This is a genomic window from Pseudomonas sp. DWP3-1-2 (genome assembly GCF_049896285.1).
In the GTDB taxonomy this organism is placed as follows: domain Bacteria; phylum Pseudomonadota; class Gammaproteobacteria; order Pseudomonadales; family Pseudomonadaceae; genus Aquipseudomonas.
In genome coordinates, this window is the sequence record NZ_JAFCTZ010000002.1 from 170580 (window position 1) to 285922 (window position 115343).

The 115343-nt window shown below is 58.1% G+C and carries 97 protein-coding genes, 1 tRNA gene and 2 pseudogenes (2 of these 100 cut by a window edge); 44 read left to right on the plus strand and 56 right to left on the minus strand.

Annotated elements, in window-relative coordinates; all coding sequences use genetic code 11:
- From ACP7B0_RS06660 to ACP7B0_RS06705, 10 genes are all read right to left on the minus strand, one after another.
- Nucleotides 1-911: the 5' portion of an imelysin family protein gene (locus tag ACP7B0_RS06660; protein WP_426140275.1), read on the minus strand. It extends 154 nt beyond the left edge of the window; the window shows 911 of its 1065 coding nt (coding positions 1-911); the start codon lies at nucleotides 909-911; the stop codon falls past the left edge of the window.
- A 30-nt stretch (nucleotides 912-941) separates the two neighbouring features.
- Nucleotides 942-2369: a di-heme oxidoredictase family protein gene (locus ACP7B0_RS06665; RefSeq protein WP_426140276.1), complete on the minus strand. Its 1428-nt coding sequence runs from the start codon at nucleotides 2367-2369 to the stop codon at nucleotides 942-944.
- A gap of 104 nt (nucleotides 2370-2473) precedes the next feature.
- Entirely contained in the window at nucleotides 2474-3553 is a 1080-nt protein-coding gene (locus tag ACP7B0_RS06670) for a DUF6708 domain-containing protein (protein ID WP_426140278.1), read from the minus strand.
- A 154-nt stretch (nucleotides 3554-3707) separates the two neighbouring features.
- The gene (locus tag ACP7B0_RS06675) at nucleotides 3708-4787 is read right to left on the minus strand and encodes a DUF6708 domain-containing protein (RefSeq protein WP_426140279.1); all 1080 of its coding nucleotides are present in this window, start codon (nucleotides 4785-4787) and stop codon (nucleotides 3708-3710) included.
- Nucleotides 4774-8253, minus strand: coding sequence for a toxin VasX (locus ACP7B0_RS06680; protein WP_426140280.1), 3480 nt, complete (start codon nucleotides 8251-8253; stop codon nucleotides 4774-4776). Before ACP7B0_RS06680 ends, ACP7B0_RS06675 begins: the two co-directional genes overlap by 14 nt.
- Nucleotides 8250-9134: a DUF4123 domain-containing protein gene (locus ACP7B0_RS06685; RefSeq protein WP_426140281.1), complete on the minus strand. Its 885-nt coding sequence runs from the start codon at nucleotides 9132-9134 to the stop codon at nucleotides 8250-8252. The genes ACP7B0_RS06680 and ACP7B0_RS06685 overlap by 4 nt, the downstream gene beginning before the upstream one ends.
- Before the next feature lie 235 nt (nucleotides 9135-9369).
- Nucleotides 9370-10728, minus strand: coding sequence for an imelysin family protein (locus ACP7B0_RS06690; protein ID WP_426140282.1), 1359 nt, complete (start codon nucleotides 10726-10728; stop codon nucleotides 9370-9372).
- Nucleotides 10729-10866: 138 nt separating this feature from the next.
- A complete protein-coding gene (locus ACP7B0_RS06695) occupies nucleotides 10867-12954 on the minus strand; it encodes a putative bifunctional diguanylate cyclase/phosphodiesterase (protein ID WP_426140284.1) in 2088 nt (695 codons plus the stop codon).
- A 303-nt stretch (nucleotides 12955-13257) separates the two neighbouring features.
- Nucleotides 13258-13839 carry a superoxide dismutase [Fe] gene (sodB, locus tag ACP7B0_RS06700; protein WP_426140285.1) on the minus strand — a complete coding sequence of 194 codons (582 nt, stop codon included), beginning with the start codon at nucleotides 13837-13839 and terminating at the stop codon, nucleotides 13258-13260.
- Between the two features lie 201 nt (nucleotides 13840-14040).
- A complete protein-coding gene (locus ACP7B0_RS06705; RefSeq protein WP_426140286.1) occupies nucleotides 14041-14643 on the minus strand; it encodes a LysE/ArgO family amino acid transporter in 603 nt (200 codons plus the stop codon).
- A 94-nt stretch (nucleotides 14644-14737) separates the two neighbouring features.
- On the opposite strand from ACP7B0_RS06705, the gene ACP7B0_RS06710 reads away from it, so the two are divergent.
- From ACP7B0_RS06710 to ACP7B0_RS06720, 3 genes are all read left to right on the plus strand, one after another.
- Nucleotides 14738-15637, plus strand: a complete 900-nt coding sequence (locus ACP7B0_RS06710; RefSeq protein WP_426140287.1) for a LysR family transcriptional regulator ArgP — start codon at nucleotides 14738-14740, stop codon at nucleotides 15635-15637.
- Between the two features lie 176 nt (nucleotides 15638-15813).
- Entirely contained in the window at nucleotides 15814-16806 is a 993-nt protein-coding gene (locus ACP7B0_RS06715; RefSeq protein ID WP_426140288.1) for an NAD-dependent epimerase/dehydratase family protein, read from the plus strand.
- A 75-nt stretch (nucleotides 16807-16881) separates the two neighbouring features.
- Nucleotides 16882-17733, plus strand: coding sequence for an ATPase (locus ACP7B0_RS06720; RefSeq protein ID WP_426140289.1), 852 nt, complete (start codon nucleotides 16882-16884; stop codon nucleotides 17731-17733).
- Nucleotides 17734-17848: 115 nt separating this feature from the next.
- Here the strand turns inward: ACP7B0_RS06720 and ACP7B0_RS06725 are convergent, their stop codons facing one another.
- Genes ACP7B0_RS06725 through ACP7B0_RS06735 form a run of 3 tightly spaced genes read right to left on the minus strand, consistent with a single transcriptional unit; the run spans nucleotide 17849 to nucleotide 20447 of the window.
- Complete coding sequence (locus ACP7B0_RS06725; RefSeq protein ID WP_426140290.1) at nucleotides 17849-18898, minus strand: alkene reductase; 1050 nt, start codon at nucleotides 18896-18898, stop codon at nucleotides 17849-17851.
- 29 nt (nucleotides 18899-18927) lie between these two features.
- Nucleotides 18928-20094, minus strand: coding sequence for an MFS transporter (locus tag ACP7B0_RS06730; protein ID WP_426140291.1), 1167 nt, complete (start codon nucleotides 20092-20094; stop codon nucleotides 18928-18930).
- 38 nt (nucleotides 20095-20132) lie between these two features.
- Nucleotides 20133-20447 (minus strand): ArsR/SmtB family transcription factor, encoded by a 315-nt coding sequence (locus ACP7B0_RS06735; protein ID WP_426140292.1) that lies wholly within the window; start codon nucleotides 20445-20447, stop codon nucleotides 20133-20135.
- 162 nt (nucleotides 20448-20609) lie between these two features.
- Here ACP7B0_RS06735 and ACP7B0_RS06740 point away from each other — a divergent pair, with 162 nt between their 5' ends.
- Nucleotides 20610-21206 carry an ACP phosphodiesterase gene (locus ACP7B0_RS06740; protein ID WP_426140294.1) on the plus strand — a complete coding sequence of 199 codons (597 nt, stop codon included), beginning with the start codon at nucleotides 20610-20612 and terminating at the stop codon, nucleotides 21204-21206.
- Here ACP7B0_RS06740 and ACP7B0_RS06745 read toward each other — a convergent pair.
- A complete protein-coding gene (locus ACP7B0_RS06745; protein ID WP_426140296.1) occupies nucleotides 21167-21955 on the minus strand; it encodes a lysophospholipid acyltransferase family protein in 789 nt (262 codons plus the stop codon). The two genes, ACP7B0_RS06740 and ACP7B0_RS06745, sit on opposite strands and share 40 nt — an antisense overlap.
- On the minus strand, nucleotides 21955-22710 hold the full coding sequence (gene olsB, locus ACP7B0_RS06750) for an L-ornithine N(alpha)-acyltransferase (RefSeq protein ID WP_426140298.1): 756 nt from the start codon (nucleotides 22708-22710) through the stop codon (nucleotides 21955-21957). The genes ACP7B0_RS06745 and olsB overlap by 1 nt, the downstream gene beginning before the upstream one ends.
- A 218-nt stretch (nucleotides 22711-22928) precedes the next feature.
- Here olsB and ACP7B0_RS06755 point away from each other — a divergent pair, with 218 nt between their 5' ends.
- The 6 genes from ACP7B0_RS06755 to ACP7B0_RS06780 all read left to right on the plus strand — a co-directional run bounded on the left by ACP7B0_RS06755 (nucleotide 22929) and on the right by ACP7B0_RS06780 (nucleotide 27210).
- Nucleotides 22929-24032, plus strand: coding sequence for a serine hydrolase domain-containing protein (locus ACP7B0_RS06755; protein WP_426140299.1), 1104 nt, complete (start codon nucleotides 22929-22931; stop codon nucleotides 24030-24032).
- Nucleotides 24029-24367, plus strand: coding sequence for an amidase (locus ACP7B0_RS06760; protein ID WP_426140301.1), 339 nt, complete (start codon nucleotides 24029-24031; stop codon nucleotides 24365-24367). The genes ACP7B0_RS06755 and ACP7B0_RS06760 overlap by 4 nt, the downstream gene beginning before the upstream one ends.
- 82 nt (nucleotides 24368-24449) lie before the next feature.
- Nucleotides 24450-25031 (plus strand): YceI family protein, encoded by a 582-nt coding sequence (locus tag ACP7B0_RS06765; RefSeq protein ID WP_426140302.1) that lies wholly within the window; start codon nucleotides 24450-24452, stop codon nucleotides 25029-25031.
- Nucleotides 25031-26188: a phospholipase D-like domain-containing protein gene (locus ACP7B0_RS06770; RefSeq protein WP_426140304.1), complete on the plus strand. Its 1158-nt coding sequence runs from the start codon at nucleotides 25031-25033 to the stop codon at nucleotides 26186-26188. The genes ACP7B0_RS06765 and ACP7B0_RS06770 overlap by 1 nt, the downstream gene beginning before the upstream one ends.
- Nucleotides 26189-26301: 113 nt before the next feature.
- A complete protein-coding gene (locus ACP7B0_RS06775) occupies nucleotides 26302-26883 on the plus strand; it encodes a DJ-1/PfpI family protein (RefSeq protein WP_426140305.1) in 582 nt (193 codons plus the stop codon).
- A 21-nt stretch (nucleotides 26884-26904) separates the two neighbouring features.
- A complete protein-coding gene (locus ACP7B0_RS06780) occupies nucleotides 26905-27210 on the plus strand; it encodes a ribbon-helix-helix domain-containing protein (RefSeq protein ID WP_426140308.1) in 306 nt (101 codons plus the stop codon).
- Nucleotides 27211-27266: 56 nt separating this feature from the next.
- Here the strand turns inward: ACP7B0_RS06780 and ACP7B0_RS06785 are convergent, their stop codons facing one another.
- On the minus strand, nucleotides 27267-28790 hold the full coding sequence (locus ACP7B0_RS06785; RefSeq protein WP_426140309.1) for a fumarate hydratase: 1524 nt from the start codon (nucleotides 28788-28790) through the stop codon (nucleotides 27267-27269).
- Nucleotides 28791-29222: 432 nt separating this feature from the next.
- Between ACP7B0_RS06785 and ACP7B0_RS06790 the strand changes: the two genes are divergently transcribed.
- The 3 genes from ACP7B0_RS06790 to ACP7B0_RS06800 all read left to right on the plus strand — a co-directional run bounded on the left by ACP7B0_RS06790 (nucleotide 29223) and on the right by ACP7B0_RS06800 (nucleotide 31964).
- Nucleotides 29223-30284: a diguanylate cyclase domain-containing protein gene (locus ACP7B0_RS06790; RefSeq protein WP_426140845.1), complete on the plus strand. Its 1062-nt coding sequence runs from the start codon at nucleotides 29223-29225 to the stop codon at nucleotides 30282-30284.
- Nucleotides 30277-31215: an iron-sulfur-binding ferredoxin reductase gene (locus ACP7B0_RS06795; protein WP_426140310.1), complete on the plus strand. Its 939-nt coding sequence runs from the start codon at nucleotides 30277-30279 to the stop codon at nucleotides 31213-31215. The genes ACP7B0_RS06790 and ACP7B0_RS06795 overlap by 8 nt, the downstream gene beginning before the upstream one ends.
- 491 nt (nucleotides 31216-31706) lie before the next feature.
- On the plus strand, nucleotides 31707-31964 hold the full coding sequence (locus tag ACP7B0_RS06800; protein WP_426140311.1) for a DUF6124 family protein: 258 nt from the start codon (nucleotides 31707-31709) through the stop codon (nucleotides 31962-31964).
- 265 nt (nucleotides 31965-32229) lie between these two features.
- Here the strand turns inward: ACP7B0_RS06800 and pyk are convergent, their stop codons facing one another.
- On the minus strand, nucleotides 32230-33681 hold the full coding sequence (gene pyk, locus ACP7B0_RS06805) for a pyruvate kinase (RefSeq protein ID WP_426140312.1): 1452 nt from the start codon (nucleotides 33679-33681) through the stop codon (nucleotides 32230-32232).
- Nucleotides 33682-33847: 166 nt separating this feature from the next.
- Here pyk and ACP7B0_RS06810 point away from each other — a divergent pair, with 166 nt between their 5' ends.
- Both ACP7B0_RS06810 and ACP7B0_RS06815 read left to right on the plus strand, forming a co-directional pair.
- Nucleotides 33848-34222 (plus strand): tetratricopeptide repeat protein, encoded by a 375-nt coding sequence (locus tag ACP7B0_RS06810; RefSeq protein WP_426140314.1) that lies wholly within the window; start codon nucleotides 33848-33850, stop codon nucleotides 34220-34222.
- Between the two features lie 255 nt (nucleotides 34223-34477).
- Nucleotides 34478-34837, plus strand: a complete 360-nt coding sequence (locus tag ACP7B0_RS06815; RefSeq protein ID WP_426140315.1) for a PilZ domain-containing protein — start codon at nucleotides 34478-34480, stop codon at nucleotides 34835-34837.
- A 53-nt stretch (nucleotides 34838-34890) separates the two neighbouring features.
- Here the strand turns inward: ACP7B0_RS06815 and ACP7B0_RS06820 are convergent, their stop codons facing one another.
- Genes ACP7B0_RS06820 through ACP7B0_RS06845 form a run of 6 tightly spaced genes read right to left on the minus strand, consistent with a single transcriptional unit; the run spans nucleotide 34891 to nucleotide 41781 of the window.
- Nucleotides 34891-36222 carry a DUF58 domain-containing protein gene (locus ACP7B0_RS06820; RefSeq protein WP_426140847.1) on the minus strand — a complete coding sequence of 444 codons (1332 nt, stop codon included), beginning with the start codon at nucleotides 36220-36222 and terminating at the stop codon, nucleotides 34891-34893.
- A gap of 8 nt (nucleotides 36223-36230) precedes the next feature.
- Complete coding sequence (locus ACP7B0_RS06825; protein ID WP_426140317.1) at nucleotides 36231-37292, minus strand: AAA family ATPase; 1062 nt, start codon at nucleotides 37290-37292, stop codon at nucleotides 36231-36233.
- Complete coding sequence (locus ACP7B0_RS06830) at nucleotides 37289-38506, minus strand: DUF4350 domain-containing protein (RefSeq protein ID WP_426140318.1); 1218 nt, start codon at nucleotides 38504-38506, stop codon at nucleotides 37289-37291. Before ACP7B0_RS06830 ends, ACP7B0_RS06825 begins: the two co-directional genes overlap by 4 nt.
- Nucleotides 38503-40092, minus strand: coding sequence for a DUF4129 domain-containing protein (locus ACP7B0_RS06835; protein ID WP_426140319.1), 1590 nt, complete (start codon nucleotides 40090-40092; stop codon nucleotides 38503-38505). Before ACP7B0_RS06835 ends, ACP7B0_RS06830 begins: the two co-directional genes overlap by 4 nt.
- On the minus strand, nucleotides 40079-41059 hold the full coding sequence (locus tag ACP7B0_RS06840) for a stage II sporulation protein M (protein WP_426140320.1): 981 nt from the start codon (nucleotides 41057-41059) through the stop codon (nucleotides 40079-40081). Before ACP7B0_RS06840 ends, ACP7B0_RS06835 begins: the two co-directional genes overlap by 14 nt.
- Nucleotides 41056-41781: an RDD family protein gene (locus tag ACP7B0_RS06845; RefSeq protein WP_426140321.1), complete on the minus strand. Its 726-nt coding sequence runs from the start codon at nucleotides 41779-41781 to the stop codon at nucleotides 41056-41058. The genes ACP7B0_RS06840 and ACP7B0_RS06845 overlap by 4 nt, the downstream gene beginning before the upstream one ends.
- Nucleotides 41782-41985: 204 nt before the next feature.
- Here ACP7B0_RS06845 and sbcB point away from each other — a divergent pair, with 204 nt between their 5' ends.
- Nucleotides 41986-43416, plus strand: a complete 1431-nt coding sequence (gene sbcB / locus ACP7B0_RS06850) for an exodeoxyribonuclease I (protein WP_426140322.1) — start codon at nucleotides 41986-41988, stop codon at nucleotides 43414-43416.
- 88 nt (nucleotides 43417-43504) lie between these two features.
- Here sbcB and mvaT read toward each other — a convergent pair whose 3' ends face one another.
- Complete coding sequence (gene mvaT / locus ACP7B0_RS06855) at nucleotides 43505-43885, minus strand: histone-like nucleoid-structuring protein MvaT (RefSeq protein WP_020293038.1); 381 nt, start codon at nucleotides 43883-43885, stop codon at nucleotides 43505-43507.
- A 360-nt stretch (nucleotides 43886-44245) separates the two neighbouring features.
- Here mvaT and purU point away from each other — a divergent pair, with 360 nt between their 5' ends.
- Nucleotides 44246-45097, plus strand: coding sequence for a formyltetrahydrofolate deformylase (purU, locus tag ACP7B0_RS06860; protein WP_426140323.1), 852 nt, complete (start codon nucleotides 44246-44248; stop codon nucleotides 45095-45097).
- 70 nt (nucleotides 45098-45167) lie between these two features.
- Entirely contained in the window at nucleotides 45168-45344 is a 177-nt protein-coding gene (locus ACP7B0_RS06865) for a hypothetical protein (protein WP_426140324.1), read from the plus strand.
- 1 nt (nucleotide 45345) lies between these two features.
- On the opposite strand, the gene ACP7B0_RS06870 is transcribed toward ACP7B0_RS06865, so the two are convergent.
- The 5 genes and pseudogenes from ACP7B0_RS06870 to ACP7B0_RS06890 form a co-directional block, all read right to left on the minus strand.
- Nucleotides 45346-46341 (minus strand): lysylphosphatidylglycerol synthase transmembrane domain-containing protein, encoded by a 996-nt coding sequence (locus ACP7B0_RS06870; RefSeq protein WP_426140325.1) that lies wholly within the window; start codon nucleotides 46339-46341, stop codon nucleotides 45346-45348.
- Nucleotides 46338-47117: a DUF2334 domain-containing protein gene (locus ACP7B0_RS06875; RefSeq protein ID WP_426140326.1), complete on the minus strand. Its 780-nt coding sequence runs from the start codon at nucleotides 47115-47117 to the stop codon at nucleotides 46338-46340. The genes ACP7B0_RS06870 and ACP7B0_RS06875 overlap by 4 nt, the downstream gene beginning before the upstream one ends.
- A complete protein-coding gene (locus tag ACP7B0_RS06880) occupies nucleotides 47110-48222 on the minus strand; it encodes a glycosyltransferase family 4 protein (RefSeq protein ID WP_426140327.1) in 1113 nt (370 codons plus the stop codon). Before ACP7B0_RS06880 ends, ACP7B0_RS06875 begins: the two co-directional genes overlap by 8 nt.
- A 161-nt stretch (nucleotides 48223-48383) precedes the next feature.
- Nucleotides 48384-49148, minus strand: coding sequence for a methyl-accepting chemotaxis protein (locus tag ACP7B0_RS06885; protein WP_426140848.1), 765 nt, complete (start codon nucleotides 49146-49148; stop codon nucleotides 48384-48386).
- Nucleotides 49149-49241: 93 nt separating this feature from the next.
- Nucleotides 49242-50273: pseudogene (locus ACP7B0_RS06890) on the minus strand (HAMP domain-containing protein); the annotation flags it as partial.
- Nucleotides 50274-50464: 191 nt separating this feature from the next.
- Between ACP7B0_RS06890 and ACP7B0_RS06895 the strand changes: the two are divergent.
- Nucleotides 50465-51955, plus strand: coding sequence for a helicase HerA-like domain-containing protein (locus ACP7B0_RS06895; RefSeq protein WP_426140328.1), 1491 nt, complete (start codon nucleotides 50465-50467; stop codon nucleotides 51953-51955).
- Between the two features lie 63 nt (nucleotides 51956-52018).
- On the opposite strand, the gene ACP7B0_RS06900 is transcribed toward ACP7B0_RS06895, so the two are convergent.
- Both ACP7B0_RS06900 and ACP7B0_RS06905 read right to left on the minus strand, forming a co-directional pair.
- Nucleotides 52019-53491 carry an inorganic phosphate transporter gene (locus ACP7B0_RS06900; protein WP_426140330.1) on the minus strand — a complete coding sequence of 491 codons (1473 nt, stop codon included), beginning with the start codon at nucleotides 53489-53491 and terminating at the stop codon, nucleotides 52019-52021.
- Between the two features lie 237 nt (nucleotides 53492-53728).
- Entirely contained in the window at nucleotides 53729-53926 is a 198-nt protein-coding gene (locus ACP7B0_RS06905) for a hypothetical protein (RefSeq protein ID WP_426140331.1), read from the minus strand.
- A gap of 847 nt (nucleotides 53927-54773) precedes the next feature.
- On the opposite strand from ACP7B0_RS06905, the gene pcaR reads away from it, so the two are divergent.
- The 5 genes from pcaR (at nucleotide 54774) to ACP7B0_RS06930 (ending at nucleotide 60264) form a co-directional block, all read left to right on the plus strand.
- Nucleotides 54774-55616: a pca regulon transcriptional regulator PcaR gene (pcaR, locus tag ACP7B0_RS06910; protein ID WP_426140332.1), complete on the plus strand. Its 843-nt coding sequence runs from the start codon at nucleotides 54774-54776 to the stop codon at nucleotides 55614-55616.
- Between the two features lie 145 nt (nucleotides 55617-55761).
- Nucleotides 55762-56631, plus strand: coding sequence for a CoA transferase subunit A (locus tag ACP7B0_RS06915; RefSeq protein WP_426140333.1), 870 nt, complete (start codon nucleotides 55762-55764; stop codon nucleotides 56629-56631).
- On the plus strand, nucleotides 56628-57407 hold the full coding sequence (locus ACP7B0_RS06920; RefSeq protein ID WP_426140334.1) for a CoA-transferase subunit beta: 780 nt from the start codon (nucleotides 56628-56630) through the stop codon (nucleotides 57405-57407). The genes ACP7B0_RS06915 and ACP7B0_RS06920 overlap by 4 nt, the downstream gene beginning before the upstream one ends.
- The gene (pcaF, locus tag ACP7B0_RS06925) at nucleotides 57404-58606 is read left to right on the plus strand and encodes a 3-oxoadipyl-CoA thiolase (protein WP_426140336.1); all 1203 of its coding nucleotides are present in this window, start codon (nucleotides 57404-57406) and stop codon (nucleotides 58604-58606) included. Before ACP7B0_RS06920 ends, pcaF begins: the two co-directional genes overlap by 4 nt.
- Before the next feature lie 368 nt (nucleotides 58607-58974).
- Nucleotides 58975-60264, plus strand: coding sequence for an MFS family transporter (locus ACP7B0_RS06930; RefSeq protein WP_426140337.1), 1290 nt, complete (start codon nucleotides 58975-58977; stop codon nucleotides 60262-60264).
- Nucleotides 60265-60344: 80 nt separating this feature from the next.
- Here ACP7B0_RS06930 and ACP7B0_RS06935 read toward each other — a convergent pair whose 3' ends face one another.
- The 3 genes from ACP7B0_RS06935 to ACP7B0_RS06945 are packed head-to-tail and all read right to left on the minus strand — an operon-like array spanning nucleotide 60345 to nucleotide 66100.
- On the minus strand, nucleotides 60345-61805 hold the full coding sequence (locus ACP7B0_RS06935; protein WP_426140338.1) for an AdeC/AdeK/OprM family multidrug efflux complex outer membrane factor: 1461 nt from the start codon (nucleotides 61803-61805) through the stop codon (nucleotides 60345-60347).
- Nucleotides 61802-64936: an efflux RND transporter permease subunit gene (locus tag ACP7B0_RS06940; protein ID WP_426140339.1), complete on the minus strand. Its 3135-nt coding sequence runs from the start codon at nucleotides 64934-64936 to the stop codon at nucleotides 61802-61804. Before ACP7B0_RS06940 ends, ACP7B0_RS06935 begins: the two co-directional genes overlap by 4 nt.
- A gap of 3 nt (nucleotides 64937-64939) precedes the next feature.
- The gene (locus ACP7B0_RS06945; RefSeq protein WP_426140340.1) at nucleotides 64940-66100 is read right to left on the minus strand and encodes an efflux RND transporter periplasmic adaptor subunit; all 1161 of its coding nucleotides are present in this window, start codon (nucleotides 66098-66100) and stop codon (nucleotides 64940-64942) included.
- Nucleotides 66101-66346: 246 nt separating this feature from the next.
- Between ACP7B0_RS06945 and ACP7B0_RS06950 the strand changes: the two genes are divergently transcribed.
- The 3 genes from ACP7B0_RS06950 to ACP7B0_RS06960 all read left to right on the plus strand — a co-directional run bounded on the left by ACP7B0_RS06950 (nucleotide 66347) and on the right by ACP7B0_RS06960 (nucleotide 69456).
- A complete protein-coding gene (locus ACP7B0_RS06950) occupies nucleotides 66347-66979 on the plus strand; it encodes a TetR family transcriptional regulator (protein WP_426140341.1) in 633 nt (210 codons plus the stop codon).
- Between the two features lie 392 nt (nucleotides 66980-67371).
- Nucleotides 67372-68496, plus strand: a complete 1125-nt coding sequence (locus tag ACP7B0_RS06955; protein WP_426140343.1) for a DUF3396 domain-containing protein — start codon at nucleotides 67372-67374, stop codon at nucleotides 68494-68496.
- Between the two features lie 96 nt (nucleotides 68497-68592).
- Nucleotides 68593-69456 (plus strand): cache domain-containing protein, encoded by an 864-nt coding sequence (locus tag ACP7B0_RS06960; RefSeq protein WP_426140344.1) that lies wholly within the window; start codon nucleotides 68593-68595, stop codon nucleotides 69454-69456.
- A gap of 81 nt (nucleotides 69457-69537) precedes the next feature.
- Here the strand turns inward: ACP7B0_RS06960 and ACP7B0_RS06965 are convergent, their stop codons facing one another.
- The 4 genes from ACP7B0_RS06965 to ACP7B0_RS06980 all read right to left on the minus strand — a co-directional run bounded on the left by ACP7B0_RS06965 (nucleotide 69538) and on the right by ACP7B0_RS06980 (nucleotide 73576).
- The gene (locus ACP7B0_RS06965; protein ID WP_426140346.1) at nucleotides 69538-71043 is read right to left on the minus strand and encodes an MDR family MFS transporter; all 1506 of its coding nucleotides are present in this window, start codon (nucleotides 71041-71043) and stop codon (nucleotides 69538-69540) included.
- 242 nt (nucleotides 71044-71285) lie between these two features.
- Complete coding sequence (locus tag ACP7B0_RS06970) at nucleotides 71286-71456, minus strand: hypothetical protein (protein WP_426140347.1); 171 nt, start codon at nucleotides 71454-71456, stop codon at nucleotides 71286-71288.
- 520 nt (nucleotides 71457-71976) lie between these two features.
- Nucleotides 71977-72522, minus strand: a complete 546-nt coding sequence (locus ACP7B0_RS06975; protein ID WP_426140348.1) for a cysteine hydrolase family protein — start codon at nucleotides 72520-72522, stop codon at nucleotides 71977-71979.
- 163 nt (nucleotides 72523-72685) lie between these two features.
- Entirely contained in the window at nucleotides 72686-73576 is an 891-nt protein-coding gene (locus ACP7B0_RS06980; RefSeq protein WP_426140349.1) for an MBL fold metallo-hydrolase, read from the minus strand.
- A gap of 233 nt (nucleotides 73577-73809) precedes the next feature.
- On the opposite strand from ACP7B0_RS06980, the gene ACP7B0_RS06985 reads away from it, so the two are divergent.
- The gene (locus ACP7B0_RS06985) at nucleotides 73810-74787 is read left to right on the plus strand and encodes a GlxA family transcriptional regulator (RefSeq protein WP_426140350.1); all 978 of its coding nucleotides are present in this window, start codon (nucleotides 73810-73812) and stop codon (nucleotides 74785-74787) included.
- Nucleotides 74788-75021: 234 nt separating this feature from the next.
- Here ACP7B0_RS06985 and ACP7B0_RS06990 read toward each other — a convergent pair whose 3' ends face one another.
- Entirely contained in the window at nucleotides 75022-75927 is a 906-nt protein-coding gene (locus tag ACP7B0_RS06990) for a LysR family transcriptional regulator (protein WP_426140352.1), read from the minus strand.
- Nucleotides 75928-76040: 113 nt separating this feature from the next.
- On the opposite strand from ACP7B0_RS06990, the gene ACP7B0_RS06995 reads away from it, so the two are divergent.
- From ACP7B0_RS06995 to ACP7B0_RS07005, 3 genes are all read left to right on the plus strand, one after another.
- Nucleotides 76041-76637, plus strand: coding sequence for a flavodoxin family protein (locus ACP7B0_RS06995; RefSeq protein WP_426140354.1), 597 nt, complete (start codon nucleotides 76041-76043; stop codon nucleotides 76635-76637).
- 220 nt (nucleotides 76638-76857) lie between these two features.
- Nucleotides 76858-77061: a DUF1330 domain-containing protein gene (locus tag ACP7B0_RS07000; protein WP_426140356.1), complete on the plus strand. Its 204-nt coding sequence runs from the start codon at nucleotides 76858-76860 to the stop codon at nucleotides 77059-77061.
- A 172-nt stretch (nucleotides 77062-77233) separates the two neighbouring features.
- Nucleotides 77234-77845, plus strand: coding sequence for a transferase (locus ACP7B0_RS07005; RefSeq protein ID WP_426140358.1), 612 nt, complete (start codon nucleotides 77234-77236; stop codon nucleotides 77843-77845).
- A 141-nt stretch (nucleotides 77846-77986) separates the two neighbouring features.
- On the opposite strand, the pseudogene ACP7B0_RS07010 reads toward ACP7B0_RS07005, so the two are convergent.
- Together ACP7B0_RS07010 and ACP7B0_RS07015 are read right to left on the minus strand one after the other, a co-directional pair.
- A pseudogene (locus ACP7B0_RS07010) lies at nucleotides 77987-78149 on the minus strand (transposase domain-containing protein); the annotation flags it as partial.
- Nucleotides 78150-78176: 27 nt separating this feature from the next.
- The gene (locus ACP7B0_RS07015; RefSeq protein WP_426140359.1) at nucleotides 78177-79106 is read right to left on the minus strand and encodes an AraC family transcriptional regulator N-terminal domain-containing protein; all 930 of its coding nucleotides are present in this window, start codon (nucleotides 79104-79106) and stop codon (nucleotides 78177-78179) included.
- A 324-nt stretch (nucleotides 79107-79430) separates the two neighbouring features.
- Between ACP7B0_RS07015 and ACP7B0_RS07020 the strand changes: the two genes are divergently transcribed.
- Both ACP7B0_RS07020 and ACP7B0_RS07025 read left to right on the plus strand, forming a co-directional pair.
- Complete coding sequence (locus tag ACP7B0_RS07020; protein ID WP_426140360.1) at nucleotides 79431-79772, plus strand: putative quinol monooxygenase; 342 nt, start codon at nucleotides 79431-79433, stop codon at nucleotides 79770-79772.
- A 50-nt stretch (nucleotides 79773-79822) separates the two neighbouring features.
- Complete coding sequence (locus ACP7B0_RS07025; RefSeq protein ID WP_426140361.1) at nucleotides 79823-80062, plus strand: hypothetical protein; 240 nt, start codon at nucleotides 79823-79825, stop codon at nucleotides 80060-80062.
- 15 nt (nucleotides 80063-80077) lie between these two features.
- Here ACP7B0_RS07025 and ACP7B0_RS07030 read toward each other — a convergent pair whose 3' ends face one another.
- From ACP7B0_RS07030 to bglX, 6 genes are all read right to left on the minus strand, one after another.
- Nucleotides 80078-80701 (minus strand): flavin reductase family protein, encoded by a 624-nt coding sequence (locus tag ACP7B0_RS07030; protein ID WP_426140363.1) that lies wholly within the window; start codon nucleotides 80699-80701, stop codon nucleotides 80078-80080.
- Nucleotides 80702-80876: 175 nt separating this feature from the next.
- Complete coding sequence (locus ACP7B0_RS07035) at nucleotides 80877-81356, minus strand: hypothetical protein (RefSeq protein WP_426140365.1); 480 nt, start codon at nucleotides 81354-81356, stop codon at nucleotides 80877-80879.
- A gap of 360 nt (nucleotides 81357-81716) precedes the next feature.
- Nucleotides 81717-83039 (minus strand): MFS transporter, encoded by a 1323-nt coding sequence (locus ACP7B0_RS07040; RefSeq protein ID WP_426140366.1) that lies wholly within the window; start codon nucleotides 83037-83039, stop codon nucleotides 81717-81719.
- Between the two features lie 202 nt (nucleotides 83040-83241).
- On the minus strand, nucleotides 83242-84567 hold the full coding sequence (locus ACP7B0_RS07045; protein WP_426140368.1) for a sigma-54-dependent transcriptional regulator: 1326 nt from the start codon (nucleotides 84565-84567) through the stop codon (nucleotides 83242-83244).
- Nucleotides 84561-86330, minus strand: a complete 1770-nt coding sequence (locus tag ACP7B0_RS07050) for a sensor histidine kinase (RefSeq protein ID WP_426140370.1) — start codon at nucleotides 86328-86330, stop codon at nucleotides 84561-84563. Before ACP7B0_RS07050 ends, ACP7B0_RS07045 begins: the two co-directional genes overlap by 7 nt.
- A gap of 221 nt (nucleotides 86331-86551) precedes the next feature.
- Complete coding sequence (gene bglX / locus ACP7B0_RS07055) at nucleotides 86552-88861, minus strand: beta-glucosidase BglX (protein WP_426140372.1); 2310 nt, start codon at nucleotides 88859-88861, stop codon at nucleotides 86552-86554.
- A 314-nt stretch (nucleotides 88862-89175) separates the two neighbouring features.
- Between bglX and ACP7B0_RS07060 the strand changes: the two genes are divergently transcribed.
- The 9 genes from ACP7B0_RS07060 (at nucleotide 89176) to ACP7B0_RS07100 (ending at nucleotide 100348) form a co-directional block, all read left to right on the plus strand.
- On the plus strand, nucleotides 89176-89748 hold the full coding sequence (locus ACP7B0_RS07060; RefSeq protein WP_426140850.1) for a LemA family protein: 573 nt from the start codon (nucleotides 89176-89178) through the stop codon (nucleotides 89746-89748).
- The gene (locus ACP7B0_RS07065; protein WP_426140373.1) at nucleotides 89748-90497 is read left to right on the plus strand and encodes a TPM domain-containing protein; all 750 of its coding nucleotides are present in this window, start codon (nucleotides 89748-89750) and stop codon (nucleotides 90495-90497) included. Before ACP7B0_RS07060 ends, ACP7B0_RS07065 begins: the two co-directional genes overlap by 1 nt.
- 26 nt (nucleotides 90498-90523) lie before the next feature.
- Nucleotides 90524-91141 carry a TPM domain-containing protein gene (locus ACP7B0_RS07070; protein WP_426140851.1) on the plus strand — a complete coding sequence of 206 codons (618 nt, stop codon included), beginning with the start codon at nucleotides 90524-90526 and terminating at the stop codon, nucleotides 91139-91141.
- A gap of 227 nt (nucleotides 91142-91368) precedes the next feature.
- A complete protein-coding gene (locus tag ACP7B0_RS07075) occupies nucleotides 91369-95091 on the plus strand; it encodes a hypothetical protein (RefSeq protein WP_426140374.1) in 3723 nt (1240 codons plus the stop codon).
- Nucleotides 95088-96167 (plus strand): hypothetical protein, encoded by a 1080-nt coding sequence (locus ACP7B0_RS07080; protein ID WP_426140376.1) that lies wholly within the window; start codon nucleotides 95088-95090, stop codon nucleotides 96165-96167. Before ACP7B0_RS07075 ends, ACP7B0_RS07080 begins: the two co-directional genes overlap by 4 nt.
- Before the next feature lie 7 nt (nucleotides 96168-96174).
- Nucleotides 96175-97299 carry a hypothetical protein gene (locus ACP7B0_RS07085; protein ID WP_426140377.1) on the plus strand — a complete coding sequence of 375 codons (1125 nt, stop codon included), beginning with the start codon at nucleotides 96175-96177 and terminating at the stop codon, nucleotides 97297-97299.
- A 114-nt stretch (nucleotides 97300-97413) separates the two neighbouring features.
- On the plus strand, nucleotides 97414-98631 hold the full coding sequence (locus tag ACP7B0_RS07090; protein WP_426140378.1) for a class I SAM-dependent methyltransferase: 1218 nt from the start codon (nucleotides 97414-97416) through the stop codon (nucleotides 98629-98631).
- 177 nt (nucleotides 98632-98808) lie between these two features.
- Nucleotides 98809-99957 carry an L-threonine dehydrogenase gene (yiaY, locus tag ACP7B0_RS07095; protein WP_426140379.1) on the plus strand — a complete coding sequence of 383 codons (1149 nt, stop codon included), beginning with the start codon at nucleotides 98809-98811 and terminating at the stop codon, nucleotides 99955-99957.
- 67 nt (nucleotides 99958-100024) lie between these two features.
- Nucleotides 100025-100348 (plus strand): DUF2025 family protein, encoded by a 324-nt coding sequence (locus ACP7B0_RS07100; RefSeq protein WP_426140380.1) that lies wholly within the window; start codon nucleotides 100025-100027, stop codon nucleotides 100346-100348.
- Between the two features lie 42 nt (nucleotides 100349-100390).
- On the opposite strand, the gene ACP7B0_RS07105 is transcribed toward ACP7B0_RS07100, so the two are convergent.
- Nucleotides 100391-100756: a glyoxalase superfamily protein gene (locus ACP7B0_RS07105; protein WP_426140381.1), complete on the minus strand. Its 366-nt coding sequence runs from the start codon at nucleotides 100754-100756 to the stop codon at nucleotides 100391-100393.
- 264 nt (nucleotides 100757-101020) lie between these two features.
- On the opposite strand from ACP7B0_RS07105, the gene ACP7B0_RS07110 reads away from it, so the two are divergent.
- Both ACP7B0_RS07110 and ACP7B0_RS07115 read left to right on the plus strand, forming a co-directional pair.
- Nucleotides 101021-103129 (plus strand): TonB-dependent siderophore receptor, encoded by a 2109-nt coding sequence (locus ACP7B0_RS07110; protein WP_426140382.1) that lies wholly within the window; start codon nucleotides 101021-101023, stop codon nucleotides 103127-103129.
- Nucleotides 103130-103524: 395 nt separating this feature from the next.
- Entirely contained in the window at nucleotides 103525-104859 is a 1335-nt protein-coding gene (locus ACP7B0_RS07115; RefSeq protein WP_426140383.1) for an APC family permease, read from the plus strand.
- Between the two features lie 333 nt (nucleotides 104860-105192).
- Here ACP7B0_RS07115 and ACP7B0_RS07120 read toward each other — a convergent pair.
- From ACP7B0_RS07120 to uca, 8 genes are all read right to left on the minus strand, one after another.
- A tRNA-Gly gene (locus tag ACP7B0_RS07120) sits at nucleotides 105193-105266 on the minus strand.
- Nucleotides 105267-105517: 251 nt separating this feature from the next.
- Complete coding sequence (locus tag ACP7B0_RS07125) at nucleotides 105518-106411, minus strand: alpha/beta fold hydrolase (RefSeq protein WP_426140384.1); 894 nt, start codon at nucleotides 106409-106411, stop codon at nucleotides 105518-105520.
- A gap of 298 nt (nucleotides 106412-106709) precedes the next feature.
- Complete coding sequence (locus ACP7B0_RS07130) at nucleotides 106710-107405, minus strand: pseudouridine synthase (RefSeq protein ID WP_426140385.1); 696 nt, start codon at nucleotides 107403-107405, stop codon at nucleotides 106710-106712.
- 43 nt (nucleotides 107406-107448) lie between these two features.
- Complete coding sequence (locus ACP7B0_RS07135; RefSeq protein ID WP_426140387.1) at nucleotides 107449-107673, minus strand: cysteine-rich CWC family protein; 225 nt, start codon at nucleotides 107671-107673, stop codon at nucleotides 107449-107451.
- Entirely contained in the window at nucleotides 107670-109151 is a 1482-nt protein-coding gene (locus tag ACP7B0_RS07140; RefSeq protein WP_426140389.1) for a sensor domain-containing diguanylate cyclase, read from the minus strand. Before ACP7B0_RS07140 ends, ACP7B0_RS07135 begins: the two co-directional genes overlap by 4 nt.
- Before the next feature lie 109 nt (nucleotides 109152-109260).
- Entirely contained in the window at nucleotides 109261-112608 is a 3348-nt protein-coding gene (locus tag ACP7B0_RS07145; protein WP_426140391.1) for a dermonecrotic toxin domain-containing protein, read from the minus strand.
- A 74-nt stretch (nucleotides 112609-112682) separates the two neighbouring features.
- Nucleotides 112683-114509: an allophanate hydrolase gene (gene atzF, locus ACP7B0_RS07150; RefSeq protein WP_426140392.1), complete on the minus strand. Its 1827-nt coding sequence runs from the start codon at nucleotides 114507-114509 to the stop codon at nucleotides 112683-112685.
- 36 nt (nucleotides 114510-114545) lie between these two features.
- Nucleotides 114546-115343 carry the end of an urea carboxylase gene (uca, locus tag ACP7B0_RS07155; protein ID WP_426140394.1) on the minus strand. It continues 2820 nt past the right edge of the window, so 798 of the gene's 3618 nt are visible here — the last part of the coding sequence; its start codon lies beyond the right edge, outside the window; its stop codon occupies nucleotides 114546-114548.

The window sequence follows — 115343 nt, forward strand, 5'->3', positions numbered from 1 at the left end:
TTGAGTTCAGACAACAGTTTCAGACTGGCCGCGTAGGCAGCGTCAATCTTGTCGGCCAGTGGTTTCTGTTCGGCGGGCAACAGGCCGCGCAAGCCATGATTGTCCACACCGGTCCACACCGCTTCAGCGCTGTGCAGGCTGGCTTCCAGGCTGCTGAGCGAAGCCTTGCTGCGCCACGCATCGGCCTGGAAGGGTTGCGGCAGACCTTTGGTTTGACGGCCCAATGGCGTGCCGAGTTTTTTCTTCAGGCTGTCCAGCGCCGTCACCTGCACGCGCAAGAGCTCTGCAATCGCTTCGTGAGAATCGGCGTAGCGTTGGTTCGGGAACTTGCTCAGCTGCGCGAGCATGCCGTCATTGCTGTTCCAGCGGCTGAGGATTTCTTCAGCCAGGTTTTTCTGACGCTCGCCAATGGCCATCAGGAGCGGGCAATAACGGGCTTTTTGCTCGGCATCGGCCATGTCGATTCTGGCGTCGAACAAAATGTATTCATAGGCCGACAGGCCTTGCACCACAACGCTGGATTTGGACAGGGCTTCTGCGCTGATCTGCGGCTGCGCGGTCACCAGTTGCTCGACCTGACGACCCACCAGGTTTTTCTTGTCTGGCCAGAACTGTACCTGCCAGGCACGGTTGCCTTCGGCCAACGGGCCGATCAGCAAGGGCTGCAATTGGGCCCAGGTTTTCTGTGCGTGCAGGAAATCGGCGCGAGCGGTGGCCAGATCGGTCTTGCCCTGACAGAAGGCCAGGGCGCTGGCCGCCAACTGGCGATCCGCGTCGACCCAAAGGCTGTAGGTGGGCAGGATCACCTGTTTGGCGATGGCCGCCGATGTAACAGCCTGTGGGTCGGCCGGTGCGCAGGCACCCAGTGCCAGTGCAGCCAGGCTGGTGAAGAGCAACTTGGGACGGAACATGTCCGGTTCCTTATGTTTAAAAGAAAAAAGTCATAACGAATTCAGGAACGCCAGCAGCGCTGCGCGTTGCTTGGCATCGAATGCCAGGACCTGGCGTTGTGCCGCCTGTGCCTCACCGCCGTGCCAAAGCACCGCTTCCAGCAGGTTTCGAGCGCGGCCGTCATGCAGAAATTGAGTGTGTCCGCTGACTGTTTCTGTCAGACCAATCCCCCACAGCGGTGGGGTGCGCCATTCGCGGCCTGTCGCCTGGAATTCGGTGCGATTGTCCGCCAGTTCTTCACCCATGTCGTGCAGCAGAAGATCGCTGTACGGACGAATCACCTGATCGGCCAGCTCTGGCTCAGCGGCATTATGGGAGGTCTTGAACTGTGGCGTGTGGCATTGCTGGCAACCCGCTTTATAAAACAGATTCTTCCCGGCTAACACCTGTGGGTCCTCAATGTCTCGTCGTGCAGGCACGCCCAGGTTGCGGGTGTAAAACAGCACCAGGCGCAGAATGTTGTCGCTGACCTCGGGCTCGCCATCAGGCCCATTGCCGCTGGGTGCAGCACGGCAGTCAGTTTGCGCGGGGGTGCAGTCATCAAACGTTCTCAGGCCGGTGGTCAGGCCCATATCGCCTGAAAACGCGTGAACGTTTTGTTGGTTGATGTTGGGCTGGCCGGCCTTCCAGCCAAATTTCCCCAGCGCGACTTTGTGTTCGGCGTCGTCCCAGACCCAGTTCGGACGCCCGGAAATACCATCCCCGTCTTTATCGTCCGGATCGGCATTGGCCAGAATCGCCGTATCGGGAATCGCCTCCAGCAACCCGAGGCCGATCATGGGCGGCGCGATACGCGCCGAGGCGCGGGTTTCGGGATGCATCGGGCCATAGCCCAGTTGCGTAATGCTCAACGTGGGTTTGCGCAGCTCAACCTGAGTACCGTCCCGGAAGTGCACCGGCAACGGCTCATATTTGACCCGCACACGACCTTCGGGCTCGACGCCGGGGATCGACATGTCTTGCAACTGCCCGCCATAAGTCGGTTCGGGCAAAACGCCTGCGGTTTTGATCACGTCCGCGTGGTCGGGGTTGTCCGGGATCGACAGCCGCACCAGCATCGACACCGCATTGCTGTCACCGTCCTCCGGCGGATGGCCGCGGCCGTCCTTGATGTGGCAGTTCTGGCAGGCGTTGGTATTGAACAGCGGGCCCAGGCCATCCCGGGCCGTGGTGGTCGACGGCGCGATCACCCAAGGGCTGCGAAAGAAACTGTTACCGACGCTGAAATCCAGCCGTCGCACAGGCGAAAGATTGGCTGATGGCAGAGAAAACGCGTTGCGATCCGCCTTGTTGACCGTCGCCGCCCCACCCGAAGACGCTTCGCCCGGTTCAGCCTGGGTGAAACGCGGGGCGTCATCGCACCCGCCCAGGGCAACGGCAACGAACACGGCAAGGATCGAGCGAAGCGACGTAGTCATATACATCCGGCAACCAGCCCAAAATCGGGGCGTGCAAGCTTAACAGTCCCGCCCGGTTTGAATAAGAGGGATTATCGTTTGCCTTGACCTGTCGCAATGGGTTGTTACGAATTTTCTGGCTTCGGGATTTCGACGTGCTGGACATTTTCGGAAATTTTGTTCTGCGCATGAAAACGGTCAAACAAGCTTTTGCCTTGCCGCAAACTCTTGCGCACGGCCTTGCTCTGTTCGATCAGCTCAGCGCTGGGCTTCCGCCATTGTTCGGGCGGTAAAGGTTGGGACCAGTCCAGAACACTTTTCGGAAAGCTGGTTTTCGGCAGGCGCTCGACCCAGGCGGCGATGTGGCAGGGCAGGGTCCAGCCGCTGCAGAACTGGATAAGGATGAAGCCGAACAGATACGTCACGTACCAGTGATTGTCGCGATACATCCGACGGCACAAATGAAAATAGGCGACCGTACCTTCTTCGTGCTCCTCACTCATCGGTTGCGGTAACGCGCTGAGGCCTTCTTCCATATAAACGCGAATGGCTTCCCACTCACTGACCGCCAACATCAGCGATGCCGTGGGCACGGTGATCCAGACTACATCGCCACTTTCAGAATCCCGCAGGCCAATCATTAGCGAAAAACTGTTGTGGCTGCCGTATTGCGTAACAACCTTGCCGCTGCTGACGCAGGCGATGACTTCTTCCCACGGTACAAAGCGCGGCGGCTGACCGCGTTTGGCGACGTAGGCAACTTCGCGGCGTTGGCGGTTGAAGCGGATGGGGGGATAATTAATCAAGCGATGAATTGTTCGAAGAAATAATCCACCGTTAAAAGTTGCCAGACTCGCGATAAGAGCCCAAAGGAACCAGTTAGGAAAGATAAATGAGACAGTCGTTTCAATAAAGCCTTCACCATATAAAAGTTGTTCCGCAATGCCTGTTCCGATGCCTATTGCCAACAAGAAAACGATAGTCGCTATTAATGATCCAGTCGCACAGCGGACAGAAAATTCAATAGCGCTACTTTCCATTACAAAATCTAAATGTACGTGGTTCGACTCTCTATTCGGGGCCTGCGAGCTGAGCGCCGCTACTCCTGTAGGAACAGGACGTGGTGATAAGTAAAAAACCTCCGTACTTGCCCGGTGTTCGAGGTCGCCCGCCTGGGGAAGAAGCATTGGGTCAGCTGAAATCATTAAGCATTGCTCGTGTAATTTGGATTTCTTCCAGGCTTTTTATAATGATTGGCGATGCTGCTCTCACTGTGGAAGCCGTGTCTGTAAGCGGTGCTGGCCATTTACATTCTAATAAGAGGGATTATCGTTTATCTTGACCTGTCGCAATGGGTTGTTACGAATTTTCTGGCTTCGGGATTTCGACGTGCGGGACATCTTCGGAGATTTTGTTTTGCGCATGAAAATGGTCAAACAGACTCTTCCCCTGACGCAAACTCCTGCGCACGGCCTTGCTCTGTTCGATCAGCTCAGCGCTGGGCTTCTGCCATTGTTCGGGCGGTAAAGGTTGGGACCAGTCCAGAACACTTTTCGGGAAGCTGGTTTTTGGCAGGCGCTCGACCCAGGCGGCGATGTGGCAGGGCAGGGTCCAGCCGCTGCAGAACTGGATAAGGATGAAGCCGAACAGATACGTCACGTACCAGTGATTGTCGCGATACATCCGACGGCACATATGAAAATAGGCGACCGTACCTTCTTCGTGCTCCTCACTCATCGGTTGCGGTAACGCGCTGAGGCCTTCTTCCATATAGACGCGAATGGCTTCCCACTCACTGACCGCCAACATCAGCGACGCCGTAGGCACGGTGATCCAGACTACATCGCCACTTTCAGAATCCCGCAGGCCTATCATCAGCGAGAAACTGTTGTGGCTGCCGTATTGCGTAACAACCTTGCCGGTGGTGACGCAGGCAATGACTTCTTCCCAGGGAACGAAACGCGGCGGCTGACCGCGTTTGGCAACGTAGGCAACTTCGCGGCGTTGGCGGTTGAAGCGGATTGGGGCCGCGCGCGTGAAGTCGTACACAGCTTTAATAAATGTTCCGACGTATAGCAGTACTAAAATTGATAGGGTCCCCCAAACGTACCAGTTAGGTGAGGCAAACAGGATTAATATTTTGAAAATCGGCAGGCCATAAGTTATATGGCTGTATAGACCTAAACCTATGCTTCCGAAAAAAAACAGTAGCACGATCACCATAATCGATCCAATTCCGCATCTGGCTCCGAATTCCCATGAGACAGTTCCGATAGCGAAATCAAGATAATTGTCGCTAGATGCTTTGCATAAGCTCTTCGCGCTGATGGCATTTGCTCCAGTGGGAACGGGGCGCGGTGCCAGATAAAAAATGTCTGTATTGATTTTTTGTTCGCTATCGCCAGCATGGGGTAGCCGCTCATACTTACTTGTCGGCATTGAGCAACTCCTTAGTGATTTGGACGTATTTCAACGACAGAGCCGATGTTGGTGTGACAGCTGAAGCTGTGATGAGCTTGCTGCTGACAAAATTTCTGGAGAGCGCGACGCGATAGTGAAGATGGCCAGTATCTTTTTTCAGGTAATGCGTAGCGAGTGTGGGCCTTACAGCAAGCCAAAGTTGGAGCTGAGCCGTAGGCCCATGCCACTGATCGGGTATTTCTAAAGATAGTGTCAATGGCTTGTCGTTAATCACTTGAATCTGTGACGTGAGCGCTTCGCCAGCATCCCACTCGTCCGGAGATTTTTGTAATGAGGCGCTCCACCGGAAGGAACTGTCATTAAACGTCGCCATAGTCAAACCTGGCAATGTCAGATGCAAAACGCGACTCTGTTCCCCGTCGACGTACCGCTCATACATACCTTTATCGATAATCGTTGGTGAAAAGGTCGCTTCAGCTAGTTTCTGGGAGTGGACAGCCCAACTCCAGTTTTCAGGCTTGAGTCCCCAGCAACAGCCTTGCATCCAACGCTGCTGGTCATCGATGTTGTAGTAGTTGTACAACGCCTCGCCACCAATTTGCAGGGCGGTAAACGCGAGTCCCCACGGAGTTAGGCGCATTGAAAGGTGGAGAAATCGCGAGCCACGTGTTGCCCAAGCATTGCTTATTGCTAGTTTTCTATCTGATGGCAGCGCTGCCGAGTAATCGCTGATGAGCCCTAATCCTTGCTTTACCGCATTTACGGTGATTGTGCCTGTGACCGCTATCGATCCAATATCTCCGGTTACACCGGCCAAGGCCCCAACTTTTTCCCCAGCAGTGCCACTGACAAATGCCCCATGCCACTTGTTCCAGTTGTCCATCGTAGTCGCTACGGAACCGACGAAGGTCATTGGGGAGATTGCCATTCCAAGGCCTAGTCCTAGCTTTCCAGCCCGAGCGGCAAAGAGTCTGCCAGCAGTCCCGTCGCTATTTTGAATTACGGCATACATCGCTTTATCGACCATCGCGATATGCACCGATTGATATACCGATAACGAAGCCGCAGCGATACTAGACAAAGCTCCGATTAATATGAAACTCTGTTTCACCAATGCGCGGTTATCAGTAGTACGAGGGTCCCAAGCTGTCCAAGCCTCTACCACATTCCCCACCTGCAACCCAACCGCCAACAACGGAATCCACCCACTCTTAAACCCCGCCTTCCAGGCCCCATCAGTCTCATAACCTCCTGAAAACCCCGCCCGGAATCGACGAGTATCCTCATACAACGCGCTCGATTGTTCCGACGTGAGGTTCAAGCGCACGCCGATGTAGCCGGTGGAGAATTTGCTGTTGGGGGATATTCCGTCTTCCAGATATCGCACCACTGCCGAGCGCTGGTTTCGCGTTTCCAGTAGCGCTTCGCTGATGCGCTGTTTCTCGACCGCTGCCTGATAGCGCTGGTCTTCGCTGCGCATGCGACTGCGGGCGAGCTTGTCGTAGAGCTTGCGGTCGGTCTTGAGGTTTTCTTCGCGTTCAAGCAGTGCGCTGAGGCGGGTGAAGTTGTCCTTGAATTTCTGTACATCGGCTTCGCTGGCGATGCTCAGTGTGGCGCCTTGCTGTTGCAGGGCGACCAGTGTTCCGAGGCGATGGGCGCGGTTGGTGTATTGCTGGAATGCCTGGAGATGCTGGCGCAGGTCCGGGGTTTCCAGTTTTGCCTGCATTTCGGCCAGCCATTTTTCCAGGCCCAGGGCGATGGCCGGGATGTAGGTGGCGCTCACGGCCTGATGCAGGGAATGGGCTTCACCTTGCAGATGCAGGCTGCGGGTCCAGTGATTGCCCATGATGCGCTCGATCTCGGAGATTCGCGCCTGAGCACCGGCCATGTCGCTGGAGAAGCCACGGGTATCGTTGAGCAGCTTGATCAGGTCGCCGGATTTTTTGCGCAGGAACTCCAGGTCAACCCGTCCGTAGAACACTGGCAGCACGTAGAACGGGTACTCATGAAAGTAGTCGGCTATTTTCTCCAGCGCTTCATCGGTGCGGCACAGGTCGCGGGTGCAGTTGTACTCCATGGCCAGCGCATTGCTCAGTTGCTCGGGGTGCTCGGGATCGAAATACCAGGCGCTGCGATGGAATTCGCCTTGGGTGAACAGATAGAGGCGGTCATCGGTGATGGCGTCCAGACGCTCGGTCCAGCGTTTGAGGTGCAGACGCTCGCGCTTCAAGTAGCTTTGCATCTCCTCATGGCGGACCAGATCGAAGATGCCTCGCGACCCGAGGCCGACGCCTTCCAGCGTGCCTGTGCTGCTGTCTTGCAAGGCATCGATTTCGTCTTTGAGGTCGGCATGTCGAGATTTGCCTAATTCATCGACCATCCGAGCATGTTTGGCATCCATCTCGCGTCTGGCAATCACGGTTTCAGGGCGCTCGCGAAGCTCGGCACCCCGTTTGGCCGAGTAGCGGCCATCTTCGCCCGGAGTTACCGCCAAGCCTTTGCTGTTCTCCCAACGCCACTGGTTACGCGCGTTGATGTAGTCGTAGACAGTGATACGTTCGTCAGGCGTGGTTTTGCTGAAAAAGTCTGAGTTGTTTGCCGTCTTGGGCACGTTTTTCTCGCCAATGGTCATCAGCGTGTCGATGTAACTGCCGACTACGTAGCGCATCTCGTTGTCATGTTGTTGGGTCCAGTGCTCGATCCATTCGACGACCTTGTCCTGTTCATCGGCAAGGTCGCGCATGATGCCGATGCTGTCTTCCGGAACCAGATACAAATGGTTGAACTGGTATTGCGCGTTCAGCGAGTCCTTCAACTGGCCGATGTGCGCTTCTCGGAACAGACGCTGATCTTCCCAGACGTAATCCTGACTTTCCTCGGGATGAGCATCGGGCGTCAGGCATAGTTCGGCAGGCTTTTCGGCCAGTTCGGCGAGGGATTGCCTGATCTGCTTTTCGACCCGCAGGTGCTTGCCGCCTTTTTCGCAGTCGGTAGCAGCCAGATCCACACGTTGCATGAAGTAGAGGCGATCAGCCTTGCTACCAATCACTTTCGAGCATTTGGCGGCGGTCCATTGCAGTTCGGAATAGGCGACATGCAGTACGCTGTTGCGGGCAAAGACCAGCGTGGCCTCGCCCACTGAGTGGCTGCGTAAATCCCGTGAAACCTCGGCACCTTGCCAGAGCAGTTTCACCGGGACGCCATTTTCGATCCGGTATTCGTGCAGATAACTGCTGGCTTCGTCGATGACATACAAGTAACCGTCGCGGATCAGGCGCAGGCCTATCGGGCGCTTCAGATGCTTGTAAGGTGTTGCCGAGATATCACTGACCAGCCGTTCAACGCGCCCGTAACGCACCGGCAGCAACTGGATTTTTTTACCCATCAGCGGGCAGGTGCCGAGGCTGTCGCGGGCATCTTTATGGCCACCGCTTCGGGCCTCCCAGTAGGCGCGGTCTTTATTCGACAGGCGTTTCTCGTTCATGGCTGATCTCCTGATAATTCCCTGTCTTGCTCAAGGGCCAGCTGGTTGGCTTTTTGCACGCGTTGCGAAGGCGTCAGCGGTGATGACGTGTAAAGCAGCCTGGTGATGTCGTCGTGCTTAGCCGTTGGCTGACTGTCGAGAAATTCCATGACATTGGCGTAGTGCAGGATGTCGCTCTCACTGTGGAAGCCGTGTCTGTAGGCGGTGCTGGCCATTTCATGGAAATAGGCGAAGCGCTCCCGTGCGTTGAGCTGCATCTGGAAGTTCGGAAAGTGTTGACCCATGTGCCGTTCGAGCTTGAGGACGGTGTTGCGAAAATTGACGTCGTTGAGTGCCTCGATCTGGGCCTCGTTCAGGCGATAAAGGGCCTGGTGCCCGCCGACTATTGGTTCACCCTGGCGTTGATGGTGCCGCCAGGCTTTGCGATACGGATCCACGGCGTAGACCTGCTCGACAGGACCGAACAGGGCGTTATCAGTCTGGTGGGGATAAAGGTCGAACAGGGCGTTGGCAACAGGCGGATCGGAGAGGTTGAGCAGGGTAGGTTTGCCGACCGGCTCATCGACCGTGACCAGCCAGTGCAGGTGATCGACGACGCATTGCGGTTCGGCGCTGCTGAAGAGCAGCAGCCCCCAGATGCGCTCCGCGTTCTGCAAGTAAGCGAGCAGTACCGGGTCATGGCTTCCTTCAAGCACCACCAGCACCGGCGAGACGTCCAACAACTCTTTGAAGCGTGTGCCCAGAAACAGCGGATGGCAGTGAACAGCTGGATTCCACTGATACAGCCGGGGCAGTAGATTGCCGGTTCGTGCGGCATTGAGCAGCAAGTAGCCGTTTTTCGACCAAGGGAGGTCATTGGGGGCGGATTGAAGCTCGTTCATCGAGGCGCGCCTTGCTCGGAGCATGGGGGAAACCCAATACTCAGTGGCGATGCGAGCTGCTTCAATACGGTAAAGCGTGTTTCGGAAACGGCTTACAGCAGTTACAGATGGATCGCGGCCGCAAGGTAATCAACAGGAAATCAGAGGCATAAAAAAATGCCAGTCAGCAAGCCGACTGGCATTTTTCATTTCACGCGTTAAAAGCGTTCAGACGCGAACGCTCCAACAGCGAAGATCAGAACTCGTGATCAGCGTTGTCCGGGTTCAGGTCGGTGATGCCCAGTTTGCCCGCAGCCTGTTCGATGGCTCCGGTCTGCTTGACCAGCGCGGCGATGGCGTCGCGTACGACCTGATTGCCTTCGGTGTTGCCCGCGGCGATCAATTGGTCGAAATGCTCGCCTTTGTTGGCGTGGTCAACGATGACCTGCAGTCTGGCTTGTGTGTCGTCCAGATCGGCGCGAAGTGTCGCGTCGGTGGCCGGGTCGACTTTGGCCACCAGGGACGACAGGCTCGGGCCGCTGATTTTGGTGCCGTCTACGCGGGTGTATTCACCCAGGTAAACGTTACGAATGCCTTTGCCGTTGTAGTAGTGCGAAAAGTGAGTGTTGTCGCTGAAGCAGTCGTGCTCGTCTTCGCTGGAGTTGGCTTCCAGCGCCACTTTCATGCGCTCGCCCGCCAGTTCGCCCAAGGACAGGCTGCCCATGCCGAACAGCATCTTACGCAGGCCGTTTTCGCCAGACTCGGCTTCCAGGCTGGCGCGATAGTTGTCGGCAACGCCGGCTTTCCAGTTGTTGGACATTTCTGTCAGGTCGCTGACCAGCAGGTCGGTCACGGACTTGAGGTAATCGCGGCGACGGTCGTTGTGGCCGCCGGTGCTGCCAGCGCCTTCCACGTAGTCGGACGCCGGGCGTTCACCGGCACCCGGACCATTGCCGTGCAGGTCCTGGCCCCAGAGCAGGAACTCGATGGCGTGATAACCGGTGGCGACGTTGGCCTCGGAACCGCCCAGCTCATTGAGGCTGGCCAGCTTTTCAGGGGTGATGTCTTTAACGTCTACCTTGTCTTCGCCCACCTGAACTTCAGTGTTGGCGATGATGTTGGCGGTTGCGCCGGGGTTGCCCAGCGCGTGCTGGTAATCCTTGGCGACGTAGTCGATCAGGCCTTCGTCCAGGGGCCAGGCGTTAACCTGTCCTTCCCAGTCGTCGATGATGGTGTTGCCGAAGCGGAAGACTTCGCTCTGCATGTAGGGCACGCGGGCAGCAACCCAGGCGTCGCGGGCGGCCTTGAGGGTCTTGTCGTTCGGGTTGGCGAGGAAATCGTTGACTGAGGTTTGCAGGGTTTTGGCGGTGGACAGGGCGTCGTCGAAGACTGCAGAAACCATGGTGGCATAGTTGGCCACAACGGCTTTGGTGGCGGCGTCGGCCGATTGGTCTGCGGCTGCAGGCGCAGTGGTGGCCGCTGCTGGCGCGGGAGCTGCTGCGGTGGCGGCAGGGGTCGGCGCGGCAGCTTTTTCTTTGTCCTTGCCTTCGCCACACCCGGCGAGGGTAATAGCGATGGCCAGCAAACTAGCGGTTGCCAAAGGCATACGAGTCATGACGAAATCCTGGGTCTAAAGGGTTTAAGGCGCCCGGCGCCCAAAAAAAGCTGCGACATAATGCGAAAGATATGCATTCGTTGTAAAGGCATATTGCCCCGCTGCGAAAAGGCGGCGGTGTAGGCTTGTAACAAAGCGTTACGGTGCAGAGGCTGAGGCCGTCGACTCAGAGCCCCGGGACGCGTCGATCTGGTCCCGTTGCGACTGCTTCAGATAGGCCAGCAGCTCCCGGGAGGGCAGCGGCTTGCTGTACAGGTAACCCTGACCTTCGTGGCAACCCTCGGAAATGATATAGGCCTCCTGCGCACGGGTTTCCACGCCCTCGGCAATGACCTGCATGCCCAGGCTTTTCCCCAGTTGAATGATGGCACGCACGATGGTGGCATCGTCGTCGTCTTCGATGAGGTCCTGCACGAAGCTTTTGTCGATCTTGATCTTGTCCAGCGGCAGGCTTTTCAGATAACTCAGCGATGAATAGCCGGTGCCGAAGTCATCAATGGCAATCAGCGCGCCGGAACGACGCAAGCTCAACAGGTGTTGGGCGGCGGTGCTGATGTCTTCCATCAGGCCGGTTTCGGTGACTTCCAGCTCCAGGCTCCGGGGTGGCAGACGATAGATCTGCATCAGGTTGTTGACCACCCGAGGCAGCTCGGAGTGGTGCAACTGCACGGTGGACAGATTGACCGCCATGCGCAGGTCGGTGAAGCCTTGATCATGCCATTCACGCAACTGGCGACAGGCTTGATCCAGCACCCACTCGCCAATGGCGATGATCGTGCCGTTCTGCTCGGCCAGGGGGATAAACAGGTCGGGCGGAACCAGGCCGTGTTCCGGATGTTGCCAGCGGATCAAGGCCTCGACGCCGACCACGCGATGGTCGCGGTAGCTGACCTGCGGTTGGTAAACCAGGTACAACTGATTGCGCGGCAGGGCTTCGCGCAGGTCTTTTTCCAGTTCCCGGCGGCGGCGCATTTCGCTGTCGACGCTGGCGATATAGAACTGATAGCGGTTGCGCGAGCGCGTCTTGGCCAGGGTCATGGTCTGCTCGGCTTTTTGCAGCAGCTTTTCGGTGCTGTCACCGTCTTCCGGGAACAGCGTGATGCCGATGGTGGCCCGCAGGCGAATCTCCTGCCGGTCCAGAGAGAACGGGGTCTCAAGGTCATCCAGAATGTTCTGTGCCAGCTCGGCGGCTTCGTAAGGTTGTTCGATATCGGCCTGGACCAGGGCAAACTGATCGCCACCCAGCCGTGCCAGGGCGCCGAGGCGACCGCTGTGGCTGCGTAGTCGGTCGGCCAGGGCCAGCAGCAGTTTATCGCCCGTCTGGTAGCTGAATTGCTCGTTGATGCCCTTGAAGTCATCCAGACCGACACAGATCACCGCGACCCGACGCTGCAGGCGCCCTGCGTCCACCAGGATTTTGTCCAGTTGTTGTTGCAACCGCTGGCGGTTGGGCAGGCCGGTGAGGAAGTCGTACTCGGCCATGCGCAACAGGCTGTTTTCGGCTTCGTGCCGCAGGTGCGTATTGCGTTCGATCGAGGCCAGCAACTGGTTGGCGGTATTGACCCAGAGTCCCAGCTCGTTTTTTTCGTGCCCTTTGAGAACGGGCAACTGATTTTCGCTGGGACGATCCGGATTGATGTTGGTCAGGTGTTCGATGATTCTCGACAACGGCTTGGTCAGCAACCAGTGATACACCAGATACAGCACCAGGCCCATGATCAGCGCGCGCAGCACCCCGGAAATGAAAATGATCACCGCGTTGGTGATAAAACCTTCGCCGTAGGTGGCCGTATCCAGTGTGATACGCAGGTCGCCGTAGTACTCGCTATAGGGACTGCGGCCCATGAGCTGGGTGGTAAAGCTGCGCTCCTGGCCCAGGATCAGGTCAGTCAGCCAGCGGGTTTGGGATGCCTTGAGCGGGCGCTCTTTTTCGGCCAGAAGGGTTTCGTTGGGGTGGCCGATAGAGGCCATCCGCACAGCGTCATCCTGAAACAGGCCTTCGATGACCTGCATGCCCATTTCCCGGTCCAGGCTGTAGACCGCCTGGGTCGAAGGGTCACGGAACATGGCCAGAATACGCTCGGCGTCATTGGCGACTGCCTGACGGGTCTTGTAGGCGTCATAGACAATCTGCGCACAACTGAGCACGACGCCTACGACCAGGGCCGATAGCAACACCACGCGCAGCAGTTTTACTGACAGGCTGTTTTTGAGTTCCAGCTTCAAATGGTCATTCCTTAATCCGTGCCGGGAGCGTGAACCCTTTTAAACCATCAAAAACCAGCTGGCGAGCCCTGACCCGAGCATTAGCCTTCGATATCCTGTGCCACTGCCGAGTCGCGTGCTGTGGCGCTACCTGCCGGGCGCAGTCGATCATTTCTGCGTCGGATAAAACCGGTGAAACGAGAATGAGTCTTCAAAACCCAAGGGGATGATATTAGTCCGCTATCGTTTTCTGACAATAGTTAACTGAGTGTTACAGGCGAAAAAAAACCCGGCAATGCCGGGTTTTTTCATCTGGAGCTGAAGTCAGGCAGCAAATTGCTTGGCTACGAAGTCCCAGTTGACCAGATTCCAGAACGCTTCCACGTATTTTGGACGCAGGTTGCGGTAGTCAATGTAGTAGGCGTGTTCCCATACGTCGCAGGTCAGCAGAGGCGTGTCGCCGCTGGTGAGCGGGTTGCCGGCGCCAATGGTGCTGGCCAGGGCCAGGGAACCGTCAGCCTTTTTCACCAGCCAGCCCCAGCCGGAACCGAAGGTGCCGATGGACGTTTTGCTGAACTCTTCCTTGAACTTGTCGAACGAACCGAACGCAGCATTGATGGCGTCAGCCAGTGCGCCAGTCGGTTCGCCGCCGGCGTTAGGCGCCAGGCAGTTCCAGTAAAAGGTGTGGTTCCAGACCTGGGCGGCGTTGTTGAAGATGCCACCCGAAGACGTCTTGATGATTTCTTCCAGGGTCTTGCCTTCGAACTCGGTGCCTGGCACCAGGTTGTTCAGGTTGACGACATAGGTGTTGTGGTGCTTGTCGTGGTGATATTCCAGTGTCTCTGCGGAAATGTGCGGCACCAGAGCATCTTTGGCGTAGGGCAGCGGCGGCAATTCAAAAGCCATGGTTTATCTCCTAATCAGGTCAGTTGCGGTGAGCGCAAGGCCGATCACGGCGGCCAGACAGAACATACGCCGGGGAGTTGATCCTCTTTGCGGCGCAGGGTCTGGATCATAGCACCGGGGCCACACCTTAACCACGCAACAACTGTGTGGGATAGAGGTTCCAGAGCCTTTGCCTGAACGGCATGAAATAGTGCAGGTGCTTCAAGCATCCTTGATCAGCTGGGCCGCCACGCTGAACATCATGACGGCGACCAGCAGGTCCAGCACCCGCCAGGTGGCCGGTCTGGCCAGCCAGGGCGCGAGCCACGCGGCCCCGAGCGCCAAGGCGCTGAACCACAGCAGCGATGCACTTGCCGCACCGAACACGTAAGCGCCAGGGACACTTTGCTGCGCCCCCAGCGAACCGATGAGCAGCACGGTATCGAGGTAGACATGGGGATTGAGCAGCGTCACTGCCAAGGCACTCAACAGCACCGCCCGCCGAGAGCGCAAGCCGACCACTTCGTTTCGTTGCAGGCTCTGGCGCGAGCAGGCGCGGCGCAAGGCCAGGCTGCCGTACCACAGCAGAAACACCACGCCACCCCAGCGTGCCACCGCCAGAACGGTCGGATTATGGGCAAGCACACTGGCCAGCCCGAAAACACCGGCGGCGACCAGCAGTGCATCGCAGGCAACGCACAACAGGGCGACCGGCACGTGATGCTCCCGGCGCAGGCTCTGGGCCAGAACGAAAGCATTCTGAGTGCCGATGGCCATGATCAGCCCCGCCGCGACCAACAGGCCATTAAGGTAGCTTTGCCACATGGAATACGCTCCGAAAACAGGTTTATGTGGCTATTCTGAAAGTCGGCGCTGTATAAGGAAAACCAATAATCCTGATTGCTCATTAGGAAAACTGATGTTTGACTACAAATTGTTGTCTGCACTCGCCGCAGTGATTGAGCAGGCCGGTTTCGAGCGAGCGGCGCAGGTGCTGAGCCTTTCTCAGTCGGCGGTGTCGCAACGCATCAAGCTGCTGGAAGCGCGCATCGGCCAACCGGTGTTGATACGGGCGACGCCGCCGCGTCCTACCGAGATTGGCATGCGTCTGCTCAACCATGTGCAGCAGGTGCGGCTGCTTGAGCGGGACTTGCAAAGCCAGGTGCCGGCCCTGGATGAAGAAGGCATGCCCGAACGGCTGCGCATCGCAATCAACGCCGACAGCCTTGCCACCTGGTGGGCATCGGCGGTGGGGGATTTTTGCGCGCAGCACCACTTGCTGCTGGACCTGGTTGTAGAGGATCAGGATGTGGGGCTCAAGCGCATGCGTGCGGGAGAAGTGGCGGCCTGTGTCTGTGGCAGCGAACGGCCAGTGGCCGGTGCGCGCAGCCAGGCGCTGGGTGCGATGCGCTATCGTGCGCTGGCCAGCCCGGCGTTTATCCAGCGGCACTTTCCCGGGGGTGTCGGTGCGGCGCTATTGCCGCGCACGCCGGCGCTGGTCTTCGGGCCGGATGATTTCCTGCAGCATCGTTATCTGGCATCGCTTGGGGTTGAGGGCGGATTCGAGCATCATTTATGCCCCTCATCCGAAGGCTTCATCCGCATGATCGAGGTCGGCATGGGGTGGGGGCTGGCACCCGAACTTCAGGTTCGCGAACAGCTGCAACGGGGTACGCTGGTGGAGCTGGTGCCGGGCAAGCCGGTTGATGTGCCGCTGTATTGGCATCACTGGCGCAACGGCGGGCAGCTCTTGACGCAGTTGACCGGACATCTGGCGCAACAGGCCGGGCAATGGTTGGTGCCGCTGGAGGCTGATTGAGCGTCAGTGGGTGACTTGGCGATACTGCCGGGTCTTGTTGGAGCGAGGCGGGCGCGCGAATCGGAATTCCAATCGACGAACTTTCATTGCCTGAAATGACGCCCTCGCGGGCAAGCCACGCTCCAACAGAAAATGGGGTGGCATTAACGTTAAAACGAAATCTGATGGAGCGGTAAATGAAGATTCTGGTCACCGGCGCAAGCGGCTTCATTGGCGGACGCTTCGCGCGTTTTGCCTTGGAGCAGGGGTTCAGCGTACGGGTCAACGGTCGCCGTCCTGAAGGTGTCGAACACCTGGTAAGGCGCGGCGCCGAGTTTATTCAAGGTGATTTGATTGACCCGGAGCTTGTGCGCGAGCTATGCCGGGACGTCGAGGCCGTGGTGCATTGCGCCGGGGCGGTGGGCGTCTGGGGCCGCAAGCAGGATTTCATCCAGGGCAATGTGCAGGTCACCGAAAACGTGGTTGAAGCCTGCTTGAAAGAGCGGGTACGGCGTCTGGTGCATTTATCGTCGCCTTCGATTTATTTCGACGGCCGCTCTCATCTTGGCATCACGGAAGAACAGGTCCCCAAGCGCTTCAACAATCAGTACGCAGCGACGAAATACCTGGCCGAGCAGAAGGTGTTTGGTGCCGAGGAATTCGGTCTGGAAGTCATCGCCTTGCGTCCACGCTTTGTGACCGGCGCGGGGGATAACAGTATTTTCCCCCGGCTGTTGAACATGCAGCGCAAAAACCGTTTGTCGATCATCGGTAACGGGCTCAACGTCGTTGATTTCACCAGCGTGCACAACCTCAATCAGGCGATGCTCGGCAGTCTGCTGGCGACCGGATCGGCCTTGGGCAAGGCGTACAACGTCAGCAACGGCACGCCAGTGCCAGTATGGGATGCCGTCAACTATGTGATGCGTCGCATGCAGATGCCCCAGGTAACACGTTATCGTTCCTACGGTCTGGCCTATGCGGCGGCGGCTATAAATGAAGGCGCGTGCCTGCTGTGGCCGGGCCGACCTGAACCTACGCTGTCGCGTCTGGCGATGCAGGTCATGAGCAAGGATTTCACCCTTGATATCAGCCGGGCGCGGCATTATCTGGACTACCAGCCCCAGGTCAGCCTCTGGGCTGCGCTGGACGAGTTTTGTGACTGGTGGAAAGCGCAACAAAACATGTGAGCGCCATCGCTGCAAATCGCAGGGGTTATACTCCCTCGACTTTCAGCCTAAAGACGGATTCATACAGGGTTCCCCATGCGTAACGATCCTTACGACGACGTTGATGACGTCCCGAATCTCAGCGCCAAGGACGACGATGACGACTTCGCGCCCACCAGCGGCGCGCGCAAGCGCACCACGGTCTATTCCCGAGATACGCCAGTGGTCAAGGTCAAGGCGCCGAGCACCGGCCCGTTGTGGGCATTGGTAGGCGCACTTTTCATTGCCTTTTGCGGGCTGGGCTGGTGGAGTTTTCAGCAGATATCCCTCATGGAGCAGCAACTGGTTGCCACCCAGGAGAGCTTTGCTCGCATCAGCGAAGAAGCGGCGGGGCGTCTGCAGGATATTTCCGGGAAGGTGGTCGCCACCGAGTCAGTGGTCGTGGACGGCGTGGCACTCAAGCAGCGGATCAAAGTGCTTGAGGACCAACTGGCTGATCAGGACAAACTGCAGGAAAGCGTCACCGGCCAGCAATCGGCACTGGAAAAGCGTCTGGAGCAAATGACGACGCAGACGGCTCAGCAGCAGAGCTCCAACGCGCAACTGGAGGAGCAGCTCAAAGCGATTACCACCGAGTTGGCCACGCTCAAGGCGGCCGTGCCTGAGGCTAAATCCGCTCAAGGCGAGCAGGAAAAAATAGACGCTGAGCTCAAAAGCCTGAACGCCGATGTAGCGGCATTGAAGAAGCAAGGCAATCCGGCTGCAGCGATTGAGCGCCTGGAACAGGACCTGATTGTGCTCAAGAGCGAGCAGGAAAATCGTCCCGCTCCGGCAGCAGGTACCAATACCGCCGAGTTTGATGCCTTCCGTGCGCAAGTCACGCGCAATATCAATACGTTGACCGCGCAGATTCAAACCTTGTCGCAGCAGTTGAATGCTCGAAGGTAGTCAACGTTGGGGCGAGGCTTACCCGCGAATCAGCCGAGGCGGCTAACGGATATTCCGCGTAGTCAGACTTCGCGGGCAAGCTTCGCGCTAACGGATCGCCCTTGTGGGGGCTACCTCACAGCGCCGGATAGTCGATATAACCGACTGGCCCTTTGGCGTAAAACGTTTCCGGGTGCGGGGCGTTGAGCTCTGCATCCTGTTTCAGGCGCGCTGGCAGATCCGGGTTGGCGATAAAAGGAACACCGAAGGCGACGGCGTCGGCCGAGCCGTTGGCCAGCCATTCGTTGGCCGACTCTTTGGTGAATTTCTCGTTGGCGATATAAGCCCCCCCGAATGCTTTTTTCAACTGCGGACCGATGCTGTCGCCGGCTTCGCGTTCGCGGGCGCAGATGAACGCGATGCCGCGTTTGCCCATCTCGGTGGCCACATAGCCGAAGGTTTCAGCCAGGTTGTCGTCACCCATGTCGTGCAAGTCGGCACGCGGTGAAAGGTGTAGGCCGACACGACCAGCGCCCCAGACATCGATGGCCGCATCCACCACTTCAAGCATCAGGCGCGCACGGTTTTCCAGGGAGCCGCCGTATTGGTCGGTGCGCTGGTTGGTGCTGGTTTGCAGGAACTGATCCAGCAGGTAACCGTTGGCACCGTGGATTTCCACGCCGTCAAAGCCAGCGGCCTTGGCGTTTTCTGCGCCGACGCGGTAGGCATCGACGATGTCGGCGATTTCGGCCAGTTCAAGGGCGCGCGGCGTCACAAAGTCTGCCAGCGGGCGAACCAGGCTGACATGGCCTTCAGGCTTGATGGCGCTCGGCGCAACCGGTGTTTCGTCATTGAGGTACAGCGGGTGGGAAATCCGTCCCACATGCCACAGTTGCATAACGATTTTGCCACCGGCGGCGTGCACGGCTTTGGTGATGTTGCTCCAGCCACGGACTTGATCGTTGGACCAGATGCCCGGCGTGTCCGGATAACCGACGCCCATTGGCATGACTGAGGTGGCTTCGGTGATGATCAGGCCCGCCGAGGCGCGCTGCACGTAGTATTCGGCCATCATCGCGTTGGGCACGCGACCTTCATCGGCGCGGCAGCGGGTCAGCGGTGCCATGATAATGCGGTTGTTCAGGTGCAGCTCGCCCAGGGTGATCGGGTCGAAGATAGTCGTCATGGTTCAAACCTCTTGAATGATCAAAGTGATTAACGGGTAGCAGGTGCCAGGTCGGGATTGGCGCTCTGGCGAAAAGTAATCAGGGTGACAATCAGCGCCAGCACGGCCAGAGCGGCGGCGGCCAGGGGGACGCTGGTCAGCCCAAGGCCGTGGGCAATGACGCTGCCGCCGACCCACGCGCCCAATGCGTTGCCGACATTGAAGGCGCCGATGTTCAGGGTCGAAACCAGATTCGGTGCCGCCTTGCCGTAGGTCACCACGTTGATCTGCAGGGCCGGAACGGCGGCAAACGACGCAGTGGCCCAGAGGAACAGGGTGATTTCGGTCGGGATCAACGCCACGCTGGTCCAGCTCAGCACCGTTGAAATCACGGCCATGGCGATGAAGACGCCCATCAGCGTCGCGGCCAGTCGCTTGTCCGCCAGCTTGCCGCCGATGACATTGCCGACCGTCAGGCCCAGGCCGATGAGCAGCAAGGTCCAGGTCACGCCTTTTGGCGAGACGCCAGTGACGTCGCCCAGCAGCGGCGCGACGTAGGTGAAGAGGGTGAACATCGAGGCGGAGAACAGCGCGGTCATGGTCAGGGACAGCCAGATGCCAGCGCCTTTGAGGGCGCCCAGCTCAGCGCGCATGTCGAGTTTTTCTTCGTCGCGTTTGGTCGGCAGATAGCGAATCAGGCCGATCAGCGCGATCACGCCAATGACCGTTACAGCCCAGAACGTCGAGCGCCAGCCGGCCTGTTGGCCCAGCGCGGTACCCAGCGGTACGCCCAGCACGTTGGCCAGCGTCAGGCCGGTGAACATCAAGGCCACGGCCGATGCACGACGATTGGCCGGAACCAGCCCCGCTGCCACCACCGACCCGATACCGAAGAACGCACCGTGGCACAACGCCGTGATCACTCGAGCGAACATCAACAGGTTGTAGTCGCTGGCGATGGCGCAGAGCAGATTGCCGATGATGAAGATTCCCATCAGCGTGACCAGAGCGGCCTTGCGCGGCAGCCTGGCAGTAGCCATGGCCATGAACGGCGCACCCACGGCTACGCCCAGTGCGTAACCGGTGACCAGCCAGCCGGCACCCGGGATCGAGACACCGAGATCGCTCGCCACATCAGGCAGCAAGCCCATGATGACGAACTCGGTGGTGCCGATGGCGAAGGCACTGAGGGCCAGAATTAACAGCGAAAGAGGCACGGGGGCATCTCCTGATTGAAGAGAGTTGGGGCGACGGGTCAGGACGGCTTTTTCAGCTCCATCAGCAAGGCATCAATAAAGGCCTGAATGACTTCTTCGTTGCGTCTGAAGAAGTGCCATTGGCCAACCTTCTTGCTGCTGATCAGACCCGCGCGTTGCAGTGTGGCCAGATGGGCAGAAATCGTGGATTGCGAGAGTCCCGCGCGTTGGTCGATCTGACCGGCGCAGACACCGTTCTCCGTGGAATGCTGCTGGTCGGGAAAGCTGGTGAGTGGATCTTTGAGCCACACCAGGATTTCGCGGCGAACAGGATGAGCCAGGGCTTTTATTATTTCGTCGAGGTCGATAGGCATTTCGTTCTCAATATGGGTATAGCGCGATATCGCGATGGAACGAACTTTATATTGGTATTTCGCGATATACAAATATGATTTTCTGCTGAGCACAGGCCAAAACGCTATATCGGGTTATAACGATATTTGCCTGGCGGCCCGTTCAGGGCGTACGCTGACGGCATGAATTACCTTGCTCACCTGCACCTCGGCGGCCAACGTCCGCCCCAATTGCTCGGCAGCCTGTATGGCGATTTCGTCAAAGGACCTTTGGCGGGGCGCTTTACTCAGGAGCTGGCCGACGCCATTCAGTTGCATCGCAGCATCGATGCGTTCACTGACAGCCATCCTTTGGTCAAAGATGCCATTGCGCGATTTCCCGCCCAGCGGCGGCGTTACGCGGGGATTATTCTGGATGTGTTTTTTGACCACTGTCTGGCCCGGGACTGGCAGCGTTACGCCGATATGCCGCTGGAGGCGTTCACGCGAAGGGTGTATGGCGTGCTCGCCGCAGAGCCGCAATTGCCGGATCGGCTGGCTCTGATTGCGCCGCGTATGGCGGCTCAGGACTGGTTGAGTTCGTATCGGGATTTTGCGGTGGTGGAGCAAGTGCTGGCGGGGATTGCCCGGCGTCTATCGCGGCCGCAAGGGCTGGCAAATGCCATGCAGGAACTGCAGACGCTTTACCAGCCCTTGAGTGCCGATTTCGACGCGTTTTATCCGCTGCTGCAAGATTTCGCTCAAGCAGCCCTGGCCGGACGAGACAGCTCCGCCGGTTGATCGACTTCACCAAACAACGCCACTTGAACCGCCTGCTGGGCTTGGAAGGCCAGGGCGGCGCGTTCTTGGCCAGCGGAGGCAATCGGCTGCAACAACTGGATATGCACGTCACCCTGTTCATTGGCGAACAGGCGACGCAGATGGGAGAGCAGATCGTCGTCGCCGATAAAGGGCGCGATGGGGTCTGGTTTGCCATTGCGCGAATACCGAATAGCCACGGGCTGCACCGGCACGCCGGTGTCGATGGCGCTGGACAGCAGACGGCCATGAAAGGTGCGCAGGCCGCGGCCATCGGTGGTGGTGCCTTCCGGGAAAATCATCAGCGCATTGTCCTTCTGCAGGTGATTGCTCATCTGCCGCTGAATCAGACGGCTTTCACCCGAACCCCGGCGAATGAACAACGTGCCGGCTTTCACTGCCAGCCAGCCGGCAACCGGCCAGGTGCGCACTTCGGCCTTGGACAGAAATGACAGCGGTGCCAGCATGCCGAGCAACGGAATGTCGGTCCAGGACACATGATTGCTGACCCACAGCATCGGTTGACTTGGCAGCTCACCGCTCACCGTGACACGAAATGGCAGGGCGTTGGTCAGGCGCGCCATGAACCAGCGGCTCCAGCGTTGTCGTCTGGCCATCGAGTTGCCGATGCGAAAACGTTCCATCAAGGAAAACGCCCCGGCAATCGTCAGCCCCAGAGCAATGACCGCCAGCACTCTGGTCACTCGCAGGTACCCGCGCGTGCGGCTCATCACACGGCTGCCTTGAAGTGGCGGGCGTAGCGCGGGCAGAGTTCGTCGCGCTTGAGCAGGATGAACACGTCGGCCACCTGGAAGTCTTCGTCCCAGCACGGCTCGCCGCAGATTTTTGCACCCAGGCGCATGTAGGCTTTGAGCAAGGGCGGCATCTCACAAATCACGTTGCTTGGCAGATCCAGCGAGGGCAACGGGTTTTTCGGCTCGGCGCGCAGGTTTTCGGTGCACAGGTAACGCTCACGCAGACGCTGCATGATGGCGTGGGCCTGAATGCCGCCATCCTGCATCGGAATGCTGGCGCAACCCATCAGGTAGCTGTAGCCGCCTTCGTTGAGGATCTCGGCCAACTCGCTCCACAGCACCGCGATGGTGCCGCCGTTGCGGTAAGCAGGATCGACGCACGTGCGGCCCAGTTCCAGAATCGGGCCTTGCAGGTGGCTCAGCCCGTGCAGGCTGAATTCTTCTTCGCTGTAGAAGCGGCCCAGGGTGTTGGCTGCCTTGTGATCCAGCAGGCGAGTGGTTGCTACCAGCTTGCCTGTGCTCAAGTCGCGCACGCCGATGTGCGAGCAGTGTACGTCGTAGTCGTCCATGTCCAGGCCCAGTTCGGCGCCCTTGAGTTTTGCGTTGAATTCGCCGCTGAAAACACTGAAACGCAGGGCCTGTGCTTCCTGCAAGGCTTTGCTGCCGGTCAGGCGTTCAGCCTGAAGGCGGCGGTCGTTAGCGGTGTCACGAATACGGGCGATCTGGGTCATGCGAACTCTCCGTAAGCCAGCCCTGCAAGTGCGGGCGATGGGCTGAAATGGCCAAGCGCTTTGCTGTACTTATGCAGGCTAGGCAGGCGCCGTGTCACCACCGTGACGCTTTAATGATGGTTGTGTGACGGGGTGGCCGGCATCCGGCACTCAAGAAGGAGGGCTGTTCTGTCATGAACGACTGCTAAAGTATCCGGACTCCGTCAAGGGTCCGTGCCATGCGTCGTTGGCTTATATGCCTGTTCATGCTGTTGATCAGCCTTATTGCGGTTTCCGCCAACGCCGAGAATTGGCCGGCACCCGACTGGTCAATCAATACCGCGCCCAAGACGCCAGCGCTTGAACGCCTTGAAGCTTACGCATTTCCACCCCGGGACGATGTGGAGCGTAAAGGTGTGCGCACCGACGCCTTGCTGGTGATACGTGACGGCCAGGTCATCTATGAGCGCTACGCCGGGGAGACCTCCGCGGCCACGGCGCACCTGACCTGGTCAATCAGCAAGAGCGTGATGGCGACGGTGCTGGGTGTGGCATCGGGGCAGGGCCGCTTTCAGTTGGATGACCCCGTGGCGAAGTTTTACAAGCCCATGGCGGAACATCCCGATATCAAACTCAGGGATCTGCTGCATTGGGCTTCCGGGCTCGACTGGCAGGAAGACTACGAGTACGCGCCGCTCAACTCCTCAGTGGTGGCCATGCTTTATACCCTCGGCCGTAGCGACATGGCGCGTTTCACTGCGCAACATCCTCGCGGGTCGATGCCGGGGATCTGGTTTTCATATTCCAGCGGCGACAGCAACCTGTTGTCCGCCGCGCTCAAAGGCATGGTGGGCGAGCAGGCGTACGCCGATTATCCCTGGACAGCACTGTTCGACCCTCTGGGCGTTCGAGGTGCGGTTTGGGAAACCGACGCCGCTGGCACGTTCGTGGGGTCGTCCTACGCCTACATGACCGCCCGCGATCTGGCCCGCGTCGGGCTGTTGATGCAGCGACGCGGGCGCTGGAATGACCGACAGTTGTTGCCCGAAGCCTGGGTGAAGTTCGTGCTGACGCCCTTCGCGGGGCTGAACATACACCCCGGTGTTGAAATCCCTGGCGGACAATGGTGGCTCAATCACACCTGGGACGGCGCGCACGGCCCCTGGCCTGATGCGCCACGCGACACCTTCGCCGCGCTGGGCCATTGGGGGCAGGCGCTCTACGTGATACCCAGTGCCGGCCTGGTGATCGTGCGTTACGCCGATGATCGCGATGGCAGCTACGATCACGATCAATTGCTCAAGCTTGCGCTGGCTGCGTTCGGCCAAAGGAAGGGCCAATGACTGCTCGCCGACACTTCATTCGCCGCCGACCGTTTAGCAGCCTGTTGCTGTTGATACTGATCGCCCTGGGCTTTCTGGCCTGGCGGGATCGCGTCGCCCTGAGGGCGTTTCCCGGGATCATCAGCGCCTACACCGCCAAAGAATATTGCTCCTGTCGCTACGTCATGCTTAATTCAGCCGCTTATTGCCGCGTCTACGTCAAACAGTACGTACCCAGTACCCTGACGGACGATGCGAACCAAAAACGGGTGACCGCCAGCGGTCTGGGCCGTACCAGCAGCGCCGCCTGGCAAGGCGAGCGGCAGGGTTGTCGGCTGTTGCCGGAAACGCCTTGATGAGCAGCATTGCGAACATAGCGGTTTGCCAGCGGTCAGACAGGCGGTAAGGTTGCCCCCTCAATGCGCCTCTGGAGTTTGCATGCACACCACCACCCGCCTGCTGCTGGCCTTTTTGGCCGTGCTCGCGCTTCCCGCTCAGGCGAACTGGTATCTGGATAACGAGTCGTCACGGCTGTCATTCACGTCCACAAAAAATGCCGACACCGCTGAAGTTCATCGCTTTCTCGTGTTGCATGGCAAAGTCGACCGTAACGGTCGCGCCGAGCTTACGGTTGAACTGGAGTCGGTGAATACCGGCATCGCGTTGCGCGACGAGCGCCTTCGCGATGCCTTGTTCGAAGTCAAAAAATTCCCCAATGCGCGGATCAAGGCTCAACTGGATTTGCAGCCCATCAACGATCTGGCGCCGGGCGCGCAGCTGGAATTACGCCTGCCGCTGACCGTTCAATTACACGGCAAGACCCATCGCTACACGGCCGAGTTGCTTGCCACGCGCCTTGATCAGCAACGCTTTCAAGTCGTGACCCTTGAGCCGCTGGTGATGCATGCCCAGGACTTTGATCTGGCTCCGGGCGTCAACTCCCTGCGCAGCATGACCGGGTTATCCGCCATCAGCCTCTCGGTTCCCGTTGGCGCTGTTCTGATTTTCACGGCTCGCTGATGGCCGGGGCGATCTTTCCTTGGCGCAAGGACAACCAATTCAAACTGCTGATCGACGGTCCGGCATTTTTTCCCCGCATGATCGCGGCCATCGACGGCGCGCAGCAGCAAGTGGACCTGGAGCTTTACCTGGTTGAAGCGGGCGCCTGCGCCGAAGCCGTGGTGCGTGCATTGGTGGACGCGGCGCAACGTGGCGTCATCGTGCGCTGCCTGTTTGACGATTTTGGCGCCAAGGCCTTTACCTTGAATCTGCGCAACCGGCTTACTGACGCCGGGGGCATCCTGCGTTTCTATAACCACATTCACTGGCGCCGGGGCGTGCGCAATCTGTATCGCGACCATCGCAAGCTGTTGCTGGTGGACAAAAGGCTGGCAGTGGTGGGCGGCACCGGTGTGACGGATGAATTCTGGAACCCGGCGGAGGACGTCAGCGAATGGCATGAGGTGATGGTGGAGATTTCCGGCCCGCTGGTCATCGACTGGCAAGCCTTGTTCGACCGCCAGTTTCACGCTAATCCACGCCGCACGGCCTGGCGTCCCGTTGAAACGTTCGGCCTGCCACGCCTGCCAAAGGTGCCCGTGTCGGGAGACGGGTTGGGCCGTGTGGCGTATGCCGACGCCCGTCAGCATCGCGACATTTTGCAGTCACTGGTGCGCGCACTGAACAGCGGTCATAAGCGCATCTGGCTGGCGACGCCGTATTTCCTGCCGACCTGGAAAGTCAGGCGTTCGCTGCGCAAGGCGGCAGAGCGGGGCATTGATGTGCGCTTGTTGCTGACCGGTCCACGCACCGATCACCCCTCGGTGCGCTACGCGGGCCATCGCTATTACCCGCGACTGCTGCGCGGGGGCGTGAAAATCTTCGAGTACCAACCCTGCTTCCTGCACCTGAAAATGGTGTTGATCGACGACTGGGTCAGCATTGGCTCGTGCAACTTCGACCATTGGAACCTGCACTTCAACCTCGAAGCCAACCTTGAGGCACTGGACTCCGGGTTGACCGATGACGTGGTGGCCAGTTTTGAAAAAGACTTTTCCGTGAGCAAGGAAATCACGCTGGCGGACTGGAAATCCCGCCCGTTGTGGAGTCGGGTCAAGCAGCGCCTCTGGGGCTGGATTGACCGGCTGGTGGTGAATTTGCTGGATGGGCGTAATTGAAGGCAAACCGGCAGCGCTAGCGGTCATCGACTTCTCCTCTTGTAGTACTAGGCTGTTACCACGGCTTTCTACTTAGGCCGATACTGGCCCAATTGCCCAAAAGGAGAACGAAGATGGCTGCCAAGAAAATCCTGATGCTGGTCGGCGATTACGTCGAAGACTATGAAGTGATGGTGCCCTTTCAGGCCATGCTGATGGTCGGGCATGTCGTTCACGCCGTCTGCCCCGGCAAGAAGTCCGGGCAAACCGTGCGTACCGCGATTCACGACTTCGAGGGTGATCAGACGTACAGCGAGAAGCCCGGGCATCACTTTGCCGTGAACTTCGATTTCGATCAGGTCAACGTCCAGGATTACGACGCGCTGCTGATCCCCGGTGGTCGCGCCCCCGAATACCTGCGTTTGAACGACACCCTTCTTGAGTGGGTGCGTGCCTTCGACAAGGCGGATAAACCCATCGCCGCCGTGTGCCACGGCGCGCAGTTGCTGGCGGCGGCCGGCATTCTCCAGGGGCGCGAATGCAGCGCTTACCCGGCGTGTGCGCCCGAAGTGCGCTTGGGCGGCGGTACGTTCATGGACATCGACGTCACGGCGGCCCACACCGACGGCAACCTCGTGACCGCCCCCGCATGGCCTGCGCATCCGGCGTGGCTGGCCGGGTTTCTGGTGTTGCTGGGCACAGAAATCAGCCTTTGACAATGCCGGAGGGCAGCCACCATGTGCGAGCTTTACGTAAAAGCCGATCCCATACTCTACGAGTCCCGTTCGCGCTCGTTACGCATCTGCGGCGTGGTGACAACGTTGCGTCTGGAAAACCAGTTCTGGGACCTCCTTGCCGAAATTGCCCAACACGACGGCATGACGACCAATCAACTGATTAACCGGTTGTATGAAGAAGTGATGGATTATCGCGGCGAGGTGGTCAATTTTGCGTCGTTTTTACGGGTCAGTTGCACCCGGTATCTGACGCAGGCCAGACAGGTTGTTCCCGAGCTGAAGATTGTCCGGACGGTTGCAACCTGATCTGTGATTCAACAATGAATAAACCCGCATCGCTGCGGGTTTATCGGGATGAACCGTTACTGCACTTCAACCGCCAGACTGTCGGCGATCTTCTTCTGCCAGATCTGCGGACCGGTGATGTGTACCGATTCGCCGTTGCTGTCCACGGCCACCGTCACAGGCATGTCCTTGACCTCGAACTCGTAGATCGCTTCCATACCCAGTTCGGCAAAGGCCACGACGCGGGATTTCTTGATGGCCTGGGCCACCAGATAAGCCGCGCCGCCGACTGCCATCAGGTAAACCGCTTTGTAGTCCCTGATCGCTTCGATCGCCGTCGGGCCGCGCTCGGATTTACCGATCATGCCCAACAGGCCGGTCTGGTCGAGGATCTGCCGGGTGAATTTGTCCATCCGCGTGGCCGTGGTCGGGCCAGCAGGGCCGACCACTTCTTCGCGCACCGGATCTACCGGCCCGACGTAATAGATGAAGCGGCCTTTGAGGTCAACCGGCAGGGTTTCGCCCCTGTTGAGGATCTCGACCATGCGTTTGTGCGCGGCGTCGCGACCGGTCAGCATCTTGCCGTTGAGCAGTACGGTTTCGCCGGGCTTCCAGCTTTGCACGTCTTCCGGCGTCAGGGTGTCGAGGTTCACACGGCGCGCCGACGGGCCGGCTTCCCAGACGATTTCAGGGTACGCGTCCAGAGGCGGTGCTTCCTGCGCCACCGGGCCGCTGCCATCCAGCACAAAGTGCGTGTGCCGGGTCGCGGCGCAGTTGGGGATCATGCACACCGGCAACGAAGCGGCGTGGGTCGGGTAATCCATGATCTTCACATCGAGTACGGTGGTCAGGCCGCCAAGGCCCTGGGCACCGATGCCCAACTGGTTGACCTTCTCGAACAGTTCCAGGCGCATCTCTTCGATACGGTTGGACGGGCCGCGCAGTTTCAGCTCATGAATGTCGATGGACTCCATCAACACTTCCTTGGCCATGACCGCGGCTTTCTCGGCGGTGCCGCCGATGCCAATGCCGAGCATGCCCGGTGGACACCAGCCCGCGCCCATGGTCGGCACGGTTTTCAGAACCCAGTCGACGATGGAGTCGGACGGGTTGAGCATCGCCATTTTGGATTTGTTTTCCGAGCCGCCGCCTTTGGCTGCGATGTCCACTTCCACGGTATTGCCCGGAACGATGGAGTAGTGGATAACGGCTGGAGTGTTGTCCTTGGTGTTCTTGCGGCTACCGGCAGGATCGGCCAGGATCGAGGCACGCAGGACGTTTTCCGGCAGGTTGTAGGCCCGGCGCACGCCTTCGTTGATCATGTCGTCCAGGCTCATGGTGGCGCCGTCCCAGCGCACGTCCATACCGACGCGAACGAAAACGGTCACGATGCCAGTGTCCTGGCAGATCGGACGATGACCAGTGGCACACATGCGCGAGTTGATGAGGATCTGGGCCATGGAGTCGCGGGCAGCGGGCGACTCTTCACGCAGATACGCTTCATGCATGGCTTGAATGAAATCTACCGGGTGGTAGTAGGAAATGAATTGCAGGGCATCGGCGACACTTTGAATCAGGTCGTCTTGCTTGATCACGGTCATGGGGCGCGCTCCTCTGTCGGGACGGGAACATTCATAAGTGTGCCGAATGCTAAAAACGCGGCTGTTGTATCAGCGTTGTTACGGTCAGTCGGCTGGCGCAAAAAGGCGCGGCAGTATAACCCGCTCGTTGCGCAGGTCCATCTATCGGTTAGCAAGAGTCTGTTGTCATACTGGGGCTTGCCATGGCGCCCTTGGCGCACCGCGCTGTAGCCGCAAATGCTTCACAATCGTGGGGTTACGCGCACTTGGGGTCAATTTTCGTCGGTTGCAATTGAACACATTTGAACGTATTTATCGTTACAGTTGGCCAACTTTTGGATGCAAGGCTAAAGTTTCGGCCTCGTGCCGCTATGGGAAGGAATCCTTTTGAGCACAACGAGCGGGAGGGTTATCTCTCCGATCACGCAGGCGCTGTTTCTGAAGCGTTTTGGTATGGCCGCGGGGACTTACGTCATCGTCATGTCGTTGACATGGCTGGCGATCCTCGCAGGAGAACTGCACCAATCTTTTCATGTGGCGATTATCGGCAGCGCCCTGGTGGTGTTCAGTCAGATTGCCTTGCTGGTGGTGTTCCTCACTCGATTCAATCAGCGGTTCAACGACGCTAGCCTGACTGAGTTTCAGGTGGTACTCGCCTTGTGCTGGCTCACCTGGCTGATTTTTTATCTGGATACCGCGCGCGGCGCATTCCTGATCCTTTACGCCCCCATTTTGCTATTCGGGCTGTTTCAGTTGACCCCGTGGGTGTTTGCCCGGTGTTCGCTGCTGGTGTTTGTGAGCTTCTGCGCCATTAATGGCTGGGAGTTTTGGCATGGACAGATGGCCCATCCGGCCGCCGCGATGCTGCAACTGAGTGCCTTGTTCGTCATGTTGCTCTGGCTTAGCCTGTTTGCCAGCTACGTTCACACCCAGCGCATGCGCATGCGTCAGCGGCGCTATGCGTTGCAGGCTCACCAGGACACCTTGCGCGGCATGATGCTGCAGCTCGAAGAACTGGCTGCCACCGATGAGCTGACCAATCTGTACAATCGCCGTTATTTTTTACGGATGGCCACCCGGGAGCTGACTCAGCTCGATGGCTATTCTTTACACGGACTGGCGCTGATCGACCTCGACCACTTCAAGCGCATCAACGATAGCTACGGCCATGCGGCCGGGGATCAGGTGCTGCAGGCGTTCGCTGCCAATGCCGAAAGTTGCCTGCGCGAGACCGATGTACTGGCGCGTTATGGCGGAGAAGAGTTCGTGCTATTGATCCCCTACTGTACCGAGCAACAACTGATTGAGTGCTGTGAGCGGGTGCGCGAGTCATTTGCGCGCGTTCAGCTCAATGAGTTACCCGATGCGTGCCTGAGTTTGTCTATCGGCATGACCTTGCTGCAATGGGGCGACAACCTCGACGACGCGCTGCATCGCGCGGACCAGGCCTTGTACCTGGCCAAGCGTAGCGGACGTAACCGGTGTGTCGCTGCCTGGGAAACCGCTGATGCCTGACGTGCGTGTTGCCGACCGGCAGTGGGCGGTCCCGTCGGGAAGCAATCTGCTCGATGCGCTTAACCAGGCGGGCATGCGTGTTCCCTTCAGTTGTCGGGCCGGCAGTTGCCATGCGTGCCTGGTGCGCTGCACTCAAGGTGAACCGTTGGACAGGCTTCCCGAGGCGTTGGACCCAGGCAAGCGTCAGCAGGGGTGGCGTCTGTCTTGCCAGTGTCAGGTGGTGCAAGACCTGACCGTGGAGGTCTTCAATCCCCTGCGTGATGGCTTGCCCGCACTTGTCTGCGGCGTGGACTGGCTCAGCCCGACGGTGCTGCGCCTGCGTCTGGCACCAACGCTCGCGCTGCGCTATCGCGCGGGTCAGCATGTGGTCCTCTGGACCGCCAACGGCATTGCCCGGCCCTATTCTCTGGCGAGTCTGCCGGGTGAAGATGAGTTTCTTGAATTTCATCTGGACTGTCGGCACTCAGGTGCATTCTGCGACGTTGCCCGGCAGTTGCAGGTGGGCGATCCCGTCCGGCTCGGCGAACTGCGTGGCGGCGCGCTGCAATACGACGCCGACTGGCAGGAACGACCGTTGCTGCTGATGGCCGCGGGCACCGGACTCGGGCCGTTGTGGGGCGTACTGCGCGAGGCGTTACGGCAGGATCATCAGGGGCCGATCCGGCTGGTGCATCTGGCACGTGACAGCAGCGAGCATTATCTGGCTGAAACACTGGCGACGCTGGCGGCAGAGCATCCCCAATTGAACATACAGCTGACGACCCCCGAAGATTCACCGACCGTGCTGGCGGACTTGCGCCTGTTGTCCAGGCGGACCATGGCGCTGGTCTGTGGCAGCCCGGCCAGCGTTGAAGGGTTTGCCAAGCGGTTGTATCTGGCGGGTCTGCCTCGCAATCAACTGCTGGCGGATGTATTTGTGGGGCGCGAATAATCGCCATGACGAACCCCGGCTCAGCGGGAACGCATGCCCGAACTACTCTGCACCCGAAAACGGCGCCCGGTAAGCTGTAAAAAGTGACAGGAGGCTTATGGCTATCCACTTCACTGCCCTGATGTTATTCCCTTGTTAAGTCGCGTTGTTTGTCCGCTAGTGCTCTGTCTTGCAAGACTTGTCTTGTTCTTTTGTATGAAACTTCCTAGTAAACCCCACGCGCTTGCGCCTCTGAATCCTGGTCACTACTCTGCGCCGATCACTGATACGTCAGCGATCGGGTTTAGTAGCCCGGTATCAAATCAGGCGTCAAACACCGCCTTTCATGAGGCGCACTTTATCGGTCTCTCATTATGGTGGTCGTGCGCAGGGCATTCTGAATGCACCGGGTTCCTGATTGCCTGGCTACTAACCTTCGCACGGCCGCCACCCCGATAGTCGTTTAGTAGCGATGGGTGAACGGCTCCCAAATAATCAGGAGTTGCAATCACATGCTTGAAGTTACACCCAGTTCCGCGCAATCGCCGGGCGTGACAAGCCCGTCACCGTTTCATGTCAGCGACCAGTTGAGCGTTGAGGACTCGTTGGTTCATGCCTCGGAGTTATTGCGTTGCGCCGCAGCCACGGCTTTCGAAAATGGCGACAGGCTCACCGGCACTTCGCGGGACCTGGCCTTTTCCGTGCTCCATCTGGTGCAGATGGCCAGCGCGATGGTGGACAAATCCCTGGATCGTTTTACCCGCCGCTAGGCTCCGTACGAAAAGTCGGCGAGCGAAGGTCAGGCAAGGCAAAAACAGGCGAGGAAGCGGAATCTACGGTTGTAAATGAGTATTCCGAGCCTGTTTCTAACGCAGCATCACCGAGCGCAGCCACTTTTCGTACAGAGCCTGACAACGGAGTGTCAAGGCAATGCCAGAGTGAATCCAGTGCGCTTGAGTTTCGAGTCAGGAAACACCCCTCAATAAAAAGCCCCGACTCTCGCGAGCCGGGGCTTTGAATGTGGCCTGAACCGTTTTAAACCAACGGATCGCCCACATGCAGCAGTTTCATGCCGTTGGTGCCGCCAATGGTGTGATAGCTGTCACCCTTGGTCAGGATCACCCAGTCACCTTGCTGGACCAGACCGCGCTTGAGCAATTCGTCGACCGCCGCCTGGCTTACCTGACCCGGTGGCAGGGCTGCCGGGTCGAAAGGCACGGTGTAGACGCCACGGAACATGGCGGCGCGCGCCTGGGTTCCGCGGTGCGGGGAGAACGCATAAATCGGCACCGAGGAGCGAATGCGCGACATGATCAGTGGCGTGTAGCCACTTTCGGTCAGCGCGATAATCGCTTTAACGTCCGGGAAGTGGTTAGCCGTGTACATGGCCGCCAGTGCGATGCTTTCGTCACAGCGGGTGAACGTGTGGCCAATGCGGTGGCTGGAGGTTTTGCTGGTCGGGTGTTTTTCAGCGCCGACACAGATGCGCGCCATGGCCTGTACGGCTTCGATCGGGTACGAGCCGGCAGCACTTTCAGCCGAGAGCATCACGGCATCGGTGTAATCGAGCACGGCGTTGGCCACGTCGGACACTTCAGCGCGGGTCGGCATCGGGCTGGAGATCATCGACTCCATCATTTGCGTGGCAACGATCACCGCCTTGTTATGGCGACGTGCATGCAAAATGATTTTCTTCTGGATGCCCACCAGTTCGGCGTCGCCGATTTCCACGCCCAGGTCACCACGAGCAACCATGACCGCATCGCTGGCACGAATCAGGGCGTCAAGCACCTCGTCGTTGGCGACGGCTTCAGCGCGTTCGATCTTGGCGACCAACCAGGCAGTGCCGCCGGATTCGTCACGCAATTGGCGAGCGTACTCCATGTCGGCAGCGTCCCGAGGGAAGGAAACGGCCAGGTAGTCCAGATCCATTTCTGCCGCGAGCTTGATGTCCTGCTTGTCTTTTTCAGTCAGCGCCGGTGCAGTCAGGCCGCCACCGCGACGGTTGATGCCTTTGTGATCCGACAGCGGACCGCCGATCAGCACGGTGCAATGCAGTGAGTCGGCAGTCTGGGTGTCGACGCGCATGACCACGCGTCCGTCGTCGAGCAGCAACTCGTCGCCAACGCCGCAGTCCTTGACCAGATCGGGATAATCAATACCCACGATTTCCTGGGTACCGTCCGTCAGCGGGTGGGCGGTGGAGAAGGTGAACGTGTCACCCACCTTCAGCTCTATTCGCTTGTTGGTGAACTTGGCGATACGGATTTTCGGACCTTGCAGGTCCCCCAGCAGGGCAACGAAGCGCCCGTGTTTGGCGGCGATTTCGCGAATCAGCCTGGCGCGGGCCTTGTGCTCATCCGGGGTGCCGTGAGAAAAGTTCAGGCGAGCAACGTCCAGACCCGAGAGGATCAGTTGTTCGATAACTTCCGGCGAGTTGCTGGCTGGGCCAAGGGTGGCGACGATTTTGGTACGGCGTACGGTCATGCACAAACTCCTTAAATGAAGCGCAGCGAGAGGCTACTACTGTCTTGCTCTGTAGTCATTGTTCCTTTGCACTACCTCAATGACGGTCGGCAGCGCAATCGTGTGCAATCGGGGCTTGAAGAAAACCGCAATCAGGTCGATACATTGCAGAGCACAGGAGAGTCCCATGCGAATCGTGATGATTTTAGTATTGATGGTCGCCATCGGCGGTTGTACCCGTTGGTCGATGAATTCCAATTTGAACAGCGCCTATCGCGCTTATGATCGTGGAGATTGCGAGAGCGTGATGCTCGACCTGTCCAAGGTCGAACGTCAGAGCCGAGCCCGGCGCTACATTCAGCCCGAGGTGTCGATGTTGCGCGGTCAGTGCCTTGAGCGCCAGAAACTGTTCCTCGATGCGGCCCAGACTTACCGCTTCATTATCAGCCAGTACCCCAATAACGAGTATGCGTTCCGAGCCCAGGCGCGGCTTGAAACCCTGCAACAGCTCGGCCATTACCCCGCGCCGGTGTCTGTGAAAAGATACCCTGCTTCACGGTAGATACACCCGATTGGATGGGCGGTACATGATTCGAATGGCCGACTGGCGGGATTGCGCTAGTCTTAGCGTTGGGGCTAAGGTGGCGTTTTTATTGCTTGCGTGACGTGACTTTCGCGGTCGCACGTCAGTCAGAGCGACGTTCCCTGCGGATAACAACCTTGAAGCATTTGCCCGCAGTAATGTGCAGGTCAGGGCTGCAACACTCAAAAAGGTACTAGCGCGGCCATGCTAAATGGTCTCTGACGGCGACTGACCATGTTAAAAGAACGACGAATCGAGCGGCATCAACTGCCTTATTACCTGCGGGTTGTTAATCGGTATACGAAAAAACCGATGGGATGCCTGGGTAATGTATCCGAGCAGGGGCTGATGTTGATCAGTGATCTGCCGGTGTTGGTGGGCGCCGAGTTTCATCTGCGTCTGGCAGTGCCCGGCGAGCGAAATCTTCAGAAAACACTTGATGTAGTGGCAACCTGCCTGTGGTGCCATGAGGATGAAACGCCGGGAAGTTACGACTCGGGATTCAAAGTGCAGGATGCTCCGGATGAATACATTGATTTGATTGGTGCCTTGCGCCAGTACTTCAGTTTTCATCCGCTGGAGGCTTCGGCCTGAATCCCGTCCCGGGTGGGCTGGCGTCTGACGTCAGCTCACACCTCTTTCGGTCATTACAACGTCCCGGCTTTTTTCCAGCTTAGATAGCGGCTGACCAGTTGCGCCCCCAATTGACCGGGGCGTGCATCCAGAACCTGCACTCCCTGGGCGTTCAAGCGTTCCAGCAAGCTTGCGCGGGCGTTCAGGAAGTCGAGGGTTCCACAGTAAACAAGCGCTTCATCCAGCGTCTGCACCGGCGATTGGCGCACGTTATCCAGCACCTCTTCGCGCAAGCTGACCACCAGCACTCGATGTCGCCGGCCAAGCTGCGTGACCACCGTCAGCAATTCCTCGTCATCGTCGTCGCGCAAGTTGGTCATCAGGACGATCAGCGCCCGGCGCTTCTGCCTGGCCAGTATGTGTCGCCCGGCGGCGCCGTAGTCGGCCGGTTTTTGGGTGCTGGCCAGGTCATAGACAGTGTTAAGCAACGCGTTCAGTTGGTGAGTGCCTTTGACCGGGGCCAGATACCGGTTTTGCTCGCTGGCAAACGTGGAAAACCCCACTGCATCACCCTGACGCAGCGCGACATAGCTCAACAGCAGGGCGGCGTTCAGTGCATGGTCAAAGTGCGAAAGGTCGCCATCCTGGCTGCGCATACGGCGTCCGCAATCAAGCATGAACATGATCTGCTGGTCGCGTTCGTCCTGATACTCACGGGCAATGGGCGTGCGCTGCCGGGCGGTCGCTTTCCAGTCAATCTGGCGCAAACTGTCGCCTTCGCGAAACTCGCGCAACTGGTTGAATTCCAGGCCCAGGCCTCGACGTTGGCGCTGTTGTACACCGATCTGACTGAGCCAGTTATCCACCGCCAATAACTGCCCCCCATATAAACGGGCGAAATCCGGATACACCCGGGTCGTACCCGGCAGTGGCAGGTAACGCCGCGCCGTCCACAGGCCCATCGGACCGGGCAGGCTGATCTCGCAGCGTTCAAACGTGAAAAGCCCACGTTTCAGCGGACGTAGCCGATAGCCGGTCTGGCTGTTCGCGCCGGGTTTGAGCACAACCGACCGGGGAAGGTGCTCGAACTCCAGGCCGTGAGGCGGATGATCGAAAATGGTCACGGTCAGCGCTGAAGCGTGGTCGTGGCTCAGGTCCAGGCGAACCTCGCTCCAGCGCCCCAAGGCCAGACTGCCGGGCAGGTGGCGACTCACTTGCGGCGAAGGCAGGCGCTTGAGACGCCAGGCGTCCAGCAGCGCCAACAGCAGCAAGGCAGCCAACAGCGCCCAATACAATGTGCTGACGGGCTTGGGCAGCGCAATGCCCAGCGCTGACAGAATACCCAGCACCACCGCCACGCCTGACAGGCCTGCCAGCCAGCCAAGCAACGCAGCAGAGGGTTTCAGCGTCTGTTTCACAGGCGAGGCGCCGGGACCTGATCGAGCATTTGTCGCAAGACCTGATCAACGGACAGGCCCTCGATATCCAGGTCTGGCGACAGCCGGACACGATGGCGCAGTACGGCCAGGGCGCAGCCTTTTATGTCGTCGGGAATCACGAATTCCCCGCCGCGCAACAAGGCTCTGGCACGACCGCCGCGTACCAGTGCGATTGAGGCGCGAGGTCCCGCGCCCAGCGTCAGGCCTGGCCAGGTACGGGTGGCGCGGGCCAGCCGGACGGCGTAATCCAGTGCTTGCTCATCCAGTGGCAACTCGCTGGCGATGCGCTGCAAGACTTGAACCTCTTTGGCTTGCAGGATGACCCGCAGCGGCTGCACGTCGAGCATGTCGGCGCGGGTTGAGCGCGTCACCTGACGCACCATGTTCAATTCTTCGGTGATGTCGGGGTAGTCCATGCGCAGCTTGAGCATGAAGCGATCCAGTTCCGCTTCCGGCAGGGGGTACGTGCCTTCTTGCTCAATCGGATTCTGGGTCGCCAGCACCATGAATGGCTGGGCGATGGGCAGGGCGCGGCCTTCAAGTGTGACCTGGCGTTCCTGCATGGCTTCGAGCAGCGCGGCCTGAGTCTTGGCCGGAGCGCGGTTGATTTCATCAGCGAGCAAGAGGTTGGTGAACAGCGGCCCCTTGCGCAACTTGAATTGCTCGGTCTGCATGTCGTACACGGCGTGGCCGGTGACATCACTGGGCATCAGGTCCGGGGTGAACTGGATGCGGGCAAAGTCAGCGCCGATGCAGCGAGCCAGTGCGCGCACCAGCAACGTCTTGCCGAGCCCGGGAACACCTTCAATCAGGACATGGCCGGCGCCAATCAAGGCTGTCAGCACATCATCCACGACCGCGGTCTGCCCGATGACCGCTTTCTGTAGTTCATGGCGCAATGCCTGGGCAAGTTGGCTTGCGCGTTGCCGCTGCTGGGCCTGGTTACTGAGAGGGGCCGCAGGTTCGACTACCGGATCAAGAGTGAAATCGACAACAGGTTCGTGGGTGCTCGACGGGGTGGTCGGTTGATCGCTCATAAGGCATTCCTGAGGATTTGCAGGTGGGCAACCTGACGGGTGAAGTCAGCATTCGACATTCGCTGGGCGGGACGTGGGCGCATCGCCTGACTGATCGTACGGGTGGGTTGGCGGGTGAGGCGCGACAGCACTTGCCATTGATCGGCCACTCCCAGCGTTTCAAAACCGGGATGGCGTTGTCGGGCGCGACGCAGGATATCCAGCTGCAAGCCTCGCAAAAGCGCTTGCTGGCCGCTGCGACGTCGAAGGAAATCGGCGCTGGCCCGCAGGTGTTCGATCAACTGGCGACGCCCCCGGCCCGGGGCTACCTGCAAGGGACCCTGGCGTGTGCCGGCATGCCACAGCGCCAATGCGATCAACAGGGCCAGCGTGGTCAGCGCCAGAGGGAAGTGGCGCAGCAACAGACTGAGCAAATGGGTGCGCTGCGTGCTCACCACCATCGTGACTTCGCTGCCCTGAGTCAGGTACCACAGCAGCCAGGCATTGTCGTACCTGGCGATAGCGCGGTTTTTCCACAGGTCGGCATCGGTGACCACGGTAATGAGCCCGTCGCCATAAACCAGCTGCATCATGTGCGTAGCAGCAGCGCTGTTGGCCCATGACTGGGCCTGATCAAACGGGTCGTCAAGGTGAAAGCTGGTGTCGAAGCTCATGTAGGCCGGTGCTTCATCGTTTTCCACATACAGGCGCGTGAGTTCGGACCATGGGGCGGCAGTTGCCTTTTTTTGGGGGGCGAGCAACGGGATGGCGGGCTTGATTGGCTCGTCATCCTGCAACCCTTCCTGTTGGAGCAGGTCGGTCGTGAGCGATTGATGAATTTTCAGGCGATCAAGCAATACGTCGCCGCTGTGGCCTTTTTTCTCGTCCCACAGCTGTTCGGCCACAAACAACAGCCGCCCGCCGGACCGGACCCAGCTCAGTACCTTGTCGGCTTGATCGGGTGTCATGTTCTCCCGGCTGTCCAGGAGCATCAGCGTCTGTGGCTGTTGAGCCTGCTCCGGCAATTTGGCCGGGTTGTCGCTGAGGTGTACCGGAATCGAGCGCTCGCGCAGGAAACGTTCGGCCGCCAGATACGGATTGGCACGCACTTCAGGAGCTGGCCCCTGATCAACGGTTTCCTCGTAGCGTTCAAGATTCCCTGCGATATAAAAGCCACCGCCCCCCACTACCAGCAACGCCAGTAGAGCGATCAGCAGCGTACTGCCGCGGCTCATTGCTGGCCCCCGGTTTTGAACAGTTGGCGCCAGCTGTCGCAAAGCGCATGCCCGACAGGGGCGGGCGGCAACTGATGCCCATAGGCGAGGTTTTGCCAGTGACGGGTCAGGGTAACGCTGAAGTCATGCAGCGGCTGCTGGTTCAAGTGCGCCACGCGCGCCAGCACGTCGCCTTCGGTGTCGCCGCTCTTGAGGGGCAGGTGATAGTCAGCGATCAAGCGGCTGAGCAATGCCCGATAAAGCAGGCCAAGCGCTTCCCGGGGTTGGTTCGCCCACAGCCTTTCGGCACTGCCCGCCACATCGTCAGGGAGGCTTTCGGCGCTGACCTTGAGCCCGAACATGTGCTCAGGCGCGGCAGGAACATGCCGCTTTTTGGGTGACTTGCGATTGACCAGCGTGCTGAACCAGGTCCTGTAGCGCCAGATAACCAGACCGACCAGCGCAATGACTACTCCCCATAACAGAACCTTGAAAACGTCGGAAGCGACCTTGGCGGCGTTGAGAAACCAGAGCAGCCACTTGATCTGAGGGTGGGCTGGTTGATCCGCTTCGGGAGCGACGGGCTTCGGTTGCTCCTCGGCAAAACGCCAGCCCGAGACAGTCTTGGGGTTCTTGAATGGCGGCTGGTCCAGCACGGCCTTGATGTGCTGGCGGGCAGCCTCGCTGGACAGAAGCTGATGGGTCAGTCGTGCCGTATTGGGGCCGGGGTCATCACTGGGTGCGTCGCGTTCCTGCTGGGACGGAATGGGGCACGTCATGTCCGATTCCGCTGACCATGCCGGTGGTGCGAAGGCTGTCAGGGTTATCCCCACCCCCATGAGCAGCACGTAGGCGCTGCCAATGAGGCGCTGACGCAGGCGCCGTAGAACCAGCTCGATGTCCCAGGCTTCCAGGGCTGTGCGGCGGTTCAGATACAGGGTAAAACCGCAGGCGACGTAGATCGGGCCCCAGACAATCAGCACCAGGGCATAAAAAGCGTTGGTCAGGTGCTCCAGCCAGTTCCAGCTGCCGTCGATATTCATCAGGCTTTGCCAGTCCCAGTCCGCTTCAACCTGTTGCGGGATCAAGGCGTACAGCAGCAGAACGGTCCCGATCCACAGGCACATCTCAAGGGCGCTGCCTGCCATCGTCAGGCAGCGGGCGGCGCGCAGGTCTTTCCGGCTGAGCAGGCCGATGCGCAGAGTACGTTGCACGCCGGACAGGTTTTCCAGCTGTTGGACCGGCAGCGTAAAGCTGCGGCTGAGGCTGAATCTTCGCCAGGTGAGGTTGAGCAACAGTCGCGGTTTCAGCAGGCGTAGCCATGCTTTCAAGGCGCCTTTGAGCGTAGGTGTCGAGCCGAACAGCGCCTGGGAGAGGATCAGCAAAGGCAGTGGCTCGAAGACGGGTTTCAGCCACCAGAACACAACAATCGCAACGCTCGGGTAATCCCAGAAAATCAGGCTCAGCAGCGCAAGGACGGGCAGGGTGACAATGGCCCAACTGGTCATCAGCAGCCCGCGATGCTGACGAGCCAGCAATACGCCCAGATCAATGGCTTCCCAGGGGTTACGTGGCCGGATCACCACACTGGCGTCAGTCAGGCGCATGGGCAGTCCTTCCGGCGAACGCCAGATAGCTGAAAACCAGGGCCCAAAGGATCGCGCCGACCCCGTATTTGATGATGGGGGCTGGCCACGACATGGAAGACCAGTAGGCTTCGATAAAAGCCGCTATCAAGAGGAACAGAATGACGCCGTAGATCAGTTGCAGGCTCTTTTGCGCCGCCAGCCGCAGTGCTTCGCCGCGGGTCAGGCGCCCCGGCGCCACCAACGACCAGCCCAGTTGCAGACCCGCAGCCCCTGCCAGAACAATGGCCGTCAGTTCAAACGCACCGTGACCGATCACGAAAGACCAGAACGTCTGGCCGTACCCGATTCCGGTCAGATGGCCGGCAACCGCGCCGATCATCAGGCCGTTGAACAACAGAAAGAACAGGCTGCCAAGCCCGAATAACAGTCCGGTTGCATAGGTCTGAAAGGCAATCCCGATGTTGTTCATGATGTAGTAGCCAAACATCATCCAGTCGTCGCTGGACTCACGCTCTATTGCCTGGCCGATGCGGCGGGCCGCCGGGTCGTACATGATTTCCATCTCGGCGACTTGCCGAGGGTCGATCACGCTATACACCAGATCGGGAAACCCATACACCAGCAGCCCCATGCCAATCAGACTGCCGAAAAACAGCAGGCCGGCCATGCACACGAAACGCCATTGCGCCCGCACCAACTGCGGGAAGCCTGCCATAACGAAGCTCAGGACCTGCATGCCGACCGGGCTGCGATGGCGATACAACTGCTGATGGCCACGCATGGCCAGCTGTTGCAGCGGGTCGATCAGGTGGCTGCTGTAGCCCCGTTCCTGCGCCAGGGCCAATTGATGACAGATGCGCCGATATTCACTGACGAAGCTCTGGTTCGACGCGGGGTCGGCCTTGCCCTTTTCAAGTGCGTCCAGATGTGCGGAGAACAACTGCCAGTCGGGCTGGTGACGGCTTTCGAAAAGGCTCTGTTTCATGTGGGACCCAACAGACCGCGTGCAATCCCGTTGAGGTGAGCCACTGCCTGATCGGGATGGACGTGCAGCGGCTGCGCGAGTATCGCAGCCAGCTCGCGGGCGCGTTCGGGTGACAGGGAGGCTTGCCTTTCGGCAAAGCCAAGCAGCGCGCGTTGCTCCTCCAGACTCAGGACGAAGGGTACGATGACCGGTTCGGCCATGGGCAAGACGGGGCGTTGCAGCGGGTCGTCGCGATAGACCACCAGGGTTCCGGCGGCCATATCGCCAAGGCGCTTGAACTGCGGGTGTTGCAGGCAACTGATGGCGCCCAGGCTGTAGCCGAAAGGGAGCATGTCGACGAACCGCAGTAAATTGCGGATCAGGGATGACGTCCAGCCGATGGGCGTACCGTCATCGTGAATGACCCGCAGGCCCATGAATTGCTTGCCGGGCGTGCTTCCCTGATTGAGAACTTCGAACAGCACCATGTACCACCAGGTCACCAGGAACAGCGCCATGGCAGTCAGGCCCGCGCCGAACTTGTCGAAGAGGCTGAACAACAGGAACAGCACTGCCATGACAACAGCGCGGATGCCCAGGTCGATGGTAAATGCGATGGCACGTGGCACCAGGCCCGCCGGGCGCATTAGCAAATCGATGCCTTCCGGGGTCTCGATTCGGGTGCGTGTATCCAGTGGCTCGGTTAGCGGTGCAATCCTTGGCAAAGCGCGCGGGGTTGGCATTGTCGGGAGCGGGGCACCTGAAAGTAATGCTAAGGGGGTATTGCCGGTTCTGCGCAAGACTAGCCACCACCGGAGTGCTAAGCAACAGAACTCTGAAAACAGTTGCTGTAAGAAAGGGTTGCAATATCAAACGAATGATCACCAATTCGCAATTTGCCTACGGGAAGTCCTACACTTTGCCGATCTTAAGTTCAGGATCAGCCCGTGACCTCCAGCATTTTCTGGTACGACTACGAAACCACCGGTATTAACCCTCGCAGTGACCGGGCACTTCAGGTGGCCGGTATCCGTACGGATGCCGATCTCAATGAAATCGCGGCTCCGGTCAATCTCTATTGTCAGCCCAGTGACGATATCCTGCCGCATCCTGCGGCGTGCATGATCACCGGGATTACGCCGTCCCGGCTTGCGGAAAGTGGTTTGGGGGAAGCTGACTTCATGACTCGGGTGCACGCTGAACTGTCGGCTCCCGGTACGTGCGGTGCGGGTTACAACACCCTGCGTTTCGATGATGAAGTCACCCGCTACAGTCTGTACCGCAATTTCTTCGATCCTTATGCCCGGGAATGGCAGGGCGGTAACAGCCGCTGGGATCTTATTGATGTGGTACGTGCCGCCTATGCATTGCGTCCGCAGGGCATTGTCTGGCCCGAAGAAGAGGGGCGAGTCACGTTGAAGCTTGAGCGTCTGACAGCCGCCAATGGCATTGATCACGGTCATGCCCATGATGCGTTATCCGATGTGCGAGCCACTATTGGTCTTGCCCGGTTGATTCGGGAAAAACAACCCCGGCTTTATGATTATCTTTTTCAGTTGCGCAGTAAGCAGAAAGTCCAGGAGCAGATTCGGTTGCTGGAACCACTGGTTCACATTTCCGGAAGATTTTCCGCAGCCCGGCATTACTTGGGTGTCGTGATGCCGCTGGCGTGGCACCCGCAAAACCGCAACGCCCTGATTGTCTGTGATTTACATCTGGACCACGCTCCACTATTGGATCAGGACGCGGAAACATTGCGTCAGCGCTTATATACCCGCCGCGAAGATCTGGCAGACGGCGAGCTGCCGGTTCCGCTAAAACTGCTGCATATAAATCGCTGCCCGGTGGTCGCGCCTTTAAAGGTGCTGCGTGACGAAGATCAGCAGCGCTTACAACTGGATATGGCGGCGTTGCATGCCCGTGGGCGGGAGCTGTCAGACGCTCAGGGAGTTTGGCAGGAAAAACTCGGGGCGATTTACGGGCGTGAGGACTTCGCACCCAGCGAAGACCCGGAGCAGCAATTGTATGACGGCTTTATTGGCGATCGTGATCGCAGGCTTTGTGAGCAAGTACGCACTGCCGAGCCTGAACAATTGGCCGTCGAGTCATGGCCTTTCGATGACCCGCGTTTGCCTGAGTTGTTGTTCCGCTACCGTGCCCGTAACTTTGCGCACACGTTGAACGTTGAAGAGCAACAGCGTTGGCGCAAATTTTGCCAGGATCGGCTGAGCTCACCGGAGTACGGGGCGCCTAATACCTTACAAAGTTTTACAAAGTCGCTCGCAGAACAGATGCTTAGTGCCACGCCTGACCAGCGCAGCGTATTGAACCAGTGGCGTGACCATGTGACGCAGCTGCGCCAGCGGCTGGACCTTTGATAAGGTCGGACAGCTTATTGCAGGCAATAAAAAACGCCAGATGACTGGCGTTTTTGAATGATCGCTGACAACACGACCTGCCTGGGGCTTATCCCAGCAGTGTTGCCCAGCTCTCAACCTCGTCACCGCCCCACTTGGCTTTCCACTCTTTCAGAGTCTTGTGGTTGCCACCTTTGGTTTCAATGACTTCGCCATTGTGCGGGTTTTTATATTGCTTGACCTTGCGAGCACGCTTGGTGCCGGTAGTTTTTACCGCAGCGCCACGTGGGGATTTGCCAACTTTGGCATCCGGGTCCAGCAGCGCGATGATGTCACGCAGCGATTTTTGATATTCGCCCATCAGTGTGCGCAGTTTGCCTTCGAATTCCAGCTCGGTTTGCAGTTTGTCGTCTTGGGACAAATTCTTCAAACGGGCCTGCAGTTCTTTGATCGCTTCTTCGGTGGCGCGGTATTCGTTGATCAGGGACATGAGGGTTACCTTATGTTGTCAGGTGGCAGGGAGACAGTGACGCAATAATAGTGCACGCGCTTTGATCAAGTAAACATTAAAGAAAAGTTTTATTTGAATTATTTAGAAATATACAGCTTTCCTACAGCTTCATAGAACTACATGGTGGCTGCCCACGCCGCAAAGATGCTCGCTATAACGCTTTTAAAAAGTAGCCGGCGCTCGACCTTGCATCACGCCCAATTACACGTTTGGGCGACGCGGTCGTCGACCGGGCCAGATCCGCACAGCGGGGGCGGGAATCAGCGCAACAGGAATACTGCAGTTTTCCCGCGCAGTCGCTAGAATGGCGACCTTTGCGAAGTTCTGGAGTTTTTTCAAATGCGCACTTTTCGTCTGGTGATTGCTTGCCCGGACCGTGTCGGCATCGTTGCCAAAGTCAGTAACTTTCTGGCGTCCTATAACGGCTGGATTACCGAAGCGAGCCATCACTCGGACAATCTCAGCGGCTGGTTCTTCATGCGCCACGAGATTCGTGCCGATACGCTGCCCTTCGAGCTGCAGGCTTTTCGGGAGGCGTTCACGCCGATTGCCGAAGAGTTCTCCATGGACTGGCGCATCACCGACTCGGCGCAGAAAAAGCGCGTCGTGTTGATGGCGAGCCGTGAATCACACTGCCTGGCGGACTTGCTGCACCGCTGGCACAGCGATGAACTGGATTGCGAAATTTCCGCTGTGATTTCCAATCACGAGGATTTGCGCAGCATGGTCCAATGGCACGACATTCCTTATTACCACGTCCCGGTGGACCCCAAGAACAAAGAACCGGCATTCGCCGAGGTGTCGCGCCTGGTGGCCCATCACGAGGCTGACGTCGTAGTTCTGGCTCGCTACATGCAGATCCTTCCGCCGCAGCTGTGCCGTGAATACGCCCATCAGGTCATCAACATCCACCATAGCTTCCTGCCTTCGTTCGTGGGCGCCAAGCCTTACCACCAGGCCTCGTTGCGTGGGGTGAAGTTGATCGGTGCGACGTGTCACTACGTGACTGAAGAGCTTGATGCCGGTCCGATCATTGAGCAGGACGTGGTTCGCGTCAGCCACCGCGACAGCATTGAGAACATGGTCCGTTTCGGCCGTGATGTCGAAAAAATGGTCCTGGCCCGCGGCCTGCGTTATCACCTGGAAGATCGCGTGCTGGTGCACGATAACAAGACGGTCGTCTTCGACTGATCTGCACGCCGGATGCCCGACTGTCGGCGCGCAAGCCGTCGTCGGGCGTTGATGTAACGAGGCATGACATATGAGCGATCCGCTGGACAAAGCCACTTCAACAGCACCTCCCACCGTGGGCGAAGGTTGCCTGAGTCGTTACGATCCGGATGCGTTGTCGCCGGATGACGGCACTGACTTCGAAGGCGCAGCCGAGCTCTGGCATGACTTGCAACAAGGGCTGCAACAGACCGGCGACGAAGGCTGAATCACGCTTCGCGCATGCGCATCAGCTTGTTCAGCAATGGACGGCCAACCATCAACAAAAAAACCGGGCCGCCCACCACCAGGTAAAAGTAGTAGGTCACGGCGCGCCAGATGAGAATGGCGGCGGCTGCGGTGGATTTTCCCACCATGGGCGCCAATAACGCGGCAGAGGTCAGTTCCGCTGCACCTGCGCCACCCGGCAGCAGGCTGAACTGCCCGGCGCTGAGTGAAAGCATCTGGATCAGAAAGCTCCACACCCATTCCACATCGACCCCAAGCCCGCGTAGCGCCAGATACAGCACGCTGTAGCGCAGCCCCCAATGCATACAGGTCAGCAGGAATACGCCGGCAAGCCGTTTACGCGGCATTTTCAGGGTGTCAGCCAAGGCATTGCGAAAATGCAGAAGCTTGCGTGTCCATCGGCGGCGGGTTTCAGGTCGGGTGTTGAGGCGGTTGAGCAGCCGACCGTTAAATTTGATGACCTGCCGATGGTAGCGGGCAAAACCCGCGCACAGACACAGGCCGCCAACTACCAGTCCACCGCTGACCATCAGCATCCCTTCCATGTGCTCGCTGAGGTGATTGAAGAGGGCGTAGAACAGGATGCCGATGAGTGCCAGCAGGAAGAACAGCAGATCGCTCAACTGATCGGTGGCGAACACGGCACTGCTTTTGGCCGGGCCGACGCCGTTGCGTGAAAGCACGGCCATCAAGGTCAACGGGCCGCCACTGCCGCCGGGCGTCGCACAATAGGCAAATTCTGCAGCCATGACCGCGCCCAGGCTTCTGGGGACGCTGACCGCGCTGCAGCTCTCGCCCAGCAGCAAGCGCAAGCGCAGGGCGTTCAGGCACCAGCACATGATGATCATGCCGAACATGCCCAGCAGCAGGGCAAAGGGGAAGCTGCCCAGCCGGCTGAACATTTCCCCGCCACCCACCACGAAGGGGATCGCGATAGCCACCAGTAAACCGGCGCCCAGCCAGATAATGTGCTTCACGCGGCCGGCCTCAAGTCTGAAGCGTGTTGTTTCAACCAGGCTGCTTTGGTCATGGGTTGTCTGCCGCTTTCGATGAGTCGTTTCAATGTCTGGAGCCAGTAGTTGCGTGAATAGTCGTGGCGCATGTCCACCGGATGCAGGCCCAGGCGAATGGTCGAGGCATTGTGCAGCCGGGCTTCGCGATGATCGCTGACGAGTTTCGACACGCCGCGTCGCCAGGCGCTACGAGCGCTCCAGACGATACCCGGCGCCTCTATCCGGGAAAAGTCCGGTAGACGATACAGATGGTGTGGATCGCTCGTGTAATCCAGCGGTAACTGACGCAGCGCCTGGCGCGTGCCGTCACTCATCAGCCATGCCGGAGCCACGAAGCCATGAAGCGGCCAGCCCTGCCGTTGGAAAAGCTCGATACCGGCTTCCAGCCGTCCCATCGCCTGGCGTTGATCCAGTGCATAAAATTCGCCTTCCCATGTGTAGATGCGGCGCATGAAATAGTCCCGTGGCGTACGCGCCGGTGGGCCATCGTCGCAGTGATAGTAACCGTGCAGCGCCAACTCGTCTCCACGACTCAGTCGTTGCTGTAGCAGATTCTGAAAGGGGAGGTCGTGTTCAATCGGGTTGCGCTTATGGAAGTCAGGCACCACCAGCCAGGTCATGGGAATACTGCCCATGGCATCTATTGCCGCCACGAAGGGTTGGTAGTCAGGCCAGGTTTCGGGCGCCACATCGTGCAGAACCAGCAACACACTGCGTTCGCCTGATACGTGATCAACCATGGGCAAGCACCGGCGTGCGGCAGCCGAGCACCGCCTGATAGTGTTCCAGCAAGCCGTTGACCACGGTATCCCAGCTATAACGCTCACTCACGTATTGCCGGGCCACCTGACCTTTTGCCGCAGGGTTGTCAGCGAACAACTCCCGAACGGCGCTTGCCATTGCCTGTGGATGGTTCGGTTGGCAAAGCAGGCCGCATTCCGGTGGGACGGTCTCGGGAAACGCGCCAGCAGCCACGGCGACCACCGGAATGCCACTGGCCATGGCCTCCAGAACCACCAGGCCGAAGGTCTCCTGATCACCCGCGTGGATCAGGGCATCGGCACTGGCCAACAGTCGGGCGACTTCCCAGGCAGCACAGAAGTGGCCGATCACCGAAACATTGTCGGGAACCTGGGTCGGCATGTGCGAGCCGACCAGCAGCAAGTGATAACTCGGGCCGAGCAGCTTCATGCAATCGAGCAGCACCGGCAGGTTTTTCTCTTTGGAGCCGCGCCCGGCGAAGATCAACAGATGAGTGTCCTCGGTGAGCCCCAGTTCTGTCTTCAACCCGGGATCGCGTAGCGTGGGGCTGAACGTGGTCAGGTCTACGCCGAGTGGTTGTACGTAAACATTCTCGACGCCCAGGGCGATGAGTTTTTCGGCCATGACGTTGCTGGGCGCCAGCACGCGATCGAAGTTGCCATACAGCTTGCTGACATAGGCTTCGACATTGGTGCCCAGCCAGCTGCCCACACGGTTGCTGACCAGCAGCGGCAGGTCCGAATGATAGAAGCCGATCACGGGCACATCCAGCTGGCGGCGTGCGTCCAGCGCGGCCCACGCGGTGAGGTAGGGGTCACCGACTTCAATAAGATCCGGTTTCAGGGCTTTTAGAACGTTTCGCCAGGGCGCCACGCGTAGCGGGAAGCGGTAACCGTTCCCGAACGGAAGGGCCGGTGCAGGGACTTTATAGATCCCGTCGCGCTGACTGAAACCGGGGCCTGGGACCAGCAGACTGTGCCGAACCCCGGGGCGGAGGACCAGACGACGATGCTTGGCGTCAAGGTAGGTGCGAACACCACCGCTAGCAGGGGCGTAGAACATGGTCATGTCAGCGATATGCACGTGAACATTCCTCCAGTGTGTTGTCCTAAACGTTGACCACTGACAAGAATAGTTGTTCGATGCGCCCAACCCGGGGCGCCGTAACGAACAAAGATGATTGAGCGCTGTAGAGGGGGCCGCGTTGCACGTGAACGCGGCCATTGCAGCAGGCTTGAGCCGGGTTAGATCCGGAAGCTGCCGACCAGATGCTTCAGACGAGCGGCCTGTTGTTCAAGGTCGGAACAGGCGCGCAGGGTCGCCTGAAGGTTTTCGACGCCTTCCTGATTCAGTGTGTTGATTTCGGTGATGTCCACGTTGATCGACTCGACCACCGATGTTTGCTCCTCGGTCGCGGCTGCCACTGACTGGTTCATCCCGTCAATTTCACCAATGCGTCGGGTCACGCTGCTCAGCCGCTCGCCAGCCTGATTGGCAATGCCGACGCTGTCCTGGCTATGACGCTGGCTTTCGCTCATGGTCGCTACCGATTCGCGGGCACCGACTTGCAGTTCCTCGATCATTTTCTGCACTTGTTGTGCCGATTCCTGAGTGCGATGGGCCAGGTTGCGAACCTCGTCGGCCACCACCGCAAAACCACGCCCGGCTTCCCCGGCCCTTGCGGCTTCGATGGCCGCATTGAGCGCCAGCAGATTGGTTTGCTGGGAAATGCTGGTGATGACTTCCAGGATTTGCCCGATGTTCACGGTTTTGCTGTTCAGTTGTTCAATGTTCGCGCTGGATGTGCTGATCGTCATCGACAACTGATTCATCGACTCGATACTTTGCTCCACCACCCGTTGGCCTTCTTCGGCCAGGGTTCTGGCATCGCTTGCCTGTTGCGACGCCTGGGCTGCGTTATGAGCGATCTCGTGGGCGGCGGCACCCAGTTGATTGATCGCGGCCGCGACACTGTTGGTCCGATTGGACTGCTCGTCGGAGTTGACCATGGACGAGTTGGAGGCGCTGACCACTCTGAGCGCAACTTCGTTGACATGCTCGGTGGCCGATGACACCTCACGGATCGAGGTGTGAATACGTTCCACGAAGCGGTTGAAAGCGCTGCCGAGAACGCCGAACTCGTCGTGCGCCTGAATAGTCAGGCGTTTGGTCAGATCGCCTTCACCTTCGGCGATGTCCTGCATGGCGCGAGTCATCACGTGCAAAGGTTTCATCAGCACTGTGATGAGCATGCCCAGCAAGGCGATGATGATCACGACTGCAATGACCGTGGCGATGACGGCTGAGGTGCGGAACTGAGTGAGCATCGAGAACGCTTGGTCTTTGTCGATGCTCAGCCCGAGGTACCAGTTCACCGAAGGCAAACCCTTGATCGGCGCAAACGTGAAAATGCGGGTTTTGCCATCGACTTGCGCTTCACTCCAGTCGCTGCTGATGCGCGGCGTGTCCTGAGGATAGATTTCCTGCAGGGATTTCATGACCTTGGATTTGTCTGGGTTAACCAGCACTTTACCGTCGGCGCTGACCAGAAAGGCATAACCCATGCCGTCGAAGTTCAGCGCGTTGATGATTTTCACAATGATATTGAGGTTCAGGTCGCCCCCCGCCACACCGATGTTTTTTCCGTCTTTGGTGACCGGCGTGGCAATTGTGATAATCAACTCGCCGTTGGACGCATCGGTGTAGGGTTCGGTCAGCATCGTGCTGCCGGTGGCCATGGCACCTTTGTACCAGGGCCGGCTACGAGGATCGTAGTCAGCTGGCAGCTCACTCTTGGGGAGACTGATGAACTTGCCCGCCGTGTCGCCCAGGTAAGCGAAATCGAACGTTGAGGCCAAGGCTTTTTGCCCAAGCAGGCTGGAAACGCTGGTAGGGTCGGGATTATTGGCGATGGTCTGGGAGACGTTTTCCACGAGCAGGATTCTGCCGGAAAGCCAGTTCTGAATATTGGTGGCCGTGCTGTTGCCCATCTCCTTGAGGTAACTGTCCAGATCATCACGAATGGCATTACGCTGCAGGTAATCGTTATACAACGTGAAAGAGGCGAATGCAGCAATTACGATCAGTGAGGCGGCCAGTAGAATCTTGTGGCTGAATTTCAGGGAGTTACTCATGTCGTGATAGGTCCGCTCAGGTTTATTCCGTACCAGGCGCGTGTCGAGCGACTGCTTGTCAGGGAGTAAAGCGAAAAAATGGTCAATACTTTCTCTCACTCCATTAAGAAAAGTCCGACAACACTCCCAAGTCTCTGGGTTGATACCAGCCTATCGACCACTCAGATATAAAGTTTAAAGCGGGTGACGAAATGTCCGAATCTCAGCAATTTGTTATGGGTGCCACACTCGATGGGCAACCGGTCACCCAGGCGTTACGCCTGGCGAACCGCCACGGTCTGGTGGCAGGCGCTACCGGCACCGGCAAAACAGTGACCTTGCAGCGCTTGGCCGAAGCGTTCAGCGACGCGGGCATCGCTGTTTTTGCCGCTGATATAAAAGGTGATCTTTGCGGGCTGGGCGCGCCCGGAGCCCCGCAGGGCAAGGTGGCCGAACGAATCGCCGGCATGCCTTGGCTGAATCACACGCCCCAGGGCTACCCGGTCACGTTATGGGATATCCATGGCCAGACCGGCCATCCATTGCGCACGACGCTGACGGAAATGGGGCCATTGTTGCTGGGCAGCCTGTTGGCGTTGACCGACAGCCAGCAGTCTGCGTTGTACGCCGCGTTCAAGGTGGCCGACCGCGAGGGCTTGTTGCTGCTCGATATCAAGGACCTCAAGGCACTGCTCAACCACCTGCGCGACAATCCACAGTTGCTTGGCGAAGACAGCTCGCTGCTGACCACCGGGTCAAGTCAGGCATTGCAGCGCCGCCTGGCCGTTCTGGAACAGCAAGGTGCCGAAGCCCTGTTCGGCGAGCCCGCCTTGCAACTGGAAGACCTTCTGCAACCGGCCCGCGACGGACGGGGACGCATTCACCTGCTCGATGCCAGCCGCCTGGTGCATGAAGCGCCCAAGGTCTATGCAACTTTTCTACTGTGGCTGCTGGCGGAATTGTTCGAGCAACTGCCTGAACGGGGCGACGCCGACAAACCCCTGCTGGCGTTGTTTTTCGATGAGGCGCATCTGTTGTTCGCCGACACGCCCAAGGCTTTGCAGGAGCGGCTTGAACAAGTGGTGCGGCTGATTCGTTCCAAGGGCGTGGGCGTGTACTTCGTCACCCAATCTCCGGGCGATCTGCCGGATGATGTGCTGGCGCAACTGGGGCTGCGTATCCAGCACGGGTTGCGAGCGTTCACGGCCAAGGAGCAGAAATCCCTGCGCGCCGTGGCAGACGGCTTCAGGCCCAACCCGGATATCGACACCCTGGCTGTGCTGACAGAATTGGGCATTGGTGAAGCGCTGGTTGGTACCCTGCAAGAGAAAGGCACGCCCGCCATGGTCCAGCGGGTACTGATCGCGCCGCCACAGTCGCGTATCGGGCCGCTGAGTGAAGGCGAGCGGGCGAGCCTGATTGCCCAGTCACCCTTGGCCGGTCGCTACGACAAACCCGTGGATCGCGAGTCGGCTTATGAACGGTTGATTGCCCGCAAAGTGGCGACAGATGAAGACGGCCAGGTGTCCGACAAGAATGCCAAGGATCAGGACAGCTTCAGCGACATGGCGGGGGAGTGGCTGGGCGGCGTGGCAGGGCAGGCCATGAAGAGCGCCGTGCGACAGGCTGCCAATCAACTGGGGCGTCAGCTGGTACGGGGTTTGATGGGGTCGTTACTGGGCGGGACAAAAAAACGGCGCTGAGTCAGAGAAAAAACGGCCATCGCGGCGTGTCCGCGATGGCGATATTCCCTGACTCGGCGGCGATCAAGCCAGTACTTTGGAGGCCAGCCAGAACAGACCGGCCGAGAGTCCGACAGTCGCCGGCAGGGTCAGGACCCAGGCCAGCAGGATGGTGCGAACCGTGCCGCCTTGCAGGCCGCTTTTGTTCGCCACCATGGTCCCGGCCACGCCGGACGACAGAATGTGTGTCGTGGAAACCGGCAGGCTGAACACGTTAGCCATGGCGATTGCGCAGGCGGTGGTGATCTGGGCCGACATGCCTTGTGCGTAGGTCATGCCTTGCTTGCCGATCTTCTCCCCGATGGTCAGCACAACGCGCTTCCAGCCGACCATGGTGCCGATGCCCAACGCCAGCGCGACAGCCAGAATCACCCAGAAAGGGGCGTATTCGGTGGTGACCGTCAGGTCTTTACGCAGCTTTTCCAAGTCGGATTTTTCACGTGCGCTCAAGGATGGCAGCTTGGCGACCTTGCGTGCCGTGTCATCCAGGCAGAGCAGGTAACGGCGCACTTCGATACGGCGTTCCGAAGGCAGCGAGTGATAGTCCGCAACGCCTTTCAAGGTGTCGAGCAGCGCGTCGATGGTCGGCTCGGTCTGGTCGGGGTTGCAGCTTGCGCTGGCCGGAAGATCGCCTTTCTCTGCTTTGCCCAATGCCAGGAATTCACCCAGCGTCGCGCTGTTGCGCTTATAGAACTGGCTCAGGTGCAGGGTGGCATCCCGGGTTCGTTCGATCTGGTAAGTGGTGCTGCCCAGGTCAAGGACAAACTGGCTGGGTACGATGCCGATCAATACGAGCATGATCAGGCCGATACCTTTTTGACCGTCGTTGGAACCGTGGACAAAGCTCACGGCCATCGCGGAAATCACCAACACCAGGCGATTCCAGAACGGCGGGTGCTTTTTGTCATCAAGCTTGCGGCGCTGTTCAGGTGTCTTGTGCATCTTGGAGTTCGGGCGCCACCATTTGAGCCCGATAAGCACCAGCGCGGCGACAAGGAAACCTGCCAGCGGCGAGAACACCAGCGAAGCGCCGATATCAATCGCTTTCTGCCAGTTCACGCCATCGGCCAGCGGGATGTCATTGATCAAGGCATTGGCCAGGCCCACACCCAGAATCGAACCGATCAATGTGTGCGAGCTGGAGGCTGGAATACCGAAGTACCAGGTTCCCAGGTTCCAGGTAATCGCCGCGGCCAACAGTGAGAACACCATGGCAAGGCCATGTCCGGTATTCACGTTGATCAGCAACTCCACCGGCAGCAAGTGAACGATGGCATACGCCACGCCAACCCCACCCAGCAGAACGCCGAGAAAATTGAACACGCCCGAAGAGAACACGGCCAGATGAGGCGGCATGGCTTTGGTGTAAATGACTGTCGCCACCGCGTTGGCGGTGTCATGAAAGCCGTTGATGAACTCGAACGTGAGGACGAACGCCAGGGCAAGCAGCAAGCTCACAAGTACCCAAGCATCTAGCCCGCTGAATAAATCGATCATGAAGGTTTTCTGACCCGGTCTGAAGGGGGCGGGATTATGACAGAAAAATGACTGATCGATGTATCAGCTGCTCACTGGTCGCTCACTGCAACGAAAATTTATGCAAACGCGCCCCGCCCCTGAATTGAGTGGGTAGGCTGTAATGCACATTTTCATAATTGCAACCCTGGCAAATAATTGCCTGGAAGAGGGTTCAAACCGTGCTCGCCAAACGCAGCGTGCGTGGTTCTCAGGACTTCAGATCTCTTCCTTCAAGTCTTTTTCCATCTTCTGCAATTCTTGCTTGAAAGCCTGATCCAGAAGACTGGCCTTTTTTCGCCATGGCTTGCGCTCTGGCTCTGGTTGCGCGGCGTAGGTGATGATTTCCCCGCCGTAAACATCCTTGAAGCGTTGTTCCTTGCGCTCAAGTTCCGCGCGCAGTTCATCTTTGGTCACAGTGTTACCTGATTAAGTGGAATTAACTCTGGTGTGATCGCGAAGCGCGGAGGTCATCGCACGTGCTCATCCCGGCGGACGAAGCTGTTATGGCTGATTGGCCAGTACAGATACCCTGGGGCGAGAACATGGGGCTGAACGTCTGGTTGCTGCTCGCGGCTACGGACACCAGAAACAAAGCTGTCGTAGCGACATAGTGTCAAGTTGCATACGCTTTGGTTACATTGGCGGCAACCTATACCCGCATGACGAGAAGTCGCGGAGTGATCATCGGAATGAGCGCTGCGCAGGAAAGCGCGCCTTGCGCTCACCGCGAATCGTTATTGCCAGCCAATTGGCGAACACTATCTCCAAGAACTTCGGTCTCGTCAACTATATGTGAGGAGAGATTACCCGTGGGATTCAATGACGGCTATTTTTGTGTACGAATATTCTGAAGTTCAGGTGGGGGATGAATATGACGAAACTTTCATAAGGCCTGTTACTGGAATTGCCGGTCAGGATTCTGACGGTTTTTTGCAATGGGTGGATAGTTGACTATTAAGTGCCCGACTGTTTCGGTTCAGGCGCGTGCAGGAGGTGGGCGACGAGCGGTCAACGGCCTGGAATAAAAACGGCCTTGCGAGTGGCAAGGCCGCGCCTAGGACTTCTCAGTGGGTACCTGACCAGTATTTTCCAAGAAGCCACTTATTGGCACATGAAAGGTATAAGTATCTTTGCTGCGGGTCAATTGCGATTATCGGCCAGTTGTTCGATAATCGCCCAAAGCGCCGTGAGCCAGAGGGGTTCTAAACGTCTGAAAGCGGCGGTATATAAGGCCTGAAGAGTATGGGTAAAGGTATTGATGATGAACGACGAACTGCGCAATTCTTTTGCCTCGCTGGCTCCGCCCATCGTGGCATCGCCCGCCAAGCGCATTCAGGCCTTTACCGGCGACCCGGACTTCATGACCTCCCTGGCGAGGGGGCTGGCCGTGATACATGCCTTTCAGGAGCGCAAACGTCATTTGACGATTGCCCAGATCAGCCATCGGACGGAAATCCCTCGTGCGGCTGTGCGCCGCTGTTTGTTGACGCTGATCAAGCTCGGTTACGCAACGACTGACGGGCGCACCTATTCACTGCTGCCCAAAGTGCTGACCCTGGGGCATGCCTATTTGTCTTCGACGCCCCTGGCGGTTTCGTCCCAGCCTTATCTGGACCGGATGAGCGACTTGCTGCATGAGGCGTGCAACATGGCGACCCTCGAAGGTGACGACATTCTGTACATCGCCCGTTCGGCCACCACCCAGCGCCTGATCTCCGTTGACCTGGCAGTAGGCGGTCGGCTTCCGGCTTATTGCACGTCCATGGGCCGGATTCTGTTGGCGGCGCTGGATGATGTGTCCCTTCGCGAGTACCTGGATCACGTGGACTTGCAGCCCAAGACCAGTCGTACCATCCGCACCCATCAGGAATTGCTCGAGTGCCTGCAGCAGGTTCGCCAGCAAGGGTGGTGCATTGTCGATCAGGAGCTGGAGCAAGGCTTGCGTTCCATCGCCGTGCCGGTGTATGACGCCTCCGGGCAAGTGTTGGCAGCGCTGAACGTCAGTACCAGCGCGGGGCGGGTGCCGCGTAGCGACCTTGAACAGCGTTTTCTGCCGATCATGCTGGATGCCAGTCGGGATTTGAGTACTCAACTGTTCACCTGATCCGTCAATAATCTTGTGCGATTAACGAACGGTTAGTCGATTATCGGATTGTTTGCCTCGGTGCCCCGGCATAACCTCAGCTGCATTCCAGCGCAGACAGTTTGCGCTGTTCAATGACAAGAGCTGAGTTCGGGAGCACCTTTTCATGGCTGAAATACTTTCTCTACGCGACGCCGTGAAGCAATTCGTCAACGATGGCGACACCGTTGCGCTGGAAGGCTTCACGCATTTGATCCCCACTGCGGTGGGCCACGAAATCATCCGCCAAGGCAAAAAGCACCTGACGCTGGTGCGCATGACGCCGGATCTGATTTATGACCAACTGATCGGTGCCGGATGCGCCAGGCGCCTGATTTTTTCATGGGGCGGCAATCCGGGGGTCGGCTCGCTGCATCGCCTGCGCGATGCCGTCGAAAAACAGTGGCCTCACGCGATTGAAATCGAAGAGCACAGCCACGCCGATCTGGCTAACGCTTATGTGGCCGGCGCGTCCGGGCTGCCGTTCGCCGTGCTGCGTGCCTATGCCGGCTCCGACCTGCCCAAGGTCAATCCGCTGATCAAGACCGTGACGTGCCCGTTCACTGGCGAAGTCCTTGCTGCCGTTCCCGCTGTACGCCCTGACGTCACGGTGATTCACGCCCAGAAAGCCGACCGCAAAGGCAACGTCTTGCTATGGGGCATTCTCGGTGTGCAAAAGGAAGCAGCACTGGCCGCCAAGCGTTGCATCGTGACGGTGGAAGAAATCGTCGATGACCTCAAGGCTCCCATGAATGCCTGCGTGCTGCCGACCTGGGCCTTGAGCGCAGTGTGCGTGGTGCCGGGTGGTGCTCATCCTTCTTATGCCCATGGTTACTACGAGCGTGACAACCGTTTCTATCAGGCCTGGGACCCCATCGCCCGTGATCGCGAAAGCTTCACCGCCTGGATCGATGAGTACATCCATGGCACCCAGGACTTCAGCGAGTTCCGGACGAAGTTGCTGAGCACGTTGGCCGCATCGGAGGCAAAACAATGAACTACTCCACCAATGAAATGATGACGATCGCCGCTGCCCGTCGCCTGCGCAACGGAGCTGTCTGTTTTGTCGGCATCGGCTTGCCGTCCAAGGCCGCCAACCTGGCGCGCCTGACGTCGTCACCGGACGTGGTGTTGATCTATGAGTCCGGCCCGATTGGCGCCAAACCTTCGGTCCTGCCGCTGTCCATTGGCGACGGCGAACTGGCGGAAACCGCTGATACCGTGGTGTCCACCAGCGAAATCTTTCGTTACTGGTTGCAAGGCGGGCGGGTGGATGTGGGCTTTCTGGGGGCGGCGCAAGTCGACCGTTTCGGCAACATCAACACCACGGTAGTGGGCGATTATCACCACCCGAAAGTACGTCTGCCGGGGGCCGGCGGTGCGCCGGAAATCGCAGGTTCCGCCAAGCAGGTGCTGATCATCCTCAAGCAGTCCGCCCGTGCGTTCGTCAACAAGCTCGATTTCATTACATCCGTGGGCCATGGCGAAGGCGGCGACTCGCGCAAGCGTCTGGGGCTGCCAGGTGCCGGGCCGGTGGGGATCATTACCGACCTGTGCATCATGGAGCCTGAAGCGGGCACCCATGAGTTTGTGGTCACGACGTTGCACCCTGGTGTCACGCGTGAACAAGTGATTGCCGCCACCGGCTGGGAGGTTCGCTTTGCGGACGACGTCGAGTATTCCGCCGAGCCTACCGATATCGAATTGAACGCACTGCGTGATCTGGAAGCGCGAACCGCTGCCGCTCACGGTCAGGCGCCGGGAGAAGCGTGATGCGTGAAGTGTTTATCTGTGATGCGATCCGCACCCCTATCGGTCGCTTCGGCGGCGGGTTGTCCAGCGTGCGCGCCGACGATCTGGCCGCCGTGCCCATCAAGGCACTGATGGAGCGCAACCCCTCGGTGAACTGGAGCGAGGTTGACGAAGTGTTCTTCGGCTGCGCCAACCAGGCCGGCGAGGACAATCGCAATGTCGCGCGTATGGCGGCGTTGTTGGCGGGGCTGCCGGAAACCATCCCTGGCGTGACGCTCAACCGGCTCTGCGCTTCGGGTATGGACGCTATCGGTACAGCGTTCCGCGCCATTGCCAGTGGCGAGATGGAGCTGGCGATTGCGGGAGGCGTCGAGTCCATGTCCCGTGCGCCCTTCGTCATGGGCAAGGCCGATGCAGCGTTTTCGCGCAATATGAAACTGGAAGACACCACCATTGGCTGGCGCTTTATCAACCCGCTGATGAAAGAACAGTACGGCGTCGACTCGATGCCGCAAACCGGTGACAACGTGGCCGATGATTTCAGGATTTCTCGAGCCGATCAGGACGCTTTCGCCCTGCGCAGCCAGCAGCGGACTGCCGCTGCCCAGGCTGCGGGCTTTTTCAAAGAGGAAATCGTTGCCGTACGTGTTGCCCACAAGAAAGGCGAAACCGTCGTCGAGCAGGATGAACATCCCCGCGCTGACACCAGCCTGGAAACCCTGAGCAAACTCAAACCGGTCAATGGTCCTGACAAGACGGTCACGGCGGGCAACGCGTCGGGCGTCAACGATGGCGCGGCAGCGCTGATTCTGGCATCAGCCGAAGCGGTAAAAAAACATGGGCTGACCCCTCGGGCGCGGATCCTCGGCATGGCCAGCGCCGGAGTCGCTCCGCGGGTCATGGGCATCGGACCGGTGCCTGCAGTGAGCAAGCTGGTGGAACGACTGGGGTTGGCAGTGGCGGATTTTGATGTGATCGAGCTCAACGAAGCGTTCGCCAGCCAGGGCCTGGCAGTGCTACGCGAACTGGGTCTGGCCGACGATGCACCGCAGGTCAATCCTAACGGTGGTGCCATTGCCTTGGGGCATCCATTGGGCATGAGCGGTGCCCGTCTGGTCTTGACGGCGTTGCATCAACTGGAAAAAAGCGGCGGCCGGCGAGCGTTGGCCACTATGTGTGTCGGGGTAGGGCAGGGCTTGGCATTGGCCATCGAGCGTTAACCCTACGCCCAAACGGTTCAATTACCCGAGTCGTCGACTGCCTCCACAAACAGGCAAATCGATGGCTTGGGTCATTGTTTTTGTGGGGCAGCAAAAAAACCGTTGGAGCGCGCTATGGGAAATGCTCACTTCCCTTGTGGGACCGGCTTTAGCCGGGAAGGCTGCATCGCTTACGACACAGATGCAGAGGCTTTACTGGCCTCTGAAGCCGGTGACCCTACGCCTTGAGCTACGGCGCCAATTGCATCAGTTCCTTCTCCGGTTGAGGAACCGTTGGAGCGACGCCGTGGCTATCCATCAAAAGTTGTGTGTTGCCGCGCAATAATGTTACTGATTGTGTCTGAATGGTTAACACTTTGGGGAAAACAATGACAACAACGCATTACACAGGTGAAGAGCGCAGCAAGAGGATATTTGCCATCGTGGGGGCTTCTTCAGGCAACCTCGTTGAATGGTTCGATTTTTATGTCTATGCCTTCTGCGCCATCTACTTCGCACCTGCTTTTTTTCCTTCCGATGATCCTACCGTCCAGTTGCTCAACACCGCAGGCGTATTCGCCGCCGGGTTTCTGATGCGTCCTATCGGGGGCTGGTTGTTCGGTCGGGTGGCCGACAAGCATGGCCGTAAAAGCTCGATGATGATTGCGGTGATGATGATGTGCGCCGGTTCGCTGATCATCGCCTGTCTGCCGACCTATGCGTCGATTGGTGCATGGGCACCCGCGCTGCTGTTGCTGGCACGTCTGATCCAGGGGTTGTCGGTGGGCGGTGAGTACGGCACCACCGCGACCTACATGAGCGAAGTCGCATTGAAAGGGCAGCGCGGCTTTTTCGCTTCTTTCCAGTACGTGACACTGATCGGCGGTCAATTGCTGGCCGTGCTGACGGTGGTCATCATGCAGCAGTTCCTGAGCACCGAAGAGTTGCGTGCCTACGGCTGGCGGATTCCCTTCGTCATTGGTGCTGTTGCGGCGGTGATTTCGCTGTTTCTGCGCCGCAGCCTGAAAGAAACCACCACGGCCGAGAGCCGTCAGGACAAGGACGCCGGCAGCATCGGTGCATTGTTCCGTGATCACAAGGCAGCATTTATTACCGTGCTGGGTTACACGGCGGGTGGCTCACTGATTTTCTACACCTTCACCACCTACATGCAGAAGTACCTGGTGAATACCGGCGGTATGAATCCCAAGACCGCCAGCTACATCATGACCGGGGCGCTCTTCCTTTATATGTGCATGCAGCCGCTGTTCGGGATGCTGGCGGACAAGATCGGTCGGCGTAATTCGATGCTGTGGTTCGGCGCGCTGGGTACGCTGTGCACCGTGCCGATTCTGATGACCCTCAAAACCACCACCAATCCGTTCCTGGCCTTTGTGCTGATAACCTTTGCCTTGGCGATCGTCAGTTTCTACACGTCCATCAGTGGCCTGGTGAAAGCCGAAATGTTCCCGCCGCAGGTTCGTGCGTTGGGTGTGGGCCTGGCGTATGCGGTGGCCAACGCGGTGTTCGGTGGCTCCGCGGAGTACGTCGCGCTGAACCTGAAGAACATGGGAGTGGAGAGCAATTTCTATTGGTACGTTACCGCCATGATGGCGATCGCGTTCCTGTTCAGCCTGCGCTTGCCGAAACAACCGGCGTATCTGCATCACGATCTCTGATCACCCTGCGCGCCTGTTTCGGTCGCGATTTGCGAACAAAAAAAACCCACCGACTCGGTGGGTTTTTTATCACACGGGGATCAGAACAGCTGAACGCTCGGCTTCTCTTTGGAGATTGGCTTGTTCTGCCCGGTCTGCTCGTACCAGCCACCACCCAAGGCCTTGTACAGATTGACCTCACTGGTGAGCTGAGACAGGCGATCGGTAATCAACGACTGCTGCGCGCTGAACAACGAGCGCTGGGCGTCGAGGAAGGTCAGGTTGCTGTCGATACCGATCCGGTAACGACGTTCTGCCAGACGGTAGTAATCCTGGTTGGCGTCGACGAAATCACGTTGGGCCTGCAGCTGTTCCGTGTAGGTTTTGCGTGCAGCAAGACCATCGGAGACTTCCTGGAATCCTGTCTGAATCGCCTTCTCGTAGTTGGCGACGTTGATGTCTTTCTGGATTTTCGAATAGTCGAGGCTCGCGCGCAGATTACCGGCGTTGAAGATCGGGATACTGATGCTCGGCTGGAACAGCCAGGTGCCCGAACCTCCCTTAAACAGACCGGACAAGTCCGTGCTGGTCGTACCTGCGTTAGCCGTGAGGGTGATGCTCGGGAAGAACGCCGCCCGTGCCGCGCCGATGTTGGCATTGGCGGCTTTGAGCGTGTGTTCCGCTTCGAGAATGTCAGGGCGACGCTGCAACAGGTCGGAAGGCAGGCCGGCTGGCAAAGGGCTCAAGAGCTCGGCGCTCAACGGCTGCGCAGGTGGCAGGTTGTCGGGCAGGCCCGTGCCGAGCAACAGAACCAGGCTGTTAAGGTCCTGGGCGACCTGACGTTGATACTTCGCCAGGGAAACCCGGGCGCTTTCCACCGAGGTTCGCGCCTGGCTCAGATCCAGCGCCGACGACACGCCGACTTCATTGCTGCGTGAGGTGAGACGGAAGCTCTCCTCATAGGCCTTCAGGGTGTCCTGAGTCAGCTTGAGCAGTTCTTTATCGGCTTGCCAGGTCATATAGGCATTGGCAACGCTCGCCACAAGACTGATCTGTGTGCTGCGACGCGCTTCTTCGCTGGAGAAGTAGGTTTCCAGCGCTTGTTCGCTCAGGCTGCGCACACGACCGAAAAGGTCCAGCTCGTAGGAACTGATACCCAGAGTGGCCGAGTACTGGCTGGAGATGCCTGACTGGCCGCTTGTCGACAGATCGGCGGGCACCCGTTGACGGCTGCCGCTGCCATCGGCCGATACGGCCGGGAACAGATCGGCGCGCTGGATACGGTACTGCGCGCGGTAGGCCTCGATGTTCAGCGCCGCGACGCGCAAGTCGCGGTTGTTGATCAGCGCGGTCTGGATCAGCTGTTGCAGGGCCGGGTCATGGAAAAACTGACGCCAGCCTTGTTCCGCCGCCGCAACATTGGCCGCTTCGGTCGGCGAATACGCCGGACCTTGCGGATACTGCGTTGCGACCGGTGCGGCAGGCTGATTGTACTCGGGGATCAACGAACAGCCGCCGAGAATGAACGCGGTGACCGCCAGAGAGATCAGGGACTTGCTCATTGGCCAGCCTCATCATGTGGGGTTTCTTTCTGTTTTCCCTTGAACAGCGAGGATACCGAAACGAAGAACAACGGTACCCAGAAGATCGCCAGGACAACGGCTGTGATCATACCGCCGATTACGCCGGTACCGATCGAATGTTGACTGCCCGAACCCGCGCCCGTGGAAATGGCCAGAGGTACAACCCCGAGGATGAACGCCATGGACGTCATGATAATCGGTCGCAGACGCATCCGGCAGGCTTCGATCGCGGCATCCACAAGGCTCTTACCTTGTTCATGCAGTTCCTTGGCGAATTCCACGATCAGGATCGCGTTCTTCGCCGCCAGGCCCACCGTTACCAACAGGCCCACCTGGAAGAACACGTCGTTGGACAAACCGCGCAGGCTCGTTGCCATCAACGCACCGATGACCCCGAGCGGAACCACCAGCAATACGGCGATGGGGATCGACCAGCTTTCATACAGCGCCGCGAGACAGAGGAATACCACCAGCAGCGACAGCGCATAAAGCGCAGGCGCTTGCGAGCCGGACAGACGCTCTTCGTACGACAGACCGGTCCACGAGTAACCGATGCCAGGCGGCAGTTTCTTGACCAGCGCTTCGACTTCGGTCATGGCGTCACCGGAGCTATACCCTGGGGCAGGGGTACCGAGCACTTCTTCAGCGGCTACGCCGTTATAGCGTGACAGTTTCGGCGAGCCGTAGACCCATGTGCCGGTGGCGAACGAAGCGAATGGCACCATCTCGCCGCTGGCGTTGCGCACGTACCACTTTTTCAGGTCTTCAGGGCTCATGCGGGCGCTTGCTTCACCCTGGATATAAACCTTTTTGACGCGACCGCGGTCGATGAAGTCGTTGACGTAGCTGCCACCCAGCGCGATGGACAACGTGTTGTTGATATCCGACAACGTGATGCCCAAGGCACTGGCGCGCTCGTCGTCGATGGTCAACTGGTACTGCGGCTCGTCATTCAAGCCGTTTGGACGTACGCCCGCCAGGATCTTGCTTTGGGACGCCATGCCGAGGAACTGGTTGCGAGCTTCCATTAACTTGGCATGACCGACACCGCCCTGGTCCTGCAGGAAGATGTCGAAACCGGTGGCGTTACCCAGTTCCAGTACCGCAGGAGGCACCACGGCAAATACCATGGCGTCACGGAAACCGAAGAAGTGCGCCTGGGCCCGCTGGGCCAGCGCAAAGACGCTGTTCTCGGAGGAACGGTCTCCCCACGGCTTGAGCATGATAAAGGCCAGTGCCGAACTCTGACCGCGGCCGGCGAAGTTGAAGCCGTTTACGGTGAATACAGAGGCTACGGCGCCGGATTCCTTTTCCAGCAGGTAGGTACGCATCTTGTCGATGACAGCCTGGGTGCGCTCGGACGAAGAGCCGGCCGGTGTCTGCACCTGGGCAAAGATCACACCCTGGTCCTCTTCCGGCAGGAAGGCCGATGGAATGCGGGTAAACATCCAGATCATGCCAGCGAAAATCAGCAGGTAGACCAGAAACGCCGGCAGGCGGTGCTTGAGCATATTACCCACGCCGCGTTCATAGCTGCGAACGCTGCGATCAAACGTCCGGTTGAACCAGCCGAAGAAGCCGCGTTTAGGCTGACCGTGTTTCTCATGGTCGATAGGCTTGAGCATGGTGGCGCACAAGGCCGGGGTAAAGATCAGTGCTACAAGCACCGAAAGGGCCATGGCCGAGACAATGGTGATCGAGAACTGCCTGTAGATCACACCGGTGGAGCCATCGAAGAACGCCATGGGCAGCAGTACTGCCGACAGCACCATCGCGATACCGACCAGCGCGCCCTGGATCTGGTCCATGGACTTGATGGTGGCTTCCCGCGGGGATAGCTTTTCCTCGTCCATTACCCGTTCGACGTTCTCCACCACCACGATCGCATCGTCCACCAACAAGCCGATGGCCAGGATCATGCCGAACATGGTCAGGGTGTTGATGGTGAAACCAAAGGCCGCGAGGATGCCGAACGTACCCAGCAGTACCACCGGCACCGTCATCGTGGTGATGATCGTGGCGCGGAAGTTTTGCAGGAACAGGTACATCACCAGGAACACCAGCACAATCGCTTCGGCCAGGGTGTGAACCACGCCGGAAATCGACTCGCTGACCACTGGTGTGGTGTCATACGGATAGACGACTTTCATGCCCGGCGGGAAGAACGGTTCGAGCTGGGAAATCGTCGTGCGGATCGCTTTGGCGGTGTCCAGCGCGTTGGCGCCGGTCGCCAGCTTGATTGCCAGGCCTGAAGCCGGCTTGCCGTTGAACTGCGCGTCGGTGCTATAGCTTTCACCACCCAGTTCGATACGGGCGACATCTCGCAGGCGGACCTGGGAGCCATCCTGATTCACTTTCAGGAAGATGTTGCCGAACTGTTCAGGCGTCTGCAGACGGGTCTTGCCGATGATGGTCGCGTTGAGCTGTTGGCCCGGCAGCGCTGGCAAACCGCCCAATTGGCCGGATGAAACCTGCACGTTCTGCGCGGTAATGGCTGTGTCGACGTCCACAGGCGTCAGCTGGAAGTTGTTCAGCTTGGCCGGATCGAGCCAGATGCGCATGGCGTACTGGGCACCGAACACCTGAAAGTCACCCACACCGGCGGTACGGGAGATCGGGTCCTGCATGTTCGAGACGATGTAGTTGGCCAGGTCTTCCCTGCCCATGCTGCCATCTTCAGAAACCAGGCCGATCACCATCAGGAAGTTTTTCACTGCCTTGGTTACCCGGATACCTTGCTGCTGTACTTCCTGCGGCAAGAGTGGCGTGGCCAGGTTGAGCTTGTTCTGAACCTGAACCTGCGCGGTGTCCGGGTCGGTGCCCTGGTTGAACGTTGCAGTGATGGTCATGCTGCCGTCGGAGTTACTTTCCGAGCCAACATAACGCAGGTTGTCGATACCGTTGAGTTGCTGCTCGATCACCTGAACCACGGTGTCCTGCACGGTCTGCGCAGAAGCGCCCGGATAGGTTACCGCGATCGAAATGGCCGTCGGCGCAATGCTCGGGTACTGGTTGATCGGCAACTTGAGGATCGATAAAGCCCCGACCAGCATGATCACGAGGGCAATTACCCACGCGAAAATCGGACGGTCGATAAAAAATTTCGACATGAATTACTCCCCTTTGCTGCCTGCGGCTTTTTCAGTGGCCGGGGCAGGTGCCGGGTTTGCCGACGTGACATTGGTTGCTTCTGCGACCTTCACTTCTGCGCCTGGTTTGACGTACTGCAGACCTTCGGTAATCACACGGTCTCCGGCTTCCAGGCCTTTTTCGATCAACCAGTCGCTTCCTACTGTGCGATTGGCCACCAACGTACGCAGCTCGACCTTGTTGTCCTTGTTGACAATCAGTGCGGTCGGGGTGCCTTTAAGGTCGCGTGTAATGCCCTGTTGTGGCGCCAGAATCGCTGCGGCGTTGACGCCGGCCTGCAGACGCGCATGAACGAACATGCCTGGCAACAAACGGTGTTCCGGGTTCGGGAACACGGCGCGCAAGGTCACGGAACCGGTGGTTTCGTCCACGGAGACTTCAGCAAATTCCAGTTTCCCTTCCAGCGGATACTCGCTGTTGTCTTCCAGGGTCAGCTTGACCTTGGCCGCGTTGTCACCGACTTTCTGCAGTTTGCCTTTGTCGAGTTCGGCGCGCAGCTTGAGCATGTCTGCTGAAGACTGCACCACATCGACGTAGATAGGGTCCAGTTGCTGAATCGTTGCCATGGCATCTGTCTGCGCGCTGCTGACCAAGGCACCTTCAGTGACAGACGAGCGACCAATGCGACCCGAAATAGGTGCCAGCACTTTGGTGTAACGCAGGTTGATCTGGGCCGTCTGGTACGTGGCCTGGGCGGTCAGGCTGTCGGCCAGGGCCGTGTCGTATTCCTGACGGCTGACGGCTTGCTCGTTCACCAACTGCTTATAACGATCGGCCAGCGATTTAGCCGATTGCCAGGCCGCCTTGGCGCTGTTGGCCGTGGCTTCGTACAGGGCTGGATCAATCTGATACAGCTGCTGGCCGGCCTTGACGTCCCCGCCTTCGGTGAACAGACGTTTGAGGATGATGCCATCGACCTGCGGGCGAACTTCCGCGATGCGGAACGCCGTGGTTCGGCCGGGCAGATCCGAGATCAGGGTATACGGTTGGGTTTTCAGGGTGACCACACCAACCTGAGGTGGCGGCGGAGCAGGGGCCGCCTCTTCTTTTTTACTGCACCCGCCGAGCAAGGTGGCCAGGGCGATGGCAGTGACCAGAACGGTAACAGCTGGCTTGAATTGCATGAAGATCCTCGGGTCAGGAGCCTGAGTGCTCAAGAAAGGTTAAGGGTGAAAAGTGTTTTCCGGCTGGATAAGTAGGAAGCTAATGAATATACTTACATTCACGGCTGTTTGTAAATACCCTCCCTGCATCATTCGGCCGCATTATTGGGAGTGTAGGTTCGGGACAAGGCAATACAAATGCTGCCCGGTTTTGCTTGGGAACTGTCGATTGGCAGGTTCAGGCATCTTGATTGAGGTTTTACTGCCATGGTCCGTCGCACCAAAGAGGAAGCTCAGGTCACTCGCAGCCAGATTCTGGAGGCTGCCGAACAGGCATTCTATGAGCGAGGCGTTGCGCGTACGACCCTCGCGGACATCGCAACGATTGCGGGGGTGACTCGGGGTGCCATCTATTGGCACTTCAGTAACAAGGCTGATCTGGTGCAGGCGATGCTTGACAGCCTGCAGGAACCCCTTGAACAACTGGCTCAGGCCAGCGAAAGCGAGGATGAAGAAGACCCGCTGGGATGCATGAAAAAACTGCTGATTCATCTGTTTCATCAAATTGCCCTGGACCCGAAAACCCGTCGCATCAATGAAATCCTGTTTCATAAATGCGAATTCACCGATGAAATGTGCGACTTCCGTCGCCAGCGTCAGGCCAGCGCCCTGGAGTGCAACGACCGGATCGGGGTTGCCCTGAATAACGCCGTTCGTAAAGGCCAGCTCCCGGAAAATCTGGACATCGTGCGGGCTTCGATCACGTTGCACGCCTACATCGATGGCATGATCGGCCAGTGGTTGCTGATTCCTGACAGTTATTCACTCAGTCAGCATGCGGAGCAGTGGGTGGAAGCTGGCCTGGACATGTTACGTCTGAGCCCTGCATTGCGGAACTGATTAGAGTGCCTTAAACACGCTACGGACCGTGCAGGCCTCTCTGACGAAATTCGGGCCATGCGCAGGGAGTGTACGCCGGCTTACGCGATGTTGGGCGCAATGCCATGATGAAATTTCGGGAAAATCGTTTGCTGAGTAGTCCCTTTTTGTAGGACGTCAGTAAGACATTTCTTGAAACGTGTAGCTGATTTCCCAAACTAATTCCCGCGTATTGCTCCTCTGCCCAACTCCCTTCACTCTTTGCGCCAAGCAAACATGAACGGGAAGATTTTGCATGTTTTCGGGCACCCTGGCGCTCATATGCCCTGTCGTTCGCGACAAAGTTCTTACTATCGGTTCACGCCTTGCAGTCATTCCATCCCACCGTTGCGGGATGTGGGGGAGGAGCGCTCGTGCCGGACACTTTTTCTGAAACCGTGGACTTGATGGACCGGCTCAGGGAGGGGGCTGATCGTCTGGCAATCAACTCGGGACAAGCGGTGCCTATTGTCCGTCTCGGCTTGATTACGACGCTTTACTTCAGGCAGGGCCATACGCTGGATGCCAAGAGCCGGATCGACGCCTGCTTCGCTCGTTTCCACGATGCCTTCCGGCCGTTTCTCAATTGGCAGTCGTATCTGCGTGTGCGCAGATTATCGGCGAGTAGCTTCACCCGTTGTCGACGGCAGATTCTGCAAAGCTCAGCCGATGAGCCGCTGCTATGGTCGCTGTCGAGCGCCGATGCATCGCAAGTGGCGACCCATCAGATATGCGTGACGAGCACGGCTCAAGGGCAGGCAGACACTGATCTTTGTTGCCTGAAGATGGTGCTGCCCTGGACATACCTGGCCGAAAATGGCGGCGCTCAACGGTACGAAGACTGGATCAGGTTTCTGTGCGGTCAGGTTCAGGCCGAACATGGTTATGGCGGGCTGGCGTGCATCCTGCCAGCGGATGGACATCGTTATCTGCCCCTGGAGTATCGTCTGATCCAGGACTACAACGGCTTGATGGTCGATTCCGGTCCGCATATAGAAAGCCTGCGCCTGCTCAACCGGATCAAGGGGGTCAGTTGGTACACGGTTCTGGGGCAGCGCTTCGTCAAGCAATTGGGCGGTAACGATTGGCTGCGCGGCACATTGAGTCCCTACAGTGATGTCACGTTTCATTCCTACGATGGCGGGTTGATGATCCGGGCCGGGGCGCTACCGGATCTGATGCCTGCAACACGGACGCCACCGCTGGCCTACAGGGCGGTGAACAAAGTACTCAAGCCGGTCCGTCTTCAGGACACGGGCTGTCTGCATCCCTATCCCGTCGCGGGGCCATGCTTCACCGAAGAGACGACCGCGCAATGGTATGCACGCCTTGACGACAAGCCCAAGCCGGCGGTCAATGCCGGTCAGCCTTGTCCTGAAACGGGCAACTGGTTCAGCAACGCCAGGGCGCGTTCTCGGCGTTTTTTTACGCGGGGCGAAGTCATGCCGACGTTCGCGCACCTCAAGCCCGAGCGGACACAATGGTTCTGGGCAGACTGAGCGGCTTATCTTATGTGCGCCGCGATCCTGTGAATGGTTCGTTATGGGCCGGTTATTGGCTAAGCTCTGTGCAAATCAATAAAAGAGGTATCGGCAATGCTGTTATCGCCACGCAGTATCGGGCTCGCAAAAGCTGTCCTGGGGTTAGTGTGTCTCACGTGGTTGGGGCAAGCATCGGCGGGCGCAGAGAGTCCCGAGCAGGGACCCGCCGCCAAAGCGTTGCTGGAAAAAGCCGTACAGCGTTATGAGCAGGAGGGCGACAAAGCCTTTGCCGAATTCAGCCGCCAGGGTGAATTTGTCGATGGTGAGCGCTATGTGTTTGTGGTCGATACCAAGGGTGTGATGCTGGCCAGCGGGGGACCTTCGGTTGTGCTGATTGGCCGGGATGTTTCTCAAGTGCTGGAACCGGACTTGCAGAAGGTGTTCAAGCAAGCGCTGCAAACCCCGGAAACCCAGGGCATCCAGCAGGCGCAGTACCGTTGGAAGAACTGGGCAGACGGCAAGGTGGAACCTAAACGCGTGTACTTTCAGCGGGTGGGCGAGCGCATCCTGGCAGTGGGGTACTACGTGCCGCGCGCATCACCTGAACAGGCCAGGGCATTGCTGGACAAGGCTGTCATGGAACTGAGTCGTGACCGCAAGGGCACGCTGACCGCTATCAACAGCCTCACGGGCGGGTTCCTGCAGGACGACCTGTATGTTTTCGTGGTTGATCTGACCACCGACCGCTACGTCGCCCACGGCACCAACCTGCGTCTGATCAACACCGACTTCAGCAAGGTCAAGGACCCCGAGGGCAAACCTGTGGGCGAGCCGATCCTGGCGCTGATAGGCAAACAGGATGCGGGCGAATATGAATACCGCTGGCGCAATCCGGTTACCAACAAAGTGGAAAACAAGCACGCCTATGTGCGCAAGGTGGATAACTATCTGGTGGCAGTGGGTTACTACAGCAAGTGAGAGGCGCAAAAGCGGCACGGCGAGCGCGGGCCAAGTGCCGGGCCTGCTGACAATGCAGTGTCAATGACACAGGGGAGGCGCTTATGCCTCCCGATGCTCTCGCCCCCGCAATAAATGATTGGGCATTGACAGCGCGGCAGCCAATCCGAGCAGGGATACGGCCGCGCTGATCATCAACAGGTACTGGAAGGTCGACGCCAGTTCGCTGCGCAAGGCTTCTAATGCGGGGCCGCTGGCTGCATTGAGGCTGTCCATGAGTACACTGCTGGATCCGCCTTCGACGCCCATGGTCGCGCCGACATGACGCAGGTCTGTCCCTTGAAGCATGGCCAGCAACAGGGCGGACATCATCGCCACGCCCACCGCACCGCCCAGTGAACGAAACAGGTTGGTTGTGCTGGTCGCTACGCCGATGTCCTGCGGTGCCACCGAGTTCTGCGTGCCGACCAGTGAAGTCGGAAACTGCATGCCACTGGCAAAACCGGTGAGCACCATGAACACACTGGTGAGCAGCCACGACTGCGGCGGCGTGAATGCCATGCCGAGGATCGCCACCGGCGTCAGCAGCGCACCGGTCAGAATCAGTGGTTTGTACCGCCCGGTCAGGGACGTGCGACGGCCCGCGAAATAAGCACCCATCGGCATACCCATCGCCAGCGGCACAAGGTGCAGCGCCGCGCTGTCGGCGCCGCCGCCGGTCACGGTCTGAAAGCGCAGGGGCACGAGCACAATCAGCGAAATGGCCTGGAAACTGGTAAAGAAGATCGTGCACCAGCACAGCACTGCGCTGCGATTGGCAAACAGGTGCATGGGCAGTAAGGGCTCCTGCGTGCGCCGTTCATAGAGAACGAATGCCAACAGCGCCAGCATGGCGACACCCAGCAGCAAGAGCACTTCATCGCTGCGCCAACTGTGGCCCTGGCCGATTTCGGTGATGCCGAGCAACAGTGAGGTGAGACCGACGATCATCAGCACCGTGCCGGCGTAATCAATAATGGGTTTGCGCTGCGGAACGGGAAGGCCAATCAGCGTGCGTTTGGCGATCCACCAGGCGATCAGGCCTAGCGGCAGGTTGATCAGAAACACCCAGCGCCATGACAGGTATTCGGTCATGAACCCGCCCAGCACCGGACCGGCGACGCTGGCGACGGCGTACATGCTGCTGAAATAACCCTGATAACGACCGCGTTCGCGAGGCGGGACGATGTCGCCAATGATGGCCTGGCTGACCGACACCATACCGCCAGCCCCGATGCCCTGGATGATCCGCGCCACCACCAACTGCTCCATGCTTTGCGCCACGCCGCAAAACAATGACGCCAGCGTGAACAGACCCAGCCCGAAGAGCATCAGCTTGCGACGTCCGTACAAATCGCCCAGCTTGCCGTAGATGGGCACCGCAACCGTGAGTGCCACCATATAGGCGGAAATCACCCAGGCCAGCAGGTCAAAATCCTTGAATTGCGCGGAGATGGCAGGCATGGACACAGCGACGATGGTCTGGTCCAGCGCGCTGAGGAACACGGCCATCATCAAGGCGAACAGAACGCTGCGGATAGAGGGCGTGGTTTGATTAAGACTGGTCAAGGCAGAACCTGATCCGACTGTGTTGACCTGTCGCAAGGACGACAGATGAAAGCCGTCAGTCTAAACCGGTAGCTTGCTAACCGATAGCTGCCTTGCACAATTCCAGAAGATTGAAAATCTTGCGCGGGGGACTTATCCGTAAACGATCATCAGCAGCGCAAAGCACTCGTCTGCGGCACCGTTTAAACCCTGATAACCGCCGCCCTTCAGGGCGCGTAGCGGTTCATCTCAACGAGGGCGCGTCATCGCAACGCGCTGAGGGTGGCATCCGTCGGGACGCAATGACCAAAGCTGCAACTGGCCACCCGCGGTGCCTCGCGGATCAGTTCAATCCGGTAAGCGCCCGCCGCGTAAAGGGCAACGATAGCGGTGACACCCAGTACAGCCAGGCACTTTCTTGTTTTTATATTCATGACGCTTTCCTCATTCCGACTACTAAAGCAGTGCTGAAGGGAATTGAGGAAATTGTAGGACAGCTTCTAAAAGCACGTAGGACAGAAAAGCTCTAGCAGAGCACCAATGTGCCACTTCCCGTTATAGGCAGGTTTTGCCGTAAATGACTCGGGATCGATTTGCCCCTCCATCAACGCCTGACGGCAAAAAATTGAATTTGCCGCGAAAGTCACTAGGTACAAAATCACTTGGAGTACCCAGCATGACTGGCTGGTACGGTCTCGATTGGCGTTTGTAATTATTTTCACCGCAGCAGAGCCTACGCGTTAAAAATCGTTACGGAATCTTGATGCCGTCGGAAAACAACTGACAGCTGCCTAGGATTTGAGGACTTCACGTGAGCCGTATATGCTCGCCTGCGTCATTTACCCGAGCCATGTAAGTCGGGGGGAGGCAAACCGCTTTCGTGTAGCTCGCCCGATCATGACCAGAAACTAAAAGGAGCCCGCACGGGCTCCGAAAAACCGGGCCGTTACGCGTTTAAGCCGAGAGGTACTCGTTTACAGATTTAACGGTGGCATAGCCGAACTCAAATGCTGCCATCATCGCCGCATGCGCTTGAGCGGCAGGCACGGTTACGCCGCGAAATGAGAGATCCAGGGTGGCGCAAGCATCATGCAGCACAGTAACCGGATAACCCATGTCCGCTGCGGCACGCACTACAGCGTCGATGCACATATGGCTCATCGCACCTACCACCACGATATCCTGAACATCGAAAGCATCCAGTTGCTTCTTGAGATCAGTGTCTCTGAAGGCGTTGATGTGCTTTTTAACGATTACAGGTTCTTGACCAACAGGAGCTACAGCGGTCTGAATTTCCGCTCCACCAGATCCCTTGATAAATATCGTGGCTCCCTCATTATCGGATTCATGCCGTATGTGAAAAACCGGAATGCCTGCATCCCGCGCGTGGCTAATCACTCGGCAAGCATTCGCCACAGCTGCTTCGATCCCGGACAAAGGCAATTTGCCGGTCGGCAGGTATTCGTTTTGCAGATCAACTACTACAAGGCCTCGTTTCATAACGCTCTCCAATTAAGTCACTCATTTGATTTTGTGAAGGCTGATCTGCCTCTCACAGGCTGCGTAAAAGTGGGCCGTTGAATGAACCACTTCTCGTTGTGAGCACCCAGTCGCTTATGGGTGCTTACGAGCCGACTTCAACAGCAGCTCCCGATGCTTTAAATCAAAACTCCAACGAAGCGCCGTCTTCCGGTATGTCTACACGACTCTCGATACCCTGCTTTTTGACGTAGGTGCGCAATTCCTCGCGGGTCAGGGACATATGGTTGACTGCGTCCATGTGCACAGCGACGATTTTCGCGTTCTTCGCGGCCTGTGAAGCGCGCAGGACATCCTCCTCACCCATGATGATCGCGCCTTCATACCCCGTCATTTTTGCTTTGCCAGCGTTGAGTACGATGACCTCGGGGTGATATTGCTCGATGGCTTGGTCGACCTCTTTACGCCAGATAGTGTCACCGGCGAGGTACAGGGTCTTGTAGCCTGGCGCTTGAAAAACGACGCCCATTGCTTCGCCCAGAGGTTTCGCGAGGGCTGGCACGGCATACATTTCGTCGGTGCCATGCTGACCACCGGTTTTGGTGATTTTGACGCCGCCGAATTCAGCTTCATCCGTCAGTACGCGTACATTCTTGAAACCTTGAGAACGAATCAGCTGCGCATCTTCTTCATGCTGAGTGAACAAAGGGATGTCTTTAGGCAGCGCTTTTTGTGCAGCATCGTCCCAGTGGTCAAGATGCGTATGAGTAACGATCACTGCATCGACACCTGAGATAACTTCGGTAGGCGATTCGGTTAGATCAACCAGGGGATTACGGAGGTTGCTCCGGTAGGTGTTTTCAAACCCTGGGTAGGTTCCCTTTTTGGCTAGCATCGGGTCGATCAGGAAGGTCGTAGCGCCGTAGGAGATTTTCACCGTCGCGTTACGAATTTGCTGCAAGTCCACTTTATGGGATGCGTCAGGCGCCTTAAGGACGTTTGAGCCCGCAAATGCCGTTGTGGTGGCCGCAGCGCAAGCAATGCTGAGGGCAAGAGGAAGCGTTCTAAGATTCATGAAATTAATCCTGTTGATGCATCGAGGACACCATTCTTGCCGAATGCTTTGAGGCCTGACAGTGGCCTGAATGACATATTTCGATATAATCGGGCCAAGTGATGCGCGTCGTCCGGAAATGTGAGATGAAGGAACGATGTACCTCCATCCATGAAAATACGTCTCTGTGAACGGTCGCTCATCATTTCTGTGTGCGTTCGATAGCAAGTACACGGCAAATCCGAGGCTGCCTGATGCAATCCATACGTGTAGCTGTTTTAGCTTTTGACGGCGTGAGCCTGTTTCATCTTTCTGTGCCGGGAGTGGTGCTGGGTACGGCACAATCCGCACCGGGTGAGCCTCAGTACGAGGTCAGTTACTGCGCAGAGACGCCGGGAATGGTGAGTAGCGACCAAGGCATCGGCCTGGAGGTCACTCATGGCCTGGAGCTGATGGAGGCATCGGACGTCATTGTCATTCCCGCGTGGGGTGATCAATCGGTCGCTGCATCTGCACCGCTAGTGAATGCTCTCCAGCTCGCTAATGCCCAAGGCAAGCTCTTGGTCGGGTTATGTCTGGGAGCATTCGTGCTCGGAGATGCCGGGCTGCTCGATGGGAAAGAAGCAACCACTCACTGGGCCGTCAGAGACGAGTTTGCGCGACGCTTCCCTGAAGTTCGTTTCAGGCCCGAGGTGCTCTATGTCAGTGATGGCAATATCATGACCTCTGCGGGAACCGTGGCGGCAATCGATTGTTGCCTGCATCTGATACGCCAGAAGCTCGGTGCTGATGTGGCGAATCGCACCGCGAAGATGCTGGTGACGCCGCCGCATAGGCAAGGAGGGCAGGCTCAATACGTAGAACATCCTGTGCCGCAATTATCTAGCGAGACTCATTTGTCTGATGTACTGGCATGGGCCCGAATGAACCTGGCCAATGATCTATCGCTCGACGTCCTGGCAGACAGAGCGAAAATGAGCAGGCGCACGTTTACTCGGCGCTTTAGGGAGGCCACTGGCAGTACCGTCTCTAAATGGTTGAATGCTGAGCGAGTCGTCAGGGCTCAAGAACTGCTTGAAACGACTGACCTACCGATTGAATGCGTTGCGGGTGAGGCAGGTTTTGGAACGCCCTTATCCTTGAGGCAACAATTCGGCGCTCATCTCGGCACTTCGCCTTCTGAGTATCGGCGAATGTTTTTTCGTGAAATGAAGCCAGAAGAAAAAGCATAAAGAACTGGGGGCTTTTTCAGGTCCTCGGCCCGATACCATGCATTAACAGCAACCTATAAATATAGGGCTACTGGTTTCTAGATCCCGAAAAATTGTCTTTGAGTGCGAGAGTGAATGAGGCTCCGTTGATTTTCCGAATCTGCAGATGCATGCAGTGTAAGCGTATGGCAAATACGTCTTGCAAGCAGCCGGCGTGAGACAAGTGACCAGGTCACATGTTGCCCACTCAAGCGGCTAATCAAAATAGGGTTCCAGTACACTCTCAATCCAAGTCATGAAGGCCCGGACGCGTTGCGAAAGGTTACGCCGATGCGCGACTACCAGCGACGCAGCCAGCGGCTCGGGTCGTAGATCGGGCAGAATTTCCACCAGATTGCCGTTTTTTATGTGGTGCGCAAGGGCCAAATAACCGGCCTGAATCAGTCCAATCCCCGCCAGGCCCGCAGCATGATAGGTCTGCACGTTATTCACTTGCATCGCCCCTGGCAGTGCAAGCGATGCATAGCCATCACCCTCCGGATATTCCCATCCAGCAAGTCGGGCGCCGAGTGTCGGCGTGTAGTGAACCATCTGGTGACCTTGGATGAGGAGGTCGTCAAGTGTTTGCGGTATGCCGTACTTTGCCAGATAGCTTGGGCTCGCCGCGTTCATCATGCGCAACTTGCCCAGCGAGCGGGCGATCAGCCTGTCGTCAATGATTGGCCCGAGACGGATTACGCAATCGAACCCTTCCTGGACGAGATCGACCCGACGATCTGTGCTGGACAGCTCAAGCTCTAACTCAGGGTTCACATTGAGCAGTTGCGGCAGAGCGGGAATCACGACGGTCTTTGCCAACTCAGTCGGCATATCTACGCGCAATCTCCCCCTCAGGGGTGCGCCGTTGTTCGCGAACATAGACTGCACGTCCTGAGCTTCGGCCAGCAGGTCACGTGCGCGTGCATAGAAAGTACGTCCGTCTTCGGTCAATTGCACGCTGCGTGTCGTTCTGTGCAGGAGGGTCGCGCCCAACTCTCGTTCCAGCCCACGAATCACCGTCGACACCCGTCCCTTCTGCATTCCTAGGCTTTCAGCCGCACGTGTGAAACTCATCATTTCCGCAACGCGGGCAAAAATCAAAAGTGCCTGGAGATTTGGCATTGTTCACCAGATAGATAACAGAGCGTTCAGATCAGCATGATTTATAGCGCATTTCGGACTCAGTAGAGTGGTTCTCAAGTTGTGCATAACTCCACCACATGTAGGGAACCCTCATGAACTCCGATTTCATCCCTGTTCGAACTGTCATCGTTTATCACTCCGGCTATGGTCACACCTCGCGTATGGCGGCCGCAGTCGCCGAAGGTGCAGGCACGGGTGCCGTATTGGTGGCAATCGACCCCGAGGGCAATATTTCCGACGATGCCTGGCTAACCCTCACTGACGCAGATGCAATTGTCTTCGGCTCACCTACTTACATGGGTGGCCCTAGCTGGCAGTTTAAGAAATTCGCGGATGCCTCCTCCAAGCCCTGGTTCGAAGGCACATGGCAAAACAAGATCTTTGGCGGCTTCACCAACAGCGCGAGCATCAACGGCGACAAACTCAACACGCTTGAATATTTCTTCCTGCTTTCTGGGCAGCACGCCGGGATATGGGTTGGCCTGGATATCAAACCGGCGAACGTCAAGGCATCGAAACGCGATGACCCGAATCGCATGGGCTCCTATATCGCGCCCATGGCGCAAACACCTGCCGATGCGTCTCCTGAAGAGATGTCGCCAGGGGATCTGGAGACGGCACGTCTGTATGGCGTACGCGTCGCAGTGATTGCCGGGCAGTTCCGATCAGGGAAATCTCAGTCCGTCTGAAATCCACTCGCGCTGACGATATTTGCCCGGTGCTGTGCTCATTTTCATCCATCGATCTTGAAGGCGGAGTCATGAAATACAAGCGACTTGGCCGTACGGGCCTGTATGTATCCGAGCTGTGCCTCGGCACGATGACGCTCGGAGGTAATGCTGACGCGGGCACGTGAGCATTTCGGATGCGACCGCCTACGCTGCCTATGCCAAAGCCGCAGGTGAGGCAATGCGACCTTTCAACCCCAAGGTAATAGCGGGGGGACCGTATGAAAACCTGGAGGGTGAAGCCCATGAGCGGCATGTGATATTCGAATTCGACTCGTTCGCCGACGCCAAGTGCTTCTATGAAAGCCCCGAATACCAAGCGGCCAAGGCCCTGCGCGTGGGTGTTGCGACCGGTACGTTTGTCATTCTCGAAGGAGCCACTTAACGTACACCCGAGTCTCTTGGCTTAGGCCGGCTGGCAGTATCCGTCCGGGAAGTCATCTACTCAGCTCAGCAAAGCCTAGGCACGGGGTGGGCTTGAATTTTCGGGGAACTCTATTGCCCCAGCGTCAGCAGCGTGTGGATACACGCACCTTACCTGTACCGGAAGAATTTCTATGAAGTTACCTGAGATCAGTACGTTTATTGCTCGTTGGCCCTTGCTGGGATTGGTACCCCCTGCCGCTTGGCTGGTTTCTCAAGACTGTGAAAATCAAGTTTTGGCCTTGCTGGCAGGCCTTGGCGAGGGTTATCGGCGCCATGGAAACTGTGCCATCCACGAAAGTGCCGTTGTCGAGCAAGGGGCGGTGCTGAAAGGCGCAGTTATCATCGGCGAAGGATCATTTGTGGCGGCGGGAGCTTACCTGCGTGGAGGCGTTTACCTCGGCAGCAATTGCATTGTTGGCCCAAGCTGCGAAATGAAAAGCAGCTTCATGCTTGGTGGAAGCAAGTTGGCACATTTCAACTTTGTCGGCGACTCGTTGATTGGCGAGGGCGTAAATATTGAAGCAGGTGCAATCATTGCCAATTACCGTAACGAACTGGAGGGTGCGGATATCAAAATCCGCCATGATGACAATGTGATCCAGACAGGAGTGAATAAATTCGGTGCCTTAGTCGGCGACGGCTGCAAAATTGGGGCAAACGCAGTCATCGCCCCCGGCGCCCTACTACGGCCAAACACCCACGTTCCACGTCTGGGGTTGATTGACCAGTTCGCCTACGACTAAGTGGCGCCAACTTTAGAGCTGGCCACGCTCAGCATCGTAAATGCGGCTTGGCTATAAGCTCTTGCGAAAGCCATCGTATGTAAGCTTGATTATTCTGGACTAACTTCCATCGCAATCGTCCCGCGACCACACGTGGCTTAGTTAAAGAGGTGCCCACCTAGGCGGCAGCAATGCTGTGATGTCACTCGCACGCTGCGTCGGCAGGCGCGTGAGAGCATACGGATCATGACCATTCAGCCGCGCAGACTGGATCAAACTCATGATCGCCGCCGCCCGTTTTTTCGATGCGTAGCGAGCCTGCAAATCAAGAGATGAGGGTCGCTACTGATCCTCAAACCGTTTTGCGCAGACGCGCCATATCCCGCAGCGGCGGCGCACCGAACTGGCGGCTGTATTCGCGACTGAATTGCGACGCGCTCTCATAGCCCACTTTGTAACCGGCGGCGGACGCATCGAGACCATCGGCAAGCATCAGGCGCCGGGCTTCCTGCAGGCGCAGTTGCTTCTGGTATTGCAATGGGCTCATGGCAGTCACGGCCTTGAAGCGGTGGTGCAGGGTCGAGACACTCAGATTGACTTCCCGGGCCAGGTCTTCAATGCGCAATGGCTCGCCAAAATGTGCATTCAACCAGGTGATTGCCTGGGTTACGCGATGGGTCTGACAGTTGGTGATCGCGATTTCGTACAGCCGATGCCCTTGTTGGCTGCGCAGCAGGCGATAAAGGATTTCGCGTTTGATCAGCGGGGCGAGCATGGCGATGTCTTTCGGGCTGTCCAGCAAGCGTGACAGGCGCAATACCGCATCAAGCAACTGGGTATCAATTCGCTCGATATACAGGCCGCGCCCGCTGGGGCGGGTGGGCACGCTCATGGGGCCTGCATCGGCGATCAATGCGTTGATTTCAGCGGGATCAATGTCCAGGCGCAGCGCCAGGTTGGGGTTGTCCGCCGTGGCGTTGAGGATCCTGCCACTCAACGGCATCGCGACTGACAACACCAGGTAATTCAGCGGATCGTACGTGTAGGTTTCATCGCCCAGACGCACCTGCTTGCTGCCATGGGCAAAGATGCATAACGCCGGTTGCGTGAGTACCGGCAAGCTTTCCGAGGGTTTTTCATAGCGCACCATGAACAGCGGCGCGATTGCGGTCCGGTGCGGGCCTTCTTTCGGCGCATGGCGGCGAATCAGGTCAGCCAGTTCGGTACGCTGCTTTTCCATGTCTTCACTTAGGGTTTCGACGTGGCGTTCGAGCTGGGACATGTCGCGAATCCTTTAAACCTGAGTGAATGAGCCCAGCATATTTTTGTGCAAGCCAAAGCGCTACGCGATTCCTGCCGGATGATTGCCTGATCCTGTCGCCGGATATGGCGCGGGGCAGTAGAACCGCCGCGCTCGCCGTACTCAGGATCACCGACCCGGCAATCGTCGCGTTGATAAAACCGAACTCCAATCCGCCAGGGTGCAGGATCAGGCAAAAACCTGACAGGAACTGTCTACCTGTGATTGTCGACAGCCTCTAATCTCTGCTCCTGTTGACGCACTGCGGATTTGTCTCGCGACGTGCAAAACCAAGGAGCCACAACCATGCCTCAATCAATACCGGTGAGCCATTTCGTTTTTGCCCGGGCCAGGATCGGTCAGGGCGATCAACTGGGCGCGTGCCTTGACCGTCTTGTCGAGCCTTCGCTGAATACCCCCGGTTGCCTGCAATTTACCTTGCAGCACTCATCGCAGGATCCTGACCTCTGGCTGATCACGGGTTCGTGGGCTGATGAACAGGCCATGAACGCCTGGTGTCAGACCCCGTCGCTGCAGGTGTTTTCCGACATCGTTCATGACCTCATCGTCAGCAGTCTGGATTTCCATACGTTCACCACCCACGAAGGCGTCGATGCCGACGTGCAGCAGATGTTGCGCGCGATCTGACTGGCGACGGTTTAGAATCCCCTGTTTTTAACCACAGCAGGATCGCCTACATGGCCCGCAAAGAATTTCAGCGTTTCGAAGCCGTAACCGCCGTGGTCCCAGGCGAAGGCGGGTATGACGCCGCCATTGCCGTCAAAGCTCTTCATGAAGGCGGCGCCCCCGAGTTTCATCGGGTACTGAACGGGCAGAAGTTCAAGACCGCCCACGAGGCCGACCTTGCCGCCGCAGGAGAACTGGAGCGACTGATCGACATTGATGCTGACGGCAATCCGGTTTTCGCCCCGCAGTAATCAGCTCCCCAGGCATCAAGCCTTGGGGCGGAACATCTGAAACAGTGCTTCCGGCCCCAGTTGGAAATAGTCAGCCGGGCCTCCGCCACGCAGGATAGGTTCCCCTGCCGCCGTGTCGTAGATACCGTCCTTGAGCAGCCGCTTGGCGATGTGCACTGCCACCACTTCGCCAAGAATCAACCAACTGGGCACCAGCTCCTTGTCCGCTCGTTGCAACTGGATAATCTGAGTCACCTTGCACTCGAACGACACGGGCGTCTCTTTCACCCGAGGCACTGCGACGATCTGTGATGCCAGCGGCGTCAGGTTTGCCAGCTCGAACTCGCTCACATCCGGCGACACCGGCGCGCAGCTCTTATTCATGGCTTCGGCCAGCGGGCGTGTGGCCAGGTTCCAGACAAACTCACCGGTCTGCTCGATGTTATTGAGGCTGTCTTTACGGCCGACGCTGCAAAAACCGATGATCGGCGGAATGTAGTTAAAGGCATTGAAGAAACTGTAGGGCGCCAGATTCAACTTGCCGTTGGCGTCCTGGGACGAGATCCAGCCAATGGGCCGTGGGCCGACGATGGCGTTGAACGGATCGTGGGGCAGACGATGCCCTTGGGAAGGTTCGTACGAATGGATTTCATCAGACATTGGCGCAATTCCTGTAACCACAAAGGGGAGCCGAGATGCGACATAGTGCAAGGCCTGCGGTGCTGACTCCAGCGACCTTGACGGATTTGCACGCGATTTCGGGCGATAACCCTATTATCCAGCCCTGAAACGATCAAGCCCGGCATTAAGCCGGGCTGGGTGGACGTGTGAACAATCAGCCCAGACGGTTTGCACCAACATGGTCAGCGCCATCGGCGGCCAAGCGGTTTGCACCGACGTGGTCTGAGCCATCGGCAGCCTGGCGATTAGGGCCAACGTTGTCAGCGCCATCGGCGGCCAAGCGGTTCGCACCGACGTGGTCTGAGCCATCGGCAGCCTGGCGATTAGGGCCAACGTTGTCAGCGCCATCAGCGGCCAGACGGTTTGCACCGACGTGGTCTGAGCCATCGGCAGCCTGGCGGTTGGGGCCAACGTTGTCAGCGCCATCGGCGGCCAGACGGTTTGCGCCGACGTGGTCAGCGCCATCGGCAGCTTGACGATTTGCGCGTGTATGACTGGCGTTGGTGTGTGACGAACCGCCTTCTGCAACAGCGGGGGTATTCAACGTCGAGCTGGTTTCAACAGCAGGAAGAGCGAACGCGCTTGAAGCCAGAATAGAGAGTGTCAGGCCGAAGATCAGGTTGTTTGTTTTCATGTGATAAGTACTCCACAACGAATTAGTTTTGCTACTCGGTATGGAGTTCATGCTACGCGCTGAGCTATTAATTCAAAGTTAACGGCAGTGCTAGCGATCATCGCTAAAAATGATAGTAGCCCAAGAGGTCCTGTATTTGGGCGTCTCAAGAGTGGGTGAGCGATTGTGGTGCGGTTTTCAGGCAAAGGTTGCAGTAAAGCATATTGACAAAATGGGACGTTGTTTCTGATTGCTGCGTTTACCCTTTTTTCAGTTGAAAATTGCACCAGAACAGCAACGGGCTTGGTAAAGCTTCTCCCATAAAAAAACGGCAGCCACATCAAATGCGGCTGCCGTTGATCAGGCAGGTCGATACAGGAATCAGTCTGTTTCGATCCGCGAGTGCTTGCGTGTGTCTTTCATGAACACGTACACCAACAGCGAAACGGCGATGCAGGCGGTGACGTACCAGTAGTAACCCGTCTCCATACCAATGCTCTTGAACCAGAGGGCGATGTATTCAGCGGTACCGCCAAAGATCGAAACGGTCAGCGCATAAGGCAAGCCAACACCCAGGGCGCGGATTTCGGTCGGGAACAGCTCTGCCTTGACCACGGCATTGATTGACGTATAGCCGCTGACGATGATCAGCGCCGCCATGATCAGGAAGAACGCACCCCACCAGGTCTGCACGGTGTGCAGCGTGGTCAGGATAGGTACGGTGCACAGGGTACCCATTACGCCAAAGGCTATCAGGATCGGACGGCGGCCGATTTTGTCGGACAGCGCGCCGACAAATGGCTGTAGAACCATGAACAGGAACAGCGTTGCAGCGGAGATGGTTGTCGAGTCGGTGATGCTCATGCCGACCGTATTCACCAGATATTTCTGCATGTAGGTGGTGTAGGTGTAAAAGGCCAGGGTGCCGCCCATGGTCAGGCCGACCACGGTCATCAATTCCTTGGGATGGCGCATCAGGGTGCGCATCAGGCTTTCCTTTGGCTTTTCTTTCTTTTTGCGCGTGAACGACTCGGTTTCTTCCATTCCACGACGCAGGAACAGCGCAACCACTGCGCACAAAGCACCGATCACGAACGGTACACGCCAGCCCCAGGCGTACAGTTGTTCGGTGGTCAGGGTTTGTTGCAGCACGATCAGTACAGCCAGGGCGATGAGCTGACCGGAAATCAGCGTCACGTACTGGAAGCTCGAGAAGAAGCCGCGACGCTCTTTGGTCGCCATTTCGCTGAGGTAGGTGGCCGAGGTGCCGTATTCGCCCCCCACGGACAGTCCCTGCAGCAGTCGGGCGAAGACCAGCAGGATCGGGGCGCCGACGCCGATGACTTCATATCCCGGTGTCAACGCGATGATCAGCGAGCCGAAGCACATCAACAGCACCGACGCCATTAATGCAGCCTTGCGACCTTTGCGGTCGGCATACAGGCCCATGAGCCAGCCACCGATCGGCCGCATCAAAAAGCCCACGGCGAAGATCGCAGCGGTGTTGAGCAACTGGGCGGTGGTGTCGCCCTTGGGGAAGAAGGATTTGGCGAAGTACAACGAGAAGGCGGCATAGACGTACCAGTCGTACCACTCGACCATGTTGCCCACTGAACCGCTGAATATCGATTTGAGACGGCTGGAGGTGGTCTTTGTAGCGGCTGGCGCGCTGTCCGACCCGGATAGAGAGTTTGAAATATCCATCGTGTTCCTTACATTCATTGTTTTTAGAAGGGCACGTCAAAATGCGGCCGTGCAGGCCTATAGCAGGAGCTGTGCCAGCGGACAGGGGCCCGGTTTAGAGGGGTTTGCAAGGTTTTATGAGCGGAAATCCGCTTATGGCGCTGATGGCAGTGAGCGGAAAGTTGCCGATGAAGGCGCTGAGCAAGTCCGTTGGGGCGAGGTCCTACACAAACATCTCGCGCAACAATCCATGCCGCTGCATCTTTTCATTCAGTGTGCGGCGCGGCAGTTGCAGTTCGTGGAGCACCGCCTTGATATCGCCTTTGTGCCGCGTGAGTGCGGCGCGCAGGCAGTGGGCTTCGAAAGCTTCCTGTTGGGCCGCGAGTGAGGCCCCGATATCCATCGCGACCGGCTCCGGGCTGCTCAGGCCCAGCGTATGACGTTCGGCGGCGTTGGCCAGTTCGCGTACGTTTCCTGGCCAGTCATGCGTCAATAACTGGCTCAACTGCGTGGCGCTGAGTTCCGGCGCTTTGCGCCCCAGTCGTTGCGCAGCAGACCGTGCGAAATGGCCGAATAGCAGCGGAATATCTTCGCGTCGCTCCCGTAGCGGTGGCAGGCGCAGTTCCGCGACATTAAGCCGGTAGGCCAAATCCTCACGAAAACGGCCGGCGCGGGCTTCTTCGAGCAGGTCGGGCTTGGTCGCTGCGATGATCCGCAAATCCACCTTGATCGGCCTGTTGGAACCCAGGCGCTCCAGCTGTTTGTCCTGCAGGACACGCAGTAACTTGACCTGCTGGGCCAGCGGCATGCTTTCGATTTCGTCCAGAAACAAGGTGCCGCCATCTGCATATTCCAGCTTGCCGATGCGCTTGCCCTGGGCGCCGGTAAACGCTCCGGTTTCATGTCCGAACAACTCGGCTTCGAACAATTGCTCGGGAATTGCCGCGCAATTGAGCGCCACGAAGGGTTTTGTGGCGCGGGGGCCGAAGTCATGCAGGCAACGCGCAACCAACTCCTTGCCACTGCCGGTTTCGCCCCGGATTATCACGTTCACGGGTAACTGCGACAGGTCCAGCACTTGTCGGCGCAAAGCCTGCAGACCCGGCGAAACCCCAAGCAGGGTGGCATCCAATCGGGCTCGCGCATCGGCCTGTTCATGCAAGCGCCGGTTTTCCAGGACCAACTGGCGCTTTTCCAATGCCCTGCGCAGGTTGCTCAGCAGCGTTTCGGGGCTGAACGGTTTTTCCAGAAAGTCATAGGCGCCGTCGCGCATGGCTTCTACGGCCATTGGCACATCGCCGTGGCCAGTCAGTAGAATCACCGGCAGGTCGGCGTCCAGCGCTTGCAACTTTGCCAGTAATTCCAGGCCGTCCATGCCCGGCATGCGCACGTCAGTAAGAATGACCCCCGGAAAGTGTTCAGGCAGGGTCGCCAGGCAATCTTCGGCGCGGCTGTGGATTTGCACCTGAAAACCGGACAGCGTCAGCCATTGTTCCACGGCATCGCGAATCGGGGCTTCGTCGTCGACGACAATGACTGAATTCAGCATCGGGGTTCTGGCTCCAGAAAAGCGTTGGGCAGACTGAACGAAAACTGCGCGCCGTGCCCATGGTTTTGCGCCGTCAGTCGTCCGCCGAGTTCGTGCACGATGGCGTAGGACACCGCCAGCCCCAGTCCAAGGCCGTCGCCCACCGGTTTGGTGGTGAAAAAAGGGTCGAACAGAGTCGCCAGATGCTCAGCGGCAATGCCGCCTCCGCTGTCTATGACGCTCAGGCACCATCGACTCTCTTGCGCGCTGATAATGATTTCCAGACGTTTGAGCGGTTTGTCGCGCATGGCATCGAGCGCATTGCGCAGCAGGTTGATCAGCACCTGCTCAAGGCGAATGGCATCACCGCGAACCCAGGCTGGGCGGGTCAGTTGTAGCGCGCACTGAATGTGTTCGTCGCGAATGCGCGAGTCCAGAAGCAGCAGGGCCTGGTCGACCACGGCCGCCAGGTCCAGTCGCTCGCGCAGGCCGCCGGGGCTTTTGCGGGCGAAGGTCTTCAAATGCCCGGTGAGCGCGGCCATGCGCGTCAGTTGCTGGTCCAGCGGGGTCAGTGCTTTATAGGCATCGTCAATGCGCCCGTGATCCAGCAATAAGCGCAAGGTGGCGAGCTGCATGCGCTGGGCGGTCAGCGGTTGATTGATTTCGTGGGCCAGCGCGGCGGACATTTGCCCCAGCGCCGCGAGTTTGGCCGATTGCACCAGACCTTCCTGCGCGGTGCGCAGTTCATCGGTGCGCTCCTGTACCAGACGTTCCAGCTCATCGCGGCTGCGTTCACGCATCCGCGCCAGCCGCCAGCGCTGATAAAGGAACAGCCCGAGGAACACCAGAGTCAGCCAGGCACCTGCCGCCGCGATGCCTGCGTTGCGAAGGTCTTCACTGGCGATCTGCGGTTTGCGCAGCAGATGCAAGGTCCAGTCTTCGGTAGGCAAGGGCATTGACTGCCACAGGTAATCGGCCGTTTCATCGGGACCGTCGACGCGGGTCAAATGGCTGCCTTGACCAAACTCCCGAAGTTCGCGGCGCTGCAGGGGTGTCAGCGGTTGTCGATCGTATTGGCGTGTGCTGAGCAGTTGCGCCCGGTCTTGCGTCGATATCGGCTGCAATTCCCGATAACGCCAGCCGGGTTGATTGGCCATGAACACGATGCCCTTGGCGTCGCTGATCAACAGCAGGTCGTTCCCTTGCGCCCATTGATGCTCAAGTTCTGGAAATTCCAGCTTCACCACCATGGCGCCGAGAAACTCTCCCGTGTCGTCAGCCACCGCATGAGATAAAAAATAACCCGGAATGCCGCTGGTGACGCCCACGGCATAAAAGCGCCCAACGCCTGTAGCCCTGGTTTGCTGAAAGTAAGGACGAAAGCCGTAGTTGTGCCCGACATAACTGCTGGGCAACCGCCAGTTGCTTGCGCTCACTGCCAGGCCCGTACGGTCAAGCAGTTCAAGGGTTGATGATTGGGCGGCACCGTTGATCCGCTCCAGCTTGCGATTGAGCGCGTCCTGGGATTGCGCCGTGATCGGGCCATTGAGCGCTGCACGTATTTCCGGGTCCAGTGCCAACACGGCAGGCAGTGCCCGATAACGCTCAATCAAGGTGTGCAGCGTATTGGCATAGAGGGACAGTTGAACGCCGGCCCGGGCGGCATCGTCCGCCTGTGCATGTCGCTGTGCCTGACGCATGGCCAGGCCCGCAGACACCGCTGCGCCAGCAAGAATGATCAGCGCATAGAGGACGATACGTAAGGTGCGGGAGGAGACGGGCATACGGGTTTTGCCTGGTTGGTTGCCGTTTGCAGGCGACACGCTGTCGTGTGCTTTTCATCAAGCGTCGCAAAGCCATCGGAATCACAGCGTCTTGCGTAGGACCTTCTGTAGCCGGGAGGGCGCGCTCCCGGCTACAGCGGTCTTGCGGAGCCTGTGTTGTTGCGCACCGTCCCGCGTCTTGAAGCCGGGGGCTCCCTGGAAATGACTCGGCGGTTGCTGCCTTACAACAAGTTAAAACTCGCCTGTTTCACCGCTTCCGAGTCAAGGCCGATCATGACCTTGAATTCGCCGGGTTCCGCAGCGTACTTCAGGCTCGGATTATAGAACTTCAGATCGTCTTCACTGAGGGTAAAGCTGACGACTTTCTCCTCACCCGGCTGGAGCATGACTTTCTCGAAGTTCTTCAGCTCCTTCACCGGGCGGCTGATGGAAGCCGTCACGTCGCGCAGGTACAGCTGGACCACGGTGGCGCCCGCGACTTTGCCGGTGTTTTTGACGGTCACGCTGGCGGTCAACTTGCCGTTGCGGGGCATGTCTTTGGCCGAGAGGGTGATGTCCGACACATCGAACTGTGTGTAACTCAGGCCATAACCGAACGGGAACAGCGGGCCATTGGTTTCTTCGAAGTAGTGCGACGTGTAGTTGCCGACTTTGTCCGGCGAGTACGGACGACCGGTGTTCAGGTGCGCGTAATAAGTAGGCAACTGGCCGATTGAACGTGGGAATGACATGGCGAGCTTGCCGGACGGGTTGTAGTCCCCGAACAGCACGTCAGCCACGGCATTACCACCTTCGGTGCCGGGGAACCAGGTTTCCAGCATGGCATCGGCCTGGGCCAGTTCGTCGACCAGCACCAGCGGACGACCGTTCATCAGCACCAGGACCAGCGGTTTGCCGGTGGCCTTCAGGGCTTTGATCAAATCGCGTTGCTTGCCGGGAATGTTCAGGCTGCTGCGACTGGCCGCTTCGTGGGACATGCCACGGGATTCGCCGACCACCGCGACAATCACATCGGCCTGTTCCGCCGTCTTGACCGCTTCGTCGATCATTTCCTGAGCCGGGCGTGGATCGACATCGACCTCGTGTTCGATGAAATTCAGGTATTCGTTGATGTGGTCGTTATCACTGACGTTGGCACCTCGGGCATAGACCAGTTTGGCTTTGTCGCCAACCGCATTGGCCAGGCCGTCGTACACAGTGACCGATTGTTTCGGTCTTCCTGCGGCGGACCAACTGCCGAGCATGTCCAGTTGACTCTTGGCCAGGCTGCCGATCACGGCGATGGTGCCCTGTTTTTTCAGCGGCAGGGTTTCATCCTTGTTTTTCAGCAAGACCAGCGTCTTGCGGGCAACGTCCCGGGCTTCGACGCGGTGCAGGCGGTCTTCGGAATAGGTGTCGACCGGGTCTTGCGCGGCGTCGCCGATGCGCAGGTAAGGATTGGCGAACAGGCCCATGTCGTACTTGGCGCCCAGCACCTCACGTACGGCGCTGTCGATTTCCTTGACGGAAACTTCACCGTCTTTCACCAGACCTGGCAGTTCTTCGCCGTAGGCTTTGTCGTTCATGCTCAGGTCGACACCGGCCTTGATTGCCAGTTTGGCGGCCTGGCGCAAGTCTTTCGCCACGCCGTGGTCGATCAGTTCCTTGATTGCGCCGTGATCGCTGATGGTCACGCCCTTGAAGCCCCACTCCTTGCGCAGCACGTCGTGCAGTAACCAGGTGTTGGCCGTCGCAGGTACGCCGTTGACCGAGTTCAGGGCGATCATCACACCGCCTGCGCCCGCGTCGACCGCTGTGCGATAAGGCGGCAGGTAGTCCTGGTACATGCGCGTCGGGCTCATGTCCACGGTGTTGTAGTCCCGGCCGCCTTCAACCGCGCCATACAAGGCAAAGTGCTTGACGCTGGCCATGATGCTGTCCGGAGCGCTGACGTCCTTGCCCTGGAAGGCATTGACCATCACTTTGGAAATGCGCGACACCAGATACGTGTCCTCACCAAAGCCTTCGGACGTTCTGCCCCAGCGTGGATCGCGGGAAATGTCCACCATGGGCGCAAAGGTCATGTCCAGGCTGTCAGCGCTGGCTTCTTGAGCGGAAATCCGGCCGCTCAACGCGATGGCGTCCATGTCCCAACTGGCTGCAAGGCCCAGGCTGATGGGGAAAATCGTCCGATGGCCGTGGACCACGTCGTAGGCGAAGAACATCGGGATCTTCAGGCGGCTCTTGGCGACGGCGGCTTCCTGCAGCGGGCGATTCTCCGAGCGCACGATGGAATTGAACGTGCCGCCGATCCGGCCTGCAGCGATTTCCTTGAGGATCATCGGCTGTGGCATTTCCGAACTGATGCTGATCAGCCGCAGTTGCCCGATTTTTTCATCGAGGGTCATCTGTTTCATCAGATTGGAAATGAACGCGTTTTTCGCGTGCAGCGTTGCCTGGCTATTGGCAGCAGGAACGCTGGTATCGCTTGCGGACAACGCGGGCTGGCTGGCCAGGCTGACCAGGAGACCAAGTAAACACAGCTTATTCATGAATGACTTCTCAAGGCGTTTGCCTGCAACTTACGTTAGATATCAGGCAGCCATAATTTGGGGTTTAAGACCTTTGGCGCTTATTGTCGGTCAGGGCGATGGGGTGCCGCTGAACTCTTTGTCTGCGCGGGTATCTTTGTAGCGCAGCCATTTTTTTATCTGGCAGCCCGGCGTCGGCCACGGATTATGCCGGGGAACTCACGTTTTGGCTAAAGTCACTTGAGCCAGGCAGATCAAAAAGGCACATCAGGAGTTACATAATGATTCACACACAAGGTTACCAGTCCTGCAAAGGGCGACGCGGGACATGGGCAATGGGTGTTTTGCTGATGCTCAGCACGTTATTGACCGGCTGCGGCATCAATAATATCCCCACCTACGACGAACAGGTGAAAGCAGCCTGGGCTCAGGTGCAAAACCAGTATCAGCGGCGAGCCGACCTGATTCCCAATCTGGTGGAAACCGTAAAAGGCTACGCCAGGCACGAGCAAGACACGCTGACCGCTGTGATTGAAGCGCGGGCCAAGGCCACGTCCATCCAGGTCGATGCCAACACGTTGAATGATCCGGCGAAGCTCAAGCAGTTTCAGGATGCCCAGGGACAGTTGAGCAGCGCATTGAGCCGCCTGATGGTGGTTTCCGAGCGTTACCCGGACCTGAAGGCCAACCAGAACTTCCTCGCATTGCAGTCGCAGCTGGAAGGGACGGAAAACCGGATCGCCGTGGCACGTCGTGATTTCATCACCTCGGTCGAGCGCTACAACACTGAAATCCGCACGTTCCCCGGTCGTCTCTGGCATACCGTGATGTACAGCGACCTGCCGATTCGCCCTAACTTCGAAGCCACCACCCCTGGCTCGGAGAAAGCGCCGGAAGTGAAATTCTGATGAGGGCCGTGCGGCTCGCGCTGCCGGTCGTCCTGTTGTGGGTCTGCGCCCTGTCGGCGCAGGCCGCGCTGGTGTTTCCGCCGCTGACCGGTCGCGTGGTCGATAACGCGCAGTTGCTGGACCCTCAAAGCGAAGTCCAACTGACACAAATGCTGGAGGCCCATCAACAGGCCTCCGGCGAGCAAGTCGTGGTCGTCACGTTGCCGGACCTGCAAGGGGCCAGCATCGAGGATTACGGCTATCAGTTGGGGCGTGCCTGGGGGATCGGCGAGAAGGGCAAGGACAGCGGCGCGTTATTGATCGTCGCCCGGGATGGCCGCAAGGTGCGGATCGAAGTGGGCTATGGCCTGGAAGATCGCCTGACCGATGCGCAGTCTTCAGTGATCATCAATCAGGTGATCACCCCGCCTTTCAAGACCGGCAACTTTGCCGGCGGTATCACCCAAGGCGCCCAGGCGATCATTCAGGTGTTGGGTGGCAATCCGCTGGCGCTGCCGGCCGCGGAGCAGGAGCAACAAGGCACCGGCTTTGACAACATCGGTTTGCTGGTCATCGTGGTGATTTTTCTGATCCTCATGTTCATGAGGTCCGGGCGCGGCGGCGGAGGCCGAGGCGGCAGGGGCGGGTTTATCACCGCGGGCGGCCTGGGCGGTCTGGGTGGATTCGGCGGCGGAGGATCAGGCGGTGGTGGCGGGTTCAGTGGTGGCGGTGGCAGCTTCGGCGGCGGCGGTGCTTCGGGCAGTTGGTAATCGATGAATCAATGAGTGACGTAACCATGGCTTTACTGAATCAAGACCAACAGCGCCAGGTCGCCGAAGCGATCGCTCGGGTCGAGCTGCGTACCGATGCGGAATTGGTCACGGTGCTGGCCAGACAAGCCGACGATTACACCTATGTGCCCCTGATCTGGGCCGGACTCGTGGCTTTGTTGTTGCCGGGACTGATCAACTATTTGCCCGGCTGGCTGAATGCCAACGAACTGCTGCTGACCCAGATCGTGACCTTTATCGTCGTGGCTTTGATCTGCCGGTTCAGCCCGCTGACCATGTATCTGGTCCCGGCGTCGGTTCGCCATTGGCGCGCGGGCAATCTCGCCCGTCGTCAGTTCCTTGAGCAAAACCTGCACCACACGGCAGGCGGCACCGGCATCCTCATCTTTGTCTGTGAAGCCGAACGCTACGTGGAAATCCTCGTCGACCACGGCATTTCCAGCCGTCTGCACGATGATATCTGGAAAGCGGTCATCGACGTGTTCACGCAGCACGTGCGCGATGGGCAGACGTTGCAGGGTTTTCTCGACTGCATTCAACGTTGCGGGGATCTGTTGGCCGAGCACGTGCCGGTGACTCAGGTCCGGAATGAATTGCCGAATCGATTGGTGGTGTTGGGGTGAGTGGGCCCGTCAATTGACGCGATTGTTGGGCCCATTCTAGTGAAGCGGCTGCTATACAGCCGAAATTGACGTCGCAAAGTTCAGAAATATCCCACAGATTCACCGGCCCATCGCTGACTGACGCTTTAACCATCAAGATGCAAAGTCCTGCCTTTCCAAGGTCAAGGACTTGCCGGTGCTCATCCAATCTCGCTATCAGCTTTGCGTGACAGGACAGGAGTCCTGACATGCCTGATCCCGTTGGCGCCCTTAGCCGGGGCCCGTGCTGTGAAATCAATAAACTCATCGTTCAGGTAATCGGCGAGAATCATCCCTCGACCCAGCGTCTGGCTTTCTACGAGAAAGATGCCAGCAAACGGTTGGATGCACTCACCGCGCAAGACCGTCCCGAAACGGTGACCGCCTACATGTGCGCGCCCAGCGCCTTGCATGTCTGGGACTGGTCCGGCGAGCCCAGGCATTGCCTGATGCTGGAGATAGAGACCGAGCACGGCAAGCCGATTCTGTTACCACTCCCCGAAGCACGGATCACACCGAGGCAACTGGATCAGCAGTGGAACCAGATCGTCCCGGTACTGCCATTTGTTGCCCTGCCCGGTGTCAACAGCGCTTACGATCATGGTACTCCCGTGTTGTGCCGTGCCGGGTTTATCTATGTCTTCGTCAACGGCAGGCTGTGGCGTGAACTGGAAGTCAGGATCAGCAACGAGCGCACCACCTATCACGATATAGAGCTGGAGAAGTTTCGCGAGGGCGAGGGATACGGCGACGATGCGCGGCTTGCTACCGGCGGGGCCTTGGACGACATCTGGTTGCCGTCCAACTGGAATGATCGACCGGTAGACACGCAGCTGTGTTTCAGCGAAGTGCAGTTGAGCGGGGCCAGATTGCAGCGTCTGGAAAGCGATGCGGCGTTGCGCCGACAGCGCTGTCAAAGCCCGGATTTGCGGGTCTCGAAACAACGCTCCAAAACCGTCTTTGCTGACAGGCCCGATGGTGTGGCCATGCTGGAAGCCTTCAGCGCTTTTGATGTGCGTGACAAGGACAATCAGGCTGCGGCCGGCAGAGCGCATGTCACCTGGTTGAACCTCAATCGAAGCGCTTTTCCGCTGTCGGTGCCGGCACCGCAACGCACGCGGCAAACCGGTTTTGAGTGGATGATCGATCAACCTGCGCGCTACCTGTGCGACCTGAGCGGAGAGTTCCTGGCGAACGCCTTCGATGCTGCCCGCAAACATGTGCGGCAATGCGAAGCGGGGACTGCGCCTTACATTCCATTGCCGCTGGAAATCGGTGCCTGGGCACAATGCCTTGAGCACATTATCGACCCGAATACCCAAGGCGATGCGGGCCTATGGACGGCTCAACCGCCTGCATCTGACGTGTTGCAAGCGGCGCGTTCTCGCGCACTTTACGGCGTGATGCTGCACGACACCCAGTACCGCCTGCGCCATTTAAGCACACGGATTCATGAACAGCGCCACCTGCTGGAACTGTGCGGCGCGAGGGCGCAATGTTATCCACATCACGCCAGTGCATTGTTGGTGCAACAGTTGATCGCTCCGCAGTCAATCGGCGGCAGGAAGAACCCGCTGCACCAGCAACTCGATATGCTCAAGGAAAAGAGCCGGCTGGATATCAACCGCTTCACCGCCAGCAGCGAACGCGCCCAGCTGTGGCGTCAGCAGGAAATGAGCCAATCGCTGCTCAGCGAATGCCTGCAACAACGGCAGACCGAACAATCCCTGGCCGATCATTTGAGTCTCGATGGCTTCCAATACGCGGCGGCTTTTCATTTTGTCAGCCAGCTGTTCGTCACCCTGGCGCTGGGCCCGTCGGGCTACGACCCGTTGGCCGCCAGCGGCGACATCACCGACGCCATGACCGGCCTCAGCCTCTACAGCCCCGAAGCCAGCGTAGGTCAACAGTGGATCGCCAACGTCATTAACGATCCGCAGCATCCGATGCATCGCATGCTCTGGCCGGATGCAGGGCAACAGGATCTAGACGCGCCTTATCAAGCGCCCGACAGTCCCGATGTCAATCAGGGCGATGGCGTTTTCCGCGCAACGGAACTGGCCAGTACCGAACACGACAGTGTTTTGCCCGCAGCAGCCTACTCGACGATTGATGCGGTGTTTTTGGCGAGTTTGCTGAAAAGCGGCGGCCTGAACAATACGGTGACCCTTGAACTGAAGGCCGGCGCGGCTGCGCTGGTCGCTATCAATGAAAACCTGCAGGGTGCAATCGAAGCCGCCGAACGGGCGGTCCATGGCGCGCAACACATTGCACTGCAACACCCGGCCGTCACGCGCTTTCGATTGAAAGAAGCAGCACATCGACGCAGCCTCGCCCAAATGCGCGGCATGCTGCCGCAAGCGTTTGGCGACCTGCACTTTCTGTCTCACGCTGACGCTCGGAGAAAGGACTATTACATTTTCGGCCTGGACGACATGCCCGAAAAAATCGGCCGCGCCGCGCAGGTCTACGGGGTCTATCGCAATCAGCATGGCGTCATGAAATCCCCTGCTGAGGATCATGGTTTTGCTCGGCCGCAGCCGGAACTCCCGACGGAGCGAGTCGTGCTCGGCATCCCGCGTAATCACCGCACAGCATTCACAGTTAGTCGACTCAACCAACGATTTAACGACGCCTGGCAAGAGGACGCGGCCAAACGTGCAGCGGATAAGCCTGAAAAGCTGAGTGGGTTGGAGAGCGCGATCAAGCTGCGGGATTCGATGCACGGTAGTAGGGCTTTTCAGGTGTTGGATTCGGTGCCGGTGGCGGGGGCGATTGTGGCGTTGGAGATTTATAATTTGTTGAATGAATTAGGGGCGCGTGAGCAAGTCAGCAGGGAAAAGAATGCAGTTCGGGGTGGAGTAGGCTCTTTCGGAGCGGTCGTTGATTTGGCAATTGCGCTCGAAACGCTGACAGTTAAGCTTTCGGGAAGTAAATCGTTTTTGGCTGCTGGGCGTAAAACCGTGCTCACCTTATCCGATGATATCGCGAAGCAACTTTTTGGATCGCTTAGTGATCGGCTGGTAAAAAAATACAGTTCTCGTTTACTAGCCCAAATCAGTGCTGGTTTAATTTTCGCCGGACTCAACCTCTACGACGCCTGGTATTCCTACAACTGGGACGACGACGCCTATTTAGGCCATTTGATCATGGCGTCCGGGGGCTTGATCGGAGCTTCGAGCAGTTTTGTGGCTGGCGGCACCGCTTACCTTGGCTTAAGCCCCTTGGGTTGGGCCTCGCTGCTGTTGGTCGTCGTTGGTGCGGGATTGGCGTACTGGCTGAGCAGCAAGCCCATTGAAGATTGGTTGAAAAAAGGTCCATTCGGTGACGATCAAAATGGTGCTGCCGAGCATCTGCAAGATCCTGAACAAGCTTTTTATTACCTGGTCAGCTTATTTGCCAATATCCAAATCAGTATCGACCGCAACCCTGAATACGTTCCTGATGGCCTGCTGGATTTTCGCGCCACGGTACCTTTTCCGGTGCGCAGCGCCAATACGCGAATTCGTATTGAAAGTAATTTGAGCGGGTTATTGAATGGACCTGGCGAGCTGGGGACTCAGGCTTTCCTCAATCTGAAAAGCGTTGAAGTCTTCTTCGATCAATACAGCGATCGGAGCAAGACCAGCAGCTCACAGATTACCGTGACGCCAGTTGCCTATCGGCTACTGCCGGGCGCCTTGGAACTGTTCGTCAAAACACCTTATTCCTATAAGGCGGAACCTGCGGAAAACTTGCCGGAGGTCTATCACGTATGGCGCGTGCGCGCTCAGCTTACACTGAATGACGGCCAGCGAACCTGGGTCTTTCCGGCGCCACCACCCAAGGATCCGACCCCCTTCGGGCCGACCTACGCGAAACCTGATTTTGACGCTACGAAACGGCTGTTCTGGGCCGATGAAACCGAGAACAGGGCGAATACTGCGAAATGAGTGCCCAAAAGACGCCTTATTATGCAGCCACGGCTTATCGTTCAGACGACATTCCTGGTCAAGCGCCCTCCACGGAGCGCTCTTGGCTGAACCGGTTTGCCAAGGAGCGTCTACCCTGGGGGAAATCTCAAAGTGTGGCACCAGATGATTTTCTGCACGAACGCGCACCTGAAAAATTGCGATGTCAAGAGACTATTCGAAAAGAACGTGAAGAAAAGCTTGCTTTGGGGATCTACGTTCCTGCGCCTTATGAACATGTCGATTTTCATAACCGACATGATCATGAGCGTTTCAGATTTTCGCGCTGGTCCAGTCGATCTCAGTTCTGGATGTATCTATATACGTTCGGCAAGGGTTGGTCGATAATATTTAGTCCTCTCTTCCTGGTTACAGCACTTCTCGTAGCTTCAACTTCTTACGAGCCGTTTTTTTTTGCTTTTTTAAATTTTATGGCTGAAACCTATTGCGTTATATTAATTCCTCCATTAGTTGCATGGGCGTTAGCTTCATTAGTCTTAAGAAAACTCCCCAAACTCTGGGTAAAACCCTCCCGAGGCCCAATCTGGGAACTAAACCGTCGCACCGGTCTGGTCACGCTTTTTGACTACGACAACAACGGCGAATACAAAAAGAACGGCACAATCGGAGAGTTAACGGCGCCATTTTATGAGTTCGATGCTTATCTTGAGTCTGCACCGGATCGGCAGGGTTCGATGAACCATGTGTTGTTTCTTGCTCATCGCTATCGGGACATCGTGATCAATTTCTCGTCTTTGGTGAACGTCGATAACCGCTGGCAAATGCCCTGCGCGCTATGGGACTTTCTGCAAAACTACATGGACACCAGCCGCCCGCTGCCGGATTTGCCCCGCTATGAAGAGTTTCGCCATCTTGACCCGACCACCGCCGCCCACGACCTGAAGACCGGCCGCAATCCCCGCTTCTGGATCGACATGGACGATGAAACCTACAAGCAACAGCTGAGTCAGTTGCTGGACAACATCGACAACATCGACACTTTCAAACGCCCGAACCTGATGGCGAGGCATGTGCGGTATGTGGATCGAGAAAGATGACTAAGTCATGTATAAAAACGTATATCAACCCTCGCCCAGAAAACCCGGCGAAGGACGCGAACTGAGTGCCCAGAAGACGCCTTATTATGCAGCCACGGCTTATCGTTCAGACGGCATTCCTAAACAACAACCTTCAACGGAGCGGTCATGGCTCAAGCGTTTTGGCAAAAAACGCTTGCCGTGGGGAGAGCCTCAGAATGTTACCCCAGATGATTTTCTGCGTGAACGTGCGCCTGAGAAGTTACGTTTTCAAGCAGATATGCGGAAAGAGCGTGAGGAAAGACTTGCGTTGGGTACTTACGTTCCCGCGCCCTATGAATATGTGGATTTCCACGACAGACACGACCATGAACGGTTCAGATATTCACTTTGGTCAAAGCGGTCTCATTTTTGGATTTATATGGCCATGTTCGGTAAAGGATTTTTCTTGGTTCTTTTGATTCCTTCTATCTTCGCTTCCTCAGTGGTGATATATGTCGATTTAGAGCCATGGGAGGTTGTTGCCCTAGATATGCTTAAGAATTTTCTCTCGTGGTTCATCGGTCTTCCTCTACTGTGCTGGATGATAGGCTCATTAGTCATCTACAAATTCCCCAAACTCTGGGTAAAACCGTCCCGAGGCCCCATCTGGGAACTAAACCGCCGCACCGGACTTGTGACATTGTTCGATTACAACAATAACGGCGAATACAAAAAGAACGGCACCGTCGGAAAAATAACCGCGCCGTTCTACGAGTTCGACGCCTACCTCGAATCCGGGCCGGATCGGCAGGGTTCGATGAACCATGTGTTATGCATCGCCCATCGTTATCGGGACATCGTGATCAATTTCTCCTCGTTGATAAACGTCGACAATCGTTGGCAAATGCCCTGCGCGTTGTGGGACTTCCTGCAGAACTACATGGACACCAGCCGCCCGCTGCCGGATTTGCCCCGCTATGAAGAGTTTCGCCATCTTGACCCAACCACCGCCGCCCACGACCTGAAGACCGGCCGCAATCCCCGCTTCTGGATCGACATGGACGATGAAACCTACAAGCAACAGCTGAATCAGTTGCTGGACAATATCGACAATATCGACACCTTCAAACGCCCGAACCTGATGGCGAGGCATGTGCGGTATGTGGATTAGGAATGACGACTTTGAGTCATTCACGCAGAATAAAAACTAACCCCCGCCCCGCAACCCACTTAAAATACCCGCCTTCGCTGCTTTCCAGCTTCAGCCGCCCCGAGGCTTTTTTCGATGTCAGTTACTGCAACTCCCGCCCAGTCTGCTCAGGATCACCATGCTCAATTTCTGAGCTTGCTGGAGAACTGCCTGTCCCAGAACTCGTTTATCAAGCTGGTCCTGGCCAAATACGTCGGTGATGAAGCCGAGTTGCAGCGGGTGATCATCAAACAGCTGACGGTCAAGGATCAGCCTTGCCTGTCGTTCGTGTATCGCTACAAGACCCGCGATATCACCAAGAACCTGCCGCTTGGCGAGGCTGTTCAACTGATTGGTGGCTTGCTGCCGGCGTCATTCAAGAACGCGCATCTGCTGTCCCTGACCGATGAAGTGCAACTCGAATACGGCAAAAAAGGCAAAAGTACACTGTTCAAGAGCAAGGCCCAGCAGGAGCGTGAAGCACCCTCGGCCGACCATGATCGGGAGAAAAAACGCTACCTGGACCTGACCCGGCCTTTCCTCACGGATCTGGGCGTGACCAACAAACAGCATGAGCTGATCCCCTCCATGTCGCGCAAGTGGAAGCAGATCAACAAGTTCATCGAGGTGTTCTCCCACGCCCTGACGTCTTCGCCGCTCGAGCTGGATCAGCCGATAAAGGTGGCGGACTTCGGTTCGGGCAAGGGTTACCTGACATTTGCCATCCATGACTATCTGCGCAATACCTTGCGGGCCGAAGGGCAGGTGACGGGGGTGGAGTTGCGTGAAGACATGGTCACGCTGTGCAACAACGCGGCGGCACGCCTGGAGCATCCCGGCCTGGTGTTCGAGTGCGGCGACGTGCGCAGCGTGGCGCCCAGCGCCCTGGACGTGATGATTGCCTTGCACGCCTGCGACATCGCCACCGACTACGCGATTCATATGGGCATTCGTTCGGGGGCGTCGATCATCATGTGTTCGCCGTGCTGCCACAAACAGATCCGCCTGCAAATCCAGAGCCCGACGCTGCTGCAGCCCATGCTGCAATACGGCCTGCACATGGGCCAGCAAGCGGAAATGGTCACCGATAGCCTGCGTGCGCTGCTGCTTGAAGCCTGCGGCTACGAGACCAAGGTGTTCGAGTTCATCTCCCTTGAACACACCAACAAGAACAAGATGATCCTGGCCGTAAAACGCGCCGTGCCGCTTAAATCCAGCGACATATTGGCCAGGATTCAGGAACTGAAAACCTTCTATGGCATTCAGGAACAATGCCTGGAAACGCTGCTGGTGGCGGATGGATTTATTGGCTGACCTGCTACCCATCCAATGAACTGACCGCCCAGGAAAAACGGGCGGCCATTCCCCGGCTCAGTCCTGATTCATTGAGCTGGATCAACGCCTGCTGCATCCCGGGCGCTCATGCTGCAAGCATTCCCATGCCGGGTTGCGTGTCATGGCTCGGCTGATCGTCCAACACGAGGATCCGTCATGAGCAGCACGTTTTTCATTCCTTCCGTCAATATCATGGGCCTGGGCTGTCTCGATGAGGCGCTAGAGGCCATCCGCAAATACGGTTTTCTCAAGGCGCTGATCGTCACCGACGCGGGCCTGGCCAAGGCGGGTCTGGCCGCGCAGATCGCCGGTTTGCTGGTGGAGCAGGGCATTGATTCGGTGGTTTATGACGGCGCCAAGCCCAACCCCACCGTCAGCAACGTCGAGAATGGCCTGGCCATCCTGCGCGAGCGTGAATGCGATTTCGTGATTTCCCTGGGCGGCGGCTCGCCTCATGACTGTGCCAAAGGTATTGCGCTGTGCGCCACCAACGGCGGACACATCAGCGACTACGAAGGCGTGGACCGCTCCAGCAAACCGCAACTGCCGCTGATCGCCATCAACACGACCGCCGGCACTGCCAGCGAAATGACCCGTTTCTGCATCATCACCGATGAAGTGCGCCACGTGAAAATGGCAATCGTTGACCGCAACGTCACGCCGCTGTTGTCCGTGAACGACCCGGCGATGATGGCCAAGATGCCGAAATCCCTGACCGCCGCCACCGGCATGGACGCCTTGACTCACGCCATCGAAGCCTACGTTTCGACCGCTGCCACGCCGATCACCGACGCCTGCGCCCTCAAGGCCATGGCGCTGATCGCCGACAACCTGCACAAAGCGGTGGTTGATGGTTCGGATATGACCGCCCGGGAAAACATGGCTTACGCGCAGTTCCTGGCGGGCATGGCCTTCAACAATGCATCGCTGGGGTTCGTGCATGCCATGGCGCACCAGTTGGGCGGTTTTTACGACCTGCCTCACGGTGTTTGTAACGCCGTGTTGTTGCCCCATGTGCAAAGTTTCAACGCCAGCGTATGCGCAGAGCGCCTGACCGATGTGGCTCACGCCATGGGCGCGGACACTCGCGGGCTGTCTCCTGAAGACGGTGCTCGCGCCGCCATTGCAGCCATTTGCAGCCTGTCGGCGTCCATCGACATTCCGCCCGGCCTTACTGCTCTGGGCGTTAAAGAAGAAGACTTCCCGATCCTGGCCACCAATGCCCTTAAAGATGCTTGCGGCTTGACCAACCCGCGGCCTGCCGATCAGCAGCAGATCGAAGACATCTTCCGCCGCGCGCTCTGATTACCGCCGTGTGCCAACACCCGCGATGCCCGTCATCGCGGGCCTGAACCTGTCACTGAGGTTTTTGATGAAGACCACCTCCAGCGCCATCTGCGAAGCTGCCGACCGACTCGCAGGCTTCGTCGGCTACCACCACAAGGCCCATCGCCACATCGTTCGTTTCAGCGAAGACTCCTTCGGCATGGACGTCGCCGACGCCAGCATCACGCCCACCTGCGAGTTCGTCTGGGCCCCGGTACAGAACGAGTTGATGACCCTGAGTCGCGAGCGCCTGCAACTGTTGCTTGAGCAAAACATCGACGATCGCCTGCGCATCACCGAGCCGTTACGCCTCTACATGCGCCGTCTGGATCTGCCGGAAATTGTGGTGGAGCGGCGGGTGAAGGCGTAAACCAACTAAGCAGTGACTCAGCGCTTTGGCCCGTTCAAGGCGCTAGTCGTTCGACAGCTCACAGAAGCGAATGCGGTTTCCAAACGGATCCGCCACCTCCAGAACCCGCCCCCAACCCTGATCCTGCAATGCCGGTTTGGCATATCGATAGTTCTTGCTTGCCAGCTCGTCGCGCAACTCCACGATATTGGTCACGGGCACAAATGCCGTCGACCCTGGCGTCGCATCGCCATGATGCTCCGTCAGATGAATCAGCAGGTTTCCTCTGCGTAGTTGCAGGTAAAGCGGGAAATTGGCGTCGAAGCGGTGCTCCCAGTCGATGCTGAAGCCCAGAAAGTCGACATAGAATTCCCTGGCTTTATCTTCCGAGAACATTCGAAACAGGGGTATTGCAGCTGAAAGCTCCATGCCTTCTCCATCTGGACAATTGACTGAACGCCGCGCAAAGCCTGTCGCGTTGGCTGGGGTGGCAGCGCGGACGATAGCATGACCCTCACCCCGATGGGCGACGGTCCCGGGATGCGTAGGTCCATTCGCAGCGGCCGCCCGATCACAATGCTCCACAGAGTAAATGCATTAAATTCACAGTTAGCATTGATTTTCATTTGCGCCAAATGTAAACATTGCGAATGCACATCATTCACAATTTTATATTCGGAGCTTCAGCCGTTCATGCGCCCTATGCCCACGTTTGCCCTTTCGTTGATTGCCCTGAGTATTATCAACAGTGCCTTTGCGGATGACAGCACACTGACTCTGCCTTCCACCACTATCAATTCCACGGCCGAAGGTCTGGAAAATGGAGAGGAGGGTTATCGGGCGCAGCCCACTGCGAGCACGACGAGGTTGAACCTCACGGCACAGGAAACCCCGCAAGGCGTGACCAGCATCAAGCGCGAGCAACTGGACGACTTCAAGCTCAACAGTATCCGCAATGTGCTCGACAGTACGCCGGGTGTGAACGTGCAGAAAGTTGAAACCGACCGCACCTATTTCACCGCCCGCGGCTTCGACATCACCAACTTCCAGTACGACGGCATGGGAATGCCATTGGTCAACGGCCTGCTGGTGGGCGATATCGACATGGCACCCTATGAGCAAGTGGACATTCTGCACGGCGCCAACGGTCTGATGACCGGCAGCGGCAATCCGTCGGCCACGGTCAACTTCGTCCGTAAGCGCCCGACTTACGAGCCCCAGGCCAAAATCGATGTGAGCGCAGGCTCCTGGGACAAGCGTCGGGTGGATCTTGACCTGTCCGGCCCCCTGACGGAGTCGGGGAACGTTCGCGGGCGCCTGATCTACGCCAACGAAGTGGGCAACTCTTACCTGGACCGCTATTCACGGGAAAAGAACATCTTCAGCGGCCTGCTCGCGTTCGACCTGACCGACAGCGACACCTTGACCGTGGGTTATGAAGACCAGAAGACCAACGCCAATGGCGCCAGTTGGGGCGCATTGCCGCTGACGGATGCCAGCGGCAGATCGGTGCACTACAGCAGCACCCGCTCCAACATCTCGCAACCCTGGGTTTACTGGGATGTGCACACCACGCGGGCCTTTGCCGAGTGGGAACACCGTTTCGCCAATGACTGGAAGTCGACCCTGACCCTGACCGCGATGGAGCACCGCGAAGACACTGAAATGTTCTACATCTACGCCAACAGCGCCTCCGATACCGGCTACACCGGCCTGTCCTCCAAGTACAAGGACAAGAACCGCGAGGTGGACGGCGATATCTCGTTTAGCGGCCCATTCAGCCTCGGCGGACGGGAACACCAGTTGACCCTCGGCGCCAATGCGGCGCGTACGCGCAACAACGAGGCTTCACTGTACGGCACGTCTTCGTATTACACCTCGGTCTCGCTGAGCGATGCGCTGAGCGGCTCTATTCCGAGGTCTACGTACGACATCGCCAACGAGGCTGACACCTCCAGCTACACGGACCGACAGAAGAGTGTCTACGCCGGTGCGCGTTTCAGCCTCACGGATGACCTGCACCTGATCACCGGTGCGCGCATGCTCAGCGCCGACAGCGATGGTGAGAACTATGGCTCGGGTCGCAATGTGCGTATTCATGGCAAGGTCACGCCGTACACCGGCCTGGTCTACGACCTGACACCGCAGTACTCGCTCTACGCCAGCTACACCGAGATCTTCAGTCCGCAGTACTACCTCAACGCCCAAGGGCAAGTCATCGATCCGCTGGAGGGCAAAAGCTACGAGGCGGGCATCAAAGGGCGCCTGCTTGATAACAAGCTGGACGTCTCTGCTGCGGTGTTTCATACCAAGCAGGACAACGTCGCCACTTACTCCGGCTATGACGCGAGCCTGGGCGGTAATTTGTACGACGGCATGTCCTTCAAAAGCGACGGGGTCGAACTGGAAGCCTCCGGTGAGCTGGCTCCGGGCCTGCAGGCCAGCGGTGGTTACACCTACGTCTACATCACCGATGCCGATGACAATCGCGGACGCAAATTCATTCCACGCCATGCGCTCACTTCAACCATGACCTACAAATTGCCCACGGCGCCGAAGATCAAAGTCGGCGGCAGCGTGAAATGGCAAAGCGAAATCCAGAACGACGATACCCCCGCTGCCAACCAGAGCGCATACGCACTGGTGGGCCTGATGGCGCGTTACGACATAGACTCGCATTGGAGCACCCAACTCAACCTCGACAACCTCACCAACAAAAAGTACCTGCAAGCCGTGCGTTATGGGCAGAGCAACTATGGTGATCCGCGCAACTTCACTGCGTCGGTGAGTTGGAAGTTCTGAGGGGGGATGGGCGACGTACAGACAGGGGCGGCTAAATGATCGTAAGCACAGGGTATGGCTGCGTCCCTGTGCTCATTCAAGGCTACACGGCCTGAGGCGGCGAGAATGACAAATGAAGCCGACGCTATAAAAGGCCTTTAGATGGGATGTATAGGATCAACCCCTTTTAAAAGAGCCAGGTCTTCGCCGGTAGGTTTCTTCCTCACATCTTCTGCTGGACTGTGAGTACCACTGGTCACCCGAAAGTGCCGAAAGTTTCAACATAGTGATATGGGGATGATCCGAAGTTCTGCTGGCGTCGCTGGTCACAGCTGTTCTCAGCCTTCACCCCAGCGCAAAAGCCTCGCTACCGCTCCTGTAGCGTTAAACAGTGAACCCCAAGCCGGTAACGAATTATGCAAAGTGCAACTAACGAGGCAGGTGGAGTTCTGAAGCGCGCGGTCACTGGGCCGATGCTTCTGTTGTTTATCCTCGGTGATGTTCTGGGGGCAGGGGTGTACGCCCTGGCGGGCACTATTGCTGGAGAGGTCGGTGGAGCAATCTGGGTACCGCTCCTCATAGCACTGGTTTTCGCGATGCTGACTGCCGGTTCTTATGCGGAACTGGTGACTAAATATCCCCATGCGGGTGCAGCCGCCGTTTTTGCGGGCAAAGCGTTTAGATCTCCGATGGTAGCCTTCTTGATTGGCTTTTGTATGCTGGCTGCGGGGGTCACAAGCGCGGCAGGGCTTTCCTTGGCATTTGCAGGCGGCTATCTGGCGGCGTTCATCGATGTACCCCAGCATCTTGCAGCACTGGTGTTTCTGATTGTCATTGCGCTGCTCAATGCTCGCGGCATCCGGGAGTCACTGTCCGCGAATTTAGTGATGACAGTGATCGAGTTGTCCGGCCTCTTGCTAGTGGTGCTTGCAGCTGCATGGTTCTTCCGCACGGGCGACGCCGATATGAGCCGAGCTCTGGAGTTCAAGCCAGGGGTGAATCCTGCTTTTGCGGTGCTCGGCGCAGCGCTGCTTGCCTTCTATTCGTTCGTAGGCTTCGAAACATCTGCTAATTTAGCTGAAGAAATCCACGACGTTCGCAAAACGTATCCGAGGGCATTGTTCGGAGCTCTCCTCATTGCAGGAGCGGTTTATATCGCGGTAGGGATAGCCGCCGCTTCGGTTATGCCGATTGACCGCTTGATCACTTCATCCGCGCCGTTACTGGAGGTCGTAAAGGCTTCCGGACTGGGTATCTCACCCAGGATCTTCGCGTTCATTGCGCTTATTGCGGTCGCAAACGGTGCGCTACTGACCATGATTATGGCCAGCCGCCTTGCATATGGCATGGCACGGCAGGGTCTGCTTCCGAGCGCCTTGGCTAAGGTATTGCCCGAGCGTCGTACCCCATGGTTCTCCATCATGGCAACGTCTGTAGTTGCGGTGGTACTCACGCTCACCGGCTCATTGGCGGTCTTGGCGCAGACCGTAGTGTTGCTGCTGCTGTTCGTATTTATCAGTACCAATCTTGCCGTCCTGGTGCTGCGAAGCGATGTTGTTTCGGAAAAACACTTTCGGGTACCGACCTGGGTGCCCGTTGCAGCAATCGCGTCCTGCCTGCTGCTACTGACGCAGCAAGGTTTTGAGACTTGGCTTCGCGCCGGAGGAATGATGATGGGCGGTGTGGTTCTTTATGGCTTAACACGCGCTGCCGGGGTGAGACCGGCATTTGTCAAAGGATCAGACCTTTGAAGAAGATTGGAAGGACATGCAGCTATGGAAAGCATTTTCGGAATGTTGAAATGCGAGTTCTTGTGCCTGGCGAATTCAACAGTCTCAATGAGCTTGAAGCGGGGCGGAGGGGATACATACGCGACTACAACCATTCGCGAATGGCCTGAACCTCGTGGAATACAGGACTCAAGCAATGCGGAATCATCAGACCACCATCGGGTGGACGGGATCGACAGTGCACTAATTTTTATGGGGCTTTTGGGGACGCTGGGCTTGGGGACTGCGAGGTGAGTTTGACGGTCTGTAAAGCAGAGAGGAAATCGGCCGGAAGGCCCGGAAACACTGGGGGGATGGAGCGGGTAGAGGGAATCGAACCCTCAACTAAAGCTTGGGAAGCTTTCGTTTTGCCACTAAACTATACCCGCTTTACGCGTGTTCCTTTGCTCACAAAACGGGTAATCCTGTAAGGACCCTCGTTATCAGCTCGGGGCTCTGGAGTCATGCCGTTAGACGGCATCCGCTCTGAGCGGCTGACTTTGTACCAGAATGGACCGCTGATTTGAAGCGCTAATTTCGTGCCCATGCCTTGAACTGGCTGAAACCCTGTGGAGCCCATTCGCCGAATACGGCGTTGTCGCGCTGGCGAATGGTTCCCCGGCTCGGTCGAGCGCTGGTCTCAGAGGGCGAAGGCATGTTCTGTCTGGGCCTGTCTGTAGTGGTAGGTGGCGCGGCTTCGGGTAGGCGTTGGGGGCGTCAGGTATTCGCGCAGCGCGAAACGCGAATCACGGCAGGCGGCTTTGTGTTCCATGTCCAGAAAGTGCCCCGTGGCTTGCAAGGTCGTAAAGGTGCTGTTTTCCACGACACGCTCAAAAAGCCTGGCATCGGCGGGGGCGGTGTATTCGTCCCATTCGCCGTTCATGAACAATACCGGGACGTTGATGTTTTTCGCCGCGTTCAGGTATTCGTTCTGATCCAGATTCAGCACGTGGCTGATATGAAAGTGCATCTGGTCATATTCATGAGTGTCCAGGTTGCTCACGTGACGGTAATTGAATCGTTTGAACAGGGGCGGCAGGTGTTTGCCAATGGTGTCATTGACCAGGTGGCCGACTTCATAGCGCGCATGGACACCGAGATGTTGCGCGCCACGCTCCAGATAATCACGCATGTGCTCGTTGATGACCGGCGAGAATGAGCTGATCACAGCCTTTTCGATCCGTTGTGGCCGGTGCGCGAGCGCGACCAATGCAGCCGCGCCACCCCACGAGAACGACATGATGTGTTCCGCGTTGAAATGGTCGATCAGCTCCAGCAGGATCTGGCCTTCCGTTTCCTTGGTCAGCGGCGTCGCGTTCAGGTTGTGGGATTTGGATTTGCCCGCGTAGGGCTGATCGTAAAGCACCACGTTGAAGTCCGGATAAAGGTTGCGCACGGTCTGTGCAAATGACGCAGTGGTGGCCAGCGAGCCATTGACCAGAATGATGGTCTTCTCTGCGGCATCTGCCCGATAGAACTCCGTGTAAACCCGAAACTGTCCCTGTATATCAAGCACAGCGATCTCTGGCCTCATATCGTATGTCTCCTGGCGTAAACAAGTTATGCGCGCAATCGAGATTGCACGAGTTTCGTGACAGGTTGGCATTCGCCTTAAGGGGCCCAAGTCGATCCGAAACGATCTGTTCGACAGGTGTTGTTATTGGCGGGCGATTTGTCGGGAGCCGGGGCTCTGGTCGACAAAAGGGTTTCTTAGAATACGTTCATGACCCATCGGTCACATGTGGACCGACGATTGGATTCAAGCAGGGGACCGACAAACCCGCAAGTGCCGTTCGTACATTGATTGCAGGGTTCTGCCAGGCGGTCGTTGATCAGCCGAGAGCCACAATTTCCGCGGGGTGTAGCGTACGGTACTGCCCGGGCTCTAGACCGGGGTCCAGGGTCAGGCCGGCCATGCTTTCGCGATGCAGGCGCAGCACTTTGTTGTCGAAGTGGCCGAACATGCGTTTGACCTGGTGATAGCGACCTTCGACGATCTCCAGTCTGGCCGAGCGCGGTCCCAGCAGGGTCAATCGGGCGGGTTGGGTGGTGATGTCCTCGAACGCGAAGTAAAACCCTGCCGCGAATTTCTCGATGTAGCGCTCATCGATGAGTTGTTCGGTTTCAACCTGGTAGACCTTCGGCAGTTTGGTCTGGGGCAGCGTCAGTCGGCGTGACCATTGGCCGTCGTTGGTGATCAGCATCAGCCCTGTGGTGTTGAAGTCCAGCCGACCGGCAATGTGCAAGTCGTGTTTGTCCGGTTCGTGCAGCAGGTCCAGAACCGTTGGATGCTGCGGGTCCACGGTGGCGCTGACGCACCCCGCTGGCTTGTGCAGCATGAAATAGCGGGCAGGTTTGCCGGGTTGCAGCACCTCGTCGTCGAATTGAACGCAGCTGAATTCCCGCACATCGTGGTGGGGGTCGCTGGTGACCTGCCCGTCAACCGTTACGCGTCGGCCTGCCAGGGCCAGGCGAACGTCCTTGCGATTGAAGCGCGGCAGATTACTGAGGAAACGGTCGAGACGCATGGAGGGGCAGTTCGGACGACGGGGAAGGGCGACAGGGTACGACCTATCTGGCGGACTTGTCAGCGCCTGCCTGTTCGATTCCTGCGCAGCGGGGGCACAGGCAGGCTTGGTCGCGCACTTCCTGGGGCAGGGCTTCGATAATGGCTGGATCAATCACCACCGAAAAACACCAGCAAGCCTGATCGGCGGTGCGCGGGTCGGCCAGGGTGCAACGGTTGCTGGAGCCGCATGCCGGGCAGCGGTCCGGGTCGATGGCTGAAAGGCTCATGCGCTGAGTGCCTCCTCGATACACACCTGATTTCGCCCGTGCAGCTTGGCGGCGTACAGCGCACGATCAGCCCGGGCAATCAAGGTTTGCAGGGTGTCTTCACTCCGCAGTTCGGCCAGGCCGATGCTGACGGTGACTTGCAGAGGGTGGTTGGAGAACACGTAGGTGTGCTGCTCGGCCAGCAGGCGAATTTTCTCGGCGATGCGTCGGGCGCCTCTGCTGTCGCTGTTCTTGAGCAGGATGATGAACTCTTCGCCGCCCCACCGGCAAATGATGTCCGACTGACGCAGGCAGCTTTTCAAGTCTTCCGAGAATCCGGCCAGCACCTGGTCGCCCGCCAGATGCCCATGGGTGTCGTTGAGTTTCTTGAAGTGATCCAGGTCCAGCAGCATTGCCGTGAGCGGCTTGGCTTCGCGCTGGGTGTCCTTGACGGTCTTGGACGCCAGCATGTCGAAGCCACGACGATTGGGCAGGCCGGTCAGCGCGTCGAGGGTGGCCTGGGCCTCAATCTTGTGTTTGAAGCGGTTGATCAATTGATGAAGCAGCCACACGACCACCAGAGTCACGATCAGACAGATCAGCAGGTTGACGTACAAGGACTGGCGAATATCGTAGAGCGCGGTGTCCTCGCGCTTGTCCACGAACAGATACCAGTTCAGCTCAGGGATGAATCGGACGTTGAGAAAGTGGTTGTGACCCTCGGAGGAGTATTCGTAGGTGCCGCTTTGTGGCTTGGGTAGTTTTTTCAGCAGGTCGTTCAGGCTCGGCAGTTTGCGCAGCGATTGACCCGCGAGCGCGCCGCTCGGGCCGCCATCGGCACCGGTCAGAACAATGCGCCCGAAGGTGTCGACGAAATAGACGCTGCGCTGGTAACGCTGCTGATAGCGATCGATCAACGTGACGACCGCGTCCACGGTCAATCCCACACCCGTCGCGCCGATAAACTTGTTGCTGTAGTCCAGGACTTTGTAATTGATGAAAAACGTCAGGTTGTCTTTGTTGGCCATGTCCGGGTCGACATTGATCTCGTAAGGCGCGGCCATGTCCCGGACCCGGTAATACCAGACGTCCCTGGGTTCGCGGGCGTCGATTTTCTTGAGCACTCCTTTGGCCTGGTAGTACGTCAGGCTGCTATCGGAAACAAAGAAAGAAGTGTAGGTCCCGTAATGCTCCATGACTTCTTTCAGATAACGGGTCATTTGCTCGGGGTTGCGCTCGCCTTCCACGACCCAGTCGCGCATGAAGGTGTCACGGGCCATCATTGAAGAAATGAGCACCGGCCGCACCAGATCTTTCTGGATCTCCGAATAGACCGTGTCGGAAGTCAGCGGCAGTTCGGTGTTGATGATGTTGTCGCGAATGGATGCCCGTGAAGAGTAATAACTGAGCAATGAAGTTGCCAGAAAGCCGCTCCCTAATAGAATCACCAACGTCAACAGCAATGACTGTTGTGAATTAATAGCGGAACGAAAAGGCATGGGGTGTCCGGGGATAAATTGTCAGTACCACATGCTAGCTTGCCGCCACTACTCGCGCTATCGGGAATTCTCCTTATAGGTGCCTGGCTTTCACGGCGCGCCTATTGGTTCATGTCGCCCTGTATACCGGTGCGTTGCCCATCAATGATTTGAATGCCGGGCATCGGCAGTGCAGCAGCAAGATCCGGTCGTAGTGAATGCCCTGATCAAACAACGCTTTGAATAATTGCTCCAGTGTCGGGTCGGGCATGCCGAAACGCTTTCTCACGGTCAGCACATCCATGGGGGTACGCGATAGCTGGCCGTGCAAAGGCGACTGGTTGGAGTCCCGCACCACATGGCTGATGTACTGGTAACTTTCGTCATCCGGTGATTGAAACTTCGACAGCGTGTAGTTTTTGATGTGCCCCGGCTGCGACGTGCCAGCCAGTAATTTGTCGGTAAGGGTATAGCGCGTCAGTGAGTCCGCTGGCGCAACAGGCGTATTGGCTTGATTGTCCAGGACGGCAAAGGGCTTAGCGTTTTGGCGGATGACGCGATGTAACGCGGGGTCGATCAACTCATATCCATGAGGTGCGTACACGTGCAGTTCAGTGCCAGTGGGGATCAGCGTGCTTTTGCTCCATGGTAAGTAATAGCCGTGCGTGCTGACCACCAGCGTTCGGGCCTTGCCTCGATCGCTGGTCCACAGCAGAAACTTAGGGCCCAGCTTCCAGGCCTTGACCGGCAATGTTCCGAAACCGCGCTGCCCGGGGATATTCCAGGTTTTAAGCAGGCTGTCGGTCTCGAAAAATTTTTCAAGGCGGGTATGGCGAGTGTGCATTGACCGGTTCAGCCGCGAGCCGAAGCCTCTGGTCCTGAGCACCACAGCGGTGGCGGTGTTCAGGGTTTTGCCCGGAGTAACGAGTCTGCCGAAAGAGCGCAGTATCGCTGGCGTGAAAGGCGTCATCTGGAAAAAACCCAAGGATAAGGTCGTAAGCATGGCCTGACGTTTTTCTTCATAGCGTGCGCCTGGCAAGTTCGCCGACGCCGTATTGAGCGTCACAAGGCCGACCTCGGTCGCCAGTGTTGCCAGCAAGGCGGGCGTCAGCACAAAGGACATCGGTGCCAGTAAAAGCTGCAGGTGATTCAGTTGACGAGTCCAATAGTTGAGCAGCACTTCACGGGACGTCACGATGATGTCTTGCGCGTCCCATACACCGTTCTGTTGCAGGGTTTTGCGCATGTAACCAAATGGCGACCTGACAAGTTCCTGGCGCAGCCACTGGTGAGCGGCAGCCTGATGGGCATCGGGGTTGTAAAGGGAGTCGGTCCAGGGGCGCAGCAGGGATACGGGCTCGGCGGGCCGTTCTTCACCGGCCCATATTTTCAGGATGTAATCCAGCCGTTGGTGATGGCGAACGGGGACGTGATGGAGCACCGCTTCACGCCATTGTTTGTTCTTCGAGGCTTTCTGGATGTACCCGGCAATCGCCGCATCACTTTCCAGTTCCACAAAGCCGTCGGCGAAACCGGCTTGATAGAGAACGCGTTGTGATGCGCCGGGCTGCGACAACACCAGCAGGTTTGGGCAATACACTTCCTCCAGGCCTTCGACCAGTGAATGCTGCAAGTTAAAGCCGATGGCCGACCACTTGACGTGATCGTTGTGTAAAAGGGCGTCCAGTTGTTCGATGGCGTTAGTCACAACGTCAAAACCGTTTCTGAACAGTAACTTTTTTTTAAGGCACAACACGGCCTGGGCCATAAAGGCTGTTTTGAAACTGCTCTCGATCTCGTTTTGGTGCTCGTCCCAGAAACGGCTGATCCGCTCGGTCATGAATGACAGAAAATCGATCTTGCGGATGTGCTGCTCAATGGCCTCGGCTGTAACGGCCAGTTCCTGAATGTCGGTGCCGTCGCCTTTTCCCGTGGCGTCTATATAAACCCTCGTGCGCGCACCGTGATCAACATAGCCCAGGGCCTGTTCGACCCGATAATTGCTGACCAGGGCCTGGCTCAGGCTGACAGGCACCCCGTCAGGCCTATGCACTTGAGTCACGGGCACCCGGGGGCTGCCCATTGGCGTAAAGGAGTTGCTTGCTACATAGCGAATAAATACGTGGTCAGGGTTTATATCCAGCCCGTGCGTTTGCTTCATGACTTTGCGCATGATGCGAGCGGCAGTATTCAACGGCGACGGTATTTTCTGGAGGACTCCCGGACGGGTCTGCCAAAGATCCACGGCGCTGATCAGATTCAGCGCCAGCCGGATCGGCTTGAGCAAATCAATGTCGCGTACCTGTGAATCATCGTGGAGGGAACGTTCTTTTTGAGCCTGGGTAATCGCGCAAAAGATATCCCCCTCAATGTTGACGAGTTCGAGCGCTATTGCTCGCTGGCTTTCGTCCGGATCAGTTACATGCGCAAGTGCGCCAGAAGCGTTAAGGGCATCGAGCATCATTTGAGCCATTCGCGTTCGGTCATCGCTGATGTATTCAACGGGCTCCATCTTGCTATCCGGTTGATGGATAAAACAGTGAGACGTTTGATGGGACCTGAGTTGAAAAGCCTCCGGGATTCGATGGCCATTGATCGACAGCAGGCTCGCGCTTGCCAGCGTCGCCGTCGCCGAGTCTTCGAGGCATTGCGGGTCCTGCGGAAAATCCTTGAGCCCCAGCGCGTCGAGTGCTACCTGATAACACTCCCGACGAATCTTTTGTGCTCGGTAGCGGGCGTGTAATTCATGCAGGAAAGACAGTTTGGCCAGGGTGCGATACGTCTGTTCGTGCCGGGTCCAGAACGCCTTGGTCAGTGCCAGGTAATCGGTCGTCCAGGGTGATTTAAAAATCGCATTCAGGGCCACGCTTGCCGTAAAAGCCGGCAGAGAGGGGTGCAGCGGTGTGTCGGAGAATGTCGACTTCATTAGTGCGATCATTGCAGGTACGTTGAACGACAGGACTGCCAGGTCTGTCAGGGAAACCTGCCACGTGTAACGCTCCCGCCCGCCGGCCTCAATGGCAGGATGATCGTCGTGGGAGAACCTGATGAACAAGGTGTCGGGGTCCAGCGAGTCGCTGCCGAGCTGGCGCAAGAGCCAGAGCAGCTGTTCTCGCAGGTAGTCACTCGCCCTGGGTGGGCAATCCATGTCCAGTTGCCAGGCTTTGAGCAGCAAAGGCGAGTGCGCGATCAAGGCCATTGCCGGGCTTTTTCTGAGCGAGTTGAGTTTTTGCAGCTCCACCAGCCGGGGCTGATCATCGTCCGCAGGGGGCGTTGTTGCGGGGTTATCCATGGGTTGAGCGGTGCTGTAGTAAAACGGCGGGCTAGAGAAACTGCCTGATGTGAGGCTATCCCGCTTCTCCGCCGAACGACCACGCAATGCAACGAAGATCGGATGCTCCAGTCCAGAACCGGTGGAGGGTTCGCGATAATCGGAGTTCGAAGAGAGGGGTTCGGGTGTTTCGTCGGGGGTGTTCATAATAGGCGAGTCACGATGAATGACCCGCCACTATGTCAGCCGGGATTTCTCCCGCTCAGATAACTATGTAATGGCTAATGGGCAACAGCGCAGGCGTTGACATAGGCGCGCCAGCCGCCCAGGTGGCTGATGTTCACGGCCCCTGCAAGACCATACGGCTCGCAGATGAACCCGCACTCCCAGCGCCCGTCGGCCAGTTGCACTTTGCCAAGGCCCAACGGAGCCGGAATCCCGGTGAGGAAAGATCCCAGCTCGCGGCTCGGCAACTCCCAGACTTCCACCGCGATGGCTACCCCGTCGTGCTCGACCCGTACCATGCCCGGACGAAACGGCGGACCGCCTGCCAAGGCGTAGAGCTGATAATCCGCTGAGCTTTGGGTGGCTTCCAGCAGGCGAGCGCTCCGTTGCTTGAGTTGCCGGTTCAGCGGCAACCCGTCCAGATGCGCGCCGCATACGACGATCCTTGCCATGTCGTTGCGTGCGACGGTTGCCGGTGGGGTGAGCTGCGCCGTCAAGCCCCCGATCAGCGGCAATTGAGTATGGCGTTGCAGGGCATCGGCAATGCTCAGCAGGTACTGATCGGTGAATACGCGGCCGAAAACGGTCACGCCCCACGGCAAACCGTTGTCCATGAACGCGCTGGGCACCGCCACGGCAGCGTAGTCCAGCAGGTTAACGAAGTTGGTGTAGTAACCCAGTTCTGAATTGCGCAGCACCGGCTCGGCTTCCAGCTCTGCCGAGGTGACCGGCCGACCGATGCTGGGCGTGACCACACAATCCACGTCCTGCATGATGCGGTCGCAAATCGCTTTCAACGCTTGCAGACGGTAGTGCGCGTTGAACGTTTCGACGCCGGTCACTGAAGGCGCCTTGACCAGAACCGCACGGATCACCGGCAGTACGGCGTGCGGGTTGCTCTGCATCAGATCGCCCGCGACGCTGTAACGCTCGGCCACCCAAGGGCCGTTGTACAGCAGGCCGGCGGCTTCAAGAAACGGCGACAGGTCGATGGTCACGGCTTCGCCGCCCATGGCGGTCAACCGGTCAATGGCATCACCGAACAGCAGCGGCCCTTGCGGGCAGCCGAAGTACTCAAGGTCCTGGGCGCGGGGCACGCCAAAACGGAAAGGGCGCGGCGCACCGAACGCCGAAGCATCGTTCCACAACGGATTGCTGCGGCTGTAATCGTCACGGGGATCAAGCTGTGCGGTCAGGGCCAGTAACTGGCTGGCTTCCCGGGCGGTGGCGGTGAAAGTCGTCACGCAGTCCAGGGTGCGACACGCCGGGACGACGCCTGCCGTGGAGATCAACCCCTTGCTGGCTTTCATGCCCACCAGATTATTCAAGGCGGCGGGTACACGCCCCGATCCGGCGGTGTCGGTGCCCAGCGCGAAACTGCTGACGCCCAGGGCGACCGCCAGTGAAGAACCGGAGCTTGAACCCCCGGACGGATAGTCCTTGAGCACGCTGTTTGGGCACGCACCGAACGGCGAGCGGCTGCCATTCAAACCGGTGGCGAACTGATCCAGATTGGTCTTGCCCAGAGGAATCGCGCCCAAGGCAATCAATTGCTCGACGATGGTAGCCGAGCGCTCCGGTACATACGCGTAGGCCGGGCACGCCGCAGTGGTTGCAACGCCCGCCAGGTCGATGTTGTCCTTGATGGAAAATGGCACGCCGTACAGCGGCAAATCCGCGATGTCGCGGCTCTCCAAAACCGCGAGGTAAGGTTCCAGTTCGTCCGGTTCCAGCAGATGGATGTACAGGTGATACTCGGGATTCAAGGCAGCGGCTTTTTCTCGCAAGGCGAGGATCAGTTGGCGTGGCGTCAGGTGGCGCTGCTGATAAGCAGCGCGGACCGAATCCAGGCGCAGGTCACTCAAGATGGCTTCAAGGCTCATGGCGAAACTCCGTAAAAGTTAGAAGAGCGGGCCGCATCAAGCGGCCTCGATGACCACGACACGTTGCCCGGCGCGCACGGCCGAACCTGGCTGAACGCGCACCTCCCGCACCACGCCGGCCAGGGTCGCCACCACCGGGATTTCCATCTTCATGGACTCCAGAATCACCAGCACATCACCGGCGGCGACGTGCTGTCCGACTTCCACCTGCACCTGCCAGAGGTTGCCGGCAATGTGGCTGTCGACGCTGTGCTCGCCCGCCTTGAGCGGCGCTTCGTCCGTGAGCGGTGCCACGGCTTCGTCGCTTTCAAAGTTGGCCTGACCACTGGCGACCCAGCGTTCACGCTCAGCCTGGAACGCGGCCTGTTGCTGGCTGCGGAAGGCCGCGATGCCTTCGGCTTCCCGGCTTAGAAACGCTTGATAGTCGGCCAGGTTCAAGGTGCTGTGTTCGATGTTCAGCGGGTAGCGACCCAGCGGGAAATCCCGACGAATACGCAACAGTTCGTCGGCACCGACCGGGTAAAAACGGATCTGGTCGAAGAAGCGCAACAGCCACGGTTTGCCATCGAAGGCCGCGACGTCGCGATACCGGTTCCACATCTGCAACGTGCGCCCGACGAACTGATAGCCGCCCGGGCCTTCCATGCCGTACACGCACATGTACGCGCCACCGATGCCCACCGAGTTCTCGGCCGTCCAGGTGCGCGCCGGGTTGTACTTGGTGGTTACCAGGCGATGGCGCGGGTCCAGCGGGGTCGCAACCGGCGCGCCCAGATAGACATCACCCAGCCCCATCACCAGATAGCTGGCCTCGAACACCGTGCGCTGCACCTC

What these genes read in the sequence shown, in the direction of transcription:
- ACP7B0_RS06895 (WP_426140328.1), top strand. Translation starts at nt 50,465, where the DNA reads ATGTCCGAATCTCAGCAATTTGTTATGGGTGCCACACTCGATGGGCAA.
- ACP7B0_RS06950 (WP_426140341.1), top strand. Translation starts at nt 66,347, where the DNA reads ATGGTCCGTCGCACCAAAGAGGAAGCTCAGGTCACTCGCAGCCAGATT.
- ACP7B0_RS06785 (WP_426140309.1), bottom strand. Translation starts at nt 28,790, where the DNA reads ATGACCGTGATCAAGCAAGACGACCTGATTCAAAGTGTCGCCGATGCC.
- ACP7B0_RS07135 (WP_426140387.1), bottom strand. Translation starts at nt 107,673, where the DNA reads ATGAGCCTTTCAGCCATCGACCCGGACCGCTGCCCGGCATGCGGCTCC.
- ACP7B0_RS07110 (WP_426140382.1), top strand. Translation starts at nt 101,021, where the DNA reads ATGCGCCCTATGCCCACGTTTGCCCTTTCGTTGATTGCCCTGAGTATT.
- ACP7B0_RS07145 (WP_426140391.1), bottom strand. Translation starts at nt 112,608, where the DNA reads ATGAACACCCCCGACGAAACACCCGAACCCCTCTCTTCGAACTCCGAT.
- ACP7B0_RS06720 (WP_426140289.1), top strand. Translation starts at nt 16,882, where the DNA reads ATGCGTAACGATCCTTACGACGACGTTGATGACGTCCCGAATCTCAGC.
- ACP7B0_RS06825 (WP_426140317.1), bottom strand. Translation starts at nt 37,292, where the DNA reads ATGAGCGATCAACCGACCACCCCGTCGAGCACCCACGAACCTGTTGTC.
- ACP7B0_RS06685 (WP_426140281.1), bottom strand. Translation starts at nt 9,134, where the DNA reads ATGAACGAGCTTCAATCCGCCCCCAATGACCTCCCTTGGTCGAAAAAC.
- ACP7B0_RS07070 (WP_426140851.1), top strand. Translation starts at nt 90,524, where the DNA reads ATGGCTTTACTGAATCAAGACCAACAGCGCCAGGTCGCCGAAGCGATC.
- ACP7B0_RS06680 (WP_426140280.1), bottom strand. Translation starts at nt 8,253, where the DNA reads ATGAACGAGAAACGCCTGTCGAATAAAGACCGCGCCTACTGGGAGGCC.
- ACP7B0_RS07040 (WP_426140366.1), bottom strand. Translation starts at nt 83,039, where the DNA reads ATGGATATTTCAAACTCTCTATCCGGGTCGGACAGCGCGCCAGCCGCT.
- ACP7B0_RS06885 (WP_426140848.1), bottom strand. Translation starts at nt 49,148, where the DNA reads ATGGTCAACTCCGACGAGCAGTCCAATCGGACCAACAGTGTCGCGGCC.
- ACP7B0_RS06690 (WP_426140282.1), bottom strand. Translation starts at nt 10,728, where the DNA reads ATGACTCGTATGCCTTTGGCAACCGCTAGTTTGCTGGCCATCGCTATT.
- ACP7B0_RS07115 (WP_426140383.1), top strand. Translation starts at nt 103,525, where the DNA reads ATGCAAAGTGCAACTAACGAGGCAGGTGGAGTTCTGAAGCGCGCGGTC.
- ACP7B0_RS06675 (WP_426140279.1), bottom strand. Translation starts at nt 4,787, where the DNA reads ATGCCGACAAGTAAGTATGAGCGGCTACCCCATGCTGGCGATAGCGAA.
- ACP7B0_RS06915 (WP_426140333.1), top strand. Translation starts at nt 55,762, where the DNA reads ATGGCTGAAATACTTTCTCTACGCGACGCCGTGAAGCAATTCGTCAAC.
- ACP7B0_RS06775 (WP_426140305.1), top strand. Translation starts at nt 26,302, where the DNA reads ATGGCTGCCAAGAAAATCCTGATGCTGGTCGGCGATTACGTCGAAGAC.
- ACP7B0_RS06770 (WP_426140304.1), top strand. Translation starts at nt 25,031, where the DNA reads ATGGCCGGGGCGATCTTTCCTTGGCGCAAGGACAACCAATTCAAACTG.
- ACP7B0_RS06780 (WP_426140308.1), top strand. Translation starts at nt 26,905, where the DNA reads ATGTGCGAGCTTTACGTAAAAGCCGATCCCATACTCTACGAGTCCCGT.
- ACP7B0_RS06725 (WP_426140290.1), bottom strand. Translation starts at nt 18,898, where the DNA reads ATGACGACTATCTTCGACCCGATCACCCTGGGCGAGCTGCACCTGAAC.
- ACP7B0_RS07085 (WP_426140377.1), top strand. Translation starts at nt 96,175, where the DNA reads ATGTATAAAAACGTATATCAACCCTCGCCCAGAAAACCCGGCGAAGGA.
- ACP7B0_RS06815 (WP_426140315.1), top strand. Translation starts at nt 34,478, where the DNA reads ATGTTAAAAGAACGACGAATCGAGCGGCATCAACTGCCTTATTACCTG.
- sodB (WP_426140285.1), bottom strand. Translation starts at nt 13,839, where the DNA reads ATGGCTTTTGAATTGCCGCCGCTGCCCTACGCCAAAGATGCTCTGGTG.
- ACP7B0_RS07080 (WP_426140376.1), top strand. Translation starts at nt 95,088, where the DNA reads ATGAGTGCCCAAAAGACGCCTTATTATGCAGCCACGGCTTATCGTTCA.
- ACP7B0_RS06810 (WP_426140314.1), top strand. Translation starts at nt 33,848, where the DNA reads ATGCGAATCGTGATGATTTTAGTATTGATGGTCGCCATCGGCGGTTGT.
- ACP7B0_RS06900 (WP_426140330.1), bottom strand. Translation starts at nt 53,491, where the DNA reads ATGATCGATTTATTCAGCGGGCTAGATGCTTGGGTACTTGTGAGCTTG.
- ACP7B0_RS06995 (WP_426140354.1), top strand. Translation starts at nt 76,041, where the DNA reads ATGAACTCCGATTTCATCCCTGTTCGAACTGTCATCGTTTATCACTCC.
- ACP7B0_RS07025 (WP_426140361.1), top strand. Translation starts at nt 79,823, where the DNA reads ATGGCCCGCAAAGAATTTCAGCGTTTCGAAGCCGTAACCGCCGTGGTC.
- ACP7B0_RS07035 (WP_426140365.1), bottom strand. Translation starts at nt 81,356, where the DNA reads ATGAAAACAAACAACCTGATCTTCGGCCTGACACTCTCTATTCTGGCT.
- ACP7B0_RS06710 (WP_426140287.1), top strand. Translation starts at nt 14,738, where the DNA reads ATGTTTGACTACAAATTGTTGTCTGCACTCGCCGCAGTGATTGAGCAG.
- ACP7B0_RS07020 (WP_426140360.1), top strand. Translation starts at nt 79,431, where the DNA reads ATGCCTCAATCAATACCGGTGAGCCATTTCGTTTTTGCCCGGGCCAGG.
- ACP7B0_RS07065 (WP_426140373.1), top strand. Translation starts at nt 89,748, where the DNA reads ATGAGGGCCGTGCGGCTCGCGCTGCCGGTCGTCCTGTTGTGGGTCTGC.
- ACP7B0_RS06835 (WP_426140319.1), bottom strand. Translation starts at nt 40,092, where the DNA reads ATGCGCCTGACTGACGCCAGTGTGGTGATCCGGCCACGTAACCCCTGG.
- ACP7B0_RS07045 (WP_426140368.1), bottom strand. Translation starts at nt 84,567, where the DNA reads ATGCTGAATTCAGTCATTGTCGTCGACGACGAAGCCCCGATTCGCGAT.
- ACP7B0_RS06760 (WP_426140301.1), top strand. Translation starts at nt 24,029, where the DNA reads ATGACTGCTCGCCGACACTTCATTCGCCGCCGACCGTTTAGCAGCCTG.
- ACP7B0_RS06705 (WP_426140286.1), bottom strand. Translation starts at nt 14,643, where the DNA reads ATGTGGCAAAGCTACCTTAATGGCCTGTTGGTCGCGGCGGGGCTGATC.
- ACP7B0_RS07000 (WP_426140356.1), top strand. Translation starts at nt 76,858, where the DNA reads ATGCGACCTTTCAACCCCAAGGTAATAGCGGGGGGACCGTATGAAAAC.
- pcaR (WP_426140332.1), top strand. Translation starts at nt 54,774, where the DNA reads ATGAACGACGAACTGCGCAATTCTTTTGCCTCGCTGGCTCCGCCCATC.
- ACP7B0_RS06795 (WP_426140310.1), top strand. Translation starts at nt 30,277, where the DNA reads ATGCCTGACGTGCGTGTTGCCGACCGGCAGTGGGCGGTCCCGTCGGGA.
- ACP7B0_RS07125 (WP_426140384.1), bottom strand. Translation starts at nt 106,411, where the DNA reads ATGAGGCCAGAGATCGCTGTGCTTGATATACAGGGACAGTTTCGGGTT.
- ACP7B0_RS06670 (WP_426140278.1), bottom strand. Translation starts at nt 3,553, where the DNA reads ATGATTTCAGCTGACCCAATGCTTCTTCCCCAGGCGGGCGACCTCGAA.
- ACP7B0_RS06840 (WP_426140320.1), bottom strand. Translation starts at nt 41,059, where the DNA reads ATGAAACAGAGCCTTTTCGAAAGCCGTCACCAGCCCGACTGGCAGTTG.
- pyk (WP_426140312.1), bottom strand. Translation starts at nt 33,681, where the DNA reads ATGACCGTACGCCGTACCAAAATCGTCGCCACCCTTGGCCCAGCCAGC.
- ACP7B0_RS06665 (WP_426140276.1), bottom strand. Translation starts at nt 2,369, where the DNA reads ATGACTACGTCGCTTCGCTCGATCCTTGCCGTGTTCGTTGCCGTTGCC.
- ACP7B0_RS06715 (WP_426140288.1), top strand. Translation starts at nt 15,814, where the DNA reads ATGAAGATTCTGGTCACCGGCGCAAGCGGCTTCATTGGCGGACGCTTC.
- ACP7B0_RS06960 (WP_426140344.1), top strand. Translation starts at nt 68,593, where the DNA reads ATGCTGTTATCGCCACGCAGTATCGGGCTCGCAAAAGCTGTCCTGGGG.
- bglX (WP_426140372.1), bottom strand. Translation starts at nt 88,861, where the DNA reads ATGAATAAGCTGTGTTTACTTGGTCTCCTGGTCAGCCTGGCCAGCCAG.
- ACP7B0_RS07105 (WP_426140381.1), bottom strand. Translation starts at nt 100,756, where the DNA reads ATGGAGCTTTCAGCTGCAATACCCCTGTTTCGAATGTTCTCGGAAGAT.
- ACP7B0_RS06765 (WP_426140302.1), top strand. Translation starts at nt 24,450, where the DNA reads ATGCACACCACCACCCGCCTGCTGCTGGCCTTTTTGGCCGTGCTCGCG.
- purU (WP_426140323.1), top strand. Translation starts at nt 44,246, where the DNA reads ATGCGCACTTTTCGTCTGGTGATTGCTTGCCCGGACCGTGTCGGCATC.
- ACP7B0_RS07100 (WP_426140380.1), top strand. Translation starts at nt 100,025, where the DNA reads ATGAAGACCACCTCCAGCGCCATCTGCGAAGCTGCCGACCGACTCGCA.
- ACP7B0_RS06920 (WP_426140334.1), top strand. Translation starts at nt 56,628, where the DNA reads ATGAACTACTCCACCAATGAAATGATGACGATCGCCGCTGCCCGTCGC.
- ACP7B0_RS06975 (WP_426140348.1), bottom strand. Translation starts at nt 72,522, where the DNA reads ATGAAACGAGGCCTTGTAGTAGTTGATCTGCAAAACGAATACCTGCCG.
- ACP7B0_RS06980 (WP_426140349.1), bottom strand. Translation starts at nt 73,576, where the DNA reads ATGAATCTTAGAACGCTTCCTCTTGCCCTCAGCATTGCTTGCGCTGCG.
- ACP7B0_RS06970 (WP_426140347.1), bottom strand. Translation starts at nt 71,456, where the DNA reads ATGAATATAAAAACAAGAAAGTGCCTGGCTGTACTGGGTGTCACCGCT.
- mvaT (WP_020293038.1), bottom strand. Translation starts at nt 43,885, where the DNA reads ATGTCCCTGATCAACGAATACCGCGCCACCGAAGAAGCGATCAAAGAA.
- ACP7B0_RS06945 (WP_426140340.1), bottom strand. Translation starts at nt 66,100, where the DNA reads ATGCAATTCAAGCCAGCTGTTACCGTTCTGGTCACTGCCATCGCCCTG.
- ACP7B0_RS06735 (WP_426140292.1), bottom strand. Translation starts at nt 20,447, where the DNA reads ATGCCTATCGACCTCGACGAAATAATAAAAGCCCTGGCTCATCCTGTT.
- ACP7B0_RS07075 (WP_426140374.1), top strand. Translation starts at nt 91,369, where the DNA reads ATGCCTGATCCCGTTGGCGCCCTTAGCCGGGGCCCGTGCTGTGAAATC.
- ACP7B0_RS07050 (WP_426140370.1), bottom strand. Translation starts at nt 86,330, where the DNA reads ATGCCCGTCTCCTCCCGCACCTTACGTATCGTCCTCTATGCGCTGATC.
- ACP7B0_RS06930 (WP_426140337.1), top strand. Translation starts at nt 58,975, where the DNA reads ATGACAACAACGCATTACACAGGTGAAGAGCGCAGCAAGAGGATATTT.
- ACP7B0_RS07090 (WP_426140378.1), top strand. Translation starts at nt 97,414, where the DNA reads ATGTCAGTTACTGCAACTCCCGCCCAGTCTGCTCAGGATCACCATGCT.
- ACP7B0_RS06875 (WP_426140326.1), bottom strand. Translation starts at nt 47,117, where the DNA reads ATGGTTGATCACGTATCAGGCGAACGCAGTGTGTTGCTGGTTCTGCAC.
- ACP7B0_RS06985 (WP_426140350.1), top strand. Translation starts at nt 73,810, where the DNA reads ATGCAATCCATACGTGTAGCTGTTTTAGCTTTTGACGGCGTGAGCCTG.
- ACP7B0_RS07005 (WP_426140358.1), top strand. Translation starts at nt 77,234, where the DNA reads ATGAAGTTACCTGAGATCAGTACGTTTATTGCTCGTTGGCCCTTGCTG.
- ACP7B0_RS06865 (WP_426140324.1), top strand. Translation starts at nt 45,168, where the DNA reads ATGAGCGATCCGCTGGACAAAGCCACTTCAACAGCACCTCCCACCGTG.
- ACP7B0_RS06745 (WP_426140296.1), bottom strand. Translation starts at nt 21,955, where the DNA reads ATGAGCCGCACGCGCGGGTACCTGCGAGTGACCAGAGTGCTGGCGGTC.
- ACP7B0_RS06990 (WP_426140352.1), bottom strand. Translation starts at nt 75,927, where the DNA reads ATGCCAAATCTCCAGGCACTTTTGATTTTTGCCCGCGTTGCGGAAATG.
- ACP7B0_RS06740 (WP_426140294.1), top strand. Translation starts at nt 20,610, where the DNA reads ATGAATTACCTTGCTCACCTGCACCTCGGCGGCCAACGTCCGCCCCAA.
- ACP7B0_RS07140 (WP_426140389.1), bottom strand. Translation starts at nt 109,151, where the DNA reads ATGCCTTTTCGTTCCGCTATTAATTCACAACAGTCATTGCTGTTGACG.
- ACP7B0_RS06800 (WP_426140311.1), top strand. Translation starts at nt 31,707, where the DNA reads ATGCTTGAAGTTACACCCAGTTCCGCGCAATCGCCGGGCGTGACAAGC.
- yiaY (WP_426140379.1), top strand. Translation starts at nt 98,809, where the DNA reads ATGAGCAGCACGTTTTTCATTCCTTCCGTCAATATCATGGGCCTGGGC.
- ACP7B0_RS06755 (WP_426140299.1), top strand. Translation starts at nt 22,929, where the DNA reads ATGCGTCGTTGGCTTATATGCCTGTTCATGCTGTTGATCAGCCTTATT.
- ACP7B0_RS06845 (WP_426140321.1), bottom strand. Translation starts at nt 41,781, where the DNA reads ATGCCAACCCCGCGCGCTTTGCCAAGGATTGCACCGCTAACCGAGCCA.
- atzF (WP_426140392.1), bottom strand. Translation starts at nt 114,509, where the DNA reads ATGAGCCTTGAAGCCATCTTGAGTGACCTGCGCCTGGATTCGGTCCGC.
- ACP7B0_RS06830 (WP_426140318.1), bottom strand. Translation starts at nt 38,506, where the DNA reads ATGAGCCGCGGCAGTACGCTGCTGATCGCTCTACTGGCGTTGCTGGTA.
- ACP7B0_RS06790 (WP_426140845.1), top strand. Translation starts at nt 29,223, where the DNA reads ATGGCCGCGGGGACTTACGTCATCGTCATGTCGTTGACATGGCTGGCG.
- ACP7B0_RS06940 (WP_426140339.1), bottom strand. Translation starts at nt 64,936, where the DNA reads ATGTCGAAATTTTTTATCGACCGTCCGATTTTCGCGTGGGTAATTGCC.
- ACP7B0_RS07015 (WP_426140359.1), bottom strand. Translation starts at nt 79,106, where the DNA reads ATGTCCCAGCTCGAACGCCACGTCGAAACCCTAAGTGAAGACATGGAA.
- ACP7B0_RS07030 (WP_426140363.1), bottom strand. Translation starts at nt 80,701, where the DNA reads ATGTCTGATGAAATCCATTCGTACGAACCTTCCCAAGGGCATCGTCTG.
- olsB (WP_426140298.1), bottom strand. Translation starts at nt 22,710, where the DNA reads ATGACCCAGATCGCCCGTATTCGTGACACCGCTAACGACCGCCGCCTT.
- ACP7B0_RS07130 (WP_426140385.1), bottom strand. Translation starts at nt 107,405, where the DNA reads ATGCGTCTCGACCGTTTCCTCAGTAATCTGCCGCGCTTCAATCGCAAG.
- ACP7B0_RS06935 (WP_426140338.1), bottom strand. Translation starts at nt 61,805, where the DNA reads ATGAGCAAGTCCCTGATCTCTCTGGCGGTCACCGCGTTCATTCTCGGC.
- ACP7B0_RS07060 (WP_426140850.1), top strand. Translation starts at nt 89,176, where the DNA reads ATGGGTGTTTTGCTGATGCTCAGCACGTTATTGACCGGCTGCGGCATC.